Origin of the sequence: Paenibacillus sp. FSL R10-2748 (assembly GCF_038005565.1) — a bacterium.
GTDB lineage: Bacteria > Bacillota > Bacilli > Paenibacillales > Paenibacillaceae > Paenibacillus > Paenibacillus polymyxa_B.
This window is the reverse complement of the sequence record NZ_JBBOTK010000004.1, coordinates 576,714-688,689: the sequence shown is the minus strand read 5'-3', so window position 1 is coordinate 688,689 and position 111,976 is coordinate 576,714. Positions and strand designations below refer to the sequence as shown.

Annotated in this window: 97 protein-coding genes, 2 tRNA genes, 2 pseudogenes and 1 other annotated feature (1 of these 102 running past the window's edge); of the genes and pseudogenes, 15 read left to right on the top strand and 86 right to left on the bottom strand. The window is 45.5% G+C overall.

Annotation, left to right across the window (positions count from 1 at the left end; genetic code table 11):
* The 10 genes from NSS66_RS16105 to NSS66_RS16060 form a co-directional block, all read right to left on the bottom strand.
* Window positions 1-10,080 (bottom strand): amino acid adenylation domain-containing protein (locus NSS66_RS16105; RefSeq protein ID WP_340959354.1); only part of this gene is annotated, 10,080 nt, incomplete at its 3' end.
* Window positions 10,081-10,301: 221 nt separating this feature from the next.
* Window positions 10,302-11,051 (bottom strand): polyketide synthase, encoded by a 750-nt coding sequence (locus tag NSS66_RS16100; protein WP_340959353.1) that lies wholly within the window; start codon window positions 11,049-11,051, stop codon window positions 10,302-10,304.
* A 45-nt stretch (window positions 11,052-11,096) separates the two neighbouring features.
* A complete protein-coding gene (locus NSS66_RS16095; protein ID WP_013310980.1) occupies window positions 11,097-11,858 on the bottom strand; it encodes an enoyl-CoA hydratase/isomerase in 762 nt (253 codons plus the stop codon).
* Window positions 11,855-13,117: a hydroxymethylglutaryl-CoA synthase family protein gene (locus NSS66_RS16090; RefSeq protein ID WP_340959351.1), complete on the bottom strand. Its 1,263-nt coding sequence runs from the start codon at window positions 13,115-13,117 to the stop codon at window positions 11,855-11,857. The genes NSS66_RS16095 and NSS66_RS16090 overlap by 4 nt, the downstream gene beginning before the upstream one ends.
* Window positions 13,118-13,132: 15 nt before the next feature.
* Window positions 13,133-14,371, bottom strand: coding sequence for a beta-ketoacyl synthase N-terminal-like domain-containing protein (locus NSS66_RS16085; protein ID WP_076158245.1), 1,239 nt, complete (start codon window positions 14,369-14,371; stop codon window positions 13,133-13,135).
* The gene (locus tag NSS66_RS16080; protein WP_013310983.1) at window positions 14,368-14,607 is read right to left on the bottom strand and encodes an acyl carrier protein; all 240 of its coding nucleotides are present in this window, start codon (window positions 14,605-14,607) and stop codon (window positions 14,368-14,370) included. The genes NSS66_RS16085 and NSS66_RS16080 overlap by 4 nt, the downstream gene beginning before the upstream one ends.
* 49 nt (window positions 14,608-14,656) lie before the next feature.
* Window positions 14,657-15,409 carry a 4'-phosphopantetheinyl transferase family protein gene (locus NSS66_RS16075; protein ID WP_023989393.1) on the bottom strand — a complete coding sequence of 251 codons (753 nt, stop codon included), beginning with the start codon at window positions 15,407-15,409 and terminating at the stop codon, window positions 14,657-14,659.
* Window positions 15,410-15,550: 141 nt separating this feature from the next.
* Entirely contained in the window at window positions 15,551-16,072 is a 522-nt protein-coding gene (gene loaP, locus NSS66_RS16070; RefSeq protein WP_023989394.1) for an antiterminator LoaP, read from the bottom strand.
* A gap of 496 nt (window positions 16,073-16,568) precedes the next feature.
* Window positions 16,569-17,246: an MBL fold metallo-hydrolase gene (locus NSS66_RS16065; protein ID WP_028540507.1), complete on the bottom strand. Its 678-nt coding sequence runs from the start codon at window positions 17,244-17,246 to the stop codon at window positions 16,569-16,571.
* Window positions 17,247-17,585: 339 nt separating this feature from the next.
* Window positions 17,586-17,671: transfer RNA gene (locus NSS66_RS16060), tRNA-Leu, on the bottom strand.
* 246 nt (window positions 17,672-17,917) lie between these two features.
* Here NSS66_RS16060 and NSS66_RS16055 point away from each other — a divergent pair.
* Together NSS66_RS16055 and NSS66_RS16050 are read left to right on the top strand one after the other, a co-directional pair.
* Window positions 17,918-18,076, top strand: a complete 159-nt coding sequence (locus NSS66_RS16055; protein WP_013311032.1) for a hypothetical protein — start codon at window positions 17,918-17,920, stop codon at window positions 18,074-18,076.
* 130 nt (window positions 18,077-18,206) lie between these two features.
* Window positions 18,207-18,394, top strand: a pseudogene (locus NSS66_RS16050) (hypothetical protein).
* 76 nt (window positions 18,395-18,470) lie between these two features.
* On the opposite strand, the gene NSS66_RS16045 reads toward NSS66_RS16050, so the two are convergent.
* The 3 genes from NSS66_RS16045 to NSS66_RS16035 all read right to left on the bottom strand — a co-directional run bounded on the left by NSS66_RS16045 (window position 18,471) and on the right by NSS66_RS16035 (window position 19,280).
* A complete protein-coding gene (locus NSS66_RS16045; RefSeq protein ID WP_023989397.1) occupies window positions 18,471-18,623 on the bottom strand; it encodes a hypothetical protein in 153 nt (50 codons plus the stop codon).
* Between the two features lie 95 nt (window positions 18,624-18,718).
* The gene (locus tag NSS66_RS16040) at window positions 18,719-19,045 is read right to left on the bottom strand and encodes a YnfA family protein (RefSeq protein ID WP_023989398.1); all 327 of its coding nucleotides are present in this window, start codon (window positions 19,043-19,045) and stop codon (window positions 18,719-18,721) included.
* A gap of 52 nt (window positions 19,046-19,097) precedes the next feature.
* The gene (locus NSS66_RS16035) at window positions 19,098-19,280 is read right to left on the bottom strand and encodes a hypothetical protein (RefSeq protein WP_023989399.1); all 183 of its coding nucleotides are present in this window, start codon (window positions 19,278-19,280) and stop codon (window positions 19,098-19,100) included.
* 353 nt (window positions 19,281-19,633) lie between these two features.
* On the opposite strand from NSS66_RS16035, the gene NSS66_RS16030 reads away from it, so the two are divergent.
* Both NSS66_RS16030 and NSS66_RS16025 read left to right on the top strand, forming a co-directional pair.
* A complete protein-coding gene (locus NSS66_RS16030) occupies window positions 19,634-19,912 on the top strand; it encodes a hypothetical protein (RefSeq protein WP_028540506.1) in 279 nt (92 codons plus the stop codon).
* 31 nt (window positions 19,913-19,943) lie between these two features.
* Entirely contained in the window at window positions 19,944-20,975 is a 1,032-nt protein-coding gene (locus tag NSS66_RS16025; protein WP_340959347.1) for a glycosyl hydrolase, read from the top strand.
* Between the two features lie 71 nt (window positions 20,976-21,046).
* Here the strand turns inward: NSS66_RS16025 and NSS66_RS16020 are convergent, their stop codons facing one another.
* The 6 genes from NSS66_RS16020 to NSS66_RS15995 form a co-directional block, all read right to left on the bottom strand.
* Window positions 21,047-21,262, bottom strand: a complete 216-nt coding sequence (locus NSS66_RS16020) for a hypothetical protein (RefSeq protein ID WP_013311038.1) — start codon at window positions 21,260-21,262, stop codon at window positions 21,047-21,049.
* A 186-nt stretch (window positions 21,263-21,448) separates the two neighbouring features.
* Entirely contained in the window at window positions 21,449-22,552 is a 1,104-nt protein-coding gene (locus tag NSS66_RS16015; RefSeq protein ID WP_023989402.1) for a glycerol dehydrogenase, read from the bottom strand.
* Between the two features lie 133 nt (window positions 22,553-22,685).
* Window positions 22,686-23,234: a GNAT family N-acetyltransferase gene (locus NSS66_RS16010; protein WP_023989403.1), complete on the bottom strand. Its 549-nt coding sequence runs from the start codon at window positions 23,232-23,234 to the stop codon at window positions 22,686-22,688.
* A 200-nt stretch (window positions 23,235-23,434) separates the two neighbouring features.
* Window positions 23,435-24,421: a ketoacyl-ACP synthase III gene (locus NSS66_RS16005; protein ID WP_075154439.1), complete on the bottom strand. Its 987-nt coding sequence runs from the start codon at window positions 24,419-24,421 to the stop codon at window positions 23,435-23,437.
* Between the two features lie 31 nt (window positions 24,422-24,452).
* Window positions 24,453-24,803: a hypothetical protein gene (locus NSS66_RS16000; protein WP_013311042.1), complete on the bottom strand. Its 351-nt coding sequence runs from the start codon at window positions 24,801-24,803 to the stop codon at window positions 24,453-24,455.
* Between the two features lie 184 nt (window positions 24,804-24,987).
* Window positions 24,988-25,641: a cell wall hydrolase gene (locus tag NSS66_RS15995; RefSeq protein WP_023989405.1), complete on the bottom strand. Its 654-nt coding sequence runs from the start codon at window positions 25,639-25,641 to the stop codon at window positions 24,988-24,990.
* Between the two features lie 457 nt (window positions 25,642-26,098).
* On the opposite strand from NSS66_RS15995, the gene NSS66_RS15990 reads away from it, so the two are divergent.
* Window positions 26,099-26,764 (top strand): cupin domain-containing protein, encoded by a 666-nt coding sequence (locus NSS66_RS15990; protein ID WP_023989406.1) that lies wholly within the window; start codon window positions 26,099-26,101, stop codon window positions 26,762-26,764.
* Between the two features lie 112 nt (window positions 26,765-26,876).
* Complete coding sequence (locus NSS66_RS15985) at window positions 26,877-27,107, top strand: hypothetical protein (protein ID WP_028540505.1); 231 nt, start codon at window positions 26,877-26,879, stop codon at window positions 27,105-27,107.
* 189 nt (window positions 27,108-27,296) lie between these two features.
* Here NSS66_RS15985 and NSS66_RS15980 read toward each other — a convergent pair whose 3' ends face one another.
* Window positions 27,297-27,425, bottom strand: coding sequence for a hypothetical protein (locus NSS66_RS15980; protein ID WP_013371969.1), 129 nt, complete (start codon window positions 27,423-27,425; stop codon window positions 27,297-27,299).
* Window positions 27,426-27,593: 168 nt separating this feature from the next.
* Between NSS66_RS15980 and NSS66_RS15975 the strand changes: the two genes are divergently transcribed.
* Window positions 27,594-27,860, top strand: coding sequence for a DUF2642 domain-containing protein (locus NSS66_RS15975; RefSeq protein ID WP_025719729.1), 267 nt, complete (start codon window positions 27,594-27,596; stop codon window positions 27,858-27,860).
* A gap of 71 nt (window positions 27,861-27,931) precedes the next feature.
* Here NSS66_RS15975 and NSS66_RS15970 read toward each other — a convergent pair whose 3' ends face one another.
* The gene (locus NSS66_RS15970) at window positions 27,932-29,476 is read right to left on the bottom strand and encodes a GH25 family lysozyme (protein WP_340959343.1); all 1,545 of its coding nucleotides are present in this window, start codon (window positions 29,474-29,476) and stop codon (window positions 27,932-27,934) included.
* 239 nt (window positions 29,477-29,715) lie between these two features.
* Window positions 29,716-30,741, bottom strand: a complete 1,026-nt coding sequence (locus NSS66_RS15965) for a YeiH family protein (RefSeq protein ID WP_160789551.1) — start codon at window positions 30,739-30,741, stop codon at window positions 29,716-29,718.
* A gap of 118 nt (window positions 30,742-30,859) precedes the next feature.
* Between NSS66_RS15965 and NSS66_RS15960 the strand changes: the two genes are divergently transcribed.
* Window positions 30,860-31,747, top strand: a complete 888-nt coding sequence (locus tag NSS66_RS15960; protein ID WP_023989411.1) for a LysR family transcriptional regulator — start codon at window positions 30,860-30,862, stop codon at window positions 31,745-31,747.
* Between the two features lie 64 nt (window positions 31,748-31,811).
* On the opposite strand, the gene NSS66_RS15955 is transcribed toward NSS66_RS15960, so the two are convergent.
* The 7 genes from NSS66_RS15955 to NSS66_RS15925 all read right to left on the bottom strand — a co-directional run bounded on the left by NSS66_RS15955 (window position 31,812) and on the right by NSS66_RS15925 (window position 39,945).
* On the bottom strand, window positions 31,812-33,389 hold the full coding sequence (locus tag NSS66_RS15955) for a glycoside hydrolase family 43 protein (protein ID WP_340959342.1): 1,578 nt from the start codon (window positions 33,387-33,389) through the stop codon (window positions 31,812-31,814).
* 16 nt (window positions 33,390-33,405) lie between these two features.
* A complete protein-coding gene (locus NSS66_RS15950; protein ID WP_023989413.1) occupies window positions 33,406-34,362 on the bottom strand; it encodes a pectinesterase family protein in 957 nt (318 codons plus the stop codon).
* A gap of 25 nt (window positions 34,363-34,387) precedes the next feature.
* Window positions 34,388-35,272, bottom strand: coding sequence for a dienelactone hydrolase family protein (locus NSS66_RS15945; RefSeq protein ID WP_340959340.1), 885 nt, complete (start codon window positions 35,270-35,272; stop codon window positions 34,388-34,390).
* 23 nt (window positions 35,273-35,295) lie between these two features.
* The gene (locus NSS66_RS15940) at window positions 35,296-36,657 is read right to left on the bottom strand and encodes a glycoside hydrolase family 28 protein (RefSeq protein ID WP_023989415.1); all 1,362 of its coding nucleotides are present in this window, start codon (window positions 36,655-36,657) and stop codon (window positions 35,296-35,298) included.
* Window positions 36,658-36,791: 134 nt separating this feature from the next.
* Complete coding sequence (locus tag NSS66_RS15935; protein WP_340959338.1) at window positions 36,792-38,312, bottom strand: extracellular solute-binding protein; 1,521 nt, start codon at window positions 38,310-38,312, stop codon at window positions 36,792-36,794.
* Window positions 38,313-38,340: 28 nt separating this feature from the next.
* Window positions 38,341-38,964, bottom strand: coding sequence for a YesL family protein (locus tag NSS66_RS15930; RefSeq protein WP_023989417.1), 624 nt, complete (start codon window positions 38,962-38,964; stop codon window positions 38,341-38,343).
* A gap of 21 nt (window positions 38,965-38,985) precedes the next feature.
* On the bottom strand, window positions 38,986-39,945 hold the full coding sequence (locus NSS66_RS15925; RefSeq protein WP_023989418.1) for an ABC transporter permease: 960 nt from the start codon (window positions 39,943-39,945) through the stop codon (window positions 38,986-38,988).
* A 269-nt stretch (window positions 39,946-40,214) separates the two neighbouring features.
* On the opposite strand from NSS66_RS15925, the gene NSS66_RS15920 reads away from it, so the two are divergent.
* Entirely contained in the window at window positions 40,215-41,114 is a 900-nt protein-coding gene (locus NSS66_RS15920) for a carbohydrate ABC transporter permease (protein WP_028540498.1), read from the top strand.
* Here the strand turns inward: NSS66_RS15920 and NSS66_RS15915 are convergent.
* Entirely contained in the window at window positions 41,111-43,372 is a 2,262-nt protein-coding gene (locus tag NSS66_RS15915; RefSeq protein WP_340959337.1) for a helix-turn-helix domain-containing protein, read from the bottom strand. The genes NSS66_RS15920 and NSS66_RS15915 overlap by 4 nt on opposite strands.
* A 168-nt stretch (window positions 43,373-43,540) precedes the next feature.
* Here NSS66_RS15915 and NSS66_RS15910 point away from each other — a divergent pair, with 168 nt between their 5' ends.
* Together NSS66_RS15910 and NSS66_RS15905 are read left to right on the top strand one after the other, a co-directional pair.
* Window positions 43,541-45,037, top strand: coding sequence for a GDSL-type esterase/lipase family protein (locus tag NSS66_RS15910; protein WP_340959336.1), 1,497 nt, complete (start codon window positions 43,541-43,543; stop codon window positions 45,035-45,037).
* Window positions 45,038-45,320: 283 nt separating this feature from the next.
* The gene (locus NSS66_RS15905; RefSeq protein ID WP_075154446.1) at window positions 45,321-45,653 is read left to right on the top strand and encodes a hypothetical protein; all 333 of its coding nucleotides are present in this window, start codon (window positions 45,321-45,323) and stop codon (window positions 45,651-45,653) included.
* Window positions 45,654-45,862: 209 nt separating this feature from the next.
* Here the strand turns inward: NSS66_RS15905 and NSS66_RS15900 are convergent, their stop codons facing one another.
* Entirely contained in the window at window positions 45,863-46,402 is a 540-nt protein-coding gene (locus NSS66_RS15900) for a GNAT family N-acetyltransferase (protein WP_068942325.1), read from the bottom strand.
* Between the two features lie 750 nt (window positions 46,403-47,152).
* On the opposite strand from NSS66_RS15900, the pseudogene NSS66_RS15895 reads away from it, so the two are divergent.
* Window positions 47,153-47,339 (top strand): annotated as a pseudogene (locus tag NSS66_RS15895) (uridine kinase); the annotation flags it as partial.
* 104 nt (window positions 47,340-47,443) lie between these two features.
* Here the strand turns inward: NSS66_RS15895 and NSS66_RS15890 are convergent.
* The 11 genes from NSS66_RS15890 to lspA form a co-directional block, all read right to left on the bottom strand.
* Window positions 47,444-47,517 (bottom strand) — tRNA-Ile (locus NSS66_RS15890).
* Window positions 47,518-47,641: 124 nt separating this feature from the next.
* On the bottom strand, window positions 47,642-47,806 hold the full coding sequence (locus tag NSS66_RS15885) for a hypothetical protein (protein WP_014282411.1): 165 nt from the start codon (window positions 47,804-47,806) through the stop codon (window positions 47,642-47,644).
* Window positions 47,807-47,952: 146 nt separating this feature from the next.
* On the bottom strand, window positions 47,953-48,594 hold the full coding sequence (gene pyrE, locus NSS66_RS15880; protein ID WP_028540493.1) for an orotate phosphoribosyltransferase: 642 nt from the start codon (window positions 48,592-48,594) through the stop codon (window positions 47,953-47,955).
* Complete coding sequence (pyrF, locus tag NSS66_RS15875; RefSeq protein WP_081047489.1) at window positions 48,591-49,385, bottom strand: orotidine-5'-phosphate decarboxylase; 795 nt, start codon at window positions 49,383-49,385, stop codon at window positions 48,591-48,593. The genes pyrE and pyrF overlap by 4 nt, the downstream gene beginning before the upstream one ends.
* A 67-nt stretch (window positions 49,386-49,452) precedes the next feature.
* Window positions 49,453-52,668: a carbamoyl-phosphate synthase large subunit gene (gene carB / locus NSS66_RS15870; RefSeq protein ID WP_075154447.1), complete on the bottom strand. Its 3,216-nt coding sequence runs from the start codon at window positions 52,666-52,668 to the stop codon at window positions 49,453-49,455.
* A 1-nt stretch (window position 52,669) separates the two neighbouring features.
* A complete protein-coding gene (gene carA, locus NSS66_RS15865) occupies window positions 52,670-53,806 on the bottom strand; it encodes a glutamine-hydrolyzing carbamoyl-phosphate synthase small subunit (protein WP_075154448.1) in 1,137 nt (378 codons plus the stop codon).
* Window positions 53,807-53,867: 61 nt separating this feature from the next.
* On the bottom strand, window positions 53,868-55,190 hold the full coding sequence (locus NSS66_RS15860) for a dihydroorotase (RefSeq protein ID WP_028540490.1): 1,323 nt from the start codon (window positions 55,188-55,190) through the stop codon (window positions 53,868-53,870).
* Between the two features lie 59 nt (window positions 55,191-55,249).
* Window positions 55,250-56,164, bottom strand: coding sequence for an aspartate carbamoyltransferase catalytic subunit (locus NSS66_RS15855; RefSeq protein WP_023989427.1), 915 nt, complete (start codon window positions 56,162-56,164; stop codon window positions 55,250-55,252).
* Window positions 56,161-56,727, bottom strand: a complete 567-nt coding sequence (pyrR, locus tag NSS66_RS15850; protein ID WP_023989428.1) for a bifunctional pyr operon transcriptional regulator/uracil phosphoribosyltransferase PyrR — start codon at window positions 56,725-56,727, stop codon at window positions 56,161-56,163. The genes NSS66_RS15855 and pyrR overlap by 4 nt, the downstream gene beginning before the upstream one ends.
* Before the next feature lie 504 nt (window positions 56,728-57,231).
* Window positions 57,232-58,203 (bottom strand): RluA family pseudouridine synthase, encoded by a 972-nt coding sequence (locus NSS66_RS15845; RefSeq protein ID WP_023989429.1) that lies wholly within the window; start codon window positions 58,201-58,203, stop codon window positions 57,232-57,234.
* A gap of 1 nt (window position 58,204) precedes the next feature.
* Entirely contained in the window at window positions 58,205-58,696 is a 492-nt protein-coding gene (gene lspA / locus NSS66_RS15840) for a signal peptidase II (protein ID WP_075154449.1), read from the bottom strand.
* A 236-nt stretch (window positions 58,697-58,932) separates the two neighbouring features.
* Between lspA and NSS66_RS15835 the strand changes: the two genes are divergently transcribed.
* The gene (locus NSS66_RS15835; RefSeq protein ID WP_023989431.1) at window positions 58,933-59,667 is read left to right on the top strand and encodes a TraR/DksA C4-type zinc finger protein; all 735 of its coding nucleotides are present in this window, start codon (window positions 58,933-58,935) and stop codon (window positions 59,665-59,667) included.
* Between the two features lie 22 nt (window positions 59,668-59,689).
* Here the strand turns inward: NSS66_RS15835 and NSS66_RS15830 are convergent, their stop codons facing one another.
* The 37 genes from NSS66_RS15830 to NSS66_RS15650 all read right to left on the bottom strand — a co-directional run bounded on the left by NSS66_RS15830 (window position 59,690) and on the right by NSS66_RS15650 (window position 101,179).
* Entirely contained in the window at window positions 59,690-60,082 is a 393-nt protein-coding gene (locus tag NSS66_RS15830; protein ID WP_226887732.1) for a DUF5665 domain-containing protein, read from the bottom strand.
* 140 nt (window positions 60,083-60,222) lie between these two features.
* Entirely contained in the window at window positions 60,223-63,312 is a 3,090-nt protein-coding gene (ileS, locus tag NSS66_RS15825) for an isoleucine--tRNA ligase (protein ID WP_340959330.1), read from the bottom strand.
* Between the two features lie 79 nt (window positions 63,313-63,391).
* Window positions 63,392-63,675: a binding site (T-box leader), on the bottom strand.
* Window positions 63,676-63,843: 168 nt separating this feature from the next.
* Window positions 63,844-64,353, bottom strand: a complete 510-nt coding sequence (locus NSS66_RS15820) for a DivIVA domain-containing protein (protein ID WP_023989434.1) — start codon at window positions 64,351-64,353, stop codon at window positions 63,844-63,846.
* 172 nt (window positions 64,354-64,525) lie between these two features.
* Complete coding sequence (locus tag NSS66_RS15815) at window positions 64,526-65,308, bottom strand: YlmH family RNA-binding protein (RefSeq protein WP_340959328.1); 783 nt, start codon at window positions 65,306-65,308, stop codon at window positions 64,526-64,528.
* An 8-nt stretch (window positions 65,309-65,316) separates the two neighbouring features.
* On the bottom strand, window positions 65,317-65,574 hold the full coding sequence (locus NSS66_RS15810) for a YggT family protein (protein WP_023989436.1): 258 nt from the start codon (window positions 65,572-65,574) through the stop codon (window positions 65,317-65,319).
* A 7-nt stretch (window positions 65,575-65,581) separates the two neighbouring features.
* Window positions 65,582-66,034 carry a cell division protein SepF gene (locus NSS66_RS15805; RefSeq protein ID WP_023989437.1) on the bottom strand — a complete coding sequence of 151 codons (453 nt, stop codon included), beginning with the start codon at window positions 66,032-66,034 and terminating at the stop codon, window positions 65,582-65,584.
* Complete coding sequence (locus NSS66_RS15800; RefSeq protein ID WP_025718637.1) at window positions 66,025-66,726, bottom strand: YggS family pyridoxal phosphate-dependent enzyme; 702 nt, start codon at window positions 66,724-66,726, stop codon at window positions 66,025-66,027. The genes NSS66_RS15805 and NSS66_RS15800 overlap by 10 nt, the downstream gene beginning before the upstream one ends.
* Window positions 66,727-66,734: 8 nt before the next feature.
* Complete coding sequence (gene pgeF / locus NSS66_RS15795; protein WP_340959327.1) at window positions 66,735-67,619, bottom strand: peptidoglycan editing factor PgeF; 885 nt, start codon at window positions 67,617-67,619, stop codon at window positions 66,735-66,737.
* Between the two features lie 82 nt (window positions 67,620-67,701).
* Window positions 67,702-68,046: a YlmC/YmxH family sporulation protein gene (locus tag NSS66_RS15790; RefSeq protein WP_023989440.1), complete on the bottom strand. Its 345-nt coding sequence runs from the start codon at window positions 68,044-68,046 to the stop codon at window positions 67,702-67,704.
* A gap of 111 nt (window positions 68,047-68,157) precedes the next feature.
* Window positions 68,158-68,940, bottom strand: coding sequence for an RNA polymerase sporulation sigma factor SigG (gene sigG / locus NSS66_RS15785; protein ID WP_007431182.1), 783 nt, complete (start codon window positions 68,938-68,940; stop codon window positions 68,158-68,160).
* A 96-nt stretch (window positions 68,941-69,036) separates the two neighbouring features.
* Window positions 69,037-69,777, bottom strand: a complete 741-nt coding sequence (sigE, locus tag NSS66_RS15780) for an RNA polymerase sporulation sigma factor SigE (RefSeq protein WP_175405300.1) — start codon at window positions 69,775-69,777, stop codon at window positions 69,037-69,039.
* A 105-nt stretch (window positions 69,778-69,882) separates the two neighbouring features.
* The gene (gene spoIIGA, locus NSS66_RS15775; protein WP_340959325.1) at window positions 69,883-70,869 is read right to left on the bottom strand and encodes a sigma-E processing peptidase SpoIIGA; all 987 of its coding nucleotides are present in this window, start codon (window positions 70,867-70,869) and stop codon (window positions 69,883-69,885) included.
* A 188-nt stretch (window positions 70,870-71,057) separates the two neighbouring features.
* Window positions 71,058-72,182, bottom strand: a complete 1,125-nt coding sequence (gene ftsZ, locus NSS66_RS15770) for a cell division protein FtsZ (protein ID WP_013311084.1) — start codon at window positions 72,180-72,182, stop codon at window positions 71,058-71,060.
* A gap of 67 nt (window positions 72,183-72,249) precedes the next feature.
* Window positions 72,250-73,521, bottom strand: a complete 1,272-nt coding sequence (gene ftsA / locus NSS66_RS15765) for a cell division protein FtsA (protein ID WP_013311085.1) — start codon at window positions 73,519-73,521, stop codon at window positions 72,250-72,252.
* A 199-nt stretch (window positions 73,522-73,720) separates the two neighbouring features.
* A complete protein-coding gene (locus NSS66_RS15760; RefSeq protein WP_023989444.1) occupies window positions 73,721-74,485 on the bottom strand; it encodes a cell division protein FtsQ/DivIB in 765 nt (254 codons plus the stop codon).
* 56 nt (window positions 74,486-74,541) lie between these two features.
* Window positions 74,542-75,852, bottom strand: coding sequence for a UDP-N-acetylglucosamine 1-carboxyvinyltransferase (gene murA / locus NSS66_RS15755; RefSeq protein WP_176716858.1), 1,311 nt, complete (start codon window positions 75,850-75,852; stop codon window positions 74,542-74,544).
* On the bottom strand, window positions 75,842-76,747 hold the full coding sequence (gene murB / locus NSS66_RS15750; RefSeq protein ID WP_023989446.1) for a UDP-N-acetylmuramate dehydrogenase: 906 nt from the start codon (window positions 76,745-76,747) through the stop codon (window positions 75,842-75,844). The genes murA and murB overlap by 11 nt, the downstream gene beginning before the upstream one ends.
* Window positions 76,748-76,893: 146 nt before the next feature.
* Window positions 76,894-78,003 (bottom strand): undecaprenyldiphospho-muramoylpentapeptide beta-N-acetylglucosaminyltransferase, encoded by a 1,110-nt coding sequence (gene murG, locus NSS66_RS15745; RefSeq protein WP_028540482.1) that lies wholly within the window; start codon window positions 78,001-78,003, stop codon window positions 76,894-76,896.
* A gap of 6 nt (window positions 78,004-78,009) precedes the next feature.
* Entirely contained in the window at window positions 78,010-79,107 is a 1,098-nt protein-coding gene (spoVE, locus tag NSS66_RS15740; RefSeq protein WP_340959323.1) for a stage V sporulation protein E, read from the bottom strand.
* 49 nt (window positions 79,108-79,156) lie between these two features.
* On the bottom strand, window positions 79,157-80,578 hold the full coding sequence (murD, locus tag NSS66_RS15735; protein ID WP_340959322.1) for a UDP-N-acetylmuramoyl-L-alanine--D-glutamate ligase: 1,422 nt from the start codon (window positions 80,576-80,578) through the stop codon (window positions 79,157-79,159).
* A 4-nt stretch (window positions 80,579-80,582) separates the two neighbouring features.
* Window positions 80,583-81,551 carry a phospho-N-acetylmuramoyl-pentapeptide-transferase gene (gene mraY, locus NSS66_RS15730; RefSeq protein ID WP_013311092.1) on the bottom strand — a complete coding sequence of 323 codons (969 nt, stop codon included), beginning with the start codon at window positions 81,549-81,551 and terminating at the stop codon, window positions 80,583-80,585.
* Window positions 81,552-81,573: 22 nt separating this feature from the next.
* Complete coding sequence (locus tag NSS66_RS15725) at window positions 81,574-82,977, bottom strand: UDP-N-acetylmuramoyl-tripeptide--D-alanyl-D-alanine ligase (protein ID WP_279834935.1); 1,404 nt, start codon at window positions 82,975-82,977, stop codon at window positions 81,574-81,576.
* Window positions 82,977-84,464, bottom strand: a complete 1,488-nt coding sequence (locus tag NSS66_RS15720) for a UDP-N-acetylmuramoyl-L-alanyl-D-glutamate--2,6-diaminopimelate ligase (protein WP_279834761.1) — start codon at window positions 84,462-84,464, stop codon at window positions 82,977-82,979. Before NSS66_RS15720 ends, NSS66_RS15725 begins: the two co-directional genes overlap by 1 nt.
* Window positions 84,465-84,519: 55 nt before the next feature.
* Complete coding sequence (locus NSS66_RS15715; protein WP_025721601.1) at window positions 84,520-86,436, bottom strand: stage V sporulation protein D; 1,917 nt, start codon at window positions 86,434-86,436, stop codon at window positions 84,520-84,522.
* 81 nt (window positions 86,437-86,517) lie between these two features.
* Window positions 86,518-88,872 carry a penicillin-binding transpeptidase domain-containing protein gene (locus NSS66_RS15710; protein WP_069080391.1) on the bottom strand — a complete coding sequence of 785 codons (2,355 nt, stop codon included), beginning with the start codon at window positions 88,870-88,872 and terminating at the stop codon, window positions 86,518-86,520.
* Between the two features lie 60 nt (window positions 88,873-88,932).
* On the bottom strand, window positions 88,933-89,313 hold the full coding sequence (locus tag NSS66_RS15705) for a hypothetical protein (RefSeq protein WP_028540475.1): 381 nt from the start codon (window positions 89,311-89,313) through the stop codon (window positions 88,933-88,935).
* Window positions 89,314-89,337: 24 nt separating this feature from the next.
* The gene (rsmH, locus tag NSS66_RS15700) at window positions 89,338-90,288 is read right to left on the bottom strand and encodes a 16S rRNA (cytosine(1402)-N(4))-methyltransferase RsmH (protein ID WP_025721606.1); all 951 of its coding nucleotides are present in this window, start codon (window positions 90,286-90,288) and stop codon (window positions 89,338-89,340) included.
* A gap of 17 nt (window positions 90,289-90,305) precedes the next feature.
* Window positions 90,306-90,743 carry a division/cell wall cluster transcriptional repressor MraZ gene (mraZ, locus tag NSS66_RS15695; RefSeq protein WP_013311099.1) on the bottom strand — a complete coding sequence of 146 codons (438 nt, stop codon included), beginning with the start codon at window positions 90,741-90,743 and terminating at the stop codon, window positions 90,306-90,308.
* A 332-nt stretch (window positions 90,744-91,075) separates the two neighbouring features.
* Window positions 91,076-92,341, bottom strand: a complete 1,266-nt coding sequence (locus NSS66_RS15690) for an adenosylhomocysteinase (protein ID WP_013311100.1) — start codon at window positions 92,339-92,341, stop codon at window positions 91,076-91,078.
* 64 nt (window positions 92,342-92,405) lie between these two features.
* Complete coding sequence (gene bshC / locus NSS66_RS15685) at window positions 92,406-94,037, bottom strand: bacillithiol biosynthesis cysteine-adding enzyme BshC (protein WP_340959321.1); 1,632 nt, start codon at window positions 94,035-94,037, stop codon at window positions 92,406-92,408.
* 122 nt (window positions 94,038-94,159) lie between these two features.
* Window positions 94,160-95,098, bottom strand: coding sequence for an ABC transporter ATP-binding protein (locus NSS66_RS15680; protein ID WP_013311102.1), 939 nt, complete (start codon window positions 95,096-95,098; stop codon window positions 94,160-94,162).
* Between the two features lie 11 nt (window positions 95,099-95,109).
* Window positions 95,110-96,060, bottom strand: coding sequence for an ABC transporter permease (locus NSS66_RS15675; protein ID WP_013311103.1), 951 nt, complete (start codon window positions 96,058-96,060; stop codon window positions 95,110-95,112).
* Window positions 96,061-96,064: 4 nt separating this feature from the next.
* Window positions 96,065-96,997 carry an ABC transporter permease gene (locus tag NSS66_RS15670; protein ID WP_023989458.1) on the bottom strand — a complete coding sequence of 311 codons (933 nt, stop codon included), beginning with the start codon at window positions 96,995-96,997 and terminating at the stop codon, window positions 96,065-96,067.
* Window positions 96,998-97,194: 197 nt separating this feature from the next.
* Entirely contained in the window at window positions 97,195-98,895 is a 1,701-nt protein-coding gene (locus NSS66_RS15665; protein ID WP_023989459.1) for a peptide ABC transporter substrate-binding protein, read from the bottom strand.
* 153 nt (window positions 98,896-99,048) lie between these two features.
* Window positions 99,049-99,438 (bottom strand): DUF3397 domain-containing protein, encoded by a 390-nt coding sequence (locus NSS66_RS15660; RefSeq protein WP_013311106.1) that lies wholly within the window; start codon window positions 99,436-99,438, stop codon window positions 99,049-99,051.
* A 4-nt stretch (window positions 99,439-99,442) separates the two neighbouring features.
* The gene (locus NSS66_RS15655) at window positions 99,443-100,402 is read right to left on the bottom strand and encodes a ketopantoate reductase family protein (RefSeq protein WP_023989460.1); all 960 of its coding nucleotides are present in this window, start codon (window positions 100,400-100,402) and stop codon (window positions 99,443-99,445) included.
* Window positions 100,403-100,528: 126 nt separating this feature from the next.
* Complete coding sequence (locus NSS66_RS15650) at window positions 100,529-101,179, bottom strand: RsfA family transcriptional regulator (protein WP_013311108.1); 651 nt, start codon at window positions 101,177-101,179, stop codon at window positions 100,529-100,531.
* 297 nt (window positions 101,180-101,476) lie between these two features.
* Between NSS66_RS15650 and NSS66_RS15645 the strand changes: the two genes are divergently transcribed.
* On the top strand, window positions 101,477-102,562 hold the full coding sequence (locus NSS66_RS15645; RefSeq protein ID WP_209942892.1) for a hypothetical protein: 1,086 nt from the start codon (window positions 101,477-101,479) through the stop codon (window positions 102,560-102,562).
* 100 nt (window positions 102,563-102,662) lie between these two features.
* Here the strand turns inward: NSS66_RS15645 and NSS66_RS15640 are convergent, their stop codons facing one another.
* From NSS66_RS15640 to NSS66_RS15620, 5 genes are all read right to left on the bottom strand, one after another.
* Entirely contained in the window at window positions 102,663-103,994 is a 1,332-nt protein-coding gene (locus NSS66_RS15640) for a PhoH family protein (protein ID WP_023989462.1), read from the bottom strand.
* A 299-nt stretch (window positions 103,995-104,293) separates the two neighbouring features.
* Entirely contained in the window at window positions 104,294-105,355 is a 1,062-nt protein-coding gene (locus tag NSS66_RS15635; RefSeq protein WP_023989463.1) for an LCP family protein, read from the bottom strand.
* A 125-nt stretch (window positions 105,356-105,480) separates the two neighbouring features.
* Complete coding sequence (gene typA, locus NSS66_RS15630; protein WP_013311112.1) at window positions 105,481-107,322, bottom strand: translational GTPase TypA; 1,842 nt, start codon at window positions 107,320-107,322, stop codon at window positions 105,481-105,483.
* Between the two features lie 292 nt (window positions 107,323-107,614).
* Entirely contained in the window at window positions 107,615-108,106 is a 492-nt protein-coding gene (locus NSS66_RS15625; RefSeq protein WP_076295460.1) for a LiaF transmembrane domain-containing protein, read from the bottom strand.
* A 94-nt stretch (window positions 108,107-108,200) separates the two neighbouring features.
* Complete coding sequence (locus NSS66_RS15620; RefSeq protein ID WP_023989465.1) at window positions 108,201-108,860, bottom strand: TerC family protein; 660 nt, start codon at window positions 108,858-108,860, stop codon at window positions 108,201-108,203.
* A gap of 217 nt (window positions 108,861-109,077) precedes the next feature.
* Between NSS66_RS15620 and NSS66_RS15615 the strand changes: the two genes are divergently transcribed.
* Window positions 109,078-109,773: a TerC family protein gene (locus NSS66_RS15615; RefSeq protein ID WP_025722107.1), complete on the top strand. Its 696-nt coding sequence runs from the start codon at window positions 109,078-109,080 to the stop codon at window positions 109,771-109,773.
* A 72-nt stretch (window positions 109,774-109,845) separates the two neighbouring features.
* Here the strand turns inward: NSS66_RS15615 and thiI are convergent, their stop codons facing one another.
* Both thiI and NSS66_RS15605 read right to left on the bottom strand, forming a co-directional pair.
* Window positions 109,846-111,072 (bottom strand): tRNA uracil 4-sulfurtransferase ThiI, encoded by a 1,227-nt coding sequence (gene thiI / locus NSS66_RS15610; RefSeq protein ID WP_340959318.1) that lies wholly within the window; start codon window positions 111,070-111,072, stop codon window positions 109,846-109,848.
* A 1-nt stretch (window position 111,073) separates the two neighbouring features.
* Window positions 111,074-111,976 carry the 3' portion of a cysteine desulfurase family protein gene (locus NSS66_RS15605; protein WP_028540469.1) on the bottom strand. 246 nt of this gene lie beyond the right edge of the window, so 903 of the gene's 1,149 nt are visible here — the last part of the coding sequence; the start codon falls outside the window, past its right edge; it ends in the stop codon at window positions 111,074-111,076.

Genomic DNA, 111,976 nt, shown 5'->3' with positions numbered 1-111,976 from the left:
CTGGTTTTTCATCTGCAAGATGATTTTCCCAACCCCGGCGATGCCCGCTGCCGCCTCCAAGTGTCCGATGTTGGACTTCACAGAGCCTATGGCGCAGAATCCCGTATCCGGCGTATCCTTCCTGAATGCCTGGGTCAGACCCGTCACTTCTATCGGGTCTCCCAGCTCCGTGCCTGTCCCGTGAGCTTCAATATAGCTGACCGTCCGCGCATGTACCCCCGCTCGCTCCAGTGCCGCTCGGATGAGTTCCCCCTGGGCTGTCGGGTTCGGCACCGTATAGCCGTTGGTCTTGCCTCCATGGTTGATGCTTGTCCCCCGGATCACCGCATGGATGAGGTCCCCATCAGCGATCGCCTTGGACAGCGGCTTTAATAGGACGACCCCCGCGCCTTCTCCAGGGACAAATCCATTGCCTCCTTTGCCGAAGCTCTTGCACTGCCCATCTATCGACAGCATGTGGTTGGCGCAAAGTCCGACATAGCTGAGCGGATGGAGATACAGATTTACTCCGCCTGCAATAGCCATTTCGCATTCTCCGCGGTACAGATGCTCACAGGCTTCATGAATCGCAGTCAACGAGGACGAACACATCGTATCGATCGGCATGCTTGGCCCTTGCAAATTAAAGAGGTACGAAATCCTATTTGCTACCGAACTAAAGGATATTTGGGGAAATATTTGCGCTCCCTTCTTCCATAATTCCGGCCCATAGAGCTCGTAGCCCGTCTTAGTAATTCCGGCAAATACGCCTACCTGGCGGTTATGCCGCACCACAAGCTGCTCCCGAGTATAGCCCGCGTCCTCCAGTGCTTCCCAGCAGGCTTCAATGAACAGCCTTTCCTGCGGGTCCATACCGAGTGCTTCCCGTGGCGAAATATTGAAAAACAGCGGATCGAATTCTGCAAAACCTTCGATAAAGCTCCCCCACTTGCTGTAGCTTTTTGCATTCACCGCCGCTTCCTGTGGATCAGGATGGAAGAACCCTTCCATCGTCCAGCGCTCACGCGGGATTTCGGTGACACAGTCCTTCCCTGCTTTTAGATTTTCCCAATATTCGTTCATGTCTCTGGACCAGGGATACTTTCCAGCCATCCCAATGATCGCTATCGGTTCACGCATTTCCGCAGGAGCAGACCCGGCCAAGCTTCGGACAGGCTTCGCTTCCGCCTTTGCCTCAGCCGGCACGGCTTCTTCCTCGGCATACAGCGGTGCCGCAAGTATTTCCTCTACAGGCTGCATGTCACGGCTCATCCCGGTCCACTGCATACACTCCTGCGGGTATTCCGCCACAAAATATTCCGTCAAAGCACGCAAGGTTTGGTACTCATAAAACAGCGTCTGGGACAGTTCTCCAAAGAAGCCCGCCAGCTTGGCATTGAGCTGGGTAATCATGATCGAGTCGATTCCATAGGTTTCCAGCGGTTCATTGGTTTCAATGCTGCTGACGCTCAGCCGGGTCACCTCTCCAAACAGCACCTTGAGACAATGCAAGGTTTTGTCGTAGAGCAAGCCTGCATCCAGCATAGGTACGCTTGCCTGGTTAGGTACAGCTGCCTGGATGGCACGGACACCGGCCTGTGAGAAGGCTTTCGTCAGGTAGGTCTCGATCTTCTCGGGCTCCCCTTCCATGACCATCACCTGCTCCTTGCCGGAGGCCAAACTTTGGTACAACGCCCTCATTCCCGACCAGGTCTGCATGGCTGTAATGCCCATGTTTTGCGTCATGATCTGTTCCGAATCCGCATCGATCCGCATTCCGCCCTCTTTCCATAACGGCCAGCGGATAGATAACGTCTGTCCCTGCCGTTGCTTGGCCCCTACCAGTGCGTTCCGGTATTCGGCGTATGCATCCATAAAGGCATTAGCGGTCGCATAATCAGCCTGTCCCGGATTGCCCAGGCTACCCGATATGGAAGAAAAGAGCACAAAGAAGTCCAGGTTCTGGCCACTGCTTGCCTCATCCAGATGGACCAGTCCGCTCACCTTCGGTCCCAGCACTTCTATAAATTCTTCCCTTGTTTTCTTGATGATGAAGTTATCTTGAATCACCCCTGCACAGTGGATGATCCCATGGACACGCCCATATTCCTGCTCGATGCTGTTCAGTAAATCGATAACCGTCTTCCTATCGGTGATATCGCCTTGCCTGTACACCACGCTGGCCCCTGAAGCCTCCAGCTCCTGCAGCCTCGTCTGCTTGTCTTGGTCCAGCGACGACCGCCCCGTCAAAATGAAGGTCGCTGCTCGCGTCTGCCGGGAAATCTCTTCTGCAATCAGTAGCCCCAGACTGCCGGAGCCGCCAGTGATCAGATAGACCCCACCATCTCTCCATAGAAGCTCCTCTTTTTGCCCAGATGTTTCGAGCCTGCTCCAAAAAGCGGTTTTCCGTTGACCTTCCTCATAGCGAATCCAGCCATCCATCGGGCTTCGACTGTTGTCCTCCAGCTTCGCCAGGATACCTTCCGCCTGTTCTCCCTGATCCACTTCGATCAGCTGCCCGATGAATTTCGGGTTTTCCAGACGGGCTGTCTTCAACAGTCCCGAAAGTCCCGAAAAGAGCCGTCCTTCCCCGGCGTTCCGCACCACAATTTGGACCAATACTCTTCCCTTCGGCTTGTCTTTGAGCATACTTTGGATGCTCTCAAAGGCCTGAACAGCATAGGCCTGGAACCGCTCATCGACCCGACCTTTTCCGGATTGAAAGGCAAGCACCTGCGCAGCTCCATTCAAGCTCGCTTCGAGTCGCTCGTGCAAAGCTTCTTCCGGCTCACAAAGCAAGACCATTCGCCAATCATAGTCAGGGGCTTCGGCTTCCAGTGGTACGTCCTGCTCCTTCCAGGCAGGCTCAAATAGCAGTGTACGGCTAATCGCAGGCGCATCCACTGTTTCGGTTCTTACTGCTCCGGCCTCAACCTCAGGAGCCCAACAGCGCTCCTGAGCAAAAGGATACGTAGGTAGACTTATTCTTTTCGGTATGACATTGGAATATAGCAATCGCCAATCTAAATAGAAGCCTTTGGTCCACAACTCTGCCAGCTTGTTCATTTCACGATTTGCAATCCATTTGCTCATTAATTCCTTGAAAACTTCTTCCTGTTCAAATAATTGCACTGAATCTTTTGACTGATTGTTTTCTCCCCTCCAGCAATTCTCGATAGATTCTTGTTCATTCGTGAACGATTGGAGCTTTGGTACCAGCTCGCTCGTATTCTTTACGATAAAAGCTACCCGGTTTTTCATTGCCATTCGTCCTGTCTGAAGCGTAAAGGATACATCCGACAAATTAATGTCTTCAGAAGCTATCAAAAAATCTGAAAGCTCTTGTGCATACACTTTAAGACGATGATGATTCCTTGCAGATAATGGAATCAGATATACAGCTTCTTTGTTCACAGAACTATCTTTAAATCGTTCTGATTCAGCATTGACTACAAATTGTTCGAAAATCGCATGAGCGTTAGTTCCGCCTATTCCAAAGGAGCTTAACGCCGCCCGATGAGGAGCCGACGCCTTCTCCCATTTTTGGAGACTATCAACAACATAAAAGGGTGAATCAGGAAAATTGATATCAGAATTCGGTTTTTCGTAATTAAGTGAAGGAGGAATCTCATTATGGTATAAGCTTAAAGCAACTTTAATGCACCCCGCCAAACCTGCTGCAGTATCCAGATGCCCGATATTGGTTTTGACCGATCCAATACCGCAAAATTGTTTTTTGGTTGTATACTGCCTGTACGTTTCATTTAAGGCGGCAAATTCAACAGGATCGCCCAATTTGGTTCCAGTTCCATGCGTCTCGATATAACTGATGGATTCGGGATGAATTCGGGTTGATTCTATCGTCTTCTGAATAACCTCAGCCTGACCTTTGACACTTGGGGCATAAAACCCTAATTTGTCGGTTCCATCGTTGTTCACACCTACTCCCCGTAAAAGCGCATAAATATGGTCACCGTCTCTAATGGCATCTGGGGCTTTCTTCAGTAGAACAACCCCAACCCCTTCTCCGCCAATCATTCCATCTGCCGACTCGTCAAAGGCTTTAATATGTCCGTCACTGGAAAAATTCAAGCCGGGTTGATGCACATAGCCTAAACTGGTGAAAGGAAAGATCGTGGATGCTCCGACTAAAGCGTATTTGGCTTCACCGGATAACAGGCTTTGCGAAGCCAGACGCAATCCGACTAATGAGGAAGAGCAGTTCGAGTGCACAAACAGACTCGGACCTTTAAATCCCAATTTATGAGAGATCATGGTAGGAATTGTCCCACCCTGTGCTAAAATCCAGGTTACATATTCATCCGCGTTCTTCAGGACATTAGGTGATTGCGACGCCAAATTTGGAATAAATGCTTGATAGAAACTGCTGCTTGCCGACATATACACACTGGTTTCAGGAATTTCTTTGCTAATATAGCCAGCATCCTCAACGGCTTTCCATGAATGCTGCAACAGCAATTTCATTTGAGGATCCATAAACTCTGCATTTTTCTGTGATAAGCTGAAAAACTCAGGGTCGAAATACTCTTTTCCTTCAATCGTGCATCGTCCGGGAACATAGCCTCGATTCCCGACGATTTCTTTTTCCAGCCCTAATCCAACCAATTCTTCCTCGGAAAAGAAGCGGACACTCTCCACCCCTGCCCTCAAATTGCTCCAAAACTCGGCATGGTTTTTGGCCCCTGGAAAATGACATGAAATCCCTATAATTGCGAGACTATCCTCAAAGTAATCTGGGTAGGGTGGCTTGAGGTCATCTTCGCCTGAAACCATTTTCGGTAAGGCTGTATTTTCAGCTGTATCTGTTTGTTCCGGTGTATGTGATTGTTCCGTTTGAGAATCAACATTCTCGCTTCTTGTTTCTGTAATGTAGGCACTGAGTTCCTTAACTGTCGGATACTTGAACAATGCTGTCACCGAAATATCGCATTCCAACAATTCCTTGACCCTTCCGATCATCTCTGCTGCTGAAAAAGAATTCCCGCCTACGTCAAAGAAAGCATCATCTGTACTTAGATCATCAACATTCAGAAGTTTTTTCCACACCGCTAGAACCTGATGTTCAACATCTGATTGTGGTAAATGGATCTTTCTTGTTGTTGCTAACTCGATCCTGCGATTCATTAATTCTTTTCGATCTATTTTCCCATTAGGGGTCAAAGGCAGCTTATCTAGCTCTATAAAAAATGCTGGTATCATATAAAAAGGCAAGAAAGTTTTTAAATAGTTTCGCACTTCCTTCGGATCAAGAGGAGGCTTACCGGACTCGGAATTGTTCAGCAAACAGTAGGCAATAAGCTGCTTATTTCCCTCCTGTTCCTTGGCAATCACGACACAATCATCGATTCCTGGATATGTTCTGACCTGACCTTCAACTTCACTCAGCTCGATCCGAAACCCGCGAATTTTCACTTGATAATCCATCCGTCCCACATACTCAATAGAGCCGTCCGAAAGCCACCTGCATAAATCTCCAGTTCTGTAGAGCTTGGTTTCCGGATTGAATGGGTTGTCTATGAACTTTTCAGCCGTAAGCTCTGGCTGGTTCCAATAGCCTCTGGCCAATCCGCTGCCCGAAATAAAAAGCTCTCCCGGAAGACCGACAGGCACAGGTCTAAGATGTTTGTCCAAAATGTAAATCTGGGTGTTTGCGATAGGCTTACCGATCGAAATAGGCTTATCTGCGTCGATCTTTTGAATTGTAGACCAAATTGTGGTTTCAGTCGGACCGAACATATTCCATGCGTCACAGCTGTTATGAACAAAATAAGATTTCAACGTTTCCGAAAGGGCTTCCCCTCCGCAGAGAACTTTCATGTTCTCTTCGTTCTTCCAGCCGGCTTGAAAGAGCAGAGTCCAAGTCACAGGAGTAGCTTGCATGATTGTCGGTTTTATTCTTTGAATTTCCCGCTTAAGTCTTTCGGCATCCTTTATGTTTTTGGAGCTGCAAATATAGCATTGAGCCCCCTTAATCAAAGGCAGATATAATTCCAGTCCCGCTATATCAAAGCAATACGTTGTCACCGCAAGTAGTTTGTCCTGCTCTGTTAAACCGGGCTGCTCTCCCATGGAAATAAGAAAGTTGGTCAACGCTTTATGTGAAATCATGACCCCCTTGGGTTTCCCTGTACTTCCAGAGGTATATATCACATATGCCAAATGGTGAGGTTGCACTTCCCGTTTGATTGTCTTTCTACCCTTCACATCACTTTTCAGATGATCCCAGTCTTTATCAAGGACAATACAGCTAACGTTGTTCCCTTCCAAGCGTGATACTTTCTCCAACAACCCCGATTGCGTAATAACCAGTGAAACATTGGAATCCTGAAGCATATACTCCAATCGGTCCTCCGGATATTCCGGATCGAGCGGTACGTAGGCTCCACCGGCCATCAGGATTCCTAACAGCCCAATCACCATATCTAAAGAACGTTCCATGCAAATCCCCACAAGAGTATCAGGAGTTACCCCATGTTTCTGCAAATATAAGGCCAGTAAAGTGCTCTTTTCTTTTAGTTCCCCATAGGTAAGCGATTCCTTTTCATATACAACTGCAATAGCTTCAGGTGTTTTTCTTGCCTGTTTTGCGAATAATTCAGGGAAGCACTTATCAGGATAACTTGTTCCGGTAGCATTCCAGTCATTAAGGATGATGTCCTTTTCCTCTGGTAAGAGTAAGGAATGCTCCTCCAAGGGCCAAGCGGGATTCTCCATAAGTGCTTCCGCTAATTCTATATAACGCTCTGCCATCTGTATGATGGTTGAATGATCGAACAAATTGGAGCGATATTTAATATTTAATATCATTTCCTCTTCCTGCTCTTGCAGTTCCAATACCAACTCGTATTCGCCTTCCTGGTGAATTTCTTCAACCAATTCGACGAAAAAGATATCTTTATATGGCTTGCAAAGCTGCTGAAAGCTTGAAGTTGGAAGGAAGTTTTGATAAGAAAAGGCTGCTTGGAAAACAGGTGAGCTCGTCTGCTTCCGCGGCACATTCAATTCTCGGACCAGAGCCGGAAAAGGATACGAGGCATGATCCATTCCATCGACTACTGTCAGCTGCAATTTTTTCATGAAATCCAGGAATGTCTCTGTTTCCGATATCTGACTCCGGATTGGAAGCATATTGACAAAATAGCCGATTAAATTATCAAAACGCTGCTCCGGGCGCACCATAACTGGCATTCCAACAATGATATCTTCCTGTCCCGAATACTGGTTAAGCAATACCGTATACATACCTAACAAGACTGTAGACAAGCTCGTATATTGCGCTTGGGCAAAAGACTTTACCCGTTTGACCCATTTAAGCGGAAGCGGCTTGGAATATGTTTGTGCTTCCATGCTTTGAGCCGGAAAAACAGAGCGGTCATATGGCAGCTCCAGGGTCGGTAAAGCACCTGACAGCTGTTGTGTCCAGTAGGAACGATACTTCTCCCCTTCTGCACTCGCTAACATCGTTTGCTCCCATTTAACAAAATCGCCGTAGCTCGCTGCGGGTGGAAACACTGTCGATGTCTTTCCCTGTACCACGTTTTTATAGGCATCTAAAAAGCTTTGTGTAAACATGCCGAAAGAACTTCCATCAAAAATAATATGGTGGATGACAACCAGTATGAAATGTTCCTGTTCAGATCTGGACATAACATAAATACGCATCAAAGGATCCTGTTCCAGCACGAATGGTTGCTTCGCTTTATCCCTAATAAATGGAATAATCTCATCTGCTTCCAAGGCTGAAATATCCTCCACTTGCACATGAAGCGGCTGCGTGGGCTGCAGCTTTTGATAAGGTATCCCATTTTCCTCTTCAATCACACTTTTTAAAATAGGATACTGTTCTAAAACGATGTGAAAAGCCCGTTTAATGCTCTCAATCTCAATCTTCGTATTAAACCGGAGGCATATTGGTATATTGTAAGCATTCATCTCAGGGGACATTTTATGTAATAGCCACAACCCTTTCTGAACTTCAGAAAGCGGATTCCTTCGGAAACTGAGCGAATTTTTCTCAGTATTGACCTGTACAGTGGATTTATCTTCTTCCACCTTTTGGGCTAAATATGCCGATAATAGTTGAATCGTCGGGTTCTCTAAAATTTCTCTTGCTTTGACCTTGATCGGATAGGACTTCTCAAGGCCGCGTATAAGCTTCATGACAAGAATAGAATCGATGCCATAACCATGAAGATTTGTATTCAAATTCATTTCCTCGTGCTTGAGATTCAGTTCCCAACACAAAAATTGCACTATATACTCCTGAATCTTCGATTGAACCAATGAAACGGCATTTATGGTACTGTCATGGTTTTCTGCGGCGGTTTCTTCCATATTCGAATGTGATAGTGAGAACGCACTCCGATATTGATAAAGTGCTTGAAGCTCTTGTTTGATATAAGCATTGCGGCAGATCTTTCTTTGGATTTTCCCACTTCCCGTTTTGGGTATACTTCCCTTAAGCAGCAAATAGATATCGTAAATTTCAAGTTGATGCGTATTGGATACGGCATTCAGTATGTTTTCGACCAGACGTTTATATTCCTGCTCATGAAGGGGCGCTTCAATTTCCTGTACGACGATTACTTTTTCCTGACCATTGATTTCAGAGGAAAATACAGCGATGGGCAAGGTCAACTCTGGCATATTCTTTTGGATGGTCCATTCAATATCGACGGGATGATGGTTTTTGCCGCGAATAATGATGACTTCCTTCTCTCTACCGATGACATAGATATGATTATCCGCAATAAAGCCAAGGTCCCCGGAACGAAAAAAGCCGCCTTCTTTTGTATCTGAAAGGGCTACCTCAAAAGTGCTATTCGTTTCTTCCTTCCTGTTTAAATATCCCTCTGCCATCCGTGCGGATTTAATCCAAATCTCGCCGACTTCCTCCGGTAAGCATTGTGTATGCCTTTCAGGATGAACAATTCGTATTTGCGTCGGATCCTCAATCTCCCCACAGCTCACTATGGACTTCGATTTATTCTTTTCATCCGTGTATTGGACTCTTCGTTGCTCCAAGCTAGGGATATCCAAGTTAAGGAATCTCATCGACTGACCTGGTTTTATACTGGCGACAGGGCACAGCTCCGATAAGCCAAGGAGGGGACAAAATATATCCTCTTGTAGCCCTAATTCCCGGAATTTATGGATGAAGTTCTCGTAAGTTTCCTTCCGGATGGGCTCACCTGCACATATAATCGCTTGGAGATGGCGAAGTGAATATTGCTTAATTGAAGCTATGTCCAGTGTGGAGCAGCAATAATCGAACGCAAAATTTGGCGCTGCCGTATGGGTAGCCTGATACTTGTCAATCATATGAATCCAATTTTCCGGATTTTTAGCGAAGCTTTCTGGCGGGAGAATAATGCTCGACGCCCCGTTTAAAAGTGGGACTAAAATATTGTTATGCAGTCCAAAAGCATGAAATTGCGGCGTCCAGGAAACGACACGACTATTCCGGTCAATTCTCCATTGCTCGGCCTTGGCCTGATTCATCACACAGCTGTGACTGAGGATTACGCCTTTTGGCAAGGATGTCGAGCCCGATGTATACATCAAAAGAGCAGTATCCTGCGGCGCTGGCATTCTCATCTCTATCTCAACGTCAACGGTGTCTTCTTGAAAGATTTCATCAATATTCAGGATACGGATTGAATTAAACTCCCTCCGTGTTTGGAGAAATGCTTTGAAGTCCGTATTGGTTATGATACATACGGCTTGGGAATCCCTATAGATAGGCATCATCTTCTCAAAGATTTTTTCATCCAGCTCCGAATCTGTAATAGGTGTAGGTATGGCCACGATATTTGCATAAAAACATGCCAGCATGCTGCTGATATATTCCAGACCCTGAGGAAATACAAGAAGTGCCCGTTCCTGCTCAACCAGTTCTTTCAATAGGATATTGCCCAAAGCCTGTATTTGATGTAGAAGCGTATTTCCGGAAAGAATTTGAGGACTCTGGCCTTCTTTCTCAAACGTAAATAACTCTTTTTCAGGAAATTTCCGGCAAGTTTCAATAAAAGAAGCGATCGGAATATCAAGGTTCCATGTTTGGTCATGTTTTCGCATCATTCTCCACCAACTCCTCAAAACACAAAGTTTATATAACATGAACTAAAGGCTTATCACCCTGTCCATTTTGAGCTATTATTCACGTTTGAAGCATTGCCAGGAGTTGCCTGCTAAAATATATCAAAGAAAAAACGAGTGATGAGGAAGGCTATATGCCTCTTTCACACTCGTTGCTGGTTCGCATGAACAACCGCAAAGGCGTTCAACGAATCTCTATTTGGTTATTTTCCAAACAAGTTGATAATTCGTTCTTTAACCTCCGCTTGATGAAAGGTCTTCTCATGCATGATAAGCTCTTGTTCTACGATTTTGGGAAGCTGTTCCCGGAGTGGAGCAACCAAATGATCCTTTAGCGTGATTAAAGAAAATCTGGGTTTCTCGGCTAGCTGCCGGGCAAGATCCATTACATAGCCCATCACTTCTTTGCGGGGCAGGGCCGGAAATGGAACTCCCCGTTTTTCCAGTTCAACACCTCGATAATTGCCCCCATTTAACAATAACTCTTCTCCCAAGCTGAACCCTAGTTTTTTAGGAATAATATACGTGGCACCCATTCCCGGTGTGAATCCGTATCTCATAAAATTAGTCGTGTACACACTTTCCCTGCTTAGGACTACAAAGTCAGAAAATAGCCCCATTACAAAGCCTCCGCCCACCGCATGTCCCTGCATAGCAGCTATCACTGGAACTTTACAGCCCAATGCAAGTGAGTAAATATTTTCATCGGTAAACTTCGAGATTCCTTCATGTAAAGCCAACAGTCCCTCTTGCGTCCCACCCGTGGCAAAGTAATTATCGTATCCTGTTAGAATTACGACTTTGCAGGTTGAATCTTCTTGGATCGTCTTGAACGCTTGTCTTAGTCCATGGGTCATTTCAAGCGTAAATGTATTTTTATGAACTCTATCTTGCATTTTCACTTGAATAATACCTCGCTCGATTTCAAGTAATTCAACCACGGATTGTGACATTATGATCTTCTTCCCTCCTACATCCCCATCTTGTGGCGTAGACCATCAGTCCATCCACGGAAATTGCCCCGTTTCGACGTATCGGAAAATCCCCTTAAGATTTTGAGCGTCTGAAAACACCTCTTGATTGGACGCCAACGCTAGTGGTTTACACTGACGCAAATCGTTGAGTTCATCCATAAAGCGCTTGTAGCGTAAGATCCCCTTCTTGGTCAATCGTCTGAGGCGTAATAAATGCTTGCGTAGCACCATCTCGCTCTGAACATCGTACGCATCAACCAATCCCCATACATGGGCCTGTTGAACCGAAACGGGCTGCGTCATTAGTGTTAAATAATGCGCTTTTTGGAATCCAATCCTGCGGACTAAAAATGGTAGAACGCAAGCAGGGAAAAGTCCGAATAGCAATTCTGACAAGCTGAACTGTGCCGTCTCGTCGGCTATCACAATATCGCTGGCAGCAATAAATCCGACGCCACCAGCGTTTGCTTTTCCTCGCACATGAGAAATCGTGATATAGGGCCCAGTTGCTAATTTTAACCACAGATCATACATAGGCTCTGGACTCATTGCATGTTCTTGTCCACTTTCCACTTTTTCACGCATTCCCTCAAAATCCGCCCCAAAACAGAACACCTCCGGCAAACCTTCCAAAACTACGATCGTAACTGACTCCTCACACAGCGCAAGTACATGCAAGCACTCCTCGATGAGGGTATTATTAATCGTATTATTTGCCTCCGGTCGGTAAAAGCGAATATAACAAATCGATTCTTGAAACCGAACCTGAATCGTTTGATAACTCATGATTCCCACCTGTATTTACGGTGGAATTCATAGATTTCTTCCAAATACAACCGCTGTCTCCCTTTCCCGGAAGCTATCACCCCCGGAATCAATTGAAAATCCAGCTTGGCGTTGCGGGTTCCAAACCGTACAGCGCCACTGCCTTTTAGCAGGGATTCATATTCATCCATAGTTACCTGATAGCGATCATTCAAATTACGCTCAATTTCAAAACGCCGCAGATGTTCCTGGCTTTGCGGCATAACAACCCCGCTATAAAATTCAGAGCAGCAGCCTGACCCGTAGGAAAAACAGCCGATTCGCTTTGGAGCATCGAATGTACCCTGATCAATCGTACCTGCCAAGGAGAGGTACAAAGTCGCCCCCATAATATTACCGACTCGTTGGCAATACGCCAATCCGGGCTTAACACGTTGTAAATAATCTGCCTCAATCTCATTTGGTTTGGATTGAGTCAACCTTCGCATCATCGTGCGATGCGCTCCTTTTACCATTCCGCCAAAAGGAGTATGAAAGGCAAGATACTGAAAGGTATCTTTATAATCCACTCCTTGCACCCGTTTTTGGTATTCCAAAAACGCTTGCTCGCAACAGTCCAGATAGGACATTAAAGACAAATCTGCATCCCCAGCCTCGCTATCTGGAATCGGCCGGCAAGTATCCATCACCTCATAGCCGTAATATCCATTAGCGCCTGCATCGATTTGAAAAACATGAGGATTTTCACTAATGAGCATTGCCACGGCCCCTGCGCCTCCACTTGGCTCAGCATAAGACCAATCCTCACTCAAGACATCCCCGCCTTCAGCAGCAATAAATCGTGAAATATCACTGGCAATTACAAGCGCTTTTGCTCCTGGCGAGACCTGAGAAAGAATAAAATTCACCGCCATTTGGAGTCCAGCAGTACCGGAATAGCAGGCTTGCTTGAGCTCGAATAATCTGCAATTCCGATTCAACCCCAAATAGTGGTGAATATATGTACTGATTGATTTCCCAAAATCAATACCTGATTCCGTACAGGTGATAAGCATTTCGATTCGGTTTTTTTCCGCTTCTGAAAGAGCGTCCACCAGCGGTTTTGCCGCATTTACTCCAAAGGTAACTGGATCTTCGTAAGGTAGGGCAACCGCCTTTTCTTTCATTAATAAATTTTCGAACCTTGCAGGATCCAATTGCCTGTGTTGGGCTAATTGCATAACATCCAGATAGGCAGAGCCACCAAAAACGTTCATTGCCTCAATTCCCACGACAACCATAATCGTCCCCCTCTCTCAAATACGCGACTCACATTTTTGCATACAAATGGCAGTATTGATTCCACCAAACCCCATGCTTAGATTCATAGTATTGTGAATAATTGCTGGTACGGACTCATTCCTCACCCAATTGCAGTCCAATTGGATAGGCTCCTCCAAATTAAGGGTAGGGTGAAGTCTCGACTCTTTCATTTGTAAAAGAGTAGCAATAATTTCAACAGTTCCTGCCGCGCTCAAGCCGTGACCGATAATGGATTTAGTTGCATTGATATAGGCATGTGACAATTTACAATCCTGTAATGCCTTTATTTCTATCTCGTCTCCAACGACCGAGCCTGTCCCATGGGGATTAATATAATCAATCTCTTCCGGTAGCAGCTTTGCTTTCTCCAAAGCTCTTCTAATCACTCGGGCTTCGCCTTCGTAGGAGGGATTGGGATTCCGGTTTCGATCCATTCCCATATCCCATCCTGCCAGTTTGGCATAAGGTTTCTCCCGAAGCCTCACGGCAGAATCGGCCCGTTCTATGACTACAACCCCGCAAGATTCCCCATAGATGAACCCGTCCCGCGATTGATCAAATGGTCGACACGCCATTGCAGGCTCATCGGCATATCGCTCGCTTCCCATCGCTCCCAAGGATCGCAATGCCTGGCATTCCATATACGAAATATCCATCAATGCCCCCATTGCAATGCAAACATCAACACGATCTGCTTGAATGGCCTCAATTGCTTGAATGATTGCGACTTGTCCACTCGCGGATGCACCACCGACGGTATAAGCTAACCCCTGAATACCGAACTGTTCGGTACATAGTCCGCACAAATCAGTATCCATAAAGGAAACCCCATAGGTCGGCGGTACAAAGCACATTTTTTCCCGGTAGGCCTCATAGGTCTGAAATAGCTCCCGTTGCTGAAAATTGGAGCCTCCAATCACCAGTCCAATACGGCTAGGATCAACGTTATCCAATTGGGCATCTTCCCAGGCTTCTTGAAGGGTTACCATGGCCACCTGCCCCGAAAATGATGCTGTACGTAACATTCGTTTGGATAATGCCTTCGGATAAGACAAGGGTGGCAGCTCCGCACCTATAAATGAAGCTTCACCTCTTCTGCCCGGGCGTTGCATGACGCCAAATGCATGCTGCCCTTTGAACAACGCCGAGGCAAAAGCAGCCTTCCCCTGCCCAATCGCCGAAGTCACGCCAATCCCCGTAACGACTAACTCAGACTCTTCATAATTTTTCATAATTTCGCATAAAGTGCATCTGTCAATTCCCCTATATTTTTCACGCCGGACAATTCGACGCGCGGAATATTAAGAGATAATGTTTCCATCGTCTTGTTTACAATTTCAGCCCGATCTACTGAATCTGCACCCAAATCCACCAATCGATCGCCATACTCGAACGTGTGATCTTGTAATTCGGGAAGCACTTCACGAATACAACGTTTAACGATATCGAATACTTCTTCCTTATGCATAGGTATCCTCCTAAAAAATAAATGATTTAAAACTCAACAAACCTAGTGTTCAGTAAACATGATCTACAAACGGATTTCGATGAAAACTTGCATTGAATTTTTCATAAAGCCGAGAAGTATTCATACTCCATTCCGTCTTCCTCGGTGCTACAATCGTGCAGATATAGTCACCTAACTGGTAAGACTGGGCAGCATATTGTGGAAAATGTGAAAATGTACTTTGGAAGTATCCATCCACAAACCTGGTCTCATTCATTTCAAGTACATGCAGCGATGTTGTAAAACCTGTACGTAATATTTTCGACAGGGCCTCCTTCACTGTCCAAAAAACCGTCAATAAAGCTGAGTACTCCCCTACTCCCCGCACGACAGAGATTCTTTCCTTTTCTTCCACCGTCAGTTGGCTTTCAATTGTCTTATTTCGCTTAGAATCAATCCTCTCAATATCAATGCCCATGGGATGTGCTTCGGGAAAAACAACAGCCGCTCCGATATAGTCGCAGTGGGCAATGCTCACCTGATAGCTGTGGACACCATTGATTCGAAGCATGGGCTGGCCGAAGACACCTGACTCCACACTTACGTTGCGCAGGTCTGGCTCGCTTAACAGCACCGAAACTGCTTGTTTGGCACTTAGCCTGCCAAGCACAAAGTTGGATTTCCGCCGATGGAATACCAAACTCTCGAAGTAACTACACTCATCCGAATGAAAGACTTCTCGATCAAGGGGAGCGTCTGCGTTATAATCTGCATGGACAAAACTGACGGCCGCCTTCATCACGGCATCTTCCCGCTTCAACATTAGTTGTTCTGCATACGAGGCTACGCATATCCCCCCTAGTAAACTACTAACTTAGCAGTCCAAATCAAAAAAGGCCTTCAAATCCCTTAAGGGTTCTGAAAGCTTCCTCATGGAGTATGAACTCGTCACGAGTTCTCCACTTTAAACCTTACTTATAATTTCCAAAGCTACTCTCACTAACCTGATATCACCCATAAATTCTAACTGAATGACCGCTTGTCGTTTATGTCTATCTATTTTCTTAACTATACTCCCCCTTCCTTTAAGTGGGCCATCTAGGATACATATATTGTCTCCTTCAATAATTCCAGTTGATGATTCTATACAATAGCTATCATTGCATAGACTTTCTAACATTTGTTTCTCCGAATCTCTCATTGAAGCTTCAAACTTCGAGTATCTCAATAAACGAATGATATCACTAGAAGTGCAAATCATTGAATTTGTACTGGTTACGAACTGCAAGTCAGGTAAATTCGACTCAATAAATACATAGCTTGGGAACAAAGGAGCCCATTCTTTCTTTACTATTCCTGCTACTTTAAAGAGTCTTTCTTGGAGTGGTATAAAGGGTTTGTAGACTTCAGAATCCAACCACTCATTAATAAGCTGCTTGACCTGTTCTTCCCTACCCGTTCGCACAAAAAACACGTACCAGCTCACTTAACTCATCTCCTATAAAAACGTACTGCCAAATCATCTCCTATAATGTCTACTACTACCCATATACATAGCTTCGCCCTTTCACTTATCCTACTTGATAAGCTACAATCTCTCACGATATATCCCTCTTTGATGGTTAACGTGACCCGCCAGCGATTAACCACAGAAAAGTTCCTTTATTTTTCATATAATCATATAATTGGAATAATGTTTTTCCATTATAATCCTCTACTCAAACCCTGTCAATTCACAGTTGATTGGAAACGGCCAAGTTCATGATTGGATTCGCAAACCTTTCTGAAAATGCTAAATTTGAAGTCATTATTATCTTTCGAATACAGCTTCAACGTTTCTGGCGGCTTATAAAAGAACTGATCCGAGTGTTTTACTCTAGTTAACTTGAGCATCTGGGGCACAGACAAATGATAGATCGTTATGTATTATTTTTTATATTCAAGATTTTCTCTCACCATTAGAACTGGGCCACAATACAGACTCATTTGAAATCGAACAGGCCCTTTTGGTTCGGACGCATTCTAAATTTAATAAAAGATTCCTTACTCGTAAATTGAAAATAAATATTTTCATCCATGAGGTGATTGAGTGTAAAACCAGGCGCTTTACCAAATGAATGAGCAGGATAAATTTGAATAAAGTCATCAATTTCTCGCTTTATTTTTTGAACACTATTATATAATTCTATTGGATTTCCTCCATTTGGGTCACAAAAGCCACAACCTTCAATGAATATTGTATCCCCAGTAAATAAGCGATCTGATAAAAGATAGCATACACTTCCCGCGGTATGTCCGGGAGTCAAAAGACTTTTGATTTCTGTTTCACCGACCTGGATTGAATCCTTGTCTTTAATTGAATGTAAATTTCTACATCTAAAATGATAAAAATCGATTTCGTTTGTTGACATGAATACCTGCGGGTTATATTTTTCCAGGAGTGGATTTACCAAATTAATATGATCCCAATGTGAGTGAGTTAATAGTATCGCTTTGAGATCGCCATTCAAATGTTGAAGATAGGACTCTACCTTTAATAAATCCCATGATGGGTCAACAATAGCTATGTCTCTTGTTTTCTCATCCATTACAAAATATACATAATTGATGAAATTCATAAAACAGACTCTTAACTGTTCCATATGAAAAGTCAGATTCATATCAGCTTCACCGAACCACCTTCCCAATGGTTAATTAAAAACAATAACATTCTGATTTAAGGTTTTGGGCCCCTTCATTTTTTAGAAATACTTACTATTTAATTATAAAGGCCTAATTTCATTGTCCTATGATTATAACAATTGATGCAATAGAAAGGCTCCAACTCTCTGTTACAAGATCGCTTAATTTTTCCAAAACAAAAAACGCCTCTCCGTATGTTAACGGTGAGACGTTTTTTTGTTGATCCTACATACCTGTTACGGAGTATTCCGCAGGTACACAGAACCTCGCGTTATTTACGTTCATTTAACTTTGATGTGTCCGTTATAAATCAAAAATGCCGAGGACCGGGATCGAACCGGTACGGTAGTCACCTACCGCAGGATTTTAAGTCCTGTGCGTCTGCCAATTCCGCCACCCCGGCATAAATTTAGGAACGCTAATCTTCACACTTACTTGTCTTACAAGTATCTGAGAAACACGCATCTGATTAAGAAGTGTTCTCATTATGTAAATGTCGTTCAATTGGGCACCAACATATAATACGATAATTTTATCGAATTGTAAAGTGTTTTTTAAAAAAATAATAAAATTCTCTTTTTGTATAACTTGTGCACATTTGAATTACACTAATAAACGTCTTTCCAAACTACCAGAAGGGGTGTTACGAATGCGTGAAGGTATGATTCCAGCTGTTCTTGGAACGGTAGTATCGGCTTCAGGCGCTGTGTTGCTGAGCAGTAAGTACAAACTTGCAGCTACAGGCATTCTCGGTTTCGGACTGGCTCATGTTGTTCTGGGAGCGATTGATCTGATTGAGCATCGCTAGTTGTTTGGGAAGTACCGGGCGGGATTTACTCCCTCCCGGTTTTATTTTTATCAACGTTTAGTCTGGAGCACAAGCGTTTATGTAAAGTATAGAAGCTGAATATGCCTAATAAAAGGAGCTGTGATGTGCTATGAGAGATAATAACTCTGAAAAGAATCGTACTGACGATCAAATCGAACATAAACAATCCCTGGACAAGCGCGAGCCAGGATTTAATCGCATTCCTGACACCGATGCAGATACCCTGCTGCTACTGATATGATTGATGAAGCCATAGGTCGCGGGATAGACAAGTTACGTAACGATTTCACAAAATAAAGCATGGGTAATAAGACACAGGTTTGTGAGCAGTCCTTAATTCATTTGTTTTGATATGTACAGTGATTTCGTAAAATCACTTAAAGATCAGCATGATCCAGCCAATGATTGATATCCACAGCACGATGCTGATTAAGAGTCCACACATGATACCAAAAGAGAAATTACCTTCACTCTTCGGTACAGCACTACCAAATTTCAATCTAAGCTTCATTTGATTCCAGTTCATAGAACCCCCTCCTTAAGTTCTATTTCGGAATATGAAGCTTATTTTTGTAGACCTATAGTCATGTTTTCAAAAATAAAATAGGGTTTTTCGTCCTATCATCCTGATCGCGGAAATAGGATTACAGCTATACCGACCAAACAAATCAATCCACCAATGAAATCGTACAAGTCGGGTGTCTTTTTATCAATCCACCAGCCCCATGCAATGGAAAGAACAATAAAGACACCTCCGTATGCTGCATATACACGCCCAAAGGAGGAAAAAACCTGAAAGGTAGCAATGATTCCATACACAGCCAAGATTACTCCGCCGCAAAGTCCGACATACCATGTCTTTCCTTCACGCAGCCACTGCCAAATCAAATATCCTCCTCCAATTTCAGCGATGCCAGCCAATATAAAAAGTAAAGCTGCCTTTAACACCATTTCACATCCCTAATTCTTCAAATTCTTTTCGATTTTTTTGGATATCTCATTAGAGCACTCGACCTAAAAGGATAATCAATGCAATCACGCCAACCAGAATCAGCAGGTTGCTGACCTGACGCCATAAGCTAGGCACTCCCTCGGAGAGAAGCTTCCGCTGATTGGCATCAAAGTTCGCTTTGGCTCCTTCAGCATCTGCTGACCTAGAGAATGGTCTGTTTTCTTCATTCATAAGAGCACCTCCTTTTCAATCCACTTTAATCATACCAAACTTTTCCGTCGATTTCGCGTTGCTCTTATGCATATACTTCACATATATTTCTGATTGCATCTTCATATATGTGAAGTGTACATCCATATGTCAATATTTCGCTGAATATAAAGTATGATGTCGAATCAAGGTAGAGTGGGTATTTAGACGTCTTTCATTGCAGGACGGTAGTTATGGTATAATTTAGTCAACTTGTTCAAGATCGTAACCAGCGCTCATTTGTTTACTCAACTTATAATTAAATTGACATCTAAGAATCCACATCCCGGTTACAACCTGCATATTCTGTTTGTAAACCCAGGAGGAGGATACCGATGTCCCCAATCTTTATAGCAAGTTTAATGATGATGGGCATATTTTTATTTCAGGCAGCCATCGTTCTCGGCATCATACATTGGATTTCAAAACGAACCCAACGTCCAGCACAAACCAAAATGTATCTTGCAATGGGTTTGCTCGTTGTAATTTTAGGTTTCCTTGTGTGGGACAACTGGATACACTTACAGGAATTCAATGGATGGGCCACGATTAGTCTGCTGGTGATTATTATTAGCGCCTATATACAGCTTAGAAAGCAAAAAGAAAAATACTAATCCCATTACCATGCATCAAAGGAGGAGCGCCATGAAATCTCACTCAACACGCTTTTGGTTACAGAGGGTGCTACTGCTAATGCTTGTTTTACTCTTCAGCGGCTCTCAGCAATCATTCATTGTTGCCGATGCCGCCCCGCCAATTAATGTTCAGGCCTCTGCCAAAGCCAAGCAATTACTTGCCTACCTATCTAATGTACCGGATGATATGCTAATTTCCGGGCAGCATGATTACTTAGAGGCACCGGATGAACAAAATAACAAGCTACAACAAATCAGCGGACAATACGCAGGACTTCACGGCTATGAGTTTGGAGGATTGGCTAACCAGTCCCGTATAGCCCTACGAGAGCAACGTCAGCATGTTGTGAATAGTGCTATCCAATGGAGTCAGGACGGCGGAATCGTAGCTGTTACCTTCCATCAGGCGCTTCCTGGCAAACCTAAAACGTGGAAAAACGTACAAGCAAAAATTACTCAAGCTGAATTTAATCGTTACATCACGCCGGGTACCCCGCAATATAAACAACTGATCGCTGATCTGGATGAGGTGGCTTTGTCCCTTAAGACCTTACGAGACGCGGATGTACCTGTTTTATGGAGGCCCTATCATGAAATGAACGGCAACTGGTTTTGGTGGGGAAACAAGCAAAATTATGCTAAGTTGTGGAATCTAATGTATGATCGGTTCACTCATGTCCATCATCTGGATAACCTGTTGTGGGTGTGGAGTCCCAATGCTCCAAACGCATATAGCACTCCCTATAATTTGTCCTTCCCAGGTATTAACCGAGTAGATATTCTTGCAGCTGATATCTATAACAATGATTACAAACCCTCCTACTACACCGAATTGCTAAAGCTTGCGCAGGGCAAGCCTATGGGAATCGGAGAAAGTGATATTCTGCCAAGTGCGAAGGTGCTGCAAAATCAGCCAGCCTGGGCCTATGCCATGACATGGGGAAAGGAGCTGTCTGCAACCAATTCACAAGCAGCAATCAGACATTTTATGAACCAAAATAATATCATCACACGAGACCTTCTTCATGAGTCCCTACGCTGAAAGAAAAAAGCTTCCACTTCGCTCTAGGAGCAAAGTGGAAGCTTTTTTATACCAAATCCAAATAAAGCACTCTAACTATTTCTAATAACCTCTTCTAGATCAATATCGGCATACGCCTCTTCACCAAGATGTACGGATACAATGGTGTAGATCCGCTTGGACAGTCTAGACATCAGCCGATCACCCGGTGCTACAGAATATTCTTCCCGATAATCTCCAATTTTGTGAAAACCGCTGGACATATGGATGTACAAGTTGCCCCTACGTGTTTTACCATGCACCAACATCAAATCTCCTCCTGCTGTGTAACCAACCTAATTTTCCTGTTACATGTATATCGGTCAGAACAAGATAGGATATAAGTCCCTGGTACCCTCTTTCGTTTCACATGTTAGTGCACGTAAACGAAACGGGTCTGCCAGTGATGTGACAGACCCGTTTTTGTAAACCCATTTTCGTGATTTAGGAAGAAACTATTCTTGATAGGATTCTGCTATTGCATTCGCTGCAATGATTGCATTGTACACGTCAGCAGGACTAACCGGGAACGGCATGTTGACCATTGTATCATTCGATGCACAAGCAGCTTCAGCCACTTGGCGCCATTCAGCCTCAACAAATTCCTCTACACCCAAGTCACGAAGCGTCAATGGAAGGCCTACATCCTTAACCAGTTTAATCACGGTTTCCAGTTCTTCTTTCGGTGCATTTTCCAGCACTAGCTGGGTTAACAAACCGAATGTAACTTTCTCACCATGCTGTGCTTTATGAAGCGAAGGAACAGCCGTCATGCCGTTATGAATGGCGTGTGCTGCTGCCAACCCACCTGATTCTGCACCAACACCGCTCAGATAAATGGTAGCTTCAATCGTATCCTCCACCGCACGAGTATATACTTTCCGATCCACAGCACGTTTGGCCTTCACAGCATTTTCCAGCAACGTATCATAACAAAGACGAGCAAGTCCCAGTCCTGTAGTGGAAGGCTTGTTCAGAACCAGGTTATCCCCGTTAGCCTGATAGCAAGCACGAGCTTCAAAATAAGTGGCCAGTGCATCACCGATTCCAGCTGCAAAGAAACGTGCAGGCGCTGCTGCCAGAATGCCTGTATCCGCCAGTACAACGTCTGGATTAGTAGGCAGGAACAGATATTCATCAAAAGAGCCATCTTTTTTGTATATAACCGCAAGCGCGGTACAAGGAGCATCTGTAGAAGCAATCGTTGGGAAAATAACAACAGGCAGCTTTTCATAATAAGCGGTTGCCTTAGCGGTATCCAATGTTTTTCCTCCGCCAATCCCTATGATAATGTTCGAACCATGTTTACGCACCAATTCGCGGTTACGGTCAATCTCTTCTTTTGTACATTCATATTGGAATTTCTCGAAGACCACCTGGTTACCAGCTGCTTCAATTGAAGCACCTGCCTCCTTTTGGGCCCTTTCAAGTATGAACTCATCACAAATGACAAAGGCTTTATCGCCATAATCCTTAATATAGTCATTTAACGACGAGAGTAGATTTTGTCCAGAAATAAATTTCTTGGGTGAAGTAACGGACCTTACAACGTTTGCCATGTAAATTCCTCCTCAGCTTTGACTCATACTCAAATTAATAATGATTTGGGCATGTGACCCTTTAACTATAAACCTCTTTTCACGTTATTAAAAGGCTTATTATGGAATATTTTATGAACAAATTGTGTATCTATTATACTTGAACAGTCGAGCGCCATTCAGAATACAGGATACCCATCATGATACGATCATAACTGTTACCATCACGAAGAACAGCAGAACGAACTCTACCCTCAAGCTGGAACCCCGCCTTCTCATAAGTTCGGATCGCTTGTGTATTGTACTCAATCACATCCAAGCCGACCCGATTTAAATTGAGCTCATAAAACGCATAACGAAGAATGAGACCTACAGCTTCTGCCCCAAAGCCCTTGCCACGGTAGTCCGTATTACCTATACCTATTGCCAGCTGCCCGCTGCGATTATTCCACTCAATTCCGTGGATAGCAACAAATCCGATCAAGACATCATCTGCCAATGTTCTTAATCGAAAATAGACCTCGTTAGAGCTGGGAGATCCTTCTGACTCCATCTGTTTCAACGTGTAAGGGAGCGCCAAATCCGTATCTACATTTCGCAGATACTTCGCATCCTCACCCCATTTGAACATCACTTCGGCATCTTCTTCCCTGACTGCGGCCAGTTTTATTCGTTCCCCATAAAATAAATTTTCGATCTTAATGACTCTTCAGCTCCTATTATGAATTGTGTGCCATGTTTTCCGTCATAATTGTCATGCTATCCGATGTCCGCAATATAAGCTCTCCCTTTTAATTCAATGTTTAAATTTTACAAAATAATCAAACATAACACAACCAAATCATTACAGTTGTCATTGTGTGATACACAAAAAGACCTTGCAGCTGCAAGGTCTTCATATTCCTAGTATTTAAATAACATAGCAACCAGTTGATATCCAGCTCCAATCGTCCAGAACAGTACATAATCACCGCGCCGGATACGACCCGATTCAATACCTTCATATAGAGCAATGAACGGGCTACTGGTACCTGTGTAACCATATCGATCACCCACATAAATCATTTGGGCATCCTCTAGCTCCAAGTGATCCTGAATCTTCAATACATTTGCTAACGAGAACTGAGACAGACAATAAGCCCGTACATCCCGAGGCGTCAGCCCATTCTTTTTTAAAATGCGTTCAAGCAGATCAAATGTAGGAGGCAAGGCCATATTGGCGTCGAACGGAAGCCACTGAATATATTTTCCGGGGGCGTTCCTTTGGAGTGTTGCCGCTAACCCCTGAGCCGGGTACAAAATTTTATCTATATTGACTGGGTCCGTAAAATACATAGAATCTATAAATCCGGTGTCTTCTTCTGTACGCTCCAAAATAGCCGCACATGCAGCATCTCCATAGTTCGCATAAGTAATCTCATCCTCCGGACCGGAAATGAGTGAATTATAATCCGAACCGATAATAAGCGCTGTCCGCACGTCAGGATTAGATAACATCGACCGACTGACTTGATCGACAGCGACTGTCATCCCTGCACAATTCGCGTTGGAATCCATCACGGCCACATCATGTCTGGCCCCAATCGCCTGGTGAACAAACAATGCATTCATCGGAAACAGTGACTCAGGAACTTGAGTGGAGAACACGATCATATCCACGTCACGGCCTGTCATACCAGCCTGTTCCAGAGCTTTTAGCGCAGCCGCAATTCCCATTGTTAGACCGTTTTCGTTCGGATCATCAATGATATAACGCTGTTTTCTACCCATATGCTCCATGAAGCGTCGAATATCTTTGCCCTGCTCGTCAAAATGGCGAACATAGTATTCGTTATCCAACGAATGGGACGGATGATACACACCCAGTGCTTTTATTTTGATATGGCTCATCAGGCTTCCCCCTTACACATACATCAGCGCATTATTGTACAACAATATCTACGTTGTTTAATCCTGCTTCGCGTGCTACTCGACCAAGCTGCATTTTAATAATGGTTTGTTGAAGGCTGATGCCAAAGATTACTTTGGTAAATCCAGTTTCTTTATAACGTACAAATGAGCCCTTCAATTTTTCCACTTCTCCCGGACCCAAAAGTGCCATCTGGGTACAATCTACCTTGAGTGTAAAGCTGGACGCCTGAATGGATGAGGTTTTGGCTACATAATCTTTTACAAAGCTATCATACTCCTCCTGGCTAAAAACTCCATTCACCGCCATATGTACCGTTTTCATGGCTTGATCTACTTCGATAGTGTAAGGATGTTGACTCATTTTAGAAGGACTCCTTTAATTTCATTTTTTTGTCTATTAAGAGTATCGGAATAATAGGTAGAATTTTTAATATTAAATCAGATAATTCACCACTAAAATATTACAAATTTGTGAATATAAAAAACCGTCACTGCTCCTAGAAGAAGCAACTGACGGCTAGAAATTTGCGTATTCTCATATGAAATTAATTCGTAAACGTATGGCGACCGAGTGAGATGACAGCCGGGCGACTTTTACTCCATTTGGCTGTGGCAATGGCTGGATTGTAATAAAACAAGGACCCATTGGTCGGATCAGCACCATTAAGTGCCTGTCTGGCTGCACGGTACGCAGTCTTGTTGGGTTTCAGGCGGTATTGACCATCCTGTACAGCGGTGAATTGACCAGGCTGCAAAATAACGTCCGGGATCGAGCTTGGAAACTCACCGGACTGAACACGGTTTAATACGACAGCGCCGACAGCCACTTGACCTTCAAACGATTCTCCGCGCGCCTCAGAATAAATGATACGAGCCAGTTGATCCAGCGCGGTTACGCGCACCTCTCCGAAGGATTCCAGCTTGGCTTGTGTAGCCGCTCCGGCTACTCCATCAGGTGTCAGACCGTTATCCCGTTGAAAACGAGCCACCGCTTTACTGGTCAGAGAACCATAGTACCCAGTAAACCCAGCCTTGAAATAACCGAGCGAATGAAGCTGCTGTTGAAGCTCCAGCACCCGTTCGCTTTGAACCCCTTTCTTCAAAGCTGACGTTTGTGCTTGTGCTTGTCCTGGTGCGACTGACAATACAGTACCTAACATACATGCGCAGGACAGGATTAAAATAGATAACTTTTTCATATTCCAGACAACCTCCTCTTTCATGTTCTGTCCGGTGCAACCATTCCGGCCTGTACAACTCAGGGACGTTTATCCGATGATGTTTCTTATGACATAACTTATGCCTAGCTGCAGAAATGACGCGTGGCTACATACGGAATGGGACAATCATGCTTTCACACGTCCGTTGCAGTATACCATAAGCCGCATTTACGTATCATCCGGCTCTGGTCCTAAGACTACCCAAGCAAATAAAACGCCATCCCTAAAGGGATGACGTGTATTAAGAACAATGGATCATGTTCTGACCACACTTGAATACGTGACTTTTTTCGCTATTTTTCGCTTCAACTTGCCCGGGACCGGAGCCTGATTTCTACTAATTCAAATCACATATCCGCGCACACATACATGGGCGTATGCATAGGGTAGCGTACGATCATCAAATTTCGAATAATAGAAAGGCAGGAAACGACGCGTGGATTCATATATGGATTACACCTCCCCTACTGTACAATTTACCTATGATTTAAGAGACAATGTTTTGTTTCAGAAGGATGCTCAAAACTCGATCAACGAGCTGTCGATCCAGCAGCTGAATACATTGGCGAATGTATCGCTGCTGGATATTCGCCTTAGCACAGCTAATGTTGTGGAGCCTCACTATCACCAAAATGCCACAGAACTGGTATACTGCATCTCTGGAGCAGTAACCGTGTCACTGATTAACCCCTTCACCCTCGAGTTACGACATTTTCCGATCACACCTGGCCAAGTGGCTAACGTTCCTCAGGGATGGTGGCATTATCTGGTCGCCACGATGGACAACACTCATTTGTTGACCATTTTTAATGCTCCGACCCCTGAATTCATACTGGGCTCCGACATTTTGCGGCTAACGCCAAGTAACATTCTGGCTCATACTTACTGCCTGAATGAGAATAAGATTCAGGAAGCACTCGCCCCAATTAAAAAGCCTGTCATCATCGGTCCTCCCAATGACTGCAAGCAGCAGCCCCCCCGAAAACCTGGGATACATGTAAGGCTTGCCGATACTTCACCCCACCCTCAGGTCGCCCCCCAAAGAGGTTACGCCCATACCAATGGATATCCTGGCTTCTCTTTTAATCCCTATCAAGAATAGGCTAACTCTAGTCAGGCCTTAAGTTCGAGGGAATACCTTTTCCCTGTATGTTCGCCGTTACCATAAGACCGTCCCTCTCATAAAATGCCAATGTATAAGAGGGGGTGATGGAATGGACGCTTATTACAACTGTTTGAACTGCATGAATAAAAAAGTGCGTATTCTCACCGTTGACGGAAAACAGTACGAAGGAACCATTATGGATGTGGATCGTAATAATGTGTACTTAAAAACAGAACGGAACGGACGTGTACAAACGTCTGCCTTTTATCCTGGCTACGGGTATGGGAATCAAATCTTAACTTTGAGCTTGTTCACCCTGCTGGCGATTGCGTTAATTTAATCTCTGTTCCATTGTCCGTTCCTGTCTATAGATGCCAATGTACCTCAAATGACAGCTGCCCAGCCCGGCACAGTTTGTGTAGGGCCTGTACGCTGTTATTTGAGGTGTTTTATCATACGTTCCATCCTCTAAAACACTTAACCCCCCATCGGTTATATACCGATGGGGGGTTAAGCTACTCATTTCAATTTAAACCCATAAAGACTTAGTAATGATAACGAGCAAAATGAACAGTACCAGGATAGCTCCTGTCGATGTCCATACTCCTGGGTAGCCCCCTACTGAACCGCCACCACAACCTCTTTCACATTCACTCATGGTCATTGCCTCCTTCAATTCAAGGTACAACATAGCTTATGTATTGAGCTTTCCTATGGACCGGGCTTTTCGGCAATGTTATGAATGTTTTCGCTGATGGGCATTAGCCTACACCTTTCCTAGGCAGGAGCATAGGATAACACAACTAATCTTGAAGGAGTGAAGCAATTGAATTCAAATCAAATGCTCAATTACAACGTTAATCAACCTTTTCCTCACCATCCTACCTCTCACCACGTCGTGGTGCACCCTGTAGATCCATACGTCGTAGAAACATTAAAATCGGTGATCGGCAAGTACGTTGTACTTGAGACAACACGTGGCAGAATTGATGGATGCGTAGTCGATTGTAAGCCCGACCATGTCATTTTAGATGTATACGGAAAAAAATTCTTTGTTCGAATCAGCGAAATCGTATGGATCATGCCCAACTAAACAAATCAGACATTAAAAATCCTCGCAGATCCCGTTCCGGATTCGCGAGGATTGATCATGATATGATTTGGCTAATCGAGCTCTCCTGCCAGTGAAGCCCGGAGTTCATCTATCGTTCCGTTGTATTCATCCAAATCGACTTGGCCTTGAATACCCGGAACACTGCCTGTGCTACTGTACTGCCAAGCCCACCAGTTATTCCAAGCTGGAACCGCGGTCGGCTTTTGCGTAGTGCTGTATCGGGCTACCCACAGTTTATACATAGAAAATGTAGGATCAAACTTGGAAGCAAAAACATTGCCCGTGTATACGATTGGCTGACGCCCGGTAAGCCTCTCCATTTCATCCAAAAAGGCATGAGCCACTTCACTAATTTGTGCAGGAGTAAGACCTTTGGGGTTATTTTCATAGTCCATCACAGGGGGCAGATCTAGCCTGCCTCCTGCTGAATCTATAGCCCTGGCAAAATTAGCTGCTTCCTGACGAGCTCCATCCGCGGTAGTAGCATTCAAAAAGTGGTAAGCGCCAACCAAGATGTTAGCATCTCTGGCACCCTGTACATTTATCAAAAATTGATTATCTTGATATTTTGTGCCCTCTGTAGCTTTAATAAAAGCAAATGTCTTACCTGCCGCTGCCACTTGCTGCCAATCAATATTGCCATTATAGTGTGAGACGTCAATTCCTTGCGCGTGTCCATCAGAAGAAATCGCAGGTACAACAGGTATGGTAGGTATAACGTCCTCGGTAGTTGATGGCTCCTCCGTTTCCTGATCCAACGCTATAACAACCTTACCATCATCCGCATTGAGTACATGAAAGGGTGTGCTGTGATTAAGATCAACCACAATACGTACCGATGCGGGGGTTGTACTAAACATGGAGTATCTTACTTGGGAAACATCTGGATCTTCAGTGACTGGAAAACTTCCTTGTCCACTACTGTCAAATGATTGCGATGCTAGAAATTCCTCAGAAAACGTTGAACTAGGTATGTCTACAACAATACGGTCTGCATGAGTCAACGTAGTTACTTTGGGGGTTGCTTTTCCATTAACAGCTATAGTCAATTGGTGATTAGCGAAGCTAATTTGGTTTATAGCTGTACGCGCACTCTCTTTAGGATTACTTACAGCTGAAGTAGCAGAATGATCATGAGTGGACTCGCTATTGTCGCTTGAAGTAGGCGGAGTCGTCAGGAACACAGTTTTAAGCTCGTTGTTCCAGGCCACATCAATCCCTGTCTGTTCAGACACAAAGCGAAGCGGAACATAAGTCGTCCCCTCTCTAAGCAAAGGCGCTACAGCCAATCCCATTTGATGATCATTGACAGAGGCTATGGGATTGTTGACCTGAAGACTGAGGTTAAGATTTTGCTTATGTATAGTTATGGTCCCTGTCTTGGACTCCCAATTCACGCTATAACCCAATTCCTCTACAATGAGACGGAGTGGAACCAGTACATTCCCCTTTACTTCTTGAATCTGAACACCTTTGCCAACACTTATATCTTTACCATCCAACTGAAGATGTGAACTCGAAGATGCAGCATGACTTTCTCTTGGAAATGCTAGTAGAAACAGAAACAAAAAAGCAAATAAACAAATTTTCTTCATTATGTACCCTACCATTCTCTAAATTTTCGCTTATGAAATTCTTGCACTCTATGATTCTCAGGACCTCCATTTTGATAGACGCGAATCATATGTAAAAAGTTACGATTAATTCAGTATATATTTCAGTCTTATCATACAAAAGTACTAAAAAACTCTGCCAGCTATACAGCAAGCAGAGCTTTTTCCAGTTTTATTAATCTAGTTTACTAGCAATCTTATCACAAACGAATACTTCATGTTCACACTGTTAAAAATGTTAACCCTATAAGAATGATCGAAGTAACAGACAGTACCAGTAAGGGAAGCATTGCTTTCTCCCGCAAAGCCTTAAAGCTCACATTCAGCCCCATGCCTACCATAGCCATCGTTAACATAAAGGTGGTAACTTGAGAAATTCCGTTCGTCAGACTAGATGGAACTACAATATATTTTCCAAAAACATAGCTGCCCACAATACTTGTAGCCATAAAGCCGATGAGGAACCAGGGGAACTCCACTTTAGCGTCTGTATGAATTTTTCCAGTTCGTTTCATCCAAACCATTAAAACAAAGCTGAGCGGTATGAGTAAGAAAACACGCCCCAGTTTGGCTAATAAGCCCATTGCAAGTGCATCCTGTCCGGCAGGCGCTGCAGCTAAGGCCACATGTGCAATTTCATGTAAACTGATACCCGACCAGATTCCATATTGCATATCCGTCAAAGGAAGCCAGGGCCGAAGCACAGTAAACAAAATGGCAAATACCGTTCCAACCAAGGCAATGAGTCCTACCCCTATGGCTGTATCCTCATCTTTGGATTTTAACAAGGGAGAAACCGCTGCAATCGCTGCTGCACCGCAAACTCCTGTTCCAATACCAAGAAGAAGCGAAAGCGAAGCATCTGCCTTGAAACGTTTTGCCAACCAAACCGTAAAAAAGATGGAAAATACAACAGTGCCCACATCACGCAAAAGTAAACCAAGTCCATGATGAATGACAACATCCATGTTCAACTTCAGCCCAAATAACACAATAGCTCCACGTAGTATTTTCTTTGCTGAAAACTCAACTCCCAAGCGCACAGCTTCAGGGTATCCCCACAACTGTCGGTACAGAATAGCGAGAAACATGGCACAAGCCAATGGACCTACATAATGAAAGCCTGGCAATTCGTTCAGGCCATAGCCTGCCAAAGCAAATAACATCGTGAGGACAATGCCAAATATACGCTGGAATAATCGACCTCTGTTCGAAAATAATTTGGTGTGTTGTGTATGACTGTTCATGGTGAACCCCTCCAATTCTACATGCATCCAGCTTAATATGTTTTTTGTCATAAGAAAAATAAATCATTATAATAATGATAATAAGTAAATAGATATGATGAATTTGGAGGAATGGGCCTTGGACCAATCTTTAATCGTATTTGTTATGGTCGCGGAGAAACAAAATTTCACACGAGCTGCCGAGGTGTTACACATGACCCAACCTGCGGTAAGTCAATATATTCAAACGCTGGAACGTAGCGTAGGAACCCGCCTCCTGGAGCGTAGCAATAAGTATGTACGCTTAACCAAAGCAGGTGAAATTGTGTATCATCATGCTCAGGAGATTATCCGTCTCCATACACGGATGCAGTATTTGGTGGACGAGCTGATGCATACAGCAAAAGGAAACCTGTCGATCGGCGCAAGCTACACGTATGGCGAATATGTGCTGCCGCATGTGATCGCGCAAATGAGGGTCCGGTATCCACTCATTCAGCCCTCCATTACCATCGGCAACACCCAGGAAATTGAAAAACTCATGATCCATAATCAACTGGATGTAGGCATTATCGAAGGAGAATTTCAGCATGACCATTTACACATCGAATCATTTGCTGATGATAGAATGTATATCGTCGTTCCGCAAAATCACCGTTTGGCTGGTAAATCTCAAGTGGATGTAAGTGAGCTGCAAGAGGACATCTGGATTCTGCGGGAAGAAGGTTCTGGAACCCGGGAAGCGGCTGAAAAAATGTTTGCACGGTTTCAGTTCTCCCCTTCTCATATGATGAATTTTGGCAGTACACAGATCATCAAAGAGTCTGTAGAAGCAGGCTTGGGGATTTCTTTGCTGTCCCAATGGGTCATTCAGAAGGAACTTGCTCTGGGAACATTAAAAGTACTGGATATTCGTAATCTTCCGGTTATTCGAAAATTCTCCTTCCTAACTCCTTCTTCGACATTTGAAACGAAAGCAAGCACCGCTTTTTTGGAGATTTTGCGAAGTTATAATGTGAAAAGGTAAAGTGCAGAAACAACGAAAAAAGCACCCATTAAGGTGCTTTCAACATAATCATTATCATGTTTTTTTATGAGGAAAGATGATCCTTACCATGATAGAAGAAATGAGAAAAATCAGCGTAGCTTCCTTGGAATTGTTGCATATCATGAGCAGCAATACCTACAAAATTCCCTGTAAAACCCCCGGATAAAAAGCTAATATCCTGCATTTCAAAAAGCCGCTTCCAAGCAGGTTTGTCTCCGACTGCATAATAAAATTGCCCGTGGGATGCATGGACTTCCACAGCTAAATGTATAGGAAGATCGTCCTGAAGCGTAATTGCTTGAGGAACTAAGGTAAATGTATTGGCTTCACATCGCATCATGCGCAGTACCTTCCCTTGCCCCTCCTCATAGCTAATATAGGCATACAAATAATCTTCTTCATTAAGGTACAGTAGTAGCCCCGCCATTTGTAAATAGCTTGTCGGCTTATACTCCAATGCTGTTTCTACCCGGAAATGATGATCCGTTTGCCGAATGGCAAGCACGTGATGCTGGAACAGACTTTGAATGGATTCTCCAGCCAGAATGCGAAGGTAGCCTGGGCGCTGGCTTAATGAACACCAGCTATCGTCCGCCAGGATACGCAATGTGTTCCACGTTTTATCTAATGTGGGTCCCTCGAAAAAATCCTCAAAAACATAACTCTGCTGCTCTTGCTTAACCGAGAACATCCCTTGAGGTGCGGGTACCTCCAATTGAGGTGTATGGCCCCCAGCAGTTAATCGGAGCCAGCCTTCATCATTCCAGTACACTTGCTGCAAGGCTGTTTCCCGTCCTAAAATGGCATATTTCCCCTCTACTGGACGTGTGCATAAATGAGCCATGTACCATTCGCCGTCTGGTGTTTGTACAAGACTGCCATGTCCTGCGCATTGTAACGGGAAATCAAGTTGATCACGTGACGTAAGCATTGGGTTGTGCGGGTCTACTTCATATGGCCCGGATATCTGCTTCGAGCGTGCTACGGTAACGGCATGCCCCGTACCCGTTCCGCCTTCCGCTGTAACAAGATAATAATATCCGTTTTGCTTGTAGATGTGAGGCGCTTCTGTTTTCTTTAAAGGAGTACAATCAAAGATTTTAACAGGCTCGCCAATGAGCTGTTGTTGCTTGCTGTCATACTCCTGCATGACTATACCGGAAGATTTATTGCTTTCCAACATGCGGTAATCCCACAATGCGTTCAACAGCCATTTACGTCCGTCCTCATCATGAAATAAAGACGGATCAAATCCGCTACTGTTAAGATAAACGGGGTCCGACCACGGTCCTTGGATCGTAGGCGCCGTCATCACAAAATTATGAACATCCTTGAACGGACGTTTGGTGCTTTTCACATCCGTATAGAGCAGATAAAAAAGGTCATCTGCATAGCTAAGCTGCGGTGCCCAAATGCTACAATTTTTAGGATTACCTCTTAAGTCAACCTGATCGGTCAAAATATCTGTGCAATGCTCCCAATTTGCCAAATCTTTGGACTGGTACACCCGCACTCCAGGCAGCCACTCAAACGATGACACCACAATATAGTAAGTATCTTCGACACGTGTAATACACGGATCGGGATTAAAGCCTTTTAATATGGGATTTTGGATCATCATGAGACCTCACTTCTCCTTACTTCCAAAATGTAACTTCAGCAAAAACCTGTTCCTTGCTCCATGCTTCTGTTCCCGCTTCAAAACAATCCGCCCACGGAACACGCTGCTTACGTAACGTAGCAACTTCATCGTGTCCGTTATATTCTTGATAACAGACGGTTTTCTCGTTCGCAACATTGTCCCAATTGTCCCAGCCACGTGGGTCAATATGATCGCCCATTTTACAATCGACAAATACGGTCTTGGCATATTCCCGCCACGGACGCCCCAAAAAAACCGGAGTAATATCAGGCTCTGCAGTTAGGTAGCAATGGTTGAATACATAACCATACGCTTGTCCTTGCGGCGTAGAGGCAGCTGTAACGTAGCTCGTTTGGTTCTTATGATGGCGTAAACTGCGAATTTCGCAATCTTCAAAATACGCGGTAGCCCCACCAAAAATAAAGTCCACCGTACCCTCTATATAACAATGCTGATAGAGCTGCCGATAGTGCCTATGATGCTCCTTCAAATGGATTCCACCAAACTGGAGTCGTTCTTTCGGTGCAGGAGGTAGAGGGCCTGTAAATAAAGTATCCTGGTGCCCTTTAAAGGTACAGTTTCTAAAGACCGTTTCATCACAATGAGCGTATACCGCAACAGCCTGCCCAATGGCTTCTCCCTGTCCTGCCGTGTTGGAAATCGTGAGATTTTCCAAGATCAGATGGCTACCGCCTAAAAATAAAGTAGGTGTCGCAAAGGTCCCTATTTCCTCACCCGCTTCATCCCGCTCCTTGGCATACCGATCCATTCGAATCTCTACCTGCCCGATGCCTATAATATGAAGATATGAACGGTAAATTCGTACTTCTTCCTCATAAGTACCTGATAAAATAGTTAGCGTTTCCATTTCGTTGGAAGCCGACTGCTCCAATACAGCAATCGCCTCCTGAATCGTATGGAAATCACAAAAGGATTCTTTTCCAACTAGCATGGTTACCCCGATCCCTTCATTTGATTTACAGGTGTTCAGCTAAAAATGACTGCCACGCCGTTCGCATTTCCAACGTCTCCATATGTCCACCGCCCGCAATCACAGGCTGCCAATGCTCAGGGTGACCTGCCTCCTGGTAAGCTTCCAGCAGCCCTTTTGCCAAATGCTCGACTCCTTCAATAGGACACATCCGGTCATTTTGACCTGTTATACTCATCCGTGGACGAGGTACGATCCGCTTTTGAATATCCAAGGTGGTAAAATGCTTCAGCAAGCCGGGGACATAGGAGTAGAAGCCATGATGGTCCAATCCCCTTTTGGCGATCAGCGTATGGGCATCTACCTGTCCACAAATATCAACCGTGACCTGTATCCGTTCATCTAACGCAGCCATCCACCATGCCATGAGTCCACCCATCGACATACCGATTGTTCCGATACGAGAAGCATCAATGTCCTCACGCTGGCACATATAATCCACCAAACGACGGTTATCATACAGCATCATGCCCCACATCACTTGGCCCTGCCAGAGCATTTCCTTTACCAGCTCGCTCTCGGTTTTGCCTCCACGTTCATTAAATCCCCACATGTCAATGCAGCATACGCAGTATCCCATGTCTGTCAGAGTTGTAGCAAACGAGGGCTGCTGTAAGTAAGAACTGCTATGGATCAGTTCCTTGCGCCCGTTCGTATAATTGCCTCCATGCGAATGGTTAAAAACGACCAATGGGAACGGACCGTTCCCTTGTAAGGGTGTAGCTGCATAAGCGGGTACAGACTCGATCCCGTTCAAGTCCAGCAGGAGACACTCCAGTCGATATCCCTCACGCTCTTCTTGATTCAGCAGAGTTGCCGTTACAGGGCGATCTGCCGGAAGGTCTCCCAACAATGCTTGCAACTTATCCACGTTGTACCTCCTTTCATGCCCTCCTAATTCATCATATTTTGTTCAGAAGGTTGTATCGTTACTTGTTCTATCAGCTTTTCGGGCTGAGCTGTATTCTTCGAATGGCAACGATTGATTTCAACGTCTTCCCCATTTTCAATATAAAAGGCAGGACCTTCATGATTCTCAATCGTCACATGTTGAAAACGAATATCCTTCACGTTACCTAGATAAAAACCACGGTTGTTCATATCTTCTATCCCTGTCATCATGGCCGGACGACCGGGAATTGCATTTTTAGCCATAGAAATATCAATATTGGAAAATGTGATTTCAGCAATATATCGTTCTGCAAGTCCGTATAAGAATCCAGCAGCCGCATGAACCTGTCGTGCCGTAATATCGGAAAAATGGATTCGTCTAAAGCACGGGGTTTCATCGGTAATCGGATAGGGATTTTTGTCCCACACATATTTGTCTTTGCCCCGAGGGCCGCAGAAATAATAAAGATTCAGAATAAATGGACAAATTACATCTTCCATCACAATGTTGCTGACGCGAATATCCTCGATGGTTCCGCCACGTCCTCGTCTGGATTTCAGACGTATGCCCCGATCCGTTTGCTTGAACACGCAATTGCTGATCGTAACATTACGAATGTCACCACTCATTTCGCTTCCCAGTACGACTGCGCCATGTCCATGCACCATCGTACAGTTGGTAATCGTAATATTTTCACATGGAATTCTCTCTTGTGTATCTTCGGTTCCTGCTTTGATCGCAATACAGTCATCGCCCACATCTATATTGCAGTTGCTAATACGAACATTGGAACAGGATTCAGGATTAATGCCATCCGTATTGGGGGAGTCCGCCGGGTTAAGAATGGACAAATTATCAATTGTAACGTTATAGCAAGCGATGGGGTTTACAGTCCAACTGGGGGAATTTTTTAACATAACATCTTTAATGGTAACCCGCTGACAACGGTCAAAGCTGATTAATTTGGGTCTCGGATACTGTAACTCCTCTGGATGATTGCGGTGCTTTTCCCACCACGGCTGACCATTTCCATCCAGCGTTCCGCTACCTGTAACTGAAATATTCTCAAGGTTCTGCCCATAAATGCATGACGCATGTACTTCCCGCTGAACGCCTTCCCATCTGGATTCTACTACAGGGTAATCAGCCAGTTCCGTACTGAAGGACAGAGTTGCGCCAGGGCTTACATGCAGCTCAATGTTACTTTTCAGAAAGATAGCACCTGTCAGATACGTCCCAGACGGAACAAAAACGGTTCCTCCTCCAGCATTGCTGGCCGCTTCAATGGCAGCCGCAATCGCTCCCGTAGCCAGCGTCGTGCCATCCTGAACTGCTCCATAATCTACAATGTTATACAATTGCATTTCGTTCTCTCCTGTCTTTATATTTTGTGAATGTTAGATCCATTTTGTATTGGGAAGAAAGCATAAGCTGCCCCCGGATTTCAACATCCAAGAAATCATTCAAGGAGTCTGGGGGCAACAGCCATGCTCAACTATTATTTTTTCGTTTTCTTATACGCTTCCTCGTACTCAGCAGTAATCCGTGATCCACCGGAGTTTTTCCAGTTTTCTACGGCTGCTTTAAACCCGGTTTCGTCAAGCTCACCCATAATAAATTTGAAGGAGGCGTCGGTAATGATTTTCTCCAGCTCTGTTCCTTGCTCATTAGCGGTGACTGAATCCAGTGGAACGGTCGGGTCCAGAACAGCAAATTCATTATTTTCTCGGACTAATTCATTAGCCAGTTCCTTTTCTGGATTGGCATCTTTTAAGTTGTAGGTCACTTCACTTGGTCTGGAGCTTGAAAACGGCTGAACATCTGCTTGCCACAAATCTGTATTCGTAATTTTGAAGGCTCCATCTTTTTCGATCTTATAATGAGTGCCTTCTATACCGCCGGTCATATACATATATACATCTTTGTCAATTAAATCATCTACAAATTGCAGCAGTCTCTTCAACTCAGCTTCTGTTTTTACTTCGGATTTCGGAAATGCCAGCAAACCTCCTACCCCGCTTCCCTCAGACCATACGTGGTATTTGCCATCTCCATTCGAAATCTTGTTAACCGGTACCAGCTTCAGTCCCTTTTGTAAGCCTTGGGACAAGGTTCTGAGGTTAGAGATATCGATCATGCCTGTATAAATACCTGCTTTACCTTGTGCAAATTGTTGCTGCTGGTCCGTTTTAGCGGTTACAGCAAAGTCTTTAGAGAGATATCCATTTTTGTATAATTTATTGGAATACTTTAAGGTCTCCAAATATTGAGGAGTATCAAATTCCGGCGTAAACTTTCCGCTTTCATCTACTTTCCAGCCATTAGGTGTGCCAAAGTAGGAACTTAAAGTTTTGAAGCTGCTGTAGCGTAGATCCGATCTGTCAACAAACCCAGTCGTATCATTTTTTCCATTTCCATCCGGATCATCTTCTGTAAACGCTCTCGCAACTTCATACAACTCATCCAGTGTCGTCGGCACCTTCAGTCCCAAGCGATCCAGCCAATCCTGGCGAATGACCAGACCCGCCCGAGCCAGATTCTTCTGGAACGGAACGCCATACAGTACCCCTTCAATGGATGCGGCTTCCCGAACTTCAGGCGGGATTTTCTTCAAATTTTCATAATCATCCAAATACTTTCCTACATCCCAGAATAGCCCTGATTTCAAAGAGCTTCGTACTGAAGAATTTGTCATCATCGTCAGAGTCACCATATCGGCCAATTCGCCGGATGCAAGCGCGGTAGTGATTCTCTCTTCTTTGGAAGCGTCAGGCACCCAATTGAACGTGATTTTAGAATTGGTGTATTCTTCAATTTTGCTTTTGATCGTTTCTGTAGGCGGAGAAGCTGTATGCAATACGTTTAACCAGGTAAATTCCAGTTTGGACTTCGGATCATAGGTTTGGCCGCTTTGATCCTCAGCTCCCTTGTCACCGCAAGCAGCTAAAAAAACACTCATGACCATTAGTACAGCAAGAAGGCCCGATACTCCCTTTTTCGTCGTGATTCCCTTTTTCATCGTGTTTGCTCCTTTTCTGTTTATATATTTATGCCATATCTTCCTCTTTCACCAGAACCTCTCGCTCTATTTTGCTGAACACCTGATGCGTCATCCACATCACGAGATAACCCATAATACTTGCTCCGGCAAAAGTTAGAATTCCTGGGTACAAGCCTAGAATCAATGCAAAAAGCACGACAATGGCTACAAAAAGAACAAGCGTATATTGTAAATACGAAAATCCAATCACTATCGACATTTTGACCTTCAGTCCGATACCTTTCCAATCATAGTGAGCCAGCAGTGGGAAAATGTAGGCCAAAGAGATGAGATACAAAAAGGCTCCAATAAGCGTCACCACACGAACATACCAGGACGAGACGTTGACTATATCCACGTAGAGCACGTAACCCACAAGGCTGTAAAGCCCGCCAATGATTGCTGCTTCTTTAAAGCTTTCTCTAAAGTAACGTACAAACGTCGAGAAAATGGCGACTTCCTCATTGCCCCGAATCCACTGCCTTAAAATACTAAGCATAGCAACGGTTGCAGGCCCAACGCCTATAAAACCCAAGCCCAGAATCGTAGCAACCGTCCAAAGCAAGTTAAGGTAGACCAGGCGCAGCAGGCGCATGCACCATTTGTTCATGTTTTCTACAAACCGTACCATTTTGCATCCTTCCCGTCGTCATTAGTAAACGCCGTCTTCACCAAATTTCTTGGCCAGTCGATTGGAGCCCATAATTAGGATTAAACCTACTACACCTTTAAAAAGTCCTACCGTCGTACTGAAACTTAATTGTCCATTCTTTAAGCCCGCAGTATAAATGTAGGTGTCAAAGATTTCGGCAACCTCGCGGTTTAATGAGTTCAATAGCAGATACATATGCTCAAAGCCCAAATCCAACGTGCTACCGATCTTCAAAATTAATAATGTAATAATGACTGGGCGGATCGCAGGCAAGGTAACGTGCCATGTCTTTCTCAGGCGTCCAGCTCCGTCCATCTCTGCTGCCTCATACAATTGCGTATCTACCACTGTAATCGCAGATAGATAAATGATGGTAGACCAGCCAAGTTCCTTCCAAATCACTTGCCCGATGTAGACGGTTCGCAGCCATTGAGGAGAAGTTAAGAAGCTGATCTTCTCACCGCCCAGCGCGGCAATCATTTCATTCAGCACCCCACCGTCTACGGTTAGGAATACATAAGAAATCGAAACAATGATAACCCATGACATAAAGTGCGGGATGTAGATGATGGTTTGAATAATGTTTTTAAAAAACATCTTCCTAACCTCGTTCAACATGAGTGCCAAAATGATGGGCAATGGAAAAAAGATTACAATGTTCAGCGCAAACAAAACCAGTGTATTACGAAGCAGCATAAAAAACGTAGGCTCGGTAAACAAACGAATAAAATGCTTCATTCCTACCCATGGACTGCCCGTGATTCCCTGAAAAGCTTGATAATCCTGAAATGCAATCACCAATCCCCCCATAGGAAAGTACTTAAAAATAATGAAGTACACCAGTCCGGGTAAAACCATTAAATAGAGCAACTTGTGTTTCTGCATTCGTAAAAGGCTTTCTGTCGTTCTTTTGTTCTTTTTCATTTTCATGTTTGGTGCGGGGACACTTGAAACTTTCATTAGTTCGACCTCCTTCAAACGTTCCTGTATACGTTTTCAAGAGTACGCGATTTTCAGCATTCCGCATATAATCATCAAATGATAGCGTTTACAAAATTGAGTATACAGCCTACTTTTCAACCTTTTCACCATAGCTAATGATTACAACACAACCTAATGATCATCCGCTTTTCTCCATGATTAGAGAACACCTCAAGATTTGATTATATACGGAATTCTTTCCTCTTGATAAGGTTGACATGTAAACGATTACGAGGAGGTCAACCACATTGACGCAACCATTACGAAAACAAAAATTACGAAAAAAAGAATCGCTGGGCAGCCGTATTTTCAACATTGTAAACAGTACACTATTGATTCTCATTGCCCTCACTTGTCTCTTACCTTTTTTGAATATCATCGCCAGCTCTTTTGCCTCAACTGAAGAAGTGATAGCCAAGAAGTTCATTTTATTCCCAGTTACTTTTTCCTTGGATGCCTATCGCTATATTCTGTCGACTCCCACCATTTTTAGAGGTCTCGGGGTTTCGGTTGGAGTAACGGTCGTCGGTACAGTTGTAAGTATGATATTTACTGCTTTTATGGCTTATGGATTATCCCGAAGATATCTACTTGGCCGCAATACGATTAACTTCATTGTCGTGTTTTCTATGTTGTTTAGTGGGGGGATGATTCCGACATTCCTGGTTGTAAAAAGCATGGGGCTTATCAATTCGTATTGGTCCTTGATTCTTCCCGTGGCCATTAATGCGTTTAACCTGATTATCATGCGTAACTTTTTTCAGGCGCTGCCAGATGATTTGGAGGAATCAGCCAAGATGGACGGGTGCAACGATTTTGGTATCTTCTTTAAAATTATGTTGCCGTTAGCCCTGCCTTCTATTGCAACCATCTCTCTATTCTACGCTGTTGCCTACTGGAATACGTATATGCACGCCATTCTCTATATTAATGATTCTGCCAAATGGCCGATTCAAGTCTTGCTACGTCAAATTGTAATCGTTTCCAGTGGTATGCAGGCAGAAGGAACTGCTGTAGATGTCATCCCGCCTGCGCAGACGATTAAGATGGCAGTCATTGTCATTGCGACCGTTCCGATGTTAATCGTGTATCCATTTGTGCAAAAGCACTTTGTCAAAGGAGCTTTATTAGGAGCGGTTAAAGGCTAATTGGCTTGCTTCATCTTTCGGTAAGCTCCCGGTGTAACCTGTTCCTTTTTCCGAAAAGAGCGGATAAAGTTTTGCGAATTATGATATTGCAGTCGCTCAGCGATTTCTTTAATCGTCATATCGGTCTCAACAAGCCATTTCTTGCCCATTTGTAACCGGTAGCCCATTAGATATTCACTAAACGTCGTTCCGTATTCTTTTTTGAAAATACTGCTTAAATAATTCGGATTGTAATGAAGTCGGTCTCCAATGAGTTCTAATGATAATTCCTGGTCATATTCAGCACGGATAATAGCAGCAATTTTTTCCGAGAGACAGCGGAATTGCTGATTGGTCTTCTCCTTCATGCTTTTTACCATAGGGAAAATAACTTGCTCTATCAGCATACGTTCTATCTCTTCCGGGTTACGGATGTCCAGCAAATGATGATACAAGGCATGATTGTCTTGCGTCAGCAGCACTTCAATCCCTAATAGCTGCTCCAATTGGATGAGGTTATTCACAAACCGTACCAACAGCACTTCAAAGTTCATGGAATGATTGTTTTTTATCATCATTTCCTCCAATAAAGAGTGCACGGTATGGTATACCTGCTCTTCGTCCCCTATTCGGATGGCATCAAACAGTTTTGATTCCAATTCCGTAGGATAATGAAGCAGCACCGGACCTGAAATGACCATGGAAATATCTTCATAAAAAATAATTGATTCTTTGCCTAAATTTAAACGGTGATGCAAAGCTTGCTTGCTCATCTCACAGGCTTCTTTACTTTCTAATAAGTTATCATACGCCGTACTAATGCCGATGCTGATGGATACATTCAAATACTCTTTTACGTTTTGAACCAAAAGGGTCGCATCATCTAGGACTTGCTTTCTCATTTCCTGTTCGCTCTTACCTGTCAGAATTAATATGGTGGCCTGAGTGTTATCGTTCAAAATGATGGGAAGCATTCGCTGCTGCTCTGGAATCGTTTCTTCTACGATTTTATTAATAGCCAGCAGCAAAACATCTTTATCCGAGGGCTCTCGATCTCCCAGATTATCCAGTTGGACTAACAAGGTAATATACATTTGATTCTCGATCGGCGGATAACCCAAGCGTGGCATTTTTCGTGCCAATTCCTCTGCAGAAATACGTTTGCGGAACAGGTTGAGAATCAATTGGGTTTCCAACTGTGGCATTTCGGACTGAATGAGACTTTCCAAGCTTTCTTTCTCGGTTACAATGTTATCGATTGAATTAATAATCCATTCAATTTCATTTTTAGAAGGTTCATTTTTGAAAGCGAAATTAGGATTTTTAGGCAAACTGCGTTTTATTTGCTGAAATGGCTTTGTAAAGTAAATGGCAATGAAGTACGCCACTACCACCATTAAGAGCGTTAATACAAGTCCCATCATGATGATCCCAAATTTGGTCGTTTGAAAGGCATCCGCAATTTCTTTCTTATCTAATACCGTTAAGTAAGTCCAATTGTTGTAAGCAGATTTGGCATAAATGACTTGTCGTGCAGGCTGCTGATCCGTTTTCTCCAAAGTTAACATACCTGTGTTGTTCGGCTTCACTGCAGCTTCTGAAATGTGCTGAAGCTGTTGGGTGGACAATAATTGTTCAGCAGGCTGGGTTTCATACATTAAATCGCCTTGTTTATTCAAAATAAAAACAGCCATATGATCCTCGGTTTGAATCGTATGATTTAACGTTTGCAGCGAAATATCCGACAAAGCAATGGCTTGCTTCTTCTTAGAGAATACAGGCAAGGTATTAACAAAACGAATTCCTTTATCTGTTTTAACCCAGAATAGTCCCTTCTCTTGGTGGTCGATATAGGTACTAATCAGCTTTTCTCGTTCCGTTTTCGTCAAATAGGACAGGCTTCCATTGGAGATTCTCCAATTCTGATCCAGACTGATTAGCGAATATTCCGTTCCCTCTAATCCCATCGTAGCAATATAATTGAGCTGAGTATTCACATTCCGATACGCTATAAAATCTTTTTCTGTAATGGGATTTTTCACAACATCATTAAAGGAACTGGTCGTGCTATACGTATTAAAAGCATATTCAATCGTTTGAATTTTCTGCTCCAGACTATTTCTGATCTGTGCCATGTAGCTTTGCTTGGTATTGGAAACTCTCTCCACAACGGAGCTAATTGTTGTAAAATAGATGTAGCTGCCAAAACTGGCCACCAATCCTATTCCCAAAACCAGAATCGTAATAAAAATAGTATAGAACATTCTTCCTTTTTTCATTGCGCTCCCCCTCTGGCTCTTTGCATCACAACAAAATTATAGCGCTTTCATAACAAGGTTTAAATCATTTTTTTCACGTGTGCATTATTTTTTACATCCGTATCATTCCAATTTAAGTCGATTTTGTTTGGTTTGCGGCAGTTAAAAAGAAATTTGGAGGAGTTATTTATGTTACATGTTATTAGTCCTAAAGAACCGATTATAAAAAAAGAATTTCCGTCAGACACTTCCTTTCTCTCCCTCTATCCCGTAGCAGCTCATGAAGCTCGTCCTTTTATATTGGTATTACCTGGCGGTGGCTACGAGCATTTGGCCTCACATGAAGGAGAGCCTATAGCTCGGTGGTTGAATGATCTAGGTATTCATGCGGGTGTGCTGGAGTATCAAGTCGGCGATTTCGAGATTACTTCCTTGTTGAAGGATGTAGAACATGCTCTGCAATGGATTCGCCAAACACCGCATGACTGGCTAGTCATTCCTGATCAAGTGGGGCTCATCGGTTTTTCAGCAGGCGGTCACTTGGCCTCCATTGTCTCCACTATAGGGACGGTAAAACCAGATCTTCTGTTGTTGGGATACCCTGTAATTTCATTTCATGAGCCTTATACACATATCGGAAGCCGTACACATTTTTTAGGGGAACAGCCGACGCTGGAGCAGCTCCAAGCCTTTTCATCCGATCGGCAAGTAACTTCACAGACACCTCCAACTTTGATGTGGACTACAGCCAATGATGGCGCTGTACCGGTAGAAAATAGTCTGTTGTTCGCTTTTTCATTATCCAGAGAACGTATTCCGTTTGAACTGCATGTATTTGAGGAAGGGCGACACGGCTTGGGACTGTCAGAGGACAACCATGAATGCCATCAATGGCTTAATCTGGCGGAAACTTGGCTTCAAAAACATGGATATGCTCAGGCAAGGCAACAGATGACAATTCGACTGTTTATCGCTGGGGACTCCACTGCAGCTCAAAAAGGGGCTACCGAAAAACCGATGACAGGCTGGGGCGAACACTTGCAAAGCTACTTGGCACCGTCTGTTCATGTGGACAATCGTGCCGTCAATGGACGAAGCACCAAATCTTTTATAGCAGAAGGCCGGTTAGCTGATATTGAAAAAGATATTCAAGCTGGAGATTATCTGTTTATTCAATTTGGACACAACGATGAGAAAAAAGAAGACCCCACTCGCTATACCGATCCTGATGGAGAGTATCGTCAAAACTTAATTCAATACATTCAGTCCGCTCGGGAGCGTGGTGGAATTCCAGTGCTATTGACCTCTGTAAGCCGCCGCCGCTTCAAAGCAGACGGTGAACCTGATCCGCTGGCTGTAGGAGCCTATCCTGCTGCCATGAGACAAGTAGCCGCGGAAACCAAGACACCCCTGCTCGATATTTTTGAAGCTTCTCAGCAGCTATATCGTTCAATGGGTGAAAAAGAGTCACAGCAGCTATTTATGCATTTGCCTGAAAAAGCGCATCCTAATTACCCCGCTGGTGTAACGGATAATACCCATTTTTCTGACGAAGGAGCCAAACAGGTCGCCCAGCTTGTAGCGGAAGCAATTCGACAGTGTGCGGAACTGTCTGCATTAAAACAGCGTATGGTAGAAAAGAATCTAGATAGCGATGAGAGGCTTGCACACCAGCTTGTCAACTGATATCAAGAACTAAATAGATACAAACACAAAACGGACTTGGAGCAAATCACTCTGACGTCCGTTTTTTATTTCGTGTGATCAAAGACTATACAGCTATGAAGAATAGTTCAAAAGTATGGTAAATAAAAAACTTAAATTGTTATATTTTAAATCTTTTGTATTTTATAGGACTTTATAATCGTTTTGTTGTATTATTTTGACAACATTTGTCGAATGAAGTGAAATCAATAATTTTACATGGTATATTTTAGGAGTTAAAATCATACATCAGGAGGAATTCTTTATGAATACTAAGAAAATATTATTATCAACAGCTATGTCTCTGGGACTTATTGGGAGTATTATCGTCCCTAGCGCGTCCGCATCTGTAGGCCCTTCTCCGGTAATTACGCCTGTCGTAGAAGTTAACGGAGTATACTACAGAACGGCTACGTTGCCACGTAATTATTCCTATGCGTTGTCAAATTACCCAGGGGATACTTATAAAGTGGCGAGCGGAAATGTCACCGTCTCCGCTTCCGGGGTGGTAACAACTAGTACTGCAACGACTGCAAGAGTTGAGATTTACGGCGGTAACGGTAAATTGAGAATGGTGTACACTGTTAAGGTGTCCTAAGATAAAAGCAGTATATACAGCACTGTCCGTTTATTCGGGCAGTGCTTTTTTTATGAGACGAAAAGAACTCATATTAGCTTTTTTATCAGCGGAACCCTTTATTAGTTTTCATTGAACTCTATTAACCGACTCTTGTGAAGTTTTATTTAAATGCTCCTCAAATTGAGTGCCAAATGCTCGAACTTCCTCTTTTCTAAACTTTCGTGAGATCAATAAAGATACCCCAAAAAATCTAAGTCTCCCTCACTCCAATCCATCTTTCCTACTTCTTTAATCATTATTCCATCAATTTTCTCAAAGCCTATTCCATTTGTAATAATTTTTTCATTATCAATTTTTAACCATTTAATTTTGTTCTTTACAGGCTTATATCCATTTCTTAAATACAAGTTCATATTATCAGCAAATAAAAGTATAAAATCAATATTTCGTGTAACGGATAACTTTTCAATTTCTAAAAGCAGTGCTGAAGCTATTCCCTGTGATCGAACATTTTTTGAAACACACAAATCAATTAAACCCAGTACTCTTATGGTTTCTCCGTTTAGATTCATTATCCTATAATCTAATCCAACATGCCCTATAAGTTGATAATCATGGTTAAAAGCTAGAAGTCTAAAATGTGGAAGTTGCTTGAAATAAATTCTATCCGTAGGGTAGATTTCTGAAAAACTGTCCATTAATAATGCTTGTATACTGGCTGCTAACTTTTCGCTTATGTCATGTTCAAAAACTTGATCTATTTTCAAAATACCACTCCCATCCTAGTACCTACTTTAGCACTCTTCTACATTTAAGTGTGACAACTGTACGTGAATTGCGAAGGAATACTTCCTACTTACTGAAGCGGGTGATTTTTTTCTTGTTAATTCTAAAGGGGCTGTTGTATTAATTAACACAAATATAATTAGTGATCAATTTTTTGAACAGCCTACTATTCAGATTTATCAAGTATCCAAAAAAGAAAAGCACATAGCAATAACGTTTGAATATGGACCATCAAATACACTGTTTTATGCTTATCAATATAAAAACGGTACATTATTTAATAAACTTTCCATTATGGGCGATCAGGGAGTACAAGTTGATATAAAGGGAACCGTTAAACAATATTGGAAAAAGTACAGACCTGAGGGAGGAGGGGATTTAGCTATAGCGACGTATTCATGGAGTGCTTCAAAGAATAAGTACCTCGGAGCAGGACAGCTGCCTTAGTTAATCATCTCTATTGAAAAGCTCACGTTTAAAGTCATCTAAGGAAATACACTGGGACTCACACCAGCTTTCAGTCAGTGGAGTCCTCTTTTAGATCTAAAAGTAAACTCACTAGTCCCTAATATTTTCTAAAGTAGCGCTTCCCATCTCCTGTAGGCATAATAACCTTCTACTCCCTATCCCGCCATTCTACCCGCAATATAGACTCTTCCGCCCATACAATATAGTCAAATCAGCATCGAAAAGACGATATAACGATCGCAAAATGATTTCTGAAAGCTGTCCGTTATCAAAGGTATGACTGGGAAACCGATAAGTTATCGGAATGGCATACTGTTCCTGCTGGCGGCATTGTCATAATCGAAGGGGTATATTCCATCCGAAAGGAACTAGAAGACAAAAGTTTGGGTTGATTGTCCACGAAAAATTAGGCTTTCAAGAGGTCATGAAAGAGACGGAGACTGTACTCGTGGGAAGGATTATAATCGCTCCCTCATAAAGGGGCTACTTTCCTCCATTTTCTCACCCTCTATAAACAACAAAAAACCCTTGCTACGCAAGGGTTTTTGAGGAAATGGGCCCTGAGGGACTCGAACCCCCGACCAATCGGTTATGAGCCGACCGCTCTAACCAACTGAGCTAAGGGCCCTCAAAAAAATATGTATATTCACGTTACATATTCATAACAGCAACGTTAATTAATATACAACATTTTCTTGTGTTTCGTCAATAGCCTTTCGAAAATTTTCTTTTTAAAAATTATTTTCGTGGACTTACGGAATAAATCGGACACCATAACGACCTTTGCGCGAGCGGTACACCTCCACTGCGCGGGGATCATTGTAGCCATACATCCAGCCGTCGTGCTCCAACCTTTTTGCCAGACATCCTGCCTGAAATTTAGTCGTGTACAGTCTGCCATAGTAAATCCAATACATCCGAACTCCCTCTTTTCACATGATGGTAGGAGTTAGTGTAACCGGATCGAATTCGATTTACACGGCCTGAGCCATAACAATCTACAATGGTTAGCACGAGTGCGAATCGCTCTAATCATTAGCTCTGTTGGCCCCTATAGCTCATCTTATTTGCCAAAGGAAGCCGGATCCTGACGCCAGGAACGCAGCAGTTCCATCTCTTCTTCCTGAATAGTTCCTTCACGCAAGGCAACGTTCATCAGGGCTGTATAATTGGACAAGCTTTGCAGCTCCACACCTGCTTCTTCAAAGGCTTGAGTCGCTTTGTCTAGCTGGTAGCTGAAAATAGCTAGTACCGCTAACGGCTGAGCGCCTGCTTGTGCTACGGCCTGTGCTGCTTTAATGGAGCTGCCTCCTGTAGAAATGAGATCCTCGATGACCATAACCTTTTGTCCTGCGCCGATGCGGCCTTCAATTTGGTTCTCTTTCCCATGTCCTTTGGCTTTGTCCCTCACATAGGCCATTGGCAGATTTAGCTTTTGCGCCACCCAGGCCGCATGAGGAATCCCTGCTGTAGCTGTCCCTGCAATGACTTCGGTTTCGGGATATTGCTCACGAATGAGGGCAGCAAATGAGTCTGCGATCAGCTCGCGTACCTCCGGGTAGGACATGGTCAGACGATTGTCACAGTAGATTGGCGATTTAATGCCGGATGTCCATGTAAAAGGCTGTTGCGGGCGCAATGCCACCGCCTGAATACGTAACAGATGGGATGCGATTTGCTCGGGGATACTATTGAATGTGGTCATACTTGTATCATCTCCTCAATAATGTGTTCCGCTGCGGCACGTGGGTCTGCTGCTGCGGTGATAGGACGTCCAACAACAATGTAGCTGCTGCCTTGGGCAATGGCTTGCCCAGGTGTAAGCACACGCGACTGATCGCCTGCAGCACTACCTGCCGGGCGTATGCCAGGAGTTATCGTCTTAAAGTCTGATCCACATACAGCACGAATGGCAGGCACTTCCAAAGGTGAAGCTACCACACCATCCAGTCCCGCCTCACGGGTCAGTTGTGCGTAACGAACTACTGCATCCTGTACCGTACCAGGAATACCTAACTCCTTATTCATGGTCGTCTGATCCGTGCTGGTCAGCTGTGTGACTGCAATAATGAGCGGCATGGAAAGCGAACTGTCTGCGGAAATAGCTGCTTCTGCACCAGCTTTAGCGGCTGACATCATATTAACGCCTCCAGCAGCATGTACGTTGAACATATCCACACCTAGGCGGGTAATGCTCTCTGCCCCTCCCCGCACCGTGTTAGGGATATCATGCATTTTCAAATCCAGAAATACGGAGTATCCTCTGGACTTTAGCTGTTCTACAAAAGCTGGCCCTGCATTATAAAACAGTTGCATACCTACTTTTATATAACAGGGAATCCCCTCTAGCTGCCGAATTAACTGCTCAGCCTGTTGTGCATTGGGATAATCTAATGCAACCATCAGCCGTCCTGCCATCTGCTGAAATGCTCCATTCACCGTTCTACATCCCCTTTTCACGTCAATTCGGGTACATTTGCCCGTGATAAAGGACATCCGTCAGCCGAAGCTGATGAATGTCCTTCCCTGTGCTACTTATTTCCTCACATCTATTCGTAACGCATTAGTTGCTTAGGACCGGCATGGATTCGGATGTGAAATTGATCGTTTCCAGCATTCTTAGCAAAGCGCGTACTGTATCCAGTGAGGTCATGCAGACGATGCCATTCTCAACCGCTTCACGGCGGATACGGAATCCATCACGCTCTGGCGTTTTGCCTTTGGTCAGCGTATTGAAGACAAAGTTGGCTTCACCCGTACGGATCATATCCAGGATGTTCGGGTTACCTTCGCTCAGCTTGTTGATCGTGTTCACCGGAATATTGGCCTGCTTCATAGCAGCCGCCGTTCCACCTGTTGCAATAATTTTATAGCCCAGTCTGTAAAAGCCCTGCATCAACTCGACAGCTTCTTCTTTGTCCTTATCTGCCACTGTAATGATGATTGCTCCAGTAGATGGAATTTTCATGCCAGCCCCCACAAGTCCTTTGTACAGTGCTTTGGCATACTGAATATCGCGTCCCATGACTTCACCTGTCGATTTCATTTCTGGGCCCAGCGTCGGCTCTACACGGCGCAGTTTGGCAAAGGAGAATACCGGAACCTTAACCGAGACATAATTACTTTCAGGCCAAAGGCCTTCTGAATAACCTGCATCTTTAAGCTTACCGCCCAAAATAGCCTGTGTAGCCAGATTCGCCATCGGGATATTTGTGACTTTACTCAAGAAAGGAACCGTCCGCGAGGAGCGAGGATTAACCTCGATCACGTACACCTGGTCTTGATGAATGACAAACTGGATATTTACCAGACCGATCGTTTTTAATTCTTTGGCGATACTGATTGTAATTTCCACAATTTTTTGTTTCAGCTCGGCAGACAAGTGCTGTGGTGGATACACCGCGATCGAGTCACCTGAGTGAACCCCGGCCCGTTCTACATGCTCCATAATGCCTGGTACCAATACTGTCTCGCCGTCGCAGATGGCGTCGACCTCAACTTCTTTACCCAGCATATAACGGTCGATGAGCACCGGATGCTCTGGATTGATTTTAACCGCTTCTTCCATGTACCGCAGCAATTCCGTATCTGAGTACACGATTTCCATAGCGCGCCCGCCCAGAACGTAGGATGGACGTACCAGGACCGGATAGCCTAGCGCCTGTGCGGTTCCTACTGCTTCATCTACCGATGTGACCGTGTTGCCTTTAGGCTGTGCGATAGCCAGACGAGACAAAAGTTGCTCGAACTTTTTCCGGTCTTCCGCTTCATCGATACTTTCCAGACTCGTACCCAAAATATTCACGCCTGCCGCACTCAGCGGAGCTGCGAGATTAATGGCCGTTTGACCACCGAACTGGACGATAACCCCAATCGGTTTTTCCTGCTCGATGACATTCATTACATCTTCGAAGAAGAGCGGTTCAAAGTAGAGGCGATCGGATGTGTTAAAGTCCGTAGATACCGTCTCCGGGTTGTTATTGATAATCACTGCTTCGTAGCCTGCTTTTTGAATAGCCCATACCGCATGTACGGTGGAGTAATCAAATTCAATCCCTTGCCCGATCCGAATCGGTCCGGAGCCGAGTACGATAACTTTCTCTTTGTTAGATGGAATAACTTCATTTTCCACCTCGTAAGAGGAGTAGTAGTACGGAGTTGTGGCTTCAAACTCGGCTGCGCACGTATCTACCATTTTGTAGACCGGACGCAGGTTTTGAGCTAGACGGAATTCACGTACCTCACGCTCGGTTGTCATACTGTCGTTTTGGCCCATACTGCGAATCTCGGCGATAGAGCGGTCGGTAAAACCTTTACGTTTGGCCTGATAGAGTGTTTCGTAGGTCAGCTCAGACTCTCCAGCGATGATGGCTTCGAACTTGAGGATTCCCTCTACCTTATCGAGGAACCACCAGTCAATTTTCGTCAAATCTTGAATCTCCTGCTGCTGCCAGCCGCGACGGAACGCCTCGGCTACCAAGAACAAACGCTCATCATCTGCTTTAATCAGGCGATCCTTGAGCACGTCATCAGACAGCTGTTCGGCTCCCTTAAGATGCAGACGGTTTACACCGATTTCCAACGACCGTACCGCTTTATGGATGGACTCTTCGAATGTGCGTCCGATGGCCATGACTTCACCCGTTGCTTTCATTTGCGTGCCCAGCTTGCGGTTGGCAGAAATGAATTTGTCAAATGGCCAACGTGGTATTTTGCTCACGATGTAATCCAGTGTTGGCTCAAAGCAAGCATACGTTTGTCCCGTTACCGGATTCACAATTTCATCCAACGTGTAGCCCAGTGCAATTTTGGCAGCCATTTTAGCAATCGGATATCCGGTTGCCTTGGAAGCCAGCGCCGAGGAGCGGCTTACGCGTGGGTTTACTTCAATTACATAGTATTGATAGCTGTGCGGATCAAGCGCAAACTGTACATTGCAGCCGCCTTCGATATTGAGGGCGCGGATAATTTTCAGAGAAGCGGAGCGCAGCATCTGGTATTCGCGATCTGACAGCGTCTGACTCGGAGCTACGACGATACTGTCACCAGTATGCACGCCGACTGGATCAAAGTTCTCCATATTACAAACAACGATGCAGTTATCATTGCCGTCACGCATGACCTCATACTCGACTTCCTTCATACCTGCGATACTTTTTTCCACCAAACATTGTCCGATTGGACTGTATCTCAAGCCAGAGCTGACGGTTTCACGCAGTTCTTCTTCTGTAGAGCAGATACCACCGCCTGTTCCCCCTAGTGTATAAGCCGGGCGAACGATAATTGGATAACCGATTTCGTTAGCAAATTCTAACGATTCCTCTAAGGTTGTTACAATTACACTCTCCGGTACAGGCTGTTCCAACTCGCGCATCAAATCACGGAACAGATCACGATCTTCGGCTTGTTCTATCGAATTCAGTTGAGTTCCCAGCAGCTTGACGTTTTCACGCTCCAGCACTCCGGCGCGAGCCAGTTCCACTGCCATATTCAGACCTGTCTGTCCTCCCAGCGTAGGAAGCAGACCATCTGGACGCTCTTGACGGATAATCTGTGTTACAAAATCAAGTGTAATCGGCTCGATGTATACTTTGTCTGCCATGTTGGTGTCTGTCATGATGGTTGCCGGATTACTGTTGATCAGTACTACCTCGACGCCTTCTTCTTTGAGCGCTTGACAAGCTTGTGTACCAGCGTAATCAAATTCTGCTGCCTGACCAATGACGATAGGACCGGAACCGATCACAAGTATTTTTTTAAGTTCTGTATTTTTCGGCATATTAGCGCTCTCCTCTCACTGCGGCGGCGATAGCAGCCTGACGCGGTTGCTTTGGATGATTTCTTTTGTGCTCACGGATCATGTCCAGAAAACGGTCAAACAGGTAGCCATTGTCGTAAGGTCCTGGTGCAGCCTCTGGATGATATTGAACCGAAAACGCGGGATACTTGGTATGTTTAAGACCTTCAATCGTTTTATCGTTGTTATTAATATGCGTCACTTCAAGCTCAGTTCCTTGGATCGAATTCTCATTCACCGTGTAGCCGTGATTTTGTGATGTGATAAAGCAACGTCCGCTCTCCAGTTCTTTCACCGGGTGGTTACCACCGCGATGTCCGAATTTCAGCTTCTCCGTATCCGCTCCCGAAGCTAAAGCGAACAACTGGTGTCCCAAGCAAATTCCGAAAATCGGGTATTCCCCTAACAGTTCAGCTACCGTACGAACGGCATGGGGTACGTCTTTTGGATCTCCAGGGCCGTTAGACAGCTGGATACCGTCCGGGTCCAAACGGCGAATTTCCTCAGCCGTCGTATCATGTGGAACGACAACCACATCGCAGTCCCGTTTATTCAGTTCGCGCAAAATGCCGCTTTTTGCACCGTAGTCAATCAGTACGATCCGCTCTCCGTTGCCAGGACTGCTGTACGGATGAGGTGTGGAAGTCATAGGAACCTGATTACGCAATTCTTCAATAGTGAGGTCAGACATCATTTCTTTCAGTTCTTCCAGCGGCTGGGAACCAGTCGTCAAAATGCCCTTCATCGTGCCGTGATGGCGAATAATCCGGGTAAGCATGCGGGTGTCGATGTCGCTAATGCCAATGATGCCATATTCCTTCAGCAAATCGCCCACGCTGTATTGAGCACGCCAGTTGCTTGGCGCCGGCTCGTAATGTCGAACAGCAAAGCCGTGGACATAAGGCCGTACCGATTCAAAGTCATCCCGAGTAATTCCGTAATTGCCAATCAGCGGGTAAGTCATCGTTACGATTTGTCCGCAGTAAGAGGGATCAGTAAGCACCTCTTGATAGCCTGTAATCCCTGTGTTGAAAACGACCTCGCCTGTTTTTTCACCTTCCGCACCAAATGATGTGCCTGTAAACAGCGTGCCGTCCTGAAGTAACAATCTTGCCTGCATCCCGTCTCACTCCTCTATATTGTTTCCTGCTATAAGGTTCTATTTTTTTAGTGGTTTCTATTTATTTTGCTTCGTCAGCAGACCATACCAGTTTGCCATCTACCCAAGTTTTCACAGGCCAGCCTTTGAGCTTCCAGCCTGTAAAAGGAGTGTTGCGTCCTTTGCTGGCAAACGTTTGCGGATCAACTGCCTGCTCCTGCTCCAGATCAATCATGGTCAGGTCAGCTGGAGCCCCTTCTTCCAGGCGTCCCGTATCAAGGCGGAAGACACGCGCTGGATCAGCAGTCATACGACGCACTAGAAAGTCCAGCGTCCACTGTCCGGTAGCTACGAATTTTGTGTACAACAGCGGAAAGGCCGTCTCAAAACCAACGATTCCGAATGGCGCCAGCTCCATACCTCTTGCCTTCTCTTCCTCACTGTGCGCTGCATGGTCGGTTACGACGATGTCAATCGTACCGTCTTCCAGTCCCTCTATGCATGCCTGCACATCACGTGGGGAGCGGAGCGGAGGATTCATTTTCCAGTTCGCATCCAGCCCAGGGATGTCCTCATCTGACAATACCAAGTGGTGTGGGCATACCTCAGCCGTTACCTTGATGCCAAAAGATTTCGCGTGGCGGATTAACCGCACTGACTGCTCCGTGCTGACATGGCATACATGATAGTGTGCCCCGGTTGCCTCGGATAGTAAAATGTCTCGTCCGACGTGAATGGCTTCGGATTCGTTCGGAATGCCTTTAAGTCCGTGGCGCTTGGCAAATTCGCCGTCCGTCACCGCCGCTCCTTCAACAAGCGTGTTATCCTCACAGTGTGCAATAACCGGCATATCCAGTGCTTTGGCCCGCGCCATGGCGTCCTTCATCATTTGCGCGCTTTGCACCCCGACACCATCGTCAGTAAAGCCGATTGCACCCGCTGCTTTGAGCGCTTCAAAATCTGTCAGCTCACGCCCCAGTTCGTTTTTCGTAATGGCTGCGTAAGGAAGAACCTTGGCAAGCCCGGCTTCCTGTCCCTTTTTCAATACCAGCTGGACTGTGTCCACATTGTCAGTCACTGGACGTGTGTTTGGCATGCAGGCAATCGTCGTAAATCCGCCTTTCACCGCCGCACGGCTGCCCGTTTCAATCGTTTCTTTATATTCAAAGCCAGGTTCTCTCAGATGCACATGCATGTCGATTAAACCGGGGATGACCAGTTTTCCCTGGGCGTCGATTTTTTCAACTTCGCGCTCCTGCTCAGATGCCCCTTCTTCTATAAGTAGGCTGACTCCAGCATCTGCATTTGCGATAGCCAAAATTTTTCCGTCGGCGATTAGGATGGATTTCAATTCAGCCTCGCCCTGCTCGTTCAATACGCTTGCATTCATTATTAATTGTTTCATCTGAAATATTCCTCCGCTCAGTTTTCTGCAACTTTTTCCTACGATCCAATTGACAGCTTCTACAGCTTCATTGCCCGTTCCATAACCGCCATGCGGATCGGAACTCCGTTTGCCATTTGCGGAAAAATTCGCGATTGTTCGCTTTCCACAACTGCACTATCAATTTCCACATTCCGATTCACTGGAGCTGGATGCATGATAATCGTTCCGGGCTTCAGGTTCGCTGCTCTTTTTTCTGTCAAACCGTACTGCTCTCGATACTCATCCGCTGAGCGCAACATCCCTTCAGCATGCCGTTCCAGCTGTACCCGAAGCATCATGACCACGTCCGCCTGTAGTGCCTCTTGCATCGGAACATAAGGCGCGTACGCCGCAAGATCAGGTGCTTGCATATTATCAGGAGCGCAGAAGCTAACCTTGGCTCCGAATTTTTGCAAGGCCCACAGATTCGAGCGAGCGACACGGCTGTGCAGAATGTCTCCTATGATGGATACTCTCAAGCCTTTAAGCTCACCGAAAGTTTTGCGCATGGTGTACAGGTCCAGCAGAGCCTGCGTTGGATGCTCATTGTTGCCGTCCCCCGCATTAACCAGTGGGACACTGACCTTTTCAGCGAGCTCTTGCAGCACCCCGGCTGGCTTTAACCGGATGACTCCTGCGTCAATGCCCATGGATTCGAGCGTACGTACTGTATCGTAAATGGACTCCCCTTTTTCCACACTGGAAGCCGCAGCGGAAAAGTTCAAAACCTGAGCGCCCAGCCGCTTCTCTGCCATTTCAAAAGAAAAGCGGGTGCGAGTGCTGTTTTCAAAAAACATGTTGGCCGCAAAGCGTGATTGCAGTACTGGAACCAGTTTTTCTGGTTGAGACTCCCAATAATGAGCGCGATCCAGAATTGACTCGATTTCATTTCGGCTAAGTTCCTTTAACCCGAGCAGGCTACGTTCTTTAAGTTGACTGGCTGTTGTGATCATAGCTGTTCCCCCCGGTTCTGAATGATTGTCACTTCGTCCTTACCGTCCGTCTCTTGAAGGGCTACTACGATTTCCTCAGATTTGGAGGTCGGGATGTTCTTGCCGATGTAATCCGGACGAATCGGAAGCTCACGGTGTCCGCGATCCGCTAGCACTGCCAGCTGAATCATTTGCGGTCGTCCGCAGTGCATCAATGCATCCATCGCCGCGCGGATGGTGCGGCCTGTATACAGCACATCGTCAAAGAGAATGACTTTCTTATCATGAACCGATACGTCAGCAGGATTCATCAAAAGCTCTTTTCCATTTCCTTTAGCTTCGGCTACGCTGCTCCGGTCATCCCGGTAAGCTGTGACATCCAGCTCTCCCCATGGAATTGGTGCGCCTTCAATTTCAGCAATTTTTTCAGCCAGGCGTTGCGCCAGATGAACTCCGCGTGTTCGAATACCTACTAGCACACAATCGTCAATACCTTTGTTTTTCTCCAAAATTTCATGTGCAATCCGTGTCAATGCCCGACGAATCGCAATTTCATCCATCAGTACATGTGTTTCATGACTCATGCTTCCAGCCTCCTCAGGTGATGTTCCCTTCAGACCTGGTCCCGTGTTCGGATACAAAAAAGACTCCTTGCCCAAGTTTGGCAAGGAGTCTCGTGTGAACAGTCTTCTACTGTTCTCCGATCTCTCGGACACACTGAAGACATACCGCCGCAGCGGATGCACTGATCAGTGATCCATTCACGTTACCTTGCCAGCCTCACGGGACTGATTTAAAGGTGCTATTCAGGATTTCCTTTGTCCTGCTTCTCATAGTGTGAGATGGTTAGCCATCTCTTGGACAAAGTTCATCGCAACTACAAGAAGTATGACAGATTGAAAATCGTGTGTCAACACCCGTTCAACCGGAACCACCGGAAGCACTCTAATAATTATACAACTTAATTGTATAATTATCCATAGTTGTTTTTACCCATACCTTATCCCACAATAAAAAAACCGCCATTTAGGCGGTTTAACTTAATAATTTATTCAGGTTTGTGAATAGGAATGCAAATTGTCATTGTTTTAGCGACTACGCAAGGATGCTAACACATCCTCCATATCAGGAGGGATCGGTCTGTTGAATTCCATGTACTCTCCAGTGGATGGATGCTTAAAACCCAGTACCGCCGCATGCAGCGCCTGACCATCCATACGAACCCCTTTACTACGTCCATACATAGGGTCGCCAACCAATGGGTGTCCAATAAATTTCATGTGAACACGAATTTGGTGTGTGCGTCCTGTTTCCAATTGAAGTTCAAGCAGGGTATAATCCCCCAAACGTTCAATGACGAGAAAATGGGTGACTGCATGCTTGCTGTTACGTTCCGTCACTGTGAACAATTTGCGATCACCCGAATCGCGGCCAATCGGAGCATCTACCGTTCCCTGATCGTGGCTCAAATGACCGTGAACTAAGGCTATATATTTTCGAGTCACACTATGATCCTTAAGCTGTGCTGCAAGTGATGCGTGAGCCTGATCATTTTTAGCCGCCATTAGCAGTCCTGATGTATCCTTATCAATACGGTGAACAATACCAGGACGTAATTCCCCGTTGATGCCGGAAAGATCGTGGCAGTGGTACATCAGTGCGTTAACCAATGTTCCCGAAGAGTGTCCCGGTGCAGGATGCACGACCAGACCACGTTGCTTGTTAATAACAATAACGTCCGAATCCTCGTAAACGACATCCAACGGAATATTTTCCGGTACAATATCTACACTTTCTGGCTCCGGTACCGATAATACAATACGATCTCCTTCAGCCAGCTTGTAGTTCGCCTTGATCGCCGTACCGTTCACCAACACCCGACCATTTCCGATCCACAGCTGTATCTGAGAACGAGACACTTCCTTCATTTCTTCGGCGATATATTTGTCTATACGTGTTTTGGCATCCACGGAATCCGCTGTCCATTCCAGAGATTCACTCTCCAGTTCGTCTTCATAAGACAGACCTGCGGCTTCGCCGTTTTCATTCACTTCGCTCATGCTATGACTTCCCTTCAATGCTATCATTGCCATTTTCTTTTTCCCGACGCGATTCCAGCAATGTATCCAAAATAATCAGTGCTACACCGATGACAATCGCCGAATCTGCCACATTAAAAATCGGGAACGTATAGCTTCCAAAATTGAATTGCGCAAAATCAACCACTTCACCTGAAATAGCCCGATCCAAAAAGTTACCGACTGCTCCCCCCAGCACCAAACTTAGCGCAACAGGAAGTAGCTTTTGTCCAGCCTTGACTGTTTTTCGCAGGTACCAGACGATACCGATCACCACTACAATTGTAATCACGATAAAAAGCCAACGTTGACCTTCCAAAATCCCAAAAGCGGCTCCACGATTACGATGGGAGGTGATTAAAAAGAAATTGCCGATGACTGGTATTTGCTCGTACAATTCCATCCGCGTAGCCACCAAATATTTGACTCCCTGATCAATCAAAAAAATAATTAGCGCAATACCAAAATAAATCACAGTCCTTCGTCACTCCGATCCGCTTATATCCGTTGTTGAACCCATTTATTGTAGCATAAGCGTTCTCAGATCGTCCACGAAACCCGCAAGCTATCAAGTACAGATCATCTATAAAATGAACTCCACTGCATTTGATTAGAATTTCCTATGTAAAAGAGGCCTTCCCGGTGCAAACTACAAGGAGCATACTCGACACAACGCATGCGCATGTAAACCTAGAACAAGGAGAGGATTCCATGTCCCCATTGACGGAGCAACAATTGCAGGGCTTGCGTAACGAACTGCTGGAACGCAAAAAAGAAATTGAGCATCGTTTGCAGGACAACGGCCATTACGGACTCGGCGATTCCCAACGCGATCAAACCGGCGAGCTTTCTCCTATTGATAACCACCCAGGAGATCTGGCTACCGAAACCTACGAGCGAGCCAAGGATATTTCCTTACTGGAGCACGACGAATTCCAATTAGAACGCATCGAATCAGCTCTGATGGCCATGGAAAAGGGGACGTATGGCATTTGTGCCGCCAGCGGTAAACCCATTCCCTATGAGCGCCTACTGGCTGTTCCCTATACCATTTACTGTAAAGAGTACAGTCCCGAAACAGAAGTGTCTAACCGCCGCCCAGTGGAGGAAGAATTTCTCGCTCCCTCGTTCGGCAGAACAAGTCTGGATGAGCGTGATGATCAAAACGGCTTCGACGGTGAAGATGCATGGCAGATCGTCGAAAATTGGGGTACCTCTAACACACCAGCCATGGCCGAAAGTAGAGAAATCCACAGTTATGATGATATGGAAATTGAAGCAGGCGACGATAATATGGGCTTCGTAGAACCATACGAAAGCTTTGTTGCTACTGACATTTATGGACAAAATGTTTCCGTTATTCGTAGTTCCATTTATCAGCGTTATATCGAAGATGGCGAGGGCGAAGGTCTACTGGAGCCGGATACGCACGAAGACGAATCGTGAACTTCAAAGTGGAGATCGCTGCCTAATAGGTAGTAAGCTCCAATTGTCGTTGTACAATTCGTACAATATCAGCGATATAATCACCGATAATCGGCAAATTCAACGCTCCGAGCACTTGCAGCACATAAATAATGGTAGCGGCAAAAAAAGTAAAACCTAGCGCGATGCCGATTCCCCTGGAAACGCCTGATATTAGATTTAGCCAAAGTAATCGCCAAGGCTTGTTCAGCAGCAAAGCATAATCTGCAATACGTGTCCGTTCCATCTGCTCTGACACAGCACGTATCAGCTTTTCAACACGACTTAATTGCTCTGCCTGATTACCTGTTTTGCTTTTATCTGCGGCTACGGCTGCTCCTTCTCCGTTCATCTCTCGGAGACTTCTCCCCTGTCTACGCCTTGATCGTGCCGTCATATGCACAATCCCCCTTTTCCCATGGCTGCCCTGAACGCAGCAAACGAGCCGAAGCACGTAACGGAGAAAAACCGTTTCCGATGCTTAGGCTCGTTTTTATATGCTGCCTGTTATTGTATTATGGGACAGGGGGCTTGTAATTATTCTCCAATATGAACGCCGATGGTTTTACCGTTCACTTCCACATGTTCTGCCGGTTCGGCTTGACCAAATGTCACAGTAGTAACCAATACGTTCTCACGCAACACAGAATCGAAGCTTTCGATGGCCAGACGCAGCTCATTATCTACATCCAACGTCAACGCCACATACTTTTCAATCGGCAGATCCAGTTTTTTACGATAATCCTGTACCGCACGAACCACTTCACGTACCCAACCCTCTTGCTCCAGCTCTGGCGTAATGTCTGTGTTCAACGCTACCGTTAAGCCATAACCGGAAGCAGAAGCGAAGCCTTCTTTCGCTTTTTTCTCCACCAGCAGTTCTTCGGCCGTAACTTGCAGCTCTTCACCTTCTGGAGAAGCGACGTTTAACACTCCTTTTTCTACAACAGAACGGGTATCCTCAGCAGACATTCCTTTGAAAAAGTTTTGTAGGAAACCGACATTTTTGCCGTATTTCTTGCCTGCTACTTTCAAATTCAGTTTCAGTGTAAAATCTACAAAGCCGCTATCGTCCGTCTCAACATGAATATGCTTCACGTTAATCTCATCTTTGATGATTTCCTCATAGCCACTCAGTTCAAAGTCCTGATCCATGGACAGAATCAACTCGGACAACGGTTGACGCGTTTTCAAACCCGTTTCGTTGCGGACGTTACGCGCCAATTCAACGACACGGCGTGCCGTTTCCATATCTCGTTCCAGTTCCAAATCGATCAAGGACTCATTGGCAGTCGGATAATCATCCAGATGAACACTTTCCCCGTTGCTTAGGTTGAGGTAAATATCCTCTGCAAGCAGTGGTGTAAACGGCGCAAGCAGTTTGGCAGTCGTTAACAGCACCTCAGTCAGTGTACGGTATGCATCCAGCTTATCTTCTGTAAGACCATTGCCCCAGAATCGGTCGCGTGAACGACGGATATACCAGTTGCTCAGCTCATCAACAAACGATTCAATTGCTTTAGATGAGTTCAGGAAGTCATTTACAGCCAGCGCTTTGTCCACTACCAAAATGAGGCTGTTCAGACGGGACAAAATCCAACGATCCAACTTATGAGCCGATGGTTTGAACGGATGCTGTGCCGGATCAAATCCGTCGATATCCGCATACAAAGTCAGAAAAGCGTGTGTATTTACAAGCGTATCCACCAGCTTCGATTTAGCCTCACCTACAATGCCTTTGGAAAAACGTTTGCTATTCCATGGTGCACTATCAGACAGCAATGCCCAGCGGAAAGCATCTGTACCGTACTCGTCAATCACTTCCCACGGATCAATAACATTACCCTTGGATTTAGACATTTTCTGCCCCTGCTCATCCAGTACATGGCCTGTCGCCATGACAGCTTTATAAGGAGCTTTGCCAGTCAGCATAGTCGAAACCGCAAGCAAGCTATAGAACCAGCCACGAGTCTGGTCAATCCCTTCGCAGATCATATCTGCAGGAAATTGCTGCTCGAACGTTTCATTATTTTCAAAAGGATAATGATGCTGTGCAAACGGCATAGAGCCACTATCGAACCATACGTCGATGACTTCCGGTGTACGAGTCATCTCGTATTTACCGCATTGGCTACGAACCTTAATATCATCTACATATGGTTTGTGCAGCTCGATGTCCGCTGGTACAACGCCAATCGCACGTTCCCTCAATTCAGCAATACTATGTGGAGCGAACTGTTCTCCAGTTTCTTCACAAACCCAGATGTTTAGCGGTGTACCCCAATAGCGATCGCGACTGATGTTCCAATCCACCAGTTCCTCCAAAAACTTGCCAAAACGTCCTTCACGTATATGCCCCGGGTACCATTCGACTTCGCTGTTATTGGCAATCAGTTGATCCTTGATCGCAGTTGTTTTGATAAACCAGCTGTCCATAGCATAGTACAATAATGGAGTATCGCATCGCCAGCAGAACGGATAGCTATGCTCGTATTTTTCCTTGCTGTACAGCAAACCTTTTTCGGACAGCATTTTAACAATATCTACATCACAGTCTTTCACAAAACGACCTGCAAAATCAGTGATTTCCTCTACATAGTTACCTTGGAGATCCACCACGTTGATGAATTCAACACCATTTTCACGACATACCCGGTAATCATCCTCACCATGCGCCGGAGCCATATGAACGATACCTGTACCGCTGGAGTCTGTTACGAACTTCGCACCCAGAATCTGATTACCCTTCTCAACCTGAAAATACGTAAATGGCGGGGTATACGTTTGGCCAACCAGTTCTGAACCGGATAGTGTGCCAATCACTTCATGATCGCCTTTAATTACGTCCTCAACCAGATTTTTAGCAACGATGTATACACCGTCTTCCTGCTTCACACGTGCATATTCCAGTTCAGGGTTGACGGCGAGCGCCACGTGACTCGGCAAGGTCCAAGGTGTTGTGGTCCAAGCCAGTACATATTCACCACTGCTATGCAACTTGAATTTGGCCGTGGCACTCAGATCCTTCACATCTTTGTAGCCCTGCGCTACTTCATGAGAACTTAGCGTCGTCTGACAATCCGGGCAATACGGACTCACACGATGACCACGATACAGCAGATCTTTTTCATGAATTGTCGCCAAAATGTTCCATACGCTCTCGATATAGTTATTATCCAATGTAATGTACGGGTTATCGAGGTCAGTCCAGTATCCGATCGCTTCGGTTAGATCACGCCATTGTTGCTCGTACTCAAACACGCTTGCCTTACATTTTTTAATAAACTTTTCAACGCCATATTCTTCAATTTCAGGTTTGTGGGAGATTCCCAGTTGCTTTTGTACACCCAATTCTACCGGCAAGCCATGCGTGTCCCAGCCTGCCTTACGTACGACGCGGTATCCCTTCATTGTCTGATAGCGGCCTACAAAATCCTTAATTACACGGCCCAGCACGTGACCGATATGCGGTTTACCGTTAGCTGTTGGCGGGCCCTCATAAAACACAAAATTGGGCTTTCCTTCACGATTTGTGATGGATTTACGGAATGTGTCCTCTTGTTTCCATTTGCTCAGGATGCGCAGGTCACGGGACCGTGCTTTTTCTTTAACATCCACTCTGTTCATACTGTCATACTCCCTCTCTGCTCATCATTGATTTCCCTAGCATTTCCTAAAAAAAGCAACAAAAAAAGCCCCATCCCTGTAAAGGGACGAGACTGTGCTCGCGTTACCACCCTGATTCCGTAAAAACAGACCATTCTAAAATACAGTCTCATCACGGCTCTCTGAGCCCCACTCAACTACAGCAGGGCGCCATTATAACGCATGGCAAACGGTGATTGCTTACACACGCCATAAAAAATCTTAAGCGCTTCAGCTCACTTCTCCGGGAGGATCTTCGGTCATGTTCTGAACGTTGGCTTGCACCGGAAGGCCAACTCTCTGAGGGACAAATCATGACGTACTCGTTCCCATCAACGAATTAAACATGTTAAATTCATCGAATATTAAATCAGCAACATCGTTGCCTTGAATAACAACCATCAGCCGACGGACGGATAATCATTGAATTCAGTATAGTATTTACAGTTATAGCCTGTTTAAAGATAAAAGTCAACCCTAACAAAGCCTAATAAAAGCTTGTCAGAAATGAAATTAGTAAATTTCTTTCATCTCACGCTCGCGCTCCAGTACTTCGCGTTCCCGGTTTTCAAGGGCTTCCCAGCCGTCTTGGCTTAACAAGTCAAGCTGTGCTTCCACCAGTGTACGAAACCGTGCTCGGTAAATCGATGCCTGCTTCTTCAGTTCTTCAACCTCCAACGCGATCTTGCGGGATTTAGACAATGCTTCGTTCACAATACGGTCCGCATTTTTTTCCGCTTCCTTCACGATCAGTTGGGATTCTTTCTTGGCGTTGTTACGAACTTCATCAGCCGCTTCCTGCGCCACGATAATCGTCTTACTCAGCGTATCCTCAATCGTCGCGAAATGATCGAGCTTCTCCTGTACGTTCAACAACTCGGTGCTCAGTTCTTTATTTTCACGAATAACGCCCTCGTAATCTTTGATCACCTGATCCAAAAATTCATTAACCTGATCCTCATCATAACCGCGAAGCCGGCGGGCAAATTCCTTGTTATGTATATCCAATGGCGTTAATGGCATGCCGTCCACCTCCTATAAGATTGACAAAAAATACATTTTCCGCGTCACGACGCTCACTATCATCTATCGGTCATCATACCCCGTTTTGTGAATACTGTACAGAGCAAAATCGTTCCAGTTCTTCGCTATAGCTTAATTCTTTCGACAGAAAGCTCGTGATTCCTGCCTACAGCTATACAAACTTACCAATTTTGACACGGAATCTTCCCTTTTTTGTCATCCCGTCTGTTTCAAGCACTTTGAAACGCCCAAAACCCTGCATGGAAATAACGTCCCCAGCTTTAAGTGGAGTGGATGGATTCTCCTCCACCTTCCAATTTACCCGGCACCGTCCCGCCCGAATCGGTGTTAATATTTTACTGCGGCTTAGCTTGTATACATCGCTGGCAATACCGTCCAGTCGTAAAGAAGCGACATTCAGATCTAGCGCCTCTAATGCAACTTCCTTCGTTCGCAGACTCGCTACAGGCAACAGTTCTGTCCATACATGGACACGATGTACCTGCTGCAAATGCATCGTCATAAAATCGACAATCTCTGAAGCTACCAATACATGGCACCCATCATCAAGTACATGAATGTCCCCGATTTTCCCACGTTTGATTCCAAGTCCCAGTAGGGCACCTAGATAATCACCGTGTTCAAGAGTACCTACTTTATGATCGTCAGATGTGATGGAAAGGACCTGAATCCCCATCTCCTCACCGTCCAAATACGAATAATCGGGCGCAATAAGCGCCCGCTTTCGTTCTGAAGCCATATATCCGCCATCTACCCTAATCGTGACCTTGTCTTCCTTCGAAGCAAGTGTCTCCAATATGTACTGTTGGCGCGGGTCCAAAAAATCAGTCAGCTTCTGCTCATGATAAGCTCCCGCATGACTGATCCATTCGGAAGCGCGATCCACATAATCCCGTTCATCCGGGTGAAAATGCTCATAAATCTCAGTTCGCATAACTCCTCCTAGACGAAATTACCAATTAAAGAAATCAAACCGTATGACGCAAAACGCAGAGCAATCAGCGCAACGATGGGTGAAATATCAATCATCCCGAAGATTGGCGGTATAAACCTGCGAAAAGGAGACAAATACGGCTCCACAAACTTGGCAAGTAAATCGCCAATTACACTCTCTCTGGCATTAGGAAGCCATGACAGCAGAACATATGCAATGATCATGTACGAATAAATCTGAAATAGCCAGTAAATTACCTCGATCAAGAAAAGTTCACCTCATTCTGTTAAGTTCTTGTTCAGTGTCAGCCAGTATTTCCGTAATAGAGCCTTGAATCTCAACCGTGTCTGGTGTACACAGAAAAATATTGTTCCCGACCTTGGAAATACCACCACCCAGTGCATACACAGTACCACTCAAAAAATCAATAATGCGCAGCGCCTGATCCTTGCGAATTCGTTGCAAATTAACTACGACGGTACGATGGGAACGGATATGGTCGGCAATTTCCTGTGCTTCATCATAAGAACGCGGCTCATACAGGACAACTTTCACATTTTTCTGTGAATGGATGCTGACAACATTAGTGCTCTTCTGGTTCTTACGTTTATCAAAGCTTGGGGTTTCAATTTCTTGATCTTCCGGCGTATTCATAACCTCTCGCTCTATAACTTCCTCTTCTTCCTGAAGCCCCAGAAAGTTCATGAACTTATTCATTACGCCCAATGGAAATCCTCCTCTCGTCCGACCAGTACGGAACCAAGCCGCAGCCAGGTCGCTCCCTCTTCAACCGCCACTTCAAAATCATTGGACATCCCCATAGACAAGTGAACGATGGGTTCTCTGGTCAAGGCTTGTCCATTTAACCTATCCCGTAATTCACGTAATCCCCGAAACACAGGCCGAGTTTTTTCCGGGTCTTCCTCATGAGGAGCCATCGTCATCAAGCCAATTACGTCCACATGCTCCAACTCGCGAATTTGTTCCAAAAAGGGGACAACCGCCTCAGAGGACAAGCCATATTTGGATATTTCCCCAGAAATATTGACTTGCACAAAAGCTTTAACTCGCAGTCCCAGAGCGGCTGCCTTCTTGTCCAATTCCTGAGCGAGCGATAAGCGGTCAAGCGAATGTATAAATTTAAATTTTCCAATCACATCTTTAACCTTATTCGTTTGGAGATGACCAATAAAATGCCACGTTCCCCGGTCACCCAACTTGCTCCATTTATCCGCAGCATCCTGCCAGCGATTTTCGCCCACATGCTCTAAGTCGCTATCCAGTACCGATGTCATTGTCGCCGCCGAAACATATTTGGTGACAGCGATCACATTAACTTCATCACGCGAACGTCCGCTTCGGGCACATGCCGCTTCTACACGGGCATTCACTTCTTTAATTCGTTCCTCCAAAGACACGGGAGGACTCACCTCTCTTCCAGACCAATCCAACTCGCCATTCTTCCTGTGACGCCGCCTTCTTTGCGATATGAAAAAAACAAATCGCTACGGCTACTCGTGCATAAGGTAGTACATTCGATATGGCTCGGCAATATTCCTGCTTTCATCATAATGTGTCGATTGCATTGTTTCAAGTCAAGTAGTGTTTTTCCGGTGGTTAAGGGAAAGTAAACAGAACCTTCCCATTTATCATTACCCGGGCAATCATACTCCAAAACCCGAATTTGGCTCATCACGTGCTCATCCACCTCATAGGATTCAGAACCAATGGAAGGACCAATAGCTGCTAGTATATCAGACGGCTGAGATCCATATTCGCTTTGCATGGTCTGTACCATTTTCAATGCGATTTCCGCAACGGTTCCCTTCCAGCCTGCATGCGCCAACCCAATCACACGGCGGACTGGATCACAAAAATATAATGGTACACAGTCTGCATAAAAGGACGTCAGCAAAATGCCAGGTACATTCGTCAAAAGTCCATCTGTGTCCTGAAAAGCGGATGCACGATCCATAAAGCCCCGCCCGCGATCAGCAGCCTTGACCACGGCAACATGATGACCATGAACCTGTTCACCGCACGTCCACGCTTCAGCAGCAAAGCCAAGCTGCTCAGCAATGAGCCGACGGTTACGAATAACTTGCTCGGGGTCATCCCCCACATGGAACGCACAGTTCAGACTAGCGTAGGGCACCTCACTGACACCGCCATGACGACCTGTAAAACCCGCTGTTAATCCCTGAACCTGCCGCTCCCAAGATTGAATATATAACAACTCCGGTACGGGACGTCCGCCATCTTTCATAAGCGCAGCCCCCGTAGCCTCGGTGTTCACTACAAATGGTTCCATTCATTCTCACCTCTACTGCCCAGTGTACCAAAAAGCCGCCGCCGTGTCTTCACAACACACTAAAATACGTAGATCTGCAAGTTCAGAAGCCCCGTCGGTCACTCCGCTCTTGACGTTCGATATACAACTTTTCCTCCCCTTCACCCGGCGGCTCATGCAATCCTTCCAGTCGTACAAGCACAACATCCGAACCAATTTTCACAATGTTGCGCCACGGAATGACCAACTCGCTTCCGCCTCCAAACCAGCCCATAAAACGACTGCTGCCTGGAACCACAATGGCTTCAATTTTCCCCTGCCGCACGTCAATCTCCAAATCACTGATTTGTCCCAGACGTCTTCCATCTACAATGTTAATGACATCCTTGGTTTGAAACTCGGAAATTTTCATTGCTCTTACTGACGTTTCCGGTGCACTCACACGCATCACATCCTTTATTTCACTATATGAGCGGAAGAGCCCAAAAAATGTCCTGTAAACGCAAAAACGATCCGGTAGGATCGTTTTTATCGCTGAATCATTCAAGCATTCATTTCATTAGGACTTTACATGTTTTTGCATTTGCTGTATAGCCGACTTCTCTAATCTTGAAACCTGGGCTTGAGAGATACCGATTTCGTCGGCAACCTCCATTTGCGTCTTTCCTTCATAAAAACGCATAGACAATATCATCTTTTCACGCTGGCCCAGGCGATGCATCGCTTCCCGCAGAGCGATTTCCTCAATCCATGAGACGTCTTTATTTCTGTCATCACTGATCTGATCCATCACATAGATTGGGTCGCCCCCGTCGTGATATATCGGCTCGAACAGCGAAACCGGATCCTGAATCGCATCCAACGCGAACACAACGTCTTCTTTGGGCACATTCAGTGCCTCTGAAATTTCAAAAATCGTTGGTTCTCGCGAGTTCAGATTCGTCAGACTGTCCCGCACCTGAAGCGCCTTATATGCAATATCCCGTAACGAACGAGATACACGGATCGGATTGTTATCCCGCAAATAACGGCGGATCTCTCCGATAATCATCGGCACCGCATAAGTGGAGAACTTTACGTTTTGCGAAAGGTCAAAATTATCAATCGCCTTCATTAGGCCGATACATCCTACCTGGAACAAATCGTCCACAAACTCTCCCCGATTGTTAAATCGTTGAATCACACTCAGGACGAGTCGGAGATTGCCGTTGACCAATTTTTCTCTGGCTGATCGTTCATTATTTTGCTGAAGTGATGTGAACAACTCGCGCATTTCTGCATTGGTTAATACCGGCAGTTTGGCGGTATCCACACCGCAAATTTCCACTTTATTTCGGGTCATCGTGTCTTACCTCCCAAGGAGCAACATTAATGTACATTATCTCCTGAGGGCATTTTTTTATTCGCCGTTTCCATCGCTTCCGGATATACCCATGCATTATACCATTTTATTGAATTCTTTTCGTAAGCGCTTTATAATTCGCTTTTCCAGACGCGAAATATACGATTGCGAGATACCCAACAGGTCAGCAACATCCTTCTGTGTCTTCTCTTCTCCGTCTTGTAAGCCGAAGCGCAGCTCCATAATCAAACGCTCTCGATCCGTCAACTTATCCAGTGCCTTATGCAATAATTTACGGTCCACCTGCTCCTCAATATTACGGTAAATGGTATCATTTTCCGTCCCCATCACATCGGAAAGCAATAATTCATTACCGTCCCAATCAATATTCAGAGGCTCATCAAAAGAAACTTCCGTTCTCGTTTTACTATTGCGACGCAAATACATCAAAATCTCATTCTCAATGCATCGAGACGCATATGTCGCAAGTTTGATTTTCTTCTCTGGATCAAAAGTGTTAACCGCTTTGATTAGTCCAATAGCACCAATGGATACGAGATCCTCAATGTTGATTCCCGTATTCTCAAATTTACGGGCAATATATACGACTAACCGCAAATTTCTTTCGATTAGCATCGACCGTACTGCTGCATCTCCAGAAGAAAGTTTCCCCAGCAAATATTCTTCTTCGTCTCTCGTCAGCGGTGGGGGGAGCGCCTCGCTGCCGCCAATATAATAAATTTCTTCACTTTTCAGCCCAAATAAAAATAAAATACGATAATATTGCAATTGCAACGCTAGCCTAATTTTCATCTTCAATTTCATCTGTTCCCACATATCATTCTCCCCCTTTTGAAAATAGTGCAATTCCAGCTGTGTTCCGCCCATTTCACCATTGGATATTTCTCGTCGCCTTCAAACATCATTTTGTGTTTATGCTCGTCATCCTGATTCCGTAAAATGCTCACTAAAATGTGCATCTCGTTTCTGGTTGGTATCAGCACTGCCCTCTTCTTGTGCCGTCACATCCGGGTGGATGATGGCACGATACTTACCCTCTGCTGACAATGTTCCCCCATCCAAGCCAATCAACACTCGATGATGTACAAAATGAGCCCCATTCATCACCACCTCTACTCGGTCTGGTTTGAGGGCGAGCATAAAGGAATGACTGCGGTTAATTCCACGATAGGGGACGAGACGAACACGATCCTGCCAGCTAAACGATTCGTCCCCCAGTTCCATCACCAGTTGGTCAGCATTACCCTCAGAACATTTTCGAAGCCAGGAGGCGGGCAAATACGATTCCCACAAGGCCGCCTCCATGACCATCACCGGGGTTCGGGTCAAAGGATCATAGAGCTGGTTACCTGTATCCAACAAGCCTGTACACTCAATATGATCTTGCCCAATCCACACCTGCACTTGTCCCAGAAACCCACTCATCCTTTCTGTGCGCTGCTTTGAGGACTGCACAATACGAAAGAAAAGCATCACTCCGCCAAATGCGCATAAAATAAACCAGAATGCGATTTTCAGTTCAAAAGACATTCCTCCCGAAGCGGTGTACCAGATACCATTAAACAATTCCCCCGTATTTTGGAGAAAATAATGCATCCCCAAAATACCACCTGCAGCTACAAAATTGATCATGTAAAAAGCACCCATTGTACGAAGATACTTTTGCATGCTGCCAAATCCAAAAGCCACCAGCAGCATTATGACCGATAATGCCAGTTTGATCAGGAACGTAAATAAAAAGGACAGTTCCGGCACAAACATCATGACCACGTACATTGCGCCGATTCCAGCTGAAGCCATCAACCTCCACCACACTGAACGGATTTTTCTCATCCAGGCGGTGACCATCAGCAGCACAGCATCAATGAACAAATTGGCCAAAAAAATCAAGTCTATATAAACAACCAAGGCTTCACCCGCCCAGCGTTTGCAGGATAGGCTTAAGTATAGTAGTCATGCTGTTCAAAGTCTGTCTAACGGTGGGGACGGTGACCGACTAATTTTGTCGGAAAGAGGAGAAGCGCCTGAACTGCAGGATGCGGAAAACAGAAAGAAGCCCGCATCTCCAAGGAGAATGCGGGCAGTCTGAATTGAAACTAGTTATCGTTATTATTATTGCGCGAACGGTTACGTAAGAATGTAGGAATGTCTAATTGGTCACTGCTTTGAGTGTTACCAAATGGACGCAAGTTAGGAGAGCCTTTTTCCGCCGATTCGGAAGTAGCCGGGTTGGCTGCCGGTTTACGTCCCGGTGCGGGTTGACTTGGCTTGCCTTCAAAGCCAGTGGCAATGACGGTAACCTTGATCTCTTCTTTCAACTCTTCGTCAATGATAGCACCGAAAATCATGTTTACTTCCGGATCGGAAGCCGATGTTACAATTTCAGCTGCCTCATTAACCTCATATAGAGACAGGTTGTTGCCACCAGTGATGTTCATAATCACACCACGAGCACCTTCAATGGATGTCTCCAACAACGGGCTCATGATAGCCTTGCGTGCTGCTTCAGCCGCACGATTTTCACCAGTTGCTTCGCCAATCCCCATCAAAGCGGAGCCACGCTCCGTCATAATCGTCTTAACGTCAGCAAAGTCGAGGTTGATTAGACCCGGTACAGCGATCAAATCTGAAATACCTTGTACCGCCTGACGCAGAACATTGTCTGCTTCACGGAATGCTTCCAACATTGGGGTTTTCTTATCCACAATTTCAAGCAAACGGTCATTCGGGATTACTATCAAAGTGTCTACTTTTTCTTTTAATCCCTCAATACCAAGTTCAGCTTGATTGGAACGCTTACGCCCTTCAAACGTGAATGGTCGGGTTACCACGCCCACAGTCAGCGCGCCGCATTCCTTGGCAATTTCAGCAATGACAGGAGCCGCTCCGGTTCCAGTACCGCCACCCATTCCCGCCGTTACGAATACCATATCCGCACCTTTGAGCGTATTCATAATGAGCTCACGCGACTCTTCAGCCGCTTTTTTACCCACATCGGGGTTAGCACCGGCACCCAGACCGCGGGTCAGCTTATCCCCAATTTGAAGCTTATGCTCAGACTTCGCTAAATGAAGTGCCTGGGCATCTGTATTGACTGTGATGAACTCCACACCCTGAACACCATTTTCGATCATTCGGTTAACCGCATTGCTGCCGCCGCCTCCGACGCCGATCACTTTAATTTGAGCCAAGCTCTCCATTTCAAAATCAAATTCCAACATACTATTCCATCTCCCCCTCAATGTGCATGGATGGCCCGTCCATGATTGGCATAATTAGCAATGAACGTTATATAAATTCACTGAACATATTTTTTAAGCGTTCAATCAACCCCTGCTTTTGCTCGCCTTCCGCAGCGGGACTACTGCTTTTGGTTCGGTTAGTCGGCTTCTTGGTACTTCCGCCACTGTTGCTAACGCTAGTCGATCTTCCGCGATAGTAACGAATAGCATTATGCAAGATTCCAACTCCGCTCGTGTAACCCGGATCCCTTACACCGATAAAATCAGGTACGGCGATCCTTACGGAAGCGGCCAGTTCGCTTTGTGCCACCTGAAGTACACCAGGCATGGAGACGGTGCCTCCGGTAAGTATATAACCTCCCGGAAGCTCTGTGTAACCCAAGCGCTTAACTTCCGCCTGAATGAGTTGAAAAATTTCCTGCACTCTCGGCTCAATAATAGCAGCCAAATCCTGCTGGTTGAACTCCTTATCCACGTTACTGCCGATACGCGTCACTTTAAAGACGACATCGGCTGCCGCATCATCATACCATGCGCAGCCGTACTTAAGCTTTACTTTTTCGGCTTGATCGGTAAGGGTTCTCAGTCCGTAGGCAATATCATTGGTTACAAATTCTCCACCAATCGGAAGTGTAGATGTGGCAACAATCGTTCCTTCCTGGAAAATAGCAACATTCGTAGAACCTGCACCAATATCCACCAGCACCGAACCCATCACCTTTTCATCCTTCGAAAGAGACAATTGTCCGGCTCCAAGAGGCAGCAAGACCAGATCTTTAATCCTCAAGCCGGCTTTCTCAACGCAGCGCAACAGATTATGTATCGGGGTCTTGCCTCCAGTAACAATCGTAGCCTCTACTTCGAGACGAACTCCAATCATACCGCGAGGGTCCTGAATGCCTTCAAGGCCATCCACGACATACTGCTTGGCTACCACGTCAATAATTTCTCTCTCCGGTGGTACAGCAATAACCTCAGCTGCCTTCAGTACACGCTCAATGTCCTCCTCACCGATTTCACGGTCCTCGTTGGACACGGCTACTACGCCATGACTATTTTGCAGGCCAATATGATTGCCTGAAATCCCCACATACACTTCTGTTATTTGAATACCAACCATGCGTTCTGCGTGATCCACGGCGTTACGGATTGATTGCACGGTTTGATCAATGTCTACAATTGCACCTTTGCGAATCCCTTCCGAGTCGGCAGATCCAACTCCAATAATATTAAAGGTTCCATTATTCATTTCCCCAATAATAGCCCGAACTTTGGATGTACCGATGTCCAAACTAACAATGATGTCATTGTTGCTCAAGTCTGTGGCACCTCCTGACTCCAAAATGAATTTCGTTCTTTAAACACACTCTGTACATATTCAACAAACTCCATGCTTTCCCTCTTTTTTCTACAAATTTTTTAGAAGCCAATTTATGGTTGCAGTCACATAAAAATTTGAAGAAAAAAGAAGGAGGCAAGTCTATTACCCATAAAATCAATTCTAGCATTTTTTCACATCACTGAGTAGTATCTTTTTCTTGGCCCTCTTCACTCGTATCCGGTTTGAACGGAACGTAGGAATCCGCCTCCAACATGGTGATCAAACCTGGATCTTCTGTTTCTAGCACCTGGTTCAAATAGCTGATTTTAGAATTCAGTAGAGAAACGGTTGTAATAACCTCAAACTGGGAACGTGTGTACATTTTGATGCGGTCCGGAAAAGAAGGAATCGGCGCGGGAATAATTTCTGAAATATCGGCTGTCCATTCCCCCGGAATGCGTGATAAAGCATCACACAGCTTCGCTTTGTACGGATCATCAGATTTCCATTTGGTCAAAATAGGCTTCTCAACGGCTATTCCGCTACTCCCCACGCCCACGCTTGTCCCGTTCGCTAGAATAGCACGAAGGCTCCCGTCACTCTGCAACTCGTAAGCGACCGTAGCAAACTCTTTAATGTGAATAGCAATAATCCCCGGAAACTGCTTGTCCACTGTGACTTGCTGTATCGATTGAATTTCCCGCAGTTTCTCAGAGATGTCGGATGAACTGACTCCGAAATACTGATCTCCAACAGCCAGACCGCTTCGATTAAGAAGCTGATCTCGGGTCGAAAATACATTACCATCAAAACGAATTTCAGAAACCCGACTCAACGAAGAACGGAAAAAGAGAACAGCAAGCAGTACGATAAACAACAAAATGAGAAGAATAGCAATCTTCCGGCTTGTACTTTTTTTCGTTCTGTTCTTTTTAAGAACAGGTATTTGAGCATTTGGCATAGCTTCTCTCCACAAAAGCCTTTTGTCCCCCCGTTAACGGAGGGACATTACAGGCATTAATTTACGAAATCCAGCTGCTCCGGCACCGGAGACTGACGGCTCATTCGGGCACCCAGTCCCTGGAAAAGACGTTCGATTCGGTCATACCCTCTGTCAATATGATGAACCTGCTCGACAATGGTACATCCTTGAGCCGCTAGACCCGCTATGACCAGCGCAGCCCCTGCCCGCAGATCGGTAGCCTCTACCGTAGCCCCGTACAGACGAGAAACTCCTCTTATAAAAGCAGCATTTGCATCAACCGTAATATCAGCACCCATTACATTTAGTTCATCTACATGTTTGAATCGGCTTTCGAAGACGGTCTCTTTCATGACACTGAATCCGTCCGCCAAGGAAAGCAGAACCATGACCTGAGATTGCAAATCCGTCGGAAAAGACGGGTAAGGGGAGGTAACGATCCTTTCCACTGCTTTGGGACGACTCATACAACTTACGGTCATTATATCATTCAAGATGCCGATTTGAACACCAGCCCGCCTGAGGACATGAATCAGAGCAGACAAGTGGGATGGATTGCAGTGGGTCAGCGACACACTTCCTCGTGTAGCTGCAGCTGCGATCATAACCGTTCCAGCTACTATGCGGTCAGGAATGACCTCATACGTACACGGATTGAGGCGACTGACCCCCGTAATTGTAATCGTGTCGGTTCCAGCACCGATAATGCGGGCTCCCATGGCATTCAAGAAGTTTTGTAGATCCTGAATTTCCGGTTCCCTCGCTGCATTGGTGATCGTTGTTCGTCCTTCAGCCAACGCAGCGGCCATCATAATATTTTCCGTTGCACCTACACTCGGGAAATCCATGTGGATGTCCGAGCCGATTAGCTTGTGGGCTCGAAATGTAATTTGCTCGTCTTTTTCCTCTATCTCTGCGCCAAGAGCTTTTAAGCCCTCTAGGTGAAGATCAATTTTGCGCTCGCCTATGGCGCAGCCTCCGGGCTGGTAAATGGAAACTTCTCCATATCTGGCGAGCAGCGGTCCCATCAGAAAGATAGATGAGCGCATTTGCTTCATCAAATCTTCTGGAATTTGGAACGTTCGGACGGACGACGTATCCACGTATACCGTTTCCTCTTCATGTCGGCATGTACAGCCGAGTCTTTCAAGGATGTGCAGCATGACCTTAATGTCTAAAAGATGGGGCACATTCCGAATTTCTACCTTACCTTGTGCTAGTAAGCTCGCTGCAAGAATAGGTAGTGCCGCATTTTTTGCCCCATGGATACGTATGGTGCCTGACAGGGGACGGCCTCCCTCAATCACCAATTTGTCCAATGTATCACCTCCGAGTTTACCGCTCACCCACTACGAAAACCTCCGGAACTAGCTTGATGCCGGTTTGAGATGATATTGTACTTTGAATATGCTTCATTAGGGTAAGCACGTCCTCTGCTGTCGCTTGACCGGTATTTACAATGAAATTGGCATGCTGTACAGATACCTCTGCGCCTCCCGCCTTCAAGCCCTTGAGACCTGCGCTCTCAATAAGACGAGCAGCATAGTCTCCTGGAGGATTACGGAATACGCTTCCTGCACAAGCTAACTGTAACGGCTGGGTCAGCCGGCGGCGGTCTTTAAAAGCCGCAAGTGCTGCTGAAATTTCCTCGCGGTCGCCCCGCTTCATCCGAAACACTGCCTCTGTCACCATTCCACGTTGCTCATGCAACACGGAGTGACGATAGCTGAAATGCATATTCTCGGCATCGTACACAACCAATTCCCCTGTATCCAGCACAATCTCAGCGGACTGGAATATTTGTGACACATCAGACCCATGGGCACCGGCGTTCATGTAGACAGCCCCACCGACTGATCCTGGGATACCACCAGCAAATTCAAGGCCGGACAGGCCCTGCTTGCTGGCCATAACGCACAGTTTGACCAGTGAAACGCCTCCTCCAGCAACGATCTGTTCATCTTCAAAATGAACATAATCAAATCCTGGCCCCAGCTTGATCACAAGTCCCCGTATCCCTTTGTCAGAGACGAGCATGTTGGAGCCCCGACCCAACTGCATCCAGGGAATTCCGTGCTCGCTAGCCAGCTTCAATACTCTTGCCAGCTGCTCTTTGGTATCCGGGATGACAAGTGCATCCGCAGGGCCTCCAATCCTCCATGTCGTATATTTGGACAGCGGCTCATGCTCCAGCACTTTTCCGATATCATGCTCCGCTAATAATGGCATCCATTGCTGCATTGTACTGAAACCTCCTTGTTGCTTGCCCCGCATGGTTATAAGGCTCTCACCTGACAACCGGCAGCCTGAGTGATGGTCACAATCTATAGGGTATCCTATGTAAATACCATCCGGTGTGTGACAACCGCCCAATTCTGCGCTGCAGACTACCTTTTATGGGCAAGACGTTCCATTTCTTTTACTAAAATATCTGCTGAGTCAGGCTTGCCAAGCGCAGACGCCGACTCTGCCATACGACTCCGCCATGCCTCATCCTTCATAATTCCCGCTATAGATTGAAACAGGGCCGGGCCACTCAGTTCCTTTTCTACAATCATGACGGATGCGCCTGCCTTTTCAAGTGTACGAGCATTAGCCTCCTGATGGTTATTCGTCACATTAGGTGATGGGATCAGAATGGACGGAATGCCCAACGATGTGATCTCTGCCAAGAAGGACGCACCTGCGCGATTAACAATTAATGAGGTACAAGCCAGCACCTCTGGCATATTGTGAATATAGGGAAGCACGTGTAGATGATTGGGCAATGAGCCGATCTGATTCCGTATGCTATCCAGCGTTTGCTCATAATAAGATTCACCGGTTACATATACAAAATGGACGTCTTTCAGTTGCGAAAGTTGCGGAGCCATTGCAATCATGGCGTCATTAATGGCCTTCGCTCCCCTGCTGCCACCGACCACAAGGACGACCGAGCTGTTCATCGGAACCCCAATAGTAGCAAATCCCCGATCCCGGTTAGCCAAACGAACTGTTGTAGCACGCGGGTTCCCGGTGTACAGTACATTTTTAGCTTTGGGGAAAGCTCCTTCTGAGCCTTCAAAACTAACAGCCACTGTATCCACATAGCGACTCAGAAATGTATTAGTCAGCCCTGGAATTGCATTTTGCTCATGAATAATGCTGGGAATTCCCAACTTGGAAGCTGCATAAACGACGGGACCGCATACATATCCCCCCGTGCCAATAACGACATCTGGCTTAAATTTCTTTAATAATGCTTTGGATCTGCGAACCCCTTTGAAAAAGCGCATGATCGTTTTTATATTTTCCACAGACAAGCTGCGACGAAATCCTGTGATATCAATAGCCTCAAATGGAATTTTTTCCTGAGGAACCAACTTGCTTTCGAGTCCTCGTTGACCGCCAATGTATAAAAATTCAGCGTCCGAATCAATCTCTTCGCACTGTCTGGCTACGGCCAGCGCCGGATAAATATGCCCTCCGGTGCCGCCGCCGCTCAACACGACGCGCATAAACGTTCACCTCGCATAACGTGATAAATTTAGTAAAATGCCCAGAGCAGTTAGCATTAAGGTCAGAGAAGAACCTCCATAGCTGATTAAGGGCAGTGTTATTCCTGTCACCGGCATTAAACCGATAACGACCCCAATATTAATGACGACCTGTACCGCGACCATTGCGACAATACCCACCGCAAGCAAACTACCATAGGTATCCGGAATGGTTATAGCGACACGCATTCCTCTCCACACGAGAACCAAAAAGAGCCCCAACACCGCCATTCCACCGATAAAGCCAAGCTCCTCCGCCAAAATGGAAAAAATAAAATCAGTCTGCGGCTCAGGAACGTAGCTATATTTTTGTCGACTCATGCCAAGCCCCAAGCCCGCTAGGCCGCCAGGACCAATCGCATATAGCGATTGAATAATTTGATAACCTGCGCCAAGCGGATCGGACCAAGGGTCCAGAAAAGCGGTGATGCGCTGGAGCCGATAAGGTGCAGCTGCAATCAGTGCAGCAAGCCCTGCTGCTCCCGACAAAGCCAGCAGACCGAGATGCTTCATACGCGCGCCTGCCGTAAATACGATGAGCATGGACGCTCCCATCATTACCGTGCCAGTGCCCAAATCGGGCTGGAGCATAATAAGCCCAAAAGCCAGTCCCATGAGTCCAAGCGGGGGCAACAGGCCGCGCGTAAAAGAGCTAATATCATAGTCAGGACGACTGAGCCAACGAGCGAGAAAAAGAATCATACCCAGCTTCATAAACTCGGAAGGCTGAATGCCGAAAGAGCTAATACCGAGCCAGCTTCGTGCCCCGCCTCTTACTACACCAATGCCGGGAATTAATACGGCAACCAGCAACGCTAGACAGATCAACAACACAACCTTGGCATATTTCTGCCAGATCCGGTAGTCCGTTCTGGCAGTAAAGTACATCGCTACAAGACCGAGCCCTGCAAACAGCAATTGCCGCTTTACAAAATAGTAGGAGTCCCCGTACTCGTGAAAAGCGAGGACGGCGCCCGCACTGTATACCATAACCATGCCGATGGCTAATAAGCTTAAAATACAAACGAAAAGCCATAGATCCGGCGCTGGACGAGATTGCTTCATCAGGAGGCCACCCCTTGCAAAAAAGTAGGGGCTTATCCAACCCCCCTACTTACAATTTATGCGCCGCCTCTTTAAAAATACGTCCACGCTCTTCATAGGATCGGAACATATCCCAGCTTGCACAGGCGGGTGAGAGTAATACTACATCTCCCGTCTCAGCAAATTCAGCAGCCTTGTTCACAGCCTCCACGAGCGTAGCGGCGGCATCCTCCCCATTATCGACGACCTTGACATGCTCTATTCCGGCCTGCTGGGCCCGCTCAGCCAACTTATGCCGTGTCTCACCCAAGAGCACAACGGCTTTCACACCTTCCTGCAAGGAAGGTACGAGCTCTGTATAATCAGAACCGCGATCCAATCCTCCGGCAATGAGTACAATGGGTTGCTTAAAGGAAGATAAGGCCATCATTGTTGCTTTCGAATTGGTTGCTTTGGAATTATTGTAATAAGCTACACCAGCGTGTTCTAAAACATATTCAAGCCGATGTTCGACGCCGCGAAAAGTACTTAATGGTTCCGCCAAATTCGCTGGTTCTGCGCCTGCAGCAATGGCGATTGCGCAAGCAGCAAGAGCATTTTCTACGTTAAAACGACCCGGAAGTCCAATCTCAGCTACGCCTATAATGGGATGCAGCACACCATTTCCATCGCGGTATACGATGCTACGTTCAATATCGTCCGTCACATCCGGTATGTATGGCGGGTCAGCAAACAACCCTTCCTGCAAACGTTCTGTCATAGAGAACGGAAGCAGCTTCGCTTTTATATAGGGTACGAGCTCCCGGCAGACGGGGTCATCCCAGTTCACCACCGCAGTATCCGCCGCCGTTTGATTGGCAAATAGACGCGCCTTGGATGCAACGTAGTCCTCCATGCCTCCGTGGTAGTCCAAATGGGTCTCAGTTACATTGAGCAGGCAGGCCACAGCGGGCTTGAAATCCTTTGTTCCTTTTAACTGAAAGCTGCTCAGCTCCACAACCATCCACTCGTCCGACTTGGCGTCCACAGCCGCCTCACATAAGGGCGTACCGATATTACCAGCCACGATTGGATTCATGCCGGATGCCTCCAACAGCTTGCCTACCCAAGTGGTCGTGGTCGTCTTTCCGTTGGAGCCAGTAATTCCGATGATCGGAGCTTTACATAGATGGTAGGCGACCTCAACCTCGGTCACGACCTCAATGCCGAGCTCGACAGCTTTCTGTACGGGAGGAGCCGTATAAGGAATCCCTGGATTTTTGACAACCAGCTTCACTCCAGGATGAATTAGCCCCTCTGGGTGACCCCCGCATAAAACGGAAATTCCCAAAGCCTCTAATTCAGAAGCTTCGGGACATTGTTCCCTATCTTTTTTATCATTGACTGTCAGCTTGGCTCCGGCCTGGTGCAGCACCTTGGCAACTTGCACGCCGCTTTTGGCCAGCCCGATAATGACGACTTCCTGATCTCTGTATGCGTCTGGATGGTTCATTTGTCTACAACCCCTTGTTGAGATAAAGTCCGAGTCCTGCCAACAACAGTCCTACAGCCCAGAATGTAATAACTACGCGCCATTCGGACCAGCCGGACAGCTCGAAATGATGATGAATCGGGCTCATTTTGAAAATACGCTTGCCACGTGTTTTAAAAGAAGCTACTTGCAAGACCACGGACAGCATTTCAATTACGAATACACCACCGATAATGAGGAACAAAATTTCGCTTTTCGTAACGATGGCAATGGCACCTATGGCGCCGCCGATTCCCAGCGAGCCTGTGTCACCCATAAACACCTTGGCAGGATGAGCATTATACACGAGAAATCCGAGTACAGCGCCAATCATAGCCGCTGAGCATACTGCTGCCGGAAGCGAGGTCGCCTGAATCGCGACAATGGCATAAGCAGCAAAGGCAATGGCACTTGTACCGGACAGCAGCCCGTCCAGCCCATCCGTGAAATTGACAGCATTGCTAATCGCCAGCATCATGATAATGATGAACGGATAATAAAACCAGCCGCCCCAATCAAAAGACCATGACGTTCCAGGGATGCCGATCGCAGTACTATGATCATTACTAAGCAGAAGCCAGCACATGATCGCGCCAAACAATAATTGCCCAAACAGCTTTTGACGCGCCGTCAGACCTAACGAGCGTTTGAATACAATCTTGATATAGTCGTCCAAAAAGCCGATCAGCCCAAAACCGAGCGTAGCAACCAGCAGAACGTAAAAGTCCGTATTTTTGATAGCTGAAAACTTAAGAAAGGTCAGCGTAAAAGCCACCAGAATCACGATACCGCCCATTGTAGGCGTACCTATTTTTTTAAGATGGCTTTGTGGCCCGTCATCCCGGACCTGCTGGCCGAATTTCATTCGCCGCAGCAGCGGAATGAGCAGTGGAGCGGCAATGACCGCCAATATAAACGATACGACGATCGTCAGCAGTAATAATTGAATATCCATGGGAGTCTCCCTCTCGTCAACATCAGTTCTGTAGCGGACCGTTTTTCAGCGCATCCACAATTTCTTCTAGTCGCATCCCTCTGGATGCCTTAACCAGCACAATATCATTGGCGTGGAGATGAACCTGCAAATGCTGGATCAGCTCTTGCTTATCTGTATAAGCGTGCACGTTAGCAGTTGGCATCAACCCTTGCGCACCCTGCGCAATCGAAGTGCCTAGCACACCGTAGGTAAACAGTACTTCTACGTCGTGCTTTGCCGCGAAAATTCCAATTTCCTCATGGAATTGCTTTTCCTCAGGTCCCAGCTCCAGCATGTCACCAAGCACGGCGATTTTACGTCCGTCCGTTTTATACGCAGACAACGTCTGAATTGCAGCCTTCATTGAAGCCGGACTGGCATTATAAGCGTCGTTTAGCACGGTAAGTCCATTAGGACAGTTCACGACCTCAATGCGCATGCCCGTCAGCTTTAAAGACGACAACCCTTTACGTATATGGTCTACATCGACATTGAAATGACGCGCTACCGCCAGTGCTGCCAAACCATTTACAACATTGTGCTGTCCAAGCAAGGGAAGCCGGAAAGCCTCTTTGCCAGATTGGGCTGTTATAAATAAGCTGCCTTCTCCATCGGAAGTGATTTCAGTTGGATAGTCATCGTTGCCTGCAGCTAGCCCGAACGTAAACAATTTTAAACCTTCAGGCTTGACCGTTTCAGACTCCTCCAACACTTGTGAAAGCAGTGGTTCATCCCCGTTGTAGATCAGCAAACCACCGGGCTTAAGGCCACTTGTGATCTCCAACTTTGCACGAGCGATTTCCGCACGAGAACCAAGCTGCAGCAAGTGCGATTCGCCTATGTTCGTTATGATAGCTACATCTGGTTGGGCAATATTAGCCAGCAGACGAATCTCTCCACGTCCACTCATGCCCATCTCCAGAATGAGAATATCTGTATCCTGCGGCATGGACAGTACAGTTAAAGGCAAACCGATATGATTGTTATAATTCCCTTCGGTTTTGTGTACTTTAAAGATCGTGCCCAGCAGAGCGTTTACGATGTCTTTCGTTGTCGTCTTGCCGTTGCTTCCCGTGATCCCAACGACAGAAACGCCGGTTTCGCGTAAGTATGCAGCTGCTAGATGCTGCAGGGCTTCTAACGTATCCTCTACCTCAATAGCGTTCTCAACCGGAGGTGCCCCATGATCCTTTTGCCATAAAAATGCAGCTGCACCAGCCTCGCTTACGATCTGCTGCACATAATTATGCCCATCAAACCGTTCGCCCACGAGTGGAACAAACAACCCTTGGCTCTGCGGCCTGCGAGAATCTGTAAAAACGCCTTCGACCATCTGTTCGGTGTCCGCTTCTCCGTGAAGTATTCCTCCACACATAGATGCAATCTGACCGATTGTTCTTTTCATCACTTGGATAAACCCCTTATCGCTTCTTTGGCTACGATGCGGTCATCGAATTCATGCACCGTTTTTCCGATCAACTGGTAAGTCTCATGACCTTTTCCCGCAATCAATACTACATCGTCAGGGCTTGCCATTTCAACAGCTTTATGAATTGCAGTTCTGCGATCCACGATCAATTCGTATCGTTCTGCGGGTACACCTTCGTCGATCAACCCTTGTTCGATGTCTTTCAAAATCACTTTCGGGTCCTCTGTTCGCGGATTGTCGGAAGTAATAAACGAGTGATCGCTGTAACGCGCAGCAATTTTCCCCATCAATGGGCGTTTCGTACGATCTCGGTCGCCGCCGCATCCAAATACACACCATACTTTACCGACCGCAAATTCCTTTACGGTGCGAAGGACATTTTCCAATCCGTCCGGTGTATGGGCATAATCTACAATAACAGCAAAGGGCTGACCCGCATCTACAGGCTCTACCCGCCCATCTACGCCTGCAATAGACTCTAGACTGCGCTTGATATCCACCAACGAGATTCCTTCCAGCAAAGCAGCGGTAATGGCCGCCAGTGCGTTGTACACATTGAACTTGCCTACCATTCGAAGCTCAATATCGGTATCTCCTTTAAAAGTAGACACATGAAAGGAGGTTCCCTTGGAACCTATAGTTATACGAGATGCCTGCACATCAGACTCCTTTTCCACGCCGTATGTAATCACTTGGACCGCAGTTTGAGCCTGCAAATAGGAAGAAGCCGGATCGTCTGCATTCAGAACAGCATATTTGCTATCGGATGCATCCCGCGAGAAAGCATTTCCCAACCTAGAGAATAAAAGTCCTTTTGCAGCACGGTACTCCTCCATTGTGTTGTGGTAGTCCAGGTGGTCCTGCGTCAGGTTTGTAAATATAGCGGTGCGAAAATCAGTTCCTTTGACGCGGCCCTGCTCCAACGCATGTGAGGATACTTCCATGACACAGCATTGAACCCCCTGCTCTGCCATATTTCCGAGATAACGTTGCAGTTCCACCGCTTCGGGCGTAGTGCCAGACATTGGGTAAGACTGACCACCGTAACGCATTTGAATCGTACCAATCAGTCCGGTGTTCACCCCCGCATCCTTCATGATCTTTTCAATCAGATAAGTTATCGTTGTTTTACCGTTGGTTCCGGTTATTCCGATCATGCGCATGCGTCGGCTCGGTGAATCAAACATATAATCTGCCAAAACCGCCATGGCATGTCGTGCATCCTTAACTACAAGCTGCGGAACAGGTACATCCAGTTCACGTTCAACGACCAAAGCTGCCGCCCCGGACGCAATTGCCTGCTCAGCATAGTCATGTCCGTCCACTGTAAAACCTGGCAAACACAGAAATAAATCCCCCGGTTGCACTCGACGTGAATCCGCCCCGATTCCTCGGCAATCCACTGTACCGTCACCCACCACACGGGAGACGGCCAGCAGTGAAGCCAATTGTTGAAGCTGCATCTTTCATTCCTCCATTGCTCTCTCGTTATTCATAGTATGGTATAAAATGAACCTATCAATCCCCCATGTAAATACGGATCGTTGATCCCCGCTCCAATCTGGAGCCCGGCTTCGGCGCCTGACTCACGACCGTCTTGCCTGACCCAGATTTCACGAGCATAAAGTTCATATTCATATCTTCGTACAAATCAGCTGCAGTGGCACCTACTAGATCAGGTACCGTTTCGATCGGATTTTCTCCATATTTGTACTCTTTGGCAATTTGATTGGTGCGGGGCGGTATTTTCAAGGCAATCAGCGCGTCCTTTAAAATATTTTGCACGATTGGCGCAGCAACCACCCCGCCGAATTGAATGCCCTTCGGGTTATCGACAGCGGTATAGACGACGATTTGCGGATCATCCGCCGGCGCAAAACCAATAAAGGATACAATATGCTCCGAGGAAGAATAACGTCCGTTAATCACCTTTTGTGCCGTCCCCGTTTTACCTCCTACCCGGTAGCCTTCAATGAAAGCAGGACGACCTGTACCTTTAGCAACGACGCTCTCCAGCGCTTCTCTTACCTGTCGGGAGGTGTCCTCTGAAATGACCCTACGTACTAGTTCTGGTTCTACTTTTTCCAGCACTTTTCCGGTTCCCGGCTGAACCCAACCTTTTGTAATATGAGGCTTATAAAGATTACCGCCATTGATTGCCGCCGATACTGCCGTTACCTGCTGGATCGGAGTGACAGACACCCCTTGACCAAAAGCGGTTGTCGCCAGTTCTACAGGACCGACCTGAGGTAGCTTGAACAAAATGCCGTTGCCCTCACCAATCATGTCGATCCCCGTTTTGCTGCCGAATCCGAAATTGCGAATGTACTTGAACAGTGTTTCTTTACCTAGACGTTGGCCCAATGTTACAAAACCGGGGTTGCAAGAATTCTCCACCACTTGAAGGAACGTTTGGCTTCCATGTCCGCCTTTTTTCCAGCAACGCAGGCGTGCTCCACCGACTTCAATATATCCCGGATCAAAAAAACGGTCATTTTTGAGATTGACCTTCTTTTCTTCCAAGGCAGCCGCCAGTGTAATAATTTTGAAAGTAGACCCAGGTTCATATGTCATCCAGATAGGCAGATTTCGATTATAGATTTCAGGCGCATACTGCTTGTATAGTGCTGGCTCATAGCTTGGTCGTCCAGCCATGCCTAATATTTCACCCGTCTTGGGGTTCATAGCAATAGACAACGCGGACTTCGCCTGAAATTTGACCATGGCTTGGTCAAGCTCCCGTTCCATAATGGACTGCACAGACTTATCAATGGTTAATTGTAAATTCAGTCCATCCTTCGGTTCAATGTATTTTTCAGAAGAACCAGGCATCAGACGACCACCTGCATCTGATAAATACGCAATGCTTCCGTCGATTCCCCGAAGCTTACTGTTTTGCTGCTTCTCTACGCCTGTCAGCCCTTGATTATCAATTCCTGTAAACCCAAGAATATGAGCCGCTAGATCACCATAAGGATAATAACGTTTGTTGTCTTCAGCAACAACGATACCCGGCAGCTTCAAATCACGAATTTGCTGCGCTTTCTCCATCGTAATTTTTCGTCCGCCGGGCTGAAGTTTTTGGCTTGCTGTTCGTTTGGTAATCAGCTTGAGCACTTTATCCTCACTCATATCCAGCAAGGGCGCCAGCCTGCGTGCCGTTTCTTCCGGCTTCTTAATTTGCACTGGTATCGCCATGACTGTCGGCGAACTGACATTGTAGGTCAGCGCCGTACCCTGCCGATCCAAAATTTCGCCGCGCTTGGCGGCAAATGGAATATTGCGGCGCCACGAATCCTCAGCCTTGGCCGAGAGCTCGCCTCCTTTACCCAATTGAACATAGGCGAGCCGGATCGACAAGGCCGCAAACAGTACAAATAATCCCATTAGCCCCCATACCAGCCTCCGCCGCATGGTCACGTTAGATTTTTTCAAACGCGCTCCCTCCGTTCCTCAAATACTCATGACATGTCTTACCTCATGAATATTCAAAAGAACGGACATTAGAACAAGCTATCAGTTATCCTCGCCTTTAATCGCAGCAGCACTTTTCTCATCTGCAACAGCAGATATTCCTCCCTTAGGAGCTCCCGCGTCTGTTCCAGCATCAGCAGTAGTACTGGATTCGGTTTTAGTATCGGCCTCCGTTTTTGTTGCGCTGCCGGTCTGGTTAGCTGCAACTCCATTGGTCGAGTCCTGTGTTTCCTCCGGTTTCACTCCGGTCACCGTTTCTTTGGCCGGCTGAAGCGTCACGCTGACGATCCGCTTTCCATTTACCATTTGCGCCTTTTGAGAGACAACATAACCTTCGCCGCTTACCTGCACACCAACCTTCATAAGGGTCAGAACTTGAAGTGTGTCACGCAACGAAACACCTGTAAAATCAGGAATAGTCATGTTGGCACTATCCTCAGTCAGCAAGTAAATGCGTTGTCCGGGTTTCATTTTGACGCCTGCTTCAGGATATTGGCGAACAATTTTGGAGCCTTTGCCTACCGTTTCATAGGCAATTCCCTGTTTGAGCAATGCATTTTGCGCATCTTTCTTCACCTGACCAGTTAATGTTGGTACCGTTGGCAAATTCACTGTTTTTACAACAGCGCCACCTGATTTATTCGTTTTAGTTCCCGTTTTTGGGACCCCCATATATTGCAACGATTGGGATACGATTTTTTTAAATACAGGCGCTGCTGCTGTACCGCCGCCTACTGATTTGTTAGGTTCATCCATAACAACCAAAACAGCTATTTTCGGATCATTTACTGGTGCAAAACCTATAAAGGACACGACATCCTTCGAATGGTCATATACTTTTCCGACGACCTTCGTCGCTGTACCTGTTTTACCAGCTACACGATATCCGTCAATATAAGCAAGGCGTCCCGTACCAATTTCTTGGTCAGATACGACCTGCTCCAGATAGCTGCTTGTCTGGACTGCCGATTCCCGAGTAATCACTTGGCGGACTTCCTTCGGTTGAATCGTCTGAACTTCGCCTGTATCTGGGTTCATGATTTCTTTCACCAGATGAGGTTGCATCAGCTTCCCCCCGTTAGCAATTGCCGAGATTGCAGCTACCTGCTGGATTGGCGTTACCTGAACACGTCCGTGTCCATACGAAGCCGTTGCCACCTCGGATTTGTACTGGGTATGGAAAGTAATAGCTCCGGTAGACTCACTCGGAAGATCAATGCCTGTTTTCACGCCGAATCCAAAGTTATTAATATATTTCTTCAGCCTTTCGCCACCCAACTTATCCAGTCCCAGATGGACGAAACCGACGTTACTTGAGCGCTTGACTCCCTGAAGATAGGTTAACGTTCCCCAGTTACGGCTTACATCACGAATATCCCAGCCTCCGACCCGAATCATACCAGATTGGTAAGATTCATTTGGATTAAACACCTTTTCTTGGACCGCAGCTGCCAAGGTGACAATCTTAAACGTGGAGCCAGGCTCGTAGATAGATTGAGTAGCATTATTACGGAAATATTCCAAGGGTGTACTCCCATATGTATTGGGATTAAAATTCGGATAAGTTGCCATACCGAGAACATCCATCGTCTGAGGATCAGCAGCTACAACAGTCATCGTTTTCGGGTTGTATTTTGCAATAGCTTCCTGCATGGCATCCTCTATATAATACTGAATCGTATCGTCAATCGTCAGCTTTAAATTTTTACCATTTTGTGCCGGCTCATAGACACTTTCCGATCCTTGAAGAGGAACTCCCTTCCGATCCCGCTGATACAGAAGCTTTCCAGCCGTCCCCGAGAGCTCTTTATTATAATAAGCTTCCAACCCCATACCTGCTGTGCCATCTTTTCTTTGATAGCCAAGAACATGGGAAGCCAGCTTATTTTCCGGATAATAGCGTTTGGATTCTTGAACGGTGTCCACAGCTCCAATTACTTCATACTTATCCTTCAAATACTCTTTGAACGTATCCACTTGTGCCTTGACCTCAGGATCTACCTTCCAGCCCCCATTACGAATCTCGCGATTTTTTAAGTAGTTCCCCTTTTTATCCTTTGCAGAAAGATGTCCTCTCAGCTCATCCTCAGGCGTTTTGAGTAACTGGTGCAGCTTAGCTACAACCTCATTCTCCAAATCATACTCCTGAATGATACTAGGATTGACAACTACCGTATAAGCCGGTGCATCCGTAGCCAATACGTTTCCTTTACGGTCCGTAATGGTTCCACGCTTGGGCTGAATCACCTGATCTCTTTCTACTTGATTAACTACCAGGTTATGCCAGTACTCCCCACTCACAACTTGAATCCAAAATACCTTAAGTAGCAGAACAAGAAAAAAGAGGGTAATACATCCCCCTATTAGCAGTGTGCGAAGCTTTATTCTTTTGACCATAGCTCAAACCTCTCTGCAAAAAAATGTACGTCAGAGCATAGCTTGATGCTATGCCCTTAACTATTTGGCAGCCTGCTTTTCCACACGAATGGGCTCTCTTGTTGGTTCGATATATCCCTGTTCCTTTGCAGTCGGCACGATCTGATTTTCCAGACGCTCCTTTTGAATCTTCAGTTGGGCGATATTGGTCTGTAATTTGGAAATGTCCTTGCTTGCCGTATTAATCGAATAATTGATTTGATAAATGTGAGCGTACCTGCTAATCAACATACCAGCAATGACAATGCACGCTACAAGTGTCAATAGATACAGCAGCTTTTCTCGAATCGGCAGCTCTCTGCGGCGTGTAACGACTTTGGTGGTCTCACGATACCGTTGTTGCTGAACCTGTTCCTGACGGGCTCTTTCTTTTACAGCCAAATTACCGCGTGTATAAGCCATGTCGCCTCTCCTTCTCCATTAAATTTACAATTTCTCGGCAACTCTCAGCTTCGCTGACCGGGACCGTGGATTAAGCTCCAGTTCCTGCTCTGACGCCATAATCGGCTTACGATTCACCAGCTTCAGATCGCCTTCCATTTTGTCCTCCAAAATAGGCAAATCAGACGGATAGATGCTTTTCGCCAAATACTCCTTGAAAATATGCTTGCATATCCGATCCTCCAGAGAATGGAATGTAATGACCGAAATTCTGCCTCCTGGAGCCAGACATCTTATTGCCTGATGCAAAGTATCTTCCAGTGCACCCAACTCATCATTCACAGCAATCCGCAAAGCCTGGAAACTGCGTTTAGCCGGATGTCCCCCGGTTCTGCGTGCCGCAGCCGGAATTCCTTCTTTGATAATATCGACAAGTTCCCCTGTTGTGTGAATAGGCTTGTTCAATCGACGTTCAATCATGATCTTTGCGATCCGCCGTGAAAACTTCTCTTCTCCGTAATGAAACAAAATACGCGCAATCTCTGCTTCCGACCATTCATTGACAATTTCGTAAGCCGTAAGCGAGCTACTCTGATCCATCCGCATATCAAGCGGTGCATCATGATTGTAGCTAAATCCCCGTTCCCCCTCATCGAACTGGGGCGAGGATACACCCAGATCGAACAAAATACCCTGGACTTGCGGGACGCCGTCTTTTTCGGGCAATCCCAGCTCGGTCAGCTTGTCCTGCAAGTGGCGGAAGTTGGATTTCACTAATGAAATCTTTCCTTCATAGGCTGACAGCTTCTCTCGCGCATTGTTCAATGCCCAGTCGTCCTGATCAAAGGCAATGAGCCTTCCCTCAGGGCCAAGCTGTGATGCAATGACGGAACTGTGTCCTGCCCCTCCCAACGTGCAGTCCACATAAATCCCGTCCTGCCTGATGTTTAGTGCCTGTGTTGCTTCTTCTTTGAGTACGGTAATGTGGTGAAACAAACGGCTGACCTCCTAAATTACAATTCAAAGTTGAAATCAACCAATTTCTCAGCAATGTCGTTAAATGCTTCTTCTGATTGGTTGAAATATTGCTCCCAAGTATGCTTGCTCCAAATCTCTACACGGGTGGACACTCCCAATACGACGCACTCTTTAGTAAGCTTGGCGTATTCGCACAAATTCCCCGGTAAATTTACCCTGCCCTGTTTGTCCAATTCGCATTCAGTCGCCCCCGAGAAAAAAAAACGGGTAAACGCCCGCGCATCGGCCTTCATCAGAGGCAGTGCTTTAAGTTTTTTCTCCATGACAGCCCACTCATCCATGGGATACACGAAGAGGCATTGGTCCAGCCCGCGGGTAACCACGAACGAGGCACCGAGAAGTTCACGAAACTTGGCCGGTACAGTAAGCCGACCCTTCTCATCAATGCTATGTTGGAACTCCCCCATAAACATTGGTTTCGTCACCCCTTACCCCATTCTCCCACTTTGGCCCACTTTCCACCACCTAAGCATAATAGATTCGCTTTAAAAAATCAAAGACCTCTTTTTCATTACCAAAAAGTGATAGAAGCCGGATCCATACCCTTATGTCTGTTATTGTAGCCCTGCGTCACAAGATGCAAAAAAGCCCCTTACCCCATGAAGCCGGCCCCCGACAATATGCATCAGGTTTCGAAACAACACGGAATAAAGGGCTTACTCTCTGTCCATTATGCCAACCTAAACAAACACTTGCATTAAAAACGCAACACTTTTGCAGCGAAAATCGTGATGAAATAATCCGATTACGCGTTCCAGCTGTCCAAATAGATCTTTTGGTCTTCAGTTAACGTGTCAATTTGGATTCCCAGACTATCAAGCTTGAATCGAGCTACCTGCTCATCAATTTCATAAGGTACATTAATAACAGCTTTGCCTAGCTCATTGTAACGATCATTCACATATTTCAAGCCAAGCGCCTGAAGCGCAAATGTCGTATCCATAATTTCCGCAGGATGACCATCAGCAGCAGCCAGATTCACGAGGCGTCCTTCTGCCAGCAAATACATTTTACGTCCATCTTTAAAGCGATATTCCTCGATATTGCGACGCACCGTACGAATGGATTCGGAACGTTTAGCAAGCTCAGGCTTACTAACCTCCACATCAAAATGCCCTGCGTTACACAGCACAGCTCCATCCTTCATCACATCAAAGTGTTCTCCTGTAATTACAGCCTTGTTTCCAGTTACTGTAATAAAGAAGTCGCCCAGTTTGGCAGCTTCTACCATCGGCAAGACATGGAAACCATCCATATGGGCTTCTACTGCCTTGATTGGATCAACTTCGGTTACAACAACGTTGGCTCCTAGCCCTTTCGCACGCATTGCAACCCCTTTGCCACACCAGCCATAACCTACCACAACCACTGTACTTCCGGCTACAACCAGATTAGTCGTACGAATAATGCCGTCGAAAGCTGACTGTCCTGTACCATAGCGGTTATCAAACAAATATTTGCAGTAAGCATCATTAACAGCCACCATCGGAAAGTGAAGTTGCCCTTCTTTTTCCAAAGCCTTCAAACGAATAATTCCAGTAGTTGTCTCCTCTGCTCCCCCACGGATCGTAGAAATCAGATCAGGCCGTTCGGATTGCAACAGAGTAACCAAGTCACCACCATCATCTATAATGAGATCCGGCTTTGTTTCCAGTGCCTTGATTTGCAAATTTTTGAATTCTTCCGGGTCCGGATTGTATTTAGCTAATACTGTAACGCCATCTTCAACTAATGCGGCGCAAACATCATCTTGTGTGGACAACGGATTACTACCCGTAATAGTTACCTGCGCTCCACCTGCTTGTACCACTTTAGCCAGATAAGCCGTTTTGGCCTCCAGATGTAGACAGATGGTTACCTTCAGACCAGCAAAAGGCTGCTCTTGCTCGAATTGTTGACGTATACGGTTCAATACTGGCATATGGGCTTCTACCCAATCAATTTTCAAATGACCTTCAGGGGCCAATTTAAGATCGTGAACTATGCTATTTTGCAGAGAATGGGAAGTCATACTTTGTTTCCTCCTTCATATTGGTTAAATTTGAACCATGATAAATCCTATATAAAATAATAAATCATACATAAATAGCGCGATGCGTACCCGTCAGATCCAATGGTGCACTCATAATCATATCAATCAGGCTGAGACCATGACGGTTCAGAAAATGATAGATCGTATACGCCCGCTCCTGCGGCTGTCCAAATGGAAAAAGCGACCACTCAATACGATCCCACTGGCGAAGTGCTGTTTCATTTTGCCGAAGCAACGCTTCCTGAACTTTTGCCTCCAGATAGGCGATCTGTGCCAGAATCTTATCGCGGTTGGTTTCTCCGAGCGGTAGCAAACCTTTTTCAATCAAACCTGTCTGCTGCACAAGCGGTTCGTACATGCGGACAAAAGCTTCCTTAGCCCCGGAAAACTGATCCTGCATTCCAAGCTGATCTTGAGTGGCGATCCATTGCTTTTTCCGTTCCTCAAGTCCGTCTCTAACTTGACCAAAACTCAATTCATACTTAAGCATATGCTTCTCCACGCCTGGCTCTACCAACGTAAAAGACATTCGTGGCAGCAGTATCGGCATCTGCATCTCCAACACCCCGAAAGCATCCCGTGTAATCGCCCAGTAAGCAATCTCTCCTAGACCCAGCACAGATGCCAGCACCGGAAACAGTGAATCCTGCATTAGAGGACGAGTTAGCACATTGTTACTAAAACGTTCGGGATGTCTATCTATCTCTTCAAGCAGTTCATCCACAGTAAACACCACCAGACCGTGTCGGTCCGTGAATAGTCCAGCTTTTTTGAAAAGCAGCAAGCGTTCATCTTCATGGATATAAAAGAGATTCGCGCCACCTTCATGCACATCCGCTTGTAAATGATATCCATAATCTACGATCCGCGCAGCAGTCGTCCGGTAAGCCTGCTCCAACTCATCATTGTGCTGAACCAGTTGCTTAAAAACGGATGCTTCCAGCTTGCGTAGCGAAGGATCTGCTGAATCCAAGAGTACTAATCCATAGGTGCCGAACAAAAGGCCCAGCAACTTGGCAAAGGCTTCACTCAGTCCATATGAATCCGTTAGCCCGTTCTCAATCATGCGCATTATTTCAGCCTTATGTTCTGAATCTGGCAAGCTTTGCTCTATATCTGCTATCGCTTGCTTCCACTCAACAGCCTCAACTTTAATGGCACTAACCGAAGAACGGCGTTCAGGTTGCTTATTCAGCTTGATTTTGACGGCTTGTGGGTCATTTGCCATTACGTATGTATGATTGACCTCGTCCCAGTCATGATCTTCGCCAGCAATCCAGAAGACGGGAATAACCGGACGTCCAAGCCGTTCCTCAGCTTCTCTCGCCGCCTTAATTAGGGTAGCAGCTTTGTAAATGACCAGCATCGGACCTGTGAACAATCCGCTTTGCTGCCCGCCAGCTACTACTAAGGCATCTGGACTTTCCAGACGGTCCAATGAAGCACGAACCGCCTCATACGAATTGTATTTCTCATTGTATATACGAAGACATGCTACGATATCCTTACGGTTTAATCGCAGATGCCCCGTCTTATCCAGCCACTTCGCCCGTTGGGCATAAGCATCGGCGTGCAGCACATTATATTCATACAAGTCGCTTGCGCGTCCTGTACCCTGTATATAATCTTCTGCCAAAGCCGACCCTCCGCGAAGCGTTTCCGGAATTATCTTCATGGGTCTGCCTCCTGTCTCCACCAAAACCTTACTGCTTGATTGTACCGAAAGCCCATGTCCACGTCAAAGCTTCCTACAAAAAAAACCGCCGAATAACTCGGCGGTTGGTGCATAAAACAAGATCAGGCGTAAGGCTCAGCTACAAAATGTCCTTTAGACACTTCGATGAGCGTGGCATTTTCCAGGTTATAAGCCCCTGTCTTGCTGCCAGATGCATCATGAATCGGGCCTGCTTGGTCGCCTGGCATAATAATCCGTTTTTTGTTGGCTTCTACTTCTGGATCAGGAAGTGGGATCGCCGACAAAAGCATTTTCGTATAAGGATGGATCGGATTTGCATACAATTCAGCACTTTCTGCAAGCTCGACCATTCTACCCATATACATTACAGCTACCCGATCACTGATGTGCTTGACCATCGACAGATCATGCGCAATGAACAGGTATGTCAGACCCAAACGTTCTTGAAGCTCTTTTAACAGGTTGACAACCTGAGCCTGAATAGATACGTCAAGAGCTGAAATCGGCTCATCACAAATGATGAATTTAGGATTAACTGCTAGTGCGCGTGCAATACCGATCCGTTGACGTTGACCACCAGAAAACTCATGCGGATAGCGTGTTGCATGGTCAGGGTTCAAACCAACCAGATCAAGTAACTCTTCAATCCGTTTCTTACGTTCTGCACGGCTACCCGCCATGTTGTGAATATCCAGTGCCTCACCAATAATATCAGAAACGGTAAAACGCGGGTTCAATGATGCATACGGATCTTGAAAGATCATCTGCATATCACGGCGCATTGCTTTCATTTTACTCGGTGACAATTTGTAAATATCCGTACCGTTAAAACGTACGCTACCTGCTGTAGGTTCATACAAGCGCAAAATTGTACGACCCGCTGTAGACTTACCACAACCAGATTCGCCAACCATACCCAGCGTTTCACCCTCGCGAATATAGAAATTCAGGTTGTCCACCGCTTTGAGCACACGGTTTTTGCCAACATTAAAATACTTTTTAAGACCTTCAACCTCAATTAAATTGTTGCTACTCACCATGATCTCACCTCCTATTTCTTCAACTTCGGATCAAGCGCATCACGCAAGCCGTCGCCAAAAAGGTTGAACGCAAGCATAATCAAACTGATCAAACCTGCTGGGAAAAGCATCCGCCACGGGTAATACATCCACCCGGTCAGAGCCGATTCAATCATTGAACCCAGCGACGCCTGAGGAGCCTGTACCCCTAATCCAAGGAAGCTCAGGAATGCCTCAGAGAAAATAGCACTTGGAACTGTCAAAGTCAGTGTGACAATGATTGGTCCTACCGCATTAGGCAACAAGTGACGGAACAGCAAACGACCTGCACCAGCACCCATTGAACGGGAAGCAAGTACGAATTCTCGGTTTTTAAGTTGTAACATCTCACCACGTACAATCCACGACATGTTAATCCACCCCGTTACACAGAGCGCAATAATAATTGTAGTGATACTTGGCTCCAGTACAACCAGCAACAGGATCGTAACAAGCAAGTAAGGAATGGAGTACAAGATTTCAGAAAATTTATTCATGATTTCATCAACGCGGCCACCAAAGTAACCCATAATTCCACCATAAATAACTCCAATCATCAAATCAATCATTGCAGCAGCCAAACCAATAATCAAGGAAATCCGAGCGCCCATCCAAGTACGTACAAACATATCACGTCCCAGATCATCTGTTCCGAACCAATGTTCCGCCGAAGGAGGAAGATTGGTGCTCAACAAATCATTGGTGCGGTCATCGTATGGGGACAGCATCGGCCCAACAATTGAAGCAAGCACAATGAGAACCAACACACTCAAGCTCGTCATTGCCAGTTTATTTTTACGAAGTCGTTCCCAAGCATCTCGCCAAGCGGACAAGCTTTCGCGCTGAATAACTTCAGACTGCTTTTCATCCGCCCCGACCTTCTGGAAATCTTCCGGTTTTACCTGAAGCTTATCCAAGTTCACAGCATTATCTTTAACAGACATAAAGTTATCCCTCCTTCCCGCCAGTAAGCTTAATCCGCGGATCAATAAATCCATATGCAATATCTGTAATAAAACGCGCCACCATCAGCAGAATACCGTAAAAAATAGTAACTCCCATAATCATGGTATAATCGCGGGTTGTAATACTATCTACGAATACCTTACCAATACCGCCAATCCCGAAGATACGTTCAATAACAACTGAACCCGTAATAATATTGGCCGTCATGGGTCCCACATAGGTAACAACCGGCAAAATAGCATTACGTACAACGTGTTTGAACATAATTGTAATGGATTTCAAGCCTTTAGCTTTGGCAGTCTTAATGTAATCCGCATGAAGCACTTCCAGCATGCTGGAACGCGTTAGTCGAGCGATAAACGCAATTGGGGAAGCAGATAAAGCTGCAACAGGCAGAACGTAGTCCATCGGACCGTCAAAGCCCATAACATTAAACCAACCTAACTGTTGAGCGAAGAAAAATTGAATCAACGATGCTAGAACGAAGCTGGGAACCGCAATCCCCATGATAGCTAATACCATTGCAACGTTATCTATTAGCCTACGATGATACAAAGCTGCCAGCATACCTAGCAAGAGACCGACAATTATCGACACGATTATGGCAACAAAACCTAGTTTGAGGGAAACCGTAAAAGTTTGTCCGATAATGTCAGTTACACTTTGATTCAGCTTTTTCATAGAAATACCAAAATCACCTGAAGCAATATCACCTAAGTATTTAAAATATTGGACATATACAGGCTTATCCAGCCCATATTGTTCCATTAACCGGGCTTGAATCTCAGGAGAAGTCGCTTTTTCACTCATGAAGGGGTTACCCGGAATTGCTTTCATGAGAAAAAACGTCGCAGAGATCAGAATGAACAAAGATAGCAGCATATAGAAAAATTTACTGATCAAATAACGCGTCATTGCCCGTTTACACCCCCCATAAATTTTTTTCGACACCATTCGATTTTATCGAAATAGAATTGGACTGTCCAATCTACTTATTTGCATGGTTACATGATGATGGAAAAGACCATGACACACAAAAAAAACGGGATATATATGGTTCTATCCACATATATATCCCGAAGTAACTATCAAACTTCAGAATCGAGCTTCAGTTACTGTGTAATATACGCTCTTGTGAAATCAACTGCTCCACTAAAGTCAAGCCCAATGTCTTTTACATTCGGTTTCGTTAAAGAAACATTTGAGTAGTAGTAGATCGGAAGCATTACCATATCATCTTGAACCAGAATTTTCTCCGCTTTCGCAAAATCTTCCATGCGTTTTGCTGGATCAGTTTCTTTCTTAGCTGCTTCAATCAAAGCATCATATGCTGGGTTAGCATAACCTGCATTGTTGTTGCCATTGCCTGTTGTCCACATATCCAGGAATGTCATTGGATCATTATAGTCAGCAGACCATCCACCACGAGCGATTTGGAAATTCAGCTTGTTACGTGTTTGGATAAATACGCCCCACTCTTGGTTTTGAGTTTTGATGTCAACACCAAGGTTTTTCTTCCACATATCAGCAACTGCCAAAGCAATCTTTTGGTGACTCTCGCTGGAGTTATACAGCAATGTTACCGGAGGAAGTGTAGTTACGCCTTCTTCCTTCATACCTTCTTGAAGCAATTTTTTCGCTTCAGTGAAGTCTTCTTTGAAGTAATCATCTTTATTCTCAGTACGGAATTCTTGAGATACTCCTTTGATACCTGGAGGTACAAAGCCGTATGCAGGAATTTGACCGCCCAATGTTACTCTTTCAACGATTGGTTGGCGTTCAATAGCCATCGCAAACGCTTTACGGATTTTAACATTGTTAAATGGTTTTTCAGTTACATTAAACAGATAGTAGTACGTACTTGCAATCCCTTTTGCCTTAAATTCGTTAGGCAGTTCTTTTTTCACAGCCGGAATTTGGTCGGTAGGAATTTCACCGTTTGGCATACCTGCGTAATCGAGTTGTCCACTTCTATAAGAAGCCAGCTCTGTTGCACCGCTATTTACAAGGGACATCGTAATTTTATTCAGCTTGATATCATCTTTACCCCAATAGTTTTCACTTTTGGTTACTTCGATCTTTTGACCGCTGTCCCAAGTCGTTAATGTGTAAGGTCCGTTAGTGATCATGCTATCTTTCTTAACAGCCCACTTATCATTACCTTTAACGGAAGGATTTACAGGGTAAAAAGTGTAGAAAGAAGTCAATCCCAAGAAGTAAGGAGTTGGGTGCTCCAGCTCTACTTGCAATGTATGGTCGTCAACAGCTTTAACACCTACATCTTTAAAGTCTGTAACTTTAGTGCCTTTAAAAGATTTCGAAGTGCTCAGGTTGTAACCCTCAGCATTTTTGATATAGTACAATTGGTAAGCATATGGAGGTGCAGGAGCCGTGGAAGGATCCAATACACGTTGCCAAGCAAATACGAAATCGCTTGCTTTGACTGGGTCGCCATTACTCCATTTTGCAGTATCACGAAGCTTGAACGTATAGGTTTTGCCGTCATCGGAAATTTTCCAAGATTCAGCTACGCCAGGGATTTCTTTGCCGTCAGGACCCATACGTACGAGACCTTCATACAAAGTTTTCAGAACCGTGTTAGTTTGACTATCCTGAGCTTGTGCCGGATCGAAGGTTGGCGGCTCGGAAGCAAGGTTAATGCGCAAAATTTGCTTGTCGGCCGGAGCCGGCGTAGTCGAGGTGTTTTCTTGTGCGCCCTTACCATTATCGTTCTTGCTGGAGCCACAACCTGCGAGCAGTGCACCAACTGCAAGAATGAGTGTCAAAAGGACTAAAAAGCTTTTCCTTTTCATCTAGCGTTTTCCCCCTAGTTCTAAAGTGGTATATGTTTATAGATTATACAACCAGCGGTCAAAAAAATCTACATTACATTTCTTCAAATTGAGCTTTTTTTTCAAAAAAACATGATTAATTCATATTTTTTCACCTTTTCATGTCATCTTATATCACATGATGTTGAATATATTCTTAAATATACCAACAACAGTCAACAAAATATACGCCAATGTCATCGCTATAAAAGTTAATCTCCAGACCGCTCTACATAATCTTTTACCATCAACCTTCCCTTTTATTCGATTTTGAGCTCCTCCAATTAAACCCAAGGCCAGTAATAGGAGCAGTAGAATCAAATAAAAACCGAATCGAGATGTAAAAATGACGTTAAAGAGTGCTGCGACGGAAAATATCAGAAAAAACGTGGTAATATCCATAGAAGTTAGTAACGATTTCTTTTTTTCCATTTTAAGAATGTAGCGACAAACCGCAAACACGATCAAAAACGGAAAAAAGGGAAGAATACTGAAAGTGATAATAGTACCTTGTATAAGACTCAACTGATCACCCCTCTTTTAGCCGCATGCCTTCAATTAATTGCCACAATACCTCATGAGTTGGTGCAGTAACTCCAGCCCGATCTGCCATCTGCACCAGTTGTCCGTTAATTGAAGCAACTTCCGTCATGGACTGTGCAAGTACATCAGCTAGCATGGACGAGTGATTTTCTGCCGTTGCCCGGCATACATTCATAATTTGCTCCCACCATGCGTTTTCCCAGTGGATACCATGAGCTTCATACACTTGAATGCCTTCATCGTACAGCCTACGCATCATATGTATTCGAATAGGGTCCGAAAGCAGCTCGCCATTACGAACTCGCCATACCGCTGTCAGCGGATTGATCACAGCATTGATCAACAACTTGCGATACATACCGTTCTCGATTTCTTTCGACAAGCAAACGTCAAATCCTGCTGCAAGCAGCCGATTTAGCACACATTGATTAAAATTATTGTTCTTCGCCTCCTCCCCTTCCTCCGAACTACCAATTTCAGTAACACCCGATCCTGCATGTACAATAGATGCTACTCCCTGCCTCTTGGCTCCTTCAGTCGTCACAGCAGGGTATACCACAGCTTCAGGCCAAGCCTGTCTAATGCGTTCTATATGGCCGATTCCATTCTGCAAGCAAACAATTCCTGTATCTCTATCCATTTGAGCTGCAGGCTGGATCTGTTCTAATACTTCCTCAATCGCCCCCTGTTTGGTCATAAGCATTATCCATCGTGCTGGAGCCTGTGAATTTAACCGTTGCCAATCTGCCAATGGCGCTACCTTCAATTTATCCCCGGAAACATGTACTGCCGTCTGTCCCTCCTTATCAAACACAGTAATCCCTTCACGAGCAATGACGCGTGCCTGCTCAAGTGTACGCGTCCACAGCCTTACTTTTGTACCCGAAGCAGACAACCTCCCGGCAAACAACAATCCCAGCGAACCCGCTCCAATAATATCAATCACCTTTGTATCGTCTCGCTTCCATCTTTTTTTCTACTATATCATATGCACTCTAAAGAAATACAAAAAACGCCAACTACGGCAAAGCGCTAGTTGACGTCTTATTTCAATATTGCAGAAGTAATCTTGTTACTCAATGCGCTCCAGATTCCCATTGGCGTCCATTTTGAATCTGGATTTAAGCTCTTCCTCATCTTCAGTGATTAAAGCCAAGCGCCGAGCTCGGTCCATAATCTGAATCAGAGCTTTATAATCATCATTCACAACACGATAGTCGGTTTGTACATCATTCACTTCTTTGGACAGCCGGTCATTAATGGAGCGAAGCTGATTCAATTCTTCTTCCTTTTCCCGTAAATCTTTCTCCAGCATCTTAATCTGCCGATTCGTTTCCTGGACGGATCCCTTCCATTGGCGCAAGAAGCGAATTACTGCATCAATAGATAATGTATCCTCACTCGCACCATCCGTTCTGTATCCACCTTCGACTGTATCAAGCGAGGCAAAAGCCGCAACCTGTGATACACCCACCGGGTTCTGCTTACGGATATAACTGCGCTTCTGGCGCTGTGCTTTGGCAATACTAATCGCTTCATCGTAACGTTTGCGCACGCAGCTATTCCAACGAAAGCCACATGCTGCAGAGGTTCTTCCTATTTTTTGTCCAACCTCCTCAAACGCAGCGAGCTGCGTTCCACCTTCACGGATATGCCGCAATGTCACCTCCGCCAATATCAAGTCATCTTCCACACTCCATGCATCTTGTCTTATTGCAGTCATGCCTCTAGCCCTCCTAACAACATCCTGAAATAACCGTCTTCATGAACCGATCTTGCCGGTATTTGAATAGGGTATAAAAGCTGTTTATTCATTCCTATGCCTCTCGTAGAGTTCATAGAATCTATTTGATACTAAATTGTATTTCCATTTCTGCAAGAACTCATACGTGAACGTAAACAGTTTCGGGTTTCAAGCATGCTCAGACTGCTGTACAATAAAATGAATGGTTAAAGAAACAGAAAGGATCATATACATTACCATTAGTTTTTTTCGGGAATACATAAAAGGGGAAACCAAATGAACAAACGAATAAAAATCACAATCAGCACCCTGCTGACCACCATTATGTTGCTAACTTTCATATATGTACGTCCTACCCTGGCCGCTCCCTCCAATGAAGAAAGTAAGATTTTACAAGATAGCCTGTCGATTGTAGAGATAGACCATGAAATTGAGCGAATCAGTCAGGAGCAGCATACCCTTTTGCAGCGTCAGCAGGAACTGCGAAGTAATCTCACCGTTCAGCAAGAGCAAATGACCATACAACGGAAGCGTGCAGGTTCTGTGCTGCGATCTTATTATATGGGGGAAAGGGACAAACTGTTGAGTGTGGTGCTAGGGGCGAAAAGTATAAGGCAACTTCTCTCTCTGTACGATTACTACTTATTATTGATTAGTCACGATCAGGATGTGCTTCAAGAATATGAATCCAATTATCAATCTATGCGAAAAACAGAACAACAAGTCACCCAAGCCTCAATGGAACTGGAGACTGTCAAAACAAACTTACTGGCACAACGTAAACGCATTGCCCTGCTTCAGTCGCGTGTAAATGACGGCGTTAACGCCAGTAATGACCCGGATACCCTACGCAAGCTAATTGGCGAAATGACAGCTTATTGGGAGAATGTAGGTGTCTACGAGGTAAATAAGCACTTTAAAGCATTAGCTCAAGCTATGCAGAATTTACCACAATTCATTCAACAACAACAAGGTGCCATGGTTACAAATGGAAAAGTCATTACGATAAGCATTCGTGAAGAGGACTTTAACCGTTTTTTAAAGTCAGAAAATGAATTGTTTAATCACTTCAACTTTACATTTGCGCAGGATCGAATTGTGGTAGAAGGTCAGCAGGGAACGATGAAATTAAGGGTAGAAGGTCACTACACGCTAGAGAATGAGCCGAAAAATGCAATTTTATTTCATGTGGATCGATTGGTATTTAATGGTCTGGAGCTACCTGATACGACCCGCAACAAGCTGGAAAAGGATTTTGATCTGGGTTTCTACCCACAGCAGCTTATTTCATATGTCAAAGCCACAGAAGTACGCACTTTAGCAGGAATGCTTGAAGTTAAGCTCGAATTAAACTTTAAGTAAAATTTTGCTCACCTTTCATTGTTCTGAATTTTTACGTGTATAAAACAAGAGACCCCGGGAGATTCCCGAGGTCTTTATTATTGTAATAACGGTAGGGATTTTATAGTAGATCGGCTGCCAACTGCGCGAGCTTGGAGCGTTCTCCTTTTTCCAACATAATATGCCCGCTAATCCCTTCTTGCTTAAACCGCTCCACCACATAGGTTAGACCGTTACTGGCTGCATCCAGATAAGGGTGATCAATCTGCTCCGGATCTCCCATCAAAATGATCTTGCTCCCCTCACCCACCCGGGACACAATCGTTTTGATCTCATGTCGGGATAAGTTTTGCGCCTCATCGACTATAATAAATTGCCCAGGTATCGAACGCCCGCGAATATAAGTAAGTGCCTCCACCTGAATACTGCCCAAGCCCATCAAAATTTTGTCGATATCACCTGATTTTTTGGCATCAAACAGATACTCTAGATTATCGTAGATGGGTTGCATCCACGGGCGAAGCTTTTCATCCTTTTCTCCCGGTAAATAACCAATATCCTTACCCATAGGAACAACAGGCCGAGCAATCAGCAGTTTTTTGAAGCGATGTTCATCCTCTACCTTAAGCAAACCTGCCGCCAGCGCCAGCAGCGTTTTGCCCGTACCCGCTTTTCCTGTAATGGTCACGAGGGGGATATCGTCATTAAGCAAAAGCTCCAATGCCATCCGCTGTTGAGCATTACGCGCGCTGATTCCCCACACCGATTCGTTACTTAAGTACAGCGGCTCTAATCGCTCTGCCTCCTGATTCACTTTCAGCAAAGCTGATTTTCCAGTTCCCATTTCATCTTTCAGAATAACAAATTCATGCGGATACAGCGTATAAGGTAGTTCCAGTGGCTTGATTGGTAAAAAACGGTTAGAGTAAAATTCATCTATGATGGACGGGTGCACCTGTATTGCCGAGTATCCGGGATATAGCTCACTTAGATCGCCTGTTCTATCGGATAGGTAGTCTTCGGTCAGCAGTCCCAGTACATCTGCCTTGATCCTGACCAGCACGTCTTTACTGACCAAAACGACCGAACGTGGTTCAGGCTGCTCCTGCTCTTCCAGATGATAATTCAAGGCGACCGCCAAAATCCGGTTATCGTTCGAAACCTCCCCGAACATCTCCTGAACTTTCAAAAAACTTCGGTGGTTTAACTCAACCTTAAGCCTCCCACCTTGGGGAAGTGGAACGCCACTGTGCAGATGACCTACTTCTCTTAACCCGTCCAACAATCGCGATACATTGCGGGCATTCCGTCCAATCTCATCCGCGTTGCGTTTTTTGGAGTCGATTTCTTCCAGAACAACAGCTGGAATGACAACTTCATGTTCTTTGAAGGTAAAAATGGCTTTCGGATCATGCAGCAGCACATTCGTATCCAGCACAAAAATTTTCTTCATTAAATCCCCTCCAAAGCGGCGTGGACAATCTCGTGTTTCATACCTATACCTATTCACCGGGTACCCAATACTTGCTGATTCCCTGAAAAAAGAACCCCAAAGCAGATAAAGCCACGAAAAGTTGTAGTGAAGATAGCTCTGAGCCTGTACATTTTTAAAATTAGACACAAAAGGCCCAGTGATTGCTCACTGGACCTAGACTTGGTTCACTATAACTTTAGACATACCTCAACCCCCTTATGTTATATAAGAGCTTTACTCGCTGCGAGTATAACATAAGAGAGGAGAAAGATACATACTCAGGAATTGGAAGAAGCTGCAGTAGTGTCGCTTGCTTTTTTAGCTAATTCCTCTTGTAGCGCTTGTTTGGCCAAATCGAGCTGTTGCTCATCAATGTACACATACGGGCTACGCCACGTTCCTGCCACCGGATTGTATTTCACATTTTGCTTGGAAATATTCCAATAGGTTTGTACGATATTTTTCATTTGCTGTGACTCGATATCTGTCATCATATTCTTATCAACCGATTTAATAATTGCGCTAAACTTGGTCAAAGCGTTAAAGGATTGCATTTGGTCAATTAGGGAATGAAGCACCTGATTTTGTCGACGATTGCGATCAAAATCGTCAGATTCAGCTGTTCTTGGACGACAATTCGATTTGCGGTAGCGAACAAAATCAAGAGCCTGATCACCGTTCAAATGCTTGGCTCCAGCTGTCAGGTTAATATCGGTACCATCTGCACGGTCACGATAACACATGTTTTTATCAACCGTCACATCTACGCCACCCAAATTATCTACTACATCTCTAAAGCCCTGGAAGTTAATAACCGTCACATAATCGATATCAATGTTTAAATATTTGCCGATCATCTTCTTCATTTGTTCTTCAGCAACTTCACCAGATTCTTTCTCTCTAGCCTTAAACACCGGATAATACTCATTCAACTTGCGTGGTTTATATCCATCCATTTCTAGACGCGTATCGCGCGGTAAAGACACGATGGTAGACGATTTGGTATTGGGGTTTAATGTAGCTACCATAATAACGTCTGACAAATAAGTCGGATGATCAGGGCGGTAATCGGTTCCCAGCAATAAGATAGTCAAAGGCTTAGCTTCAGCCAATTGTGTTTTGGGTACTTCCTTGTTGATCCCCGTATCCAAAACTTCCTCTACCTGATTGTAAATATAGTAGGTATAACCACCTACTGCCAAAATACCTATAATGAGCAAAAACAAGACAAACTTCATAAACGATCTGAAAAAGCTTTTTTTCTTTTTCGTTTTTTTCGGTTTGGCGGATTTTTTCCCGCTTTGTGTCCGGGGAGGCAATCCGTTCGAAAGATTACTCATGCTTCAACACCTTTTCCTGCGTTTTGAGAAATATCGCTTTCTCCAAGTTTACAATCCTAAAACACATACAGCGGCGCATCCCGTTCCCGGGCGTCGCCGCTGTGGCCAAAGACCAATCCAATCAATTACGTATTTGCTTGTGCTGTTTTACGTTGTTTCTCCGCACGCTCGCGTTCACCTTTGTTCAAGATCTTTTTACGCAAACGGATGGCATTAGGTGTAATTTCGCAATACTCATCATCATTCAGATATTCGAGCGCCTGCTCCAGAGAGAAGATAACAGGTGTTTTCAGTTTAACTGTATCGTCTTTTGTTGCTGAACGAACGTTTGTCAATTGTTTTTCTTTACAAATGTTAACGACGATGTCGTTATCACGTGTGTGCTCCCCAACGATCATGCCCTCATAGATTTCAGTACCTGGCTCCAGGAACAAAATACCGCGATCTTCTACGCCTAGCATACCATAAAATGTAGAGCTGCCGTTTTCCGTTGACACGAGAACACCCTGATGACGTCCACCTACTTGACCGCCAACAAATGGTCCATAGCTGTCAAACGCATGGTTCATTACGCCGTAACCACGAGTCAAAGTCAGGAAGTTTGTAGTGTAACCGATCAGACCACGTGCAGGGATCAGGAATTCCAAGCGAACCTGTCCGGTGCCGTTATTAATCATGTTAACCATTTCGGCTTTACGGGAGCCCAAACTTTCCATAACCGCGCCCATGCTTTCTTCCGGAATATCAATGAGGAGACGTTCGATTGGTTCCATTTTCTTACCATCAATTTCCTTGACGATAACTTCCGGTTTGGACACTTGCAGTTCGTAACCTTCACGACGCATGTTTTCAATCAGGATACCCAGATGCAACTCACCACGTCCGGATACAATAAAGGCGTCCGGGCTATCAGTTTCATCAACACGTAAGCTGACATCCGTTTCGAGTTCTTTCAGAAGACGCTCACGCAATTTACGGGATGTTACCCACTTACCATCGCGACCTGCGAATGGGCTGTTGTTAACCAGGAAGGTCATTTGCAGCGTTGGCTCATCAATCTTCAGTACAGGCAATGCTTCAGGATGATTTGGATCGGCAATGGTTTCACCGATGTTGATATCTTTAATTCCCGCAATCGCCACAATGTCACCAGCGCCCGCTTGGTCAGTTTCAATACGTTTCAGACCTTGGAAGCCGAACAGCTTCTCAATACGCGCTGATTTACTGCTACCATCACGCTGCATAACTGTGACTGCTTGCCCCTGCTTGATGATACCGCGGTTTACACGACCTACTGCAATTCGGCCAAGGTATTCGTTATAGTCCATCAGTGTTACGAGGAATTGAAGAGGCTCATCTACTTTCTCAGTTGGAGCCGGAATGTGCTCTACAACTGTTTCGTACAATGCTTGCATGTTATCGTCTTGCTTTTCAGCATCCATGCTGGATGTTCCGTTCAGCGCCGAAGCGTACACAACAGGGAATTCCAATTGCTCATCATTCGCACCCAGCTCAATGAACAAATCCAATACTTCGTCAATGACTTCTGCCGGACGAGCTGCTGGACGGTCAATTTTGTTCACTACAACGATAGGCGTCAGATTTTGTTCCAGCGCTTTACGCAGTACGAATTTCGTTTGCGGCATGCAACCTTCGTAAGCATCAACGACGAGCAAAACACCGTCAACCATTTTCATAATCCGTTCCACTTCGCCACCAAAGTCGGCGTGTCCCGGTGTATCTACAATGTTAATCAGGTAATCTTTGTAAGTGATTGCTGTATTTTTAGCCAAAATCGTAATACCGCGTTCACGCTCCAGATCGTTGGAGTCCATGGCGCGCTCCTGAACAGCCTCGTGTTCTCTAAATGTTCCGGACTGTTGAAGCAGCTTGTCGACAAGCGTCGTTTTTCCGTGGTCGACGTGGGCAATAATCGCAATATTGCGAATGTTTTCTCTTGCATGCATGGTTTGTATCCATATCCTTTCCGTATATCAAAATAGTGTCTCTATCCTGAAGCAGTGCTGATTCAAGGCTAACAATCGTTCTTTAGGCCCACTCCCTGCCAGCCTTCTATATGTTTCAGGCTTTGTACAGACAGCTTCTCTCTCCGATTCGCGTGAAAACCTTAAAATAAGCGTCAGAAATCATTCCGACGCTCTTATCATATCCATTATATTATAGTTGAAATATGTCATAAAGCAAGACATTATTGCCTGTTCCGTAATTTACCGCCATAAAATCTCACAGCTTGTCGTTTTACCTTTTGCGTTTGCCACGGTTGTTTAGGACCAACCAGATTCCAGCTCCGATCAGTAAAACTGCAATAACATATATGATGCCCGTTCTTAGCAGGGTAATGACCAATAAAAACACCGATATCAACCCCAATATCACGCCCCCAGTATAAACATTACGAGAAAGCGAAATATCATTAATGGCGTACTGCCATAATCCAATCGCCACACCTAGAAGTAGCAAAGGCCATAAATAGGCCATTAAATGCCAGCCCCAAATATTGCAGAGCAAAAATAAGAAGCCATAAACCGACAAAATCCCTGCCGGCAGCAACATAAAGGGTGAAACTTTACGCTTCATGTACATTGCATGCAGTACGATTCCAGGTATTAAAAACAGCAAAGGCCAAAAGTTTCGTCCCAAGAAGGAGAACGTCCCCAGTTTCCCCAACAAAATAATCAGTCCTACGGCAACAATGCCCACTCCGATCATACGCTCTTTTCCGGAATTCATCGTGGTCTCCTTTGTTTGCTGAATTTGTTTTTAGGTCTTTTAATGTGATTGTTTTTAAGTATATTTTAGCCGATGTTTTCCAAAAAAACTACGTTCAAATATGGCGAGCTCGTAACTGACGATATATTCCTACAATGACAACTGCTGCGGCCAAAAGTCCCGGTAACCATGCATGTATTAGCTCCCCCGCACCTGCTAACCACACACCCAATCGGGGATCACGGAGTAGCATTTCTCCTGCCGTAAAAGCCAGGATTGCAGATCCAAGCAAAACAAGTACAGGGAACCGATGAAGCCAGATCGCAATCACGTTGCTGCCCCAGACGACAATCGGAATGCTAATTGCAATACCAATGACGATAATGGCGATATCCCCATCTGCTAGGGCTGCAATAGCTAATACGTTATCTAGACTCATCACAAAGTCCGCTACCAGAATCACCTGTATAGCCTTCCATATGGTTGTTTCTGCTCTGACTCCCACATGATCCTCATTCTCATAAAGCAGCTTAAACGCAATCCATAACAGAAGTAGACCGCCTGCCGCCTGAATAAAGGGTATGCCCAGCAAAATGACAGCTACAAAAGTCAAAACACAGCGCAGGAGGACTGCACCGACTGCCCCCCACCATATAGCTTGACTCCGCTGCCTTGCAGGCAAGTTTTTGCTCGCCATGGCTATAACAACTGCATTATCACCGCTTAATACCAAATTAATCATTAATATTTTCAACAGCAAAATGATATGCTCCATGTGTACAAACACCCCCATCCTACTTGTATGCGAAATAGGACGAGGCTATGCTTATAAGCCTTGTCAAATAAGTCATCATTTATTAAAAATTGATGTCAAATTTGTTGAATAAAGACCTTGAAATCAATAACAAACAGCAATATAATGAATCGTATTTCCGAAAAACGGGTATTAAAATAAACAACATACAATGATTTTAGGATGTTTAATCAGGGAGATGAGAACGATTGATATGTCCGGACTTCAGTTCTTTTGGCTACTGCTTAATGTGATATTTATTGACCTTCTGCTCGCAGGAGATAATGCGATTGTAATTGGACTTGCCGCCAGAAAGCTGCCTCCTGCCACGCAAAAAAAAGCGATACTGTACGGTACCGGTGGTGCCCTGCTCATTCGCATAGCAGCCACCATTGTGGTACTCTGGTTGCTTCAAGTACCGTGGTTGTTACTCATCGGGGGTGTCATGTTAGTCTGGATCGCGTATAAGTTACTCGTAGACCAGGAGGACCATACCGAAGTCAAAGCGGGAACAACGTTATGGGGTGCTATCCGCACGATTGTTGTAGCCGATGCGGCTATGGGTCTGGACAACGTGATTGCGGTTGCTGGCGCGGCCCAGCAGCATTTGCTACTTGTAGTGCTGGGCCTGTTAATTAGCGTACCGATCGTTGTATGGGGTAGCACTCTTTTTATCAAACTGATCAATAAATTCCCCTGGATTATCTATTTGGGATCGGCTGTTCTTGGTTATACAGCCTCTAATATGATTACTGAAGAACGTAAGCTGGAACCCTATTTTACCGAGCACCCTGCGCTGCGTATCTTGTTTATTGCCGCAGTTATGGCTGGTATTTTGCTCACAGGATATCTTCAAAATCGCAGAGCAGTATCCAGTCGAGAAAAAGCCGTCTAAAATGATTCAAAAACTGTTTTAACTAAAATAAAAAGGCAGACCCAAATTAGCTGGTGGGTCTGCCTTTTTAAATTAAAACCAATCTTCCTGTATAACTTCCTCTTTACGCCCCTCTATAGCTCCACCTGCCTCCAGGACAAGCGTCTCCGTTGCAGCCACAGCCTGTTCAATCAAGGCATTTAAATCCCGAATAGAGGCTTCAATCTTTTGAACAACCCACAAATTCGGATTGGTGGTTGGGGATTTGGGAACAAACAATGTGCAGCAATCCTCATATGGAAGGATGGATAGATCGTAGGTGCCAATTTGCTTTGCGATTTCCGTGATCTCCTGCTTATCCATCATTACGAGAGGTCGCAGCAATGGTAATTCTGTCGAACGGCCAATCACATTCATGCTGGATAACGTTTGACTAGCGACTTGACCCAGACTGTCGCCCGTCACGAGTGCCAGTGCTCCTTCACGCTCAGCCAGCATCGTTGCAATTCGTAACATAGACCGTCTCATTAGCGTAATAATCAGATTATCCTGTCCAGTGCGCGTAAAGGCCGTCTGCACCTCTGTAAACGGCACAAGGTGGATTTTAATCCGACCCGCATAGCCTGCTAAGACCCTTGCCAATTCAATGACCTTTTCTTTCGCACGCTCACTTGTAAACGGGTAGCTATAAAAATGCACACATTCAATTTCCAATCCTCTACGCATGGAAGACCACCCTGCTACTGGGCTGTCAATTCCACCAGACAGCAGCAGCATAGCTTTACCGTTCGTTCCTAACGGAAAGCCCCCTACAGCCATAATAACATCGCTGAATATATAGGCCGCCTGCTCTCTAACCTCCACACGTAACTCAATATCTGGTTGATGTACATCGACCCTCAACGCTTGAAACTCTCGCAAAACAGGAGAACCAATTAAATGGTTCATCTCTTGTGAAGAATGGGCAAATTCCTTCCACACTCTGCGGGCATTTACCTTGAAAGTCGTTCCCTCGTCCACATTCAGCTCACGCATCAAAGCTACAGCGGTCTCAATTATAGCACCAAGCTCGACAGGAGCCATTTTGACAGGACTTATTGTCGTGATGCCAAACACTTTTTGTAACACTTGAATGATCTGTTCATAAGGCTCTCCTCCGAGAACCACATAAATCCGTCCAAATTCCTTCCGCAAAGAAGCACCGGGAAACGGTTTGAGTAGCAGCTTCACGTGATTCAGTACTGCCTTTTCAAAACGAGTCCGATTCTTCCCTTTTAATGTAAATTCACCGAAGCGAAGTAACAACATATCATAGTGCATTTTAACGTTTCCACCTTTCAAGGGATTCCAGCTTGGCTACAGCCTGTCGCAGTGCAAGTATAAGCTCATCGATATCCTGTTCCGAATGCTCATCACCGAAGCTGATACGAATGCCGCCAGACGCTTCCGCCTCATTGCATCCCATCGCCAGCAGCACCCGACTGGGTTCAGCCAATTTCGAAGAGCAAGCCGATTTGGTGGATACTACCACACCCAATTGCTCCAACGTATGCAGCATTACCTCGGCCTTCATGCCCGGATACGAAAAGTGGACAATATGCGGCGCTTCTTCCCCGCTGTTCAGCCGCAGTTGACGGATTGTCTTCACTTCTGCGACCACCCGTTCTCTCCACTCGGTCATACGGCGTGCTGTCTCTGCTTGCCGTTCGCCCGCCAACCTTACCGCCTTAGACATACCGACTAGCAGCGGTACATTTTCCGTACCTGCACGAAAACCCTGCTCCTGAGAGCCGCCACTATGCAGTGGGAAAAGCTCCACACCTTCCCGAACGAATAGTAGTCCAGCACCTTTGGGTCCACGCAGCTTATGCGCAGAGAGGCTGTACAGATCAGCCTGCCAGCCCCGGATATCAACCGGTAGCTTTCCAAACCCCTGTACACCGTCAATATGAAATAGCACACGGGGGAACTGTTTCTTGAGCGCAGCTCCGATATCATGCAACGGTTGCACCCTTCCCGTCTCATTATTGACATGCATGATACTGACTAAAATCGTATCTTTACGGACAGCGGCACAAACCTGTTCGGCGCTCACATGCCCCTCCGCATCGACAGGTAAAAATGTAACCTCGAAGCCCAGATTTGTCAGTTGTCTGCAAGCTTCGTACACAGACGGGTGCTCTGTTGATACAGTAACAATATGCTTGCCTCTGGTCTGATACTG

Excerpts from the sequence above, each read along its gene's own strand:
- NSS66_RS15635 (WP_023989463.1), bottom strand. The coding sequence starts at position 105,355 with ATGAGTAATCTTTCGAACGGATTGCCTCCCCGGACACAAAGCGGGAAA.
- NSS66_RS15680 (WP_013311102.1), bottom strand. The coding sequence starts at position 95,098 with ATGGTGAGTAGCAACAATTTAATTGAGGTTGAAGGTCTTAAAAAGTAT.
- ftsZ (WP_013311084.1), bottom strand. The coding sequence starts at position 72,182 with ATGTTGGAATTTGATTTTGAAATGGAGAGCTTGGCTCAAATTAAAGTG.
- thiI (WP_340959318.1), bottom strand. The coding sequence starts at position 111,072 with ATGCACTATGATATGTTGTTACTTCGCTTCGGTGAATTTACATTAAAA.
- NSS66_RS16085 (WP_076158245.1), bottom strand. The coding sequence starts at position 14,371 with ATGAAAAATTATGAAGAGTCTGAGTTAGTCGTTACGGGGATTGGCGTG.
- bshC (WP_340959321.1), bottom strand. The coding sequence starts at position 94,037 with ATGAAGATAATTCCGGAAACGCTTCGCGGAGGGTCGGCTTTGGCAGAA.
- NSS66_RS15815 (WP_340959328.1), bottom strand. The coding sequence starts at position 65,308 with ATGCGAACTGAGATTTATGAGCATTTTCACCCGGATGAACGGGATTAT.
- NSS66_RS15790 (WP_023989440.1), bottom strand. The coding sequence starts at position 68,046 with ATGCGTGTGAGTGCACCGGAAACGTCAGTAAGAGCAATGAAAATTTCC.
- NSS66_RS15665 (WP_023989459.1), bottom strand. The coding sequence starts at position 98,895 with ATGAAAAGGAAAAGCTTTTTAGTCCTTTTGACACTCATTCTTGCAGTT.
- carB (WP_075154447.1), bottom strand. The coding sequence starts at position 52,668 with ATGCCGAAAAATACAGAACTTAAAAAAATACTTGTGATCGGTTCCGGT.
- typA (WP_013311112.1), bottom strand. The coding sequence starts at position 107,322 with ATGCATGCAAGAGAAAACATTCGCAATATTGCGATTATTGCCCACGTC.
- murD (WP_340959322.1), bottom strand. The coding sequence starts at position 80,578 with ATGAACCATCCAGACGCATACAGAGATCAGGAAGTCGTCATTATCGGG.
- NSS66_RS16080 (WP_013310983.1), bottom strand. The coding sequence starts at position 14,607 with ATGCATAAGGAAGAAGTATTCGATATCGTTAAACGTTGTATTCGTGAA.
- NSS66_RS15855 (WP_023989427.1), bottom strand. The coding sequence starts at position 56,164 with ATGATCACAACAGCCAGTCAACTTAAAGAACGTAGCCTGCTCGGGTTA.
- sigG (WP_007431182.1), bottom strand. The coding sequence starts at position 68,940 with ATGACCCGAAATAAAGTGGAAATTTGCGGTGTGGATACCGCCAAACTG.
- NSS66_RS15995 (WP_023989405.1), bottom strand. The coding sequence starts at position 25,641 with ATGAAAAAGTTATCTATTTTAATCCTGTCCTGCGCATGTATGTTAGGT.
- NSS66_RS16075 (WP_023989393.1), bottom strand. The coding sequence starts at position 15,409 with ATGTTGAAGCGGGAAGATGCCGTGATGAAGGCGGCCGTCAGTTTTGTC.
- NSS66_RS15820 (WP_023989434.1), bottom strand. The coding sequence starts at position 64,353 with ATGCCATTAACGCCATTGGATATACATAACAAGGAATTTGCCCGCCGG.
- murB (WP_023989446.1), bottom strand. The coding sequence starts at position 76,747 with ATGCAGCAATGGATGCCATTATTAGCGGAGCATGATATCGGAAAAGTG.
- NSS66_RS16095 (WP_013310980.1), bottom strand. The coding sequence starts at position 11,858 with ATGAGTTATCAAACGATTCAGGTTCGGTTTCAAGAATCGATTTGTTAT.
- NSS66_RS15720 (WP_279834761.1), bottom strand. The coding sequence starts at position 84,464 with ATGCAGCTTCAACAATTGGCTTCACTGCTGGCCGTCTCCCGTGTGGTG.
- NSS66_RS15940 (WP_023989415.1), bottom strand. The coding sequence starts at position 36,657 with ATGCAATTGTATAACATTGTAGATTATGGAGCAGTTCAGGATGGCACG.
- NSS66_RS15905 (WP_075154446.1), top strand. The coding sequence starts at position 45,321 with ATGAATACTAAGAAAATATTATTATCAACAGCTATGTCTCTGGGACTT.
- NSS66_RS16015 (WP_023989402.1), bottom strand. The coding sequence starts at position 22,552 with ATGGCAAACGTTGTAAGGTCCGTTACTTCACCCAAGAAATTTATTTCT.
- NSS66_RS15885 (WP_014282411.1), bottom strand. The coding sequence starts at position 47,806 with ATGTATTGGATTTACTATGGCAGACTGTACACGACTAAATTTCAGGCA.
- NSS66_RS15615 (WP_025722107.1), top strand. The coding sequence starts at position 109,078 with ATGAGAACGATTGATATGTCCGGACTTCAGTTCTTTTGGCTACTGCTT.
- NSS66_RS16090 (WP_340959351.1), bottom strand. The coding sequence starts at position 13,117 with ATGGTTGTCGTGGGAATTGAGGCAATGAACGTTTTTGGTGGCTCTGCC.
- NSS66_RS15760 (WP_023989444.1), bottom strand. The coding sequence starts at position 74,485 with ATGCCAAATGCTCAAATACCTGTTCTTAAAAAGAACAGAACGAAAAAA.
- NSS66_RS16045 (WP_023989397.1), bottom strand. The coding sequence starts at position 18,623 with ATGAACTGGAATCAAATGAAGCTTAGATTGAAATTTGGTAGTGCTGTA.
- NSS66_RS15830 (WP_226887732.1), bottom strand. The coding sequence starts at position 60,082 with ATGACGGCACGATCAAGGCGTAGACAGGGGAGAAGTCTCCGAGAGATG.
- NSS66_RS16020 (WP_013311038.1), bottom strand. The coding sequence starts at position 21,262 with ATGTTGGTGCATGGTAAAACACGTAGGGGCAACTTGTACATCCATATG.
- NSS66_RS15645 (WP_209942892.1), top strand. The coding sequence starts at position 101,477 with ATGAACAAACGAATAAAAATCACAATCAGCACCCTGCTGACCACCATT.
- NSS66_RS15965 (WP_160789551.1), bottom strand. The coding sequence starts at position 30,741 with ATGAACAGTCATACACAACACACCAAATTATTTTCGAACAGAGGTCGA.
- pyrR (WP_023989428.1), bottom strand. The coding sequence starts at position 56,727 with ATGAGTCATGAAACACATGTACTGATGGATGAAATTGCGATTCGTCGG.
- mraY (WP_013311092.1), bottom strand. The coding sequence starts at position 81,551 with ATGGATATTCAATTATTACTGCTGACGATCGTCGTATCGTTTATATTG.
- NSS66_RS15910 (WP_340959336.1), top strand. The coding sequence starts at position 43,541 with ATGTTACATGTTATTAGTCCTAAAGAACCGATTATAAAAAAAGAATTT.
- NSS66_RS15935 (WP_340959338.1), bottom strand. The coding sequence starts at position 38,312 with ATGAAAAAGGGAATCACGACGAAAAAGGGAGTATCGGGCCTTCTTGCT.
- NSS66_RS15640 (WP_023989462.1), bottom strand. The coding sequence starts at position 103,994 with ATGAAGAAAATTTTTGTGCTGGATACGAATGTGCTGCTGCATGATCCG.
- carA (WP_075154448.1), bottom strand. The coding sequence starts at position 53,806 with ATGCAGGCAAGATTGTTACTTCAGGACGGCACGCTGTTTACAGGCACA.
- NSS66_RS15915 (WP_340959337.1), bottom strand. The coding sequence starts at position 43,372 with ATGAAAAAAGGAAGAATGTTCTATACTATTTTTATTACGATTCTGGTT.
- ileS (WP_340959330.1), bottom strand. The coding sequence starts at position 63,312 with ATGAACAGAGTGGATGTTAAAGAAAAAGCACGGTCCCGTGACCTGCGC.
- NSS66_RS15690 (WP_013311100.1), bottom strand. The coding sequence starts at position 92,341 with ATGACTTCCCATTCTCTGCAAAATAGCATAGTTCACGATCTTAAATTG.
- NSS66_RS15670 (WP_023989458.1), bottom strand. The coding sequence starts at position 96,997 with ATGACGCGTTATTTGATCAGTAAATTTTTCTATATGCTGCTATCTTTG.
- NSS66_RS15955 (WP_340959342.1), bottom strand. The coding sequence starts at position 33,389 with ATGATGATCCAAAATCCCATATTAAAAGGCTTTAATCCCGATCCGTGT.
- NSS66_RS15705 (WP_028540475.1), bottom strand. The coding sequence starts at position 89,313 with ATGGCTTATACACGCGGTAATTTGGCTGTAAAAGAAAGAGCCCGTCAG.
- spoVE (WP_340959323.1), bottom strand. The coding sequence starts at position 79,107 with ATGAAGCAATCTCGTCCAGCGCCGGATCTATGGCTTTTCGTTTGTATT.
- NSS66_RS15650 (WP_013311108.1), bottom strand. The coding sequence starts at position 101,179 with ATGACTGCAATAAGACAAGATGCATGGAGTGTGGAAGATGACTTGATA.
- pyrE (WP_028540493.1), bottom strand. The coding sequence starts at position 48,594 with ATGACCACATTCAATAGTATCCCCGAGCAAATCGCATCCCATCTGTTA.
- NSS66_RS15845 (WP_023989429.1), bottom strand. The coding sequence starts at position 58,203 with ATGAGCGAAGTGAATGAAAACGGCGAAGCCGCAGGTCTGTCTTATGAA.
- NSS66_RS16035 (WP_023989399.1), bottom strand. The coding sequence starts at position 19,280 with ATGAATGAAGAAAACAGACCATTCTCTAGGTCAGCAGATGCTGAAGGA.
- NSS66_RS15930 (WP_023989417.1), bottom strand. The coding sequence starts at position 38,964 with ATGGTACGGTTTGTAGAAAACATGAACAAATGGTGCATGCGCCTGCTG.
- NSS66_RS16025 (WP_340959347.1), top strand. The coding sequence starts at position 19,944 with ATGAAATCTCACTCAACACGCTTTTGGTTACAGAGGGTGCTACTGCTA.
- NSS66_RS15980 (WP_013371969.1), bottom strand. The coding sequence starts at position 27,425 with ATGAGTGAATGTGAAAGAGGTTGTGGTGGCGGTTCAGTAGGGGGCTAC.
- NSS66_RS16005 (WP_075154439.1), bottom strand. The coding sequence starts at position 24,421 with ATGAGCCATATCAAAATAAAAGCACTGGGTGTGTATCATCCGTCCCAT.
- NSS66_RS15835 (WP_023989431.1), top strand. The coding sequence starts at position 58,933 with ATGTCCCCATTGACGGAGCAACAATTGCAGGGCTTGCGTAACGAACTG.
- NSS66_RS16055 (WP_013311032.1), top strand. The coding sequence starts at position 17,918 with ATGCGTGAAGGTATGATTCCAGCTGTTCTTGGAACGGTAGTATCGGCT.
- NSS66_RS15725 (WP_279834935.1), bottom strand. The coding sequence starts at position 82,977 with ATGAAAAGAACAATCGGTCAGATTGCATCTATGTGTGGAGGAATACTT.
- NSS66_RS15620 (WP_023989465.1), bottom strand. The coding sequence starts at position 108,860 with ATGGAGCATATCATTTTGCTGTTGAAAATATTAATGATTAATTTGGTA.
- NSS66_RS15675 (WP_013311103.1), bottom strand. The coding sequence starts at position 96,060 with ATGTCTGTTAAAGATAATGCTGTGAACTTGGATAAGCTTCAGGTAAAA.
- NSS66_RS15950 (WP_023989413.1), bottom strand. The coding sequence starts at position 34,362 with ATGCTAGTTGGAAAAGAATCCTTTTGTGATTTCCATACGATTCAGGAG.
- mraZ (WP_013311099.1), bottom strand. The coding sequence starts at position 90,743 with ATGTTTATGGGGGAGTTCCAACATAGCATTGATGAGAAGGGTCGGCTT.
- murG (WP_028540482.1), bottom strand. The coding sequence starts at position 78,003 with ATGCGCGTCGTGTTGAGCGGCGGCGGCACCGGAGGGCATATTTATCCG.
- NSS66_RS15710 (WP_069080391.1), bottom strand. The coding sequence starts at position 88,872 with ATGGTCAAAAGAATAAAGCTTCGCACACTGCTAATAGGGGGATGTATT.
- NSS66_RS16065 (WP_028540507.1), bottom strand. The coding sequence starts at position 17,246 with ATGAATCTGACTTTTCATATGGAACAGTTAAGAGTCTGTTTTATGAAT.
- NSS66_RS15925 (WP_023989418.1), bottom strand. The coding sequence starts at position 39,945 with ATGAAAGTTTCAAGTGTCCCCGCACCAAACATGAAAATGAAAAAGAAC.
- pgeF (WP_340959327.1), bottom strand. The coding sequence starts at position 67,619 with ATGGAACCATTTGTAGTGAACACCGAGGCTACGGGGGCTGCGCTTATG.
- sigE (WP_175405300.1), bottom strand. The coding sequence starts at position 69,777 with ATGTGGGAACAGATGAAATTGAAGATGAAAATTAGGCTAGCGTTGCAA.
- NSS66_RS15970 (WP_340959343.1), bottom strand. The coding sequence starts at position 29,476 with ATGAAGAAAATTTGTTTATTTGCTTTTTTGTTTCTGTTTCTACTAGCA.
- NSS66_RS16030 (WP_028540506.1), top strand. The coding sequence starts at position 19,634 with ATGTCCCCAATCTTTATAGCAAGTTTAATGATGATGGGCATATTTTTA.
- NSS66_RS15625 (WP_076295460.1), bottom strand. The coding sequence starts at position 108,106 with ATGAATTCCGGAAAAGAGCGTATGATCGGAGTGGGCATTGTTGCCGTA.
- NSS66_RS16000 (WP_013311042.1), bottom strand. The coding sequence starts at position 24,803 with ATGAGTCAACATCCTTACACTATCGAAGTAGATCAAGCCATGAAAACG.
- pyrF (WP_081047489.1), bottom strand. The coding sequence starts at position 49,385 with ATGTCCTTTATCACGGGCAAATGTACCCGAATTGACGTGAAAAGGGGA.
- NSS66_RS15860 (WP_028540490.1), bottom strand. The coding sequence starts at position 55,190 with ATGAAACAATTAATAATGAATGCAAGCGTATTGAACGAGCAGGGCGAG.
- NSS66_RS16100 (WP_340959353.1), bottom strand. The coding sequence starts at position 11,051 with ATGTCACAATCCGTGGTTGAATTACTTGAAATCGAGCGAGGTATTATT.
- NSS66_RS15985 (WP_028540505.1), top strand. The coding sequence starts at position 26,877 with ATGGACGCTTATTACAACTGTTTGAACTGCATGAATAAAAAAGTGCGT.